The sequence below is a fragment of the Duganella hordei genome (assembly GCF_040369125.1).
Lineage (GTDB): Bacteria > Pseudomonadota > Gammaproteobacteria > Burkholderiales > Burkholderiaceae_D > Rugamonas > Rugamonas hordei.
In genome coordinates this window covers 223,580-337,209 of record NZ_BPWI01000005.1, presented here as the reverse complement: position 1 = coordinate 337,209, position 113,630 = coordinate 223,580, and the positions used below count along the sequence as shown (strand labels likewise).

Annotated in this window: 98 protein-coding genes, 2 tRNA genes and 1 pseudogene (2 of these 101 running past the window's edge); 37 read left to right on the top strand and 64 right to left on the bottom strand. The window is 63.2% G+C overall.

What is annotated here, in order from left to right:
- Window positions 1-390, top strand: the end of a protein-coding gene (locus ABWW33_RS14650) for a methyl-accepting chemotaxis protein (RefSeq protein WP_353402434.1). Its footprint begins 1,257 nt before the window's first position; the window shows 390 of its 1,647 coding nt (coding positions 1,258-1,647); its start codon lies off the left edge, out of view; it ends in the stop codon at window positions 388-390.
- Here the strand turns inward: ABWW33_RS14650 and ABWW33_RS14645 are convergent.
- A complete protein-coding gene (locus ABWW33_RS14645) occupies window positions 381-1,004 on the bottom strand; it encodes a flavin reductase family protein (protein WP_176653917.1) in 624 nt (207 codons plus the stop codon). The genes ABWW33_RS14650 and ABWW33_RS14645 overlap by 10 nt on opposite strands.
- Window positions 1,005-1,074: 70 nt before the next feature.
- On the opposite strand from ABWW33_RS14645, the gene ABWW33_RS14640 reads away from it, so the two are divergent.
- Window positions 1,075-1,803 carry a substrate-binding periplasmic protein gene (locus tag ABWW33_RS14640; protein ID WP_353402432.1) on the top strand — a complete coding sequence of 243 codons (729 nt, stop codon included), beginning with the start codon at window positions 1,075-1,077 and terminating at the stop codon, window positions 1,801-1,803.
- A gap of 79 nt (window positions 1,804-1,882) precedes the next feature.
- The gene (locus ABWW33_RS14635; protein WP_176653915.1) at window positions 1,883-2,332 is read left to right on the top strand and encodes a GNAT family N-acetyltransferase; all 450 of its coding nucleotides are present in this window, start codon (window positions 1,883-1,885) and stop codon (window positions 2,330-2,332) included.
- A gap of 64 nt (window positions 2,333-2,396) precedes the next feature.
- Here ABWW33_RS14635 and ABWW33_RS14630 read toward each other — a convergent pair whose 3' ends face one another.
- On the bottom strand, window positions 2,397-3,239 hold the full coding sequence (locus ABWW33_RS14630) for a type 1 glutamine amidotransferase domain-containing protein (protein WP_353402430.1): 843 nt from the start codon (window positions 3,237-3,239) through the stop codon (window positions 2,397-2,399).
- A 102-nt stretch (window positions 3,240-3,341) separates the two neighbouring features.
- Between ABWW33_RS14630 and ABWW33_RS14625 the strand changes: the two genes are divergently transcribed.
- Window positions 3,342-4,238, top strand: a complete 897-nt coding sequence (locus ABWW33_RS14625) for a LysR family transcriptional regulator (RefSeq protein ID WP_353402428.1) — start codon at window positions 3,342-3,344, stop codon at window positions 4,236-4,238.
- An 8-nt stretch (window positions 4,239-4,246) separates the two neighbouring features.
- On the opposite strand, the gene ABWW33_RS14620 is transcribed toward ABWW33_RS14625, so the two are convergent.
- The gene (locus tag ABWW33_RS14620) at window positions 4,247-4,720 is read right to left on the bottom strand and encodes a septal ring lytic transglycosylase RlpA family protein (protein WP_353402427.1); all 474 of its coding nucleotides are present in this window, start codon (window positions 4,718-4,720) and stop codon (window positions 4,247-4,249) included.
- Between the two features lie 94 nt (window positions 4,721-4,814).
- Window positions 4,815-5,390, bottom strand: coding sequence for an FxDxF family PEP-CTERM protein (locus ABWW33_RS14615; RefSeq protein ID WP_353402425.1), 576 nt, complete (start codon window positions 5,388-5,390; stop codon window positions 4,815-4,817).
- 314 nt (window positions 5,391-5,704) lie between these two features.
- Between ABWW33_RS14615 and ABWW33_RS14610 the strand changes: the two genes are divergently transcribed.
- Entirely contained in the window at window positions 5,705-7,630 is a 1,926-nt protein-coding gene (locus tag ABWW33_RS14610) for a CocE/NonD family hydrolase (RefSeq protein ID WP_353402423.1), read from the top strand.
- Window positions 7,631-7,747: 117 nt separating this feature from the next.
- On the opposite strand, the gene ABWW33_RS14605 is transcribed toward ABWW33_RS14610, so the two are convergent.
- The 8 genes from ABWW33_RS14605 to ABWW33_RS14570 all read right to left on the bottom strand — a co-directional run bounded on the left by ABWW33_RS14605 (window position 7,748) and on the right by ABWW33_RS14570 (window position 16,509).
- Window positions 7,748-8,161, bottom strand: coding sequence for a DUF6691 family protein (locus ABWW33_RS14605; protein ID WP_353402421.1), 414 nt, complete (start codon window positions 8,159-8,161; stop codon window positions 7,748-7,750).
- Window positions 8,158-8,586 (bottom strand): YeeE/YedE family protein, encoded by a 429-nt coding sequence (locus tag ABWW33_RS14600; protein WP_353402420.1) that lies wholly within the window; start codon window positions 8,584-8,586, stop codon window positions 8,158-8,160. Before ABWW33_RS14600 ends, ABWW33_RS14605 begins: the two co-directional genes overlap by 4 nt.
- Before the next feature lie 61 nt (window positions 8,587-8,647).
- Window positions 8,648-9,349 (bottom strand): hypothetical protein, encoded by a 702-nt coding sequence (locus tag ABWW33_RS14595; protein WP_353402418.1) that lies wholly within the window; start codon window positions 9,347-9,349, stop codon window positions 8,648-8,650.
- Between the two features lie 36 nt (window positions 9,350-9,385).
- Window positions 9,386-11,533, bottom strand: coding sequence for a putative bifunctional diguanylate cyclase/phosphodiesterase (locus ABWW33_RS14590; protein ID WP_353402416.1), 2,148 nt, complete (start codon window positions 11,531-11,533; stop codon window positions 9,386-9,388).
- 23 nt (window positions 11,534-11,556) lie between these two features.
- Window positions 11,557-13,749 (bottom strand): hybrid sensor histidine kinase/response regulator, encoded by a 2,193-nt coding sequence (locus tag ABWW33_RS14585; protein WP_353402414.1) that lies wholly within the window; start codon window positions 13,747-13,749, stop codon window positions 11,557-11,559.
- Window positions 13,750-13,784: 35 nt separating this feature from the next.
- Window positions 13,785-14,150 (bottom strand): Hpt domain-containing protein, encoded by a 366-nt coding sequence (locus tag ABWW33_RS14580; RefSeq protein ID WP_353402413.1) that lies wholly within the window; start codon window positions 14,148-14,150, stop codon window positions 13,785-13,787.
- Window positions 14,147-15,820 carry a sensor histidine kinase gene (locus ABWW33_RS14575; protein ID WP_353402412.1) on the bottom strand — a complete coding sequence of 558 codons (1,674 nt, stop codon included), beginning with the start codon at window positions 15,818-15,820 and terminating at the stop codon, window positions 14,147-14,149. The genes ABWW33_RS14580 and ABWW33_RS14575 overlap by 4 nt, the downstream gene beginning before the upstream one ends.
- A gap of 98 nt (window positions 15,821-15,918) precedes the next feature.
- On the bottom strand, window positions 15,919-16,509 hold the full coding sequence (locus ABWW33_RS14570; RefSeq protein ID WP_353402644.1) for a response regulator: 591 nt from the start codon (window positions 16,507-16,509) through the stop codon (window positions 15,919-15,921).
- Between the two features lie 240 nt (window positions 16,510-16,749).
- Between ABWW33_RS14570 and ABWW33_RS14565 the strand changes: the two genes are divergently transcribed.
- The 4 genes from ABWW33_RS14565 (at window position 16,750) to ABWW33_RS14550 (ending at window position 20,410) form a co-directional block, all read left to right on the top strand.
- Window positions 16,750-17,220 carry a chemotaxis protein CheW gene (locus tag ABWW33_RS14565; RefSeq protein ID WP_353402410.1) on the top strand — a complete coding sequence of 157 codons (471 nt, stop codon included), beginning with the start codon at window positions 16,750-16,752 and terminating at the stop codon, window positions 17,218-17,220.
- A 38-nt stretch (window positions 17,221-17,258) separates the two neighbouring features.
- Window positions 17,259-18,329, top strand: a complete 1,071-nt coding sequence (locus ABWW33_RS14560) for an HD domain-containing phosphohydrolase (protein WP_353402408.1) — start codon at window positions 17,259-17,261, stop codon at window positions 18,327-18,329.
- Complete coding sequence (locus ABWW33_RS14555; RefSeq protein WP_353402407.1) at window positions 18,326-18,604, top strand: transcriptional regulator; 279 nt, start codon at window positions 18,326-18,328, stop codon at window positions 18,602-18,604. The genes ABWW33_RS14560 and ABWW33_RS14555 overlap by 4 nt, the downstream gene beginning before the upstream one ends.
- A gap of 66 nt (window positions 18,605-18,670) precedes the next feature.
- On the top strand, window positions 18,671-20,410 hold the full coding sequence (locus tag ABWW33_RS14550) for a methyl-accepting chemotaxis protein (protein WP_353402406.1): 1,740 nt from the start codon (window positions 18,671-18,673) through the stop codon (window positions 20,408-20,410).
- Between the two features lie 591 nt (window positions 20,411-21,001).
- On the opposite strand, the gene ABWW33_RS14545 is transcribed toward ABWW33_RS14550, so the two are convergent.
- The 6 genes from ABWW33_RS14545 to ABWW33_RS14520 form a co-directional block, all read right to left on the bottom strand.
- Window positions 21,002-21,078 (bottom strand) — tRNA-Arg (locus ABWW33_RS14545).
- A 74-nt stretch (window positions 21,079-21,152) separates the two neighbouring features.
- Window positions 21,153-21,229, bottom strand: a tRNA-Pro gene (locus ABWW33_RS14540).
- 71 nt (window positions 21,230-21,300) lie between these two features.
- A complete protein-coding gene (gene glmM / locus ABWW33_RS14535; protein WP_176653905.1) occupies window positions 21,301-22,650 on the bottom strand; it encodes a phosphoglucosamine mutase in 1,350 nt (449 codons plus the stop codon).
- Window positions 22,651-22,677: 27 nt separating this feature from the next.
- On the bottom strand, window positions 22,678-23,517 hold the full coding sequence (gene folP / locus ABWW33_RS14530) for a dihydropteroate synthase (RefSeq protein ID WP_353402404.1): 840 nt from the start codon (window positions 23,515-23,517) through the stop codon (window positions 22,678-22,680).
- A 67-nt stretch (window positions 23,518-23,584) separates the two neighbouring features.
- Window positions 23,585-25,468 (bottom strand): ATP-dependent zinc metalloprotease FtsH, encoded by a 1,884-nt coding sequence (gene ftsH, locus ABWW33_RS14525; RefSeq protein ID WP_176653903.1) that lies wholly within the window; start codon window positions 25,466-25,468, stop codon window positions 23,585-23,587.
- A gap of 202 nt (window positions 25,469-25,670) precedes the next feature.
- Window positions 25,671-26,372, bottom strand: a complete 702-nt coding sequence (locus tag ABWW33_RS14520) for an RlmE family RNA methyltransferase (RefSeq protein WP_176653902.1) — start codon at window positions 26,370-26,372, stop codon at window positions 25,671-25,673.
- A gap of 43 nt (window positions 26,373-26,415) precedes the next feature.
- Between ABWW33_RS14520 and ABWW33_RS14515 the strand changes: the two genes are divergently transcribed.
- Window positions 26,416-26,886 carry a YhbY family RNA-binding protein gene (locus ABWW33_RS14515; protein WP_176653901.1) on the top strand — a complete coding sequence of 157 codons (471 nt, stop codon included), beginning with the start codon at window positions 26,416-26,418 and terminating at the stop codon, window positions 26,884-26,886.
- A 45-nt stretch (window positions 26,887-26,931) separates the two neighbouring features.
- Here ABWW33_RS14515 and ABWW33_RS14510 read toward each other — a convergent pair whose 3' ends face one another.
- The 14 genes from ABWW33_RS14510 to ABWW33_RS14445 all read right to left on the bottom strand — a co-directional run bounded on the left by ABWW33_RS14510 (window position 26,932) and on the right by ABWW33_RS14445 (window position 45,967).
- The gene (locus ABWW33_RS14510) at window positions 26,932-27,414 is read right to left on the bottom strand and encodes a DUF4149 domain-containing protein (protein WP_176653900.1); all 483 of its coding nucleotides are present in this window, start codon (window positions 27,412-27,414) and stop codon (window positions 26,932-26,934) included.
- A complete protein-coding gene (gene greA, locus ABWW33_RS14505; protein ID WP_176653899.1) occupies window positions 27,414-27,890 on the bottom strand; it encodes a transcription elongation factor GreA in 477 nt (158 codons plus the stop codon). The genes ABWW33_RS14510 and greA overlap by 1 nt, the downstream gene beginning before the upstream one ends.
- 93 nt (window positions 27,891-27,983) lie before the next feature.
- On the bottom strand, window positions 27,984-31,214 hold the full coding sequence (gene carB / locus ABWW33_RS14500; protein ID WP_353402401.1) for a carbamoyl-phosphate synthase large subunit: 3,231 nt from the start codon (window positions 31,212-31,214) through the stop codon (window positions 27,984-27,986).
- 1 nt (window position 31,215) lies between these two features.
- On the bottom strand, window positions 31,216-32,379 hold the full coding sequence (gene carA, locus ABWW33_RS14495) for a glutamine-hydrolyzing carbamoyl-phosphate synthase small subunit (protein ID WP_353402399.1): 1,164 nt from the start codon (window positions 32,377-32,379) through the stop codon (window positions 31,216-31,218).
- A 254-nt stretch (window positions 32,380-32,633) separates the two neighbouring features.
- A complete protein-coding gene (locus ABWW33_RS14490) occupies window positions 32,634-33,044 on the bottom strand; it encodes a GlcG/HbpS family heme-binding protein (protein ID WP_353402398.1) in 411 nt (136 codons plus the stop codon).
- A 34-nt stretch (window positions 33,045-33,078) separates the two neighbouring features.
- Complete coding sequence (locus tag ABWW33_RS14485) at window positions 33,079-34,002, bottom strand: patatin-like phospholipase family protein (protein WP_353402396.1); 924 nt, start codon at window positions 34,000-34,002, stop codon at window positions 33,079-33,081.
- Between the two features lie 69 nt (window positions 34,003-34,071).
- Window positions 34,072-35,532 carry a right-handed parallel beta-helix repeat-containing protein gene (locus ABWW33_RS14480; protein WP_353402394.1) on the bottom strand — a complete coding sequence of 487 codons (1,461 nt, stop codon included), beginning with the start codon at window positions 35,530-35,532 and terminating at the stop codon, window positions 34,072-34,074.
- A 57-nt stretch (window positions 35,533-35,589) separates the two neighbouring features.
- On the bottom strand, window positions 35,590-37,674 hold the full coding sequence (locus ABWW33_RS14475) for a glycoside hydrolase family 36 protein (protein WP_353402392.1): 2,085 nt from the start codon (window positions 37,672-37,674) through the stop codon (window positions 35,590-35,592).
- Between the two features lie 20 nt (window positions 37,675-37,694).
- A complete protein-coding gene (locus ABWW33_RS14470) occupies window positions 37,695-38,777 on the bottom strand; it encodes an amidohydrolase family protein (RefSeq protein ID WP_353402390.1) in 1,083 nt (360 codons plus the stop codon).
- 15 nt (window positions 38,778-38,792) lie between these two features.
- Entirely contained in the window at window positions 38,793-39,758 is a 966-nt protein-coding gene (locus ABWW33_RS14465) for an N-acetylglucosamine kinase (protein WP_353402388.1), read from the bottom strand.
- Complete coding sequence (locus ABWW33_RS14460) at window positions 39,742-40,926, bottom strand: SIS domain-containing protein (RefSeq protein WP_353402387.1); 1,185 nt, start codon at window positions 40,924-40,926, stop codon at window positions 39,742-39,744. Before ABWW33_RS14460 ends, ABWW33_RS14465 begins: the two co-directional genes overlap by 17 nt.
- The gene (locus tag ABWW33_RS14455; protein WP_353402385.1) at window positions 40,920-42,230 is read right to left on the bottom strand and encodes a D-tagatose-bisphosphate aldolase, class II, non-catalytic subunit; all 1,311 of its coding nucleotides are present in this window, start codon (window positions 42,228-42,230) and stop codon (window positions 40,920-40,922) included. Before ABWW33_RS14455 ends, ABWW33_RS14460 begins: the two co-directional genes overlap by 7 nt.
- A 26-nt stretch (window positions 42,231-42,256) precedes the next feature.
- Window positions 42,257-43,186, bottom strand: a complete 930-nt coding sequence (locus ABWW33_RS14450; RefSeq protein WP_176653887.1) for an EamA family transporter — start codon at window positions 43,184-43,186, stop codon at window positions 42,257-42,259.
- A gap of 9 nt (window positions 43,187-43,195) precedes the next feature.
- Complete coding sequence (locus ABWW33_RS14445) at window positions 43,196-45,967, bottom strand: TonB-dependent receptor (RefSeq protein ID WP_353402383.1); 2,772 nt, start codon at window positions 45,965-45,967, stop codon at window positions 43,196-43,198.
- A gap of 242 nt (window positions 45,968-46,209) precedes the next feature.
- Here ABWW33_RS14445 and ABWW33_RS14440 point away from each other — a divergent pair.
- Window positions 46,210-46,986: pseudogene (locus ABWW33_RS14440) on the top strand (DeoR family transcriptional regulator); the annotation flags it as partial.
- Between the two features lie 4 nt (window positions 46,987-46,990).
- Here the strand turns inward: ABWW33_RS14440 and ABWW33_RS14435 are convergent.
- Window positions 46,991-47,734, bottom strand: coding sequence for an alpha/beta hydrolase (locus ABWW33_RS14435; RefSeq protein WP_353402381.1), 744 nt, complete (start codon window positions 47,732-47,734; stop codon window positions 46,991-46,993).
- 145 nt (window positions 47,735-47,879) lie between these two features.
- Here ABWW33_RS14435 and ABWW33_RS14430 point away from each other — a divergent pair, with 145 nt between their 5' ends.
- Window positions 47,880-49,193 (top strand): M24 family metallopeptidase, encoded by a 1,314-nt coding sequence (locus tag ABWW33_RS14430; RefSeq protein ID WP_353402379.1) that lies wholly within the window; start codon window positions 47,880-47,882, stop codon window positions 49,191-49,193.
- Between the two features lies 1 nt (window position 49,194).
- Here ABWW33_RS14430 and ABWW33_RS14425 read toward each other — a convergent pair whose 3' ends face one another.
- Window positions 49,195-51,006 (bottom strand): FAD-binding oxidoreductase, encoded by a 1,812-nt coding sequence (locus ABWW33_RS14425; RefSeq protein ID WP_353402377.1) that lies wholly within the window; start codon window positions 51,004-51,006, stop codon window positions 49,195-49,197.
- A gap of 244 nt (window positions 51,007-51,250) precedes the next feature.
- On the opposite strand from ABWW33_RS14425, the gene ABWW33_RS14420 reads away from it, so the two are divergent.
- A complete protein-coding gene (locus ABWW33_RS14420) occupies window positions 51,251-51,790 on the top strand; it encodes a phasin family protein (protein ID WP_176653884.1) in 540 nt (179 codons plus the stop codon).
- A gap of 1 nt (window position 51,791) precedes the next feature.
- Here the strand turns inward: ABWW33_RS14420 and ABWW33_RS14415 are convergent, their stop codons facing one another.
- The gene (locus ABWW33_RS14415; RefSeq protein WP_353402374.1) at window positions 51,792-52,454 is read right to left on the bottom strand and encodes a glutathione S-transferase family protein; all 663 of its coding nucleotides are present in this window, start codon (window positions 52,452-52,454) and stop codon (window positions 51,792-51,794) included.
- Between the two features lie 169 nt (window positions 52,455-52,623).
- On the opposite strand from ABWW33_RS14415, the gene ABWW33_RS14410 reads away from it, so the two are divergent.
- Genes ABWW33_RS14410 through ABWW33_RS14395 form a run of 4 tightly spaced genes read left to right on the top strand, consistent with a single transcriptional unit; the run spans window position 52,624 to window position 55,212 of the window.
- Window positions 52,624-53,436: a MipA/OmpV family protein gene (locus tag ABWW33_RS14410; protein ID WP_176653882.1), complete on the top strand. Its 813-nt coding sequence runs from the start codon at window positions 52,624-52,626 to the stop codon at window positions 53,434-53,436.
- Between the two features lie 50 nt (window positions 53,437-53,486).
- Window positions 53,487-54,365 carry a CPBP family intramembrane glutamic endopeptidase gene (locus ABWW33_RS14405; protein ID WP_353402372.1) on the top strand — a complete coding sequence of 293 codons (879 nt, stop codon included), beginning with the start codon at window positions 53,487-53,489 and terminating at the stop codon, window positions 54,363-54,365.
- Between the two features lie 33 nt (window positions 54,366-54,398).
- Window positions 54,399-54,824 carry a TraB/GumN family protein gene (locus tag ABWW33_RS14400; protein ID WP_353402370.1) on the top strand — a complete coding sequence of 142 codons (426 nt, stop codon included), beginning with the start codon at window positions 54,399-54,401 and terminating at the stop codon, window positions 54,822-54,824.
- 46 nt (window positions 54,825-54,870) lie between these two features.
- A complete protein-coding gene (locus ABWW33_RS14395; protein ID WP_353402369.1) occupies window positions 54,871-55,212 on the top strand; it encodes a YkvA family protein in 342 nt (113 codons plus the stop codon).
- Here the strand turns inward: ABWW33_RS14395 and phoR are convergent.
- The 7 genes from phoR to pstS form a co-directional block, all read right to left on the bottom strand.
- Window positions 55,209-56,525, bottom strand: a complete 1,317-nt coding sequence (gene phoR, locus ABWW33_RS14390; RefSeq protein ID WP_176653878.1) for a phosphate regulon sensor histidine kinase PhoR — start codon at window positions 56,523-56,525, stop codon at window positions 55,209-55,211. The two genes, ABWW33_RS14395 and phoR, sit on opposite strands and share 4 nt — an antisense overlap.
- Entirely contained in the window at window positions 56,525-57,214 is a 690-nt protein-coding gene (locus ABWW33_RS14385) for a response regulator (RefSeq protein ID WP_090320876.1), read from the bottom strand. The genes phoR and ABWW33_RS14385 overlap by 1 nt, the downstream gene beginning before the upstream one ends.
- A gap of 8 nt (window positions 57,215-57,222) precedes the next feature.
- On the bottom strand, window positions 57,223-57,936 hold the full coding sequence (gene phoU, locus ABWW33_RS14380; protein ID WP_176653877.1) for a phosphate signaling complex protein PhoU: 714 nt from the start codon (window positions 57,934-57,936) through the stop codon (window positions 57,223-57,225).
- 37 nt (window positions 57,937-57,973) lie between these two features.
- On the bottom strand, window positions 57,974-58,774 hold the full coding sequence (pstB, locus tag ABWW33_RS14375; RefSeq protein WP_176653876.1) for a phosphate ABC transporter ATP-binding protein PstB: 801 nt from the start codon (window positions 58,772-58,774) through the stop codon (window positions 57,974-57,976).
- A gap of 19 nt (window positions 58,775-58,793) precedes the next feature.
- Entirely contained in the window at window positions 58,794-59,651 is an 858-nt protein-coding gene (gene pstA / locus ABWW33_RS14370) for a phosphate ABC transporter permease PstA (RefSeq protein WP_176653875.1), read from the bottom strand.
- Complete coding sequence (pstC, locus tag ABWW33_RS14365; protein ID WP_353402642.1) at window positions 59,651-60,604, bottom strand: phosphate ABC transporter permease subunit PstC; 954 nt, start codon at window positions 60,602-60,604, stop codon at window positions 59,651-59,653. The genes pstA and pstC overlap by 1 nt, the downstream gene beginning before the upstream one ends.
- Window positions 60,605-60,809: 205 nt before the next feature.
- The gene (gene pstS, locus ABWW33_RS14360; protein ID WP_176653873.1) at window positions 60,810-61,856 is read right to left on the bottom strand and encodes a phosphate ABC transporter substrate-binding protein PstS; all 1,047 of its coding nucleotides are present in this window, start codon (window positions 61,854-61,856) and stop codon (window positions 60,810-60,812) included.
- Window positions 61,857-62,157: 301 nt separating this feature from the next.
- Here pstS and ppk1 point away from each other — a divergent pair, with 301 nt between their 5' ends.
- Window positions 62,158-64,254 (top strand): polyphosphate kinase 1, encoded by a 2,097-nt coding sequence (gene ppk1 / locus ABWW33_RS14355; RefSeq protein ID WP_353402366.1) that lies wholly within the window; start codon window positions 62,158-62,160, stop codon window positions 64,252-64,254.
- 70 nt (window positions 64,255-64,324) lie between these two features.
- Window positions 64,325-64,792 carry a phosphohistidine phosphatase SixA gene (gene sixA / locus ABWW33_RS14350; protein ID WP_176653871.1) on the top strand — a complete coding sequence of 156 codons (468 nt, stop codon included), beginning with the start codon at window positions 64,325-64,327 and terminating at the stop codon, window positions 64,790-64,792.
- Between the two features lie 271 nt (window positions 64,793-65,063).
- Here the strand turns inward: sixA and ABWW33_RS14345 are convergent, their stop codons facing one another.
- From ABWW33_RS14345 to ABWW33_RS14335, 3 genes are all read right to left on the bottom strand, one after another.
- On the bottom strand, window positions 65,064-66,164 hold the full coding sequence (locus tag ABWW33_RS14345; RefSeq protein WP_176653870.1) for a polyamine ABC transporter substrate-binding protein: 1,101 nt from the start codon (window positions 66,162-66,164) through the stop codon (window positions 65,064-65,066).
- A gap of 92 nt (window positions 66,165-66,256) precedes the next feature.
- A complete protein-coding gene (gene fliD, locus ABWW33_RS14340; protein ID WP_353402364.1) occupies window positions 66,257-67,642 on the bottom strand; it encodes a flagellar filament capping protein FliD in 1,386 nt (461 codons plus the stop codon).
- A gap of 103 nt (window positions 67,643-67,745) precedes the next feature.
- On the bottom strand, window positions 67,746-69,101 hold the full coding sequence (locus ABWW33_RS14335; protein WP_353402641.1) for a CoA transferase: 1,356 nt from the start codon (window positions 69,099-69,101) through the stop codon (window positions 67,746-67,748).
- A gap of 101 nt (window positions 69,102-69,202) precedes the next feature.
- Here ABWW33_RS14335 and ABWW33_RS14330 point away from each other — a divergent pair, with 101 nt between their 5' ends.
- Complete coding sequence (locus ABWW33_RS14330) at window positions 69,203-70,363, top strand: citrate synthase family protein (RefSeq protein ID WP_353402362.1); 1,161 nt, start codon at window positions 69,203-69,205, stop codon at window positions 70,361-70,363.
- Here ABWW33_RS14330 and ABWW33_RS14325 read toward each other — a convergent pair.
- From ABWW33_RS14325 to alr, 3 genes are all read right to left on the bottom strand, one after another.
- Complete coding sequence (locus ABWW33_RS14325) at window positions 70,344-70,643, bottom strand: PilZ domain-containing protein (protein ID WP_353402360.1); 300 nt, start codon at window positions 70,641-70,643, stop codon at window positions 70,344-70,346. The genes ABWW33_RS14330 and ABWW33_RS14325 overlap by 20 nt on opposite strands.
- An 82-nt stretch (window positions 70,644-70,725) precedes the next feature.
- Window positions 70,726-72,102, bottom strand: coding sequence for a DNA repair protein RadA (radA, locus tag ABWW33_RS14320; protein WP_176653866.1), 1,377 nt, complete (start codon window positions 72,100-72,102; stop codon window positions 70,726-70,728).
- Between the two features lie 16 nt (window positions 72,103-72,118).
- The gene (alr, locus tag ABWW33_RS14315; protein WP_353402358.1) at window positions 72,119-73,213 is read right to left on the bottom strand and encodes an alanine racemase; all 1,095 of its coding nucleotides are present in this window, start codon (window positions 73,211-73,213) and stop codon (window positions 72,119-72,121) included.
- Between the two features lie 129 nt (window positions 73,214-73,342).
- Between alr and lplT the strand changes: the two genes are divergently transcribed.
- Window positions 73,343-74,605, top strand: a complete 1,263-nt coding sequence (lplT, locus tag ABWW33_RS14310) for a lysophospholipid transporter LplT (protein WP_353402357.1) — start codon at window positions 73,343-73,345, stop codon at window positions 74,603-74,605.
- A 6-nt stretch (window positions 74,606-74,611) separates the two neighbouring features.
- On the opposite strand, the gene ABWW33_RS14305 is transcribed toward lplT, so the two are convergent.
- Genes ABWW33_RS14305 through tsaB form a run of 4 tightly spaced genes read right to left on the bottom strand, consistent with a single transcriptional unit; the run spans window position 74,612 to window position 77,622 of the window.
- Window positions 74,612-75,586: a DUF1853 family protein gene (locus tag ABWW33_RS14305; RefSeq protein WP_353402356.1), complete on the bottom strand. Its 975-nt coding sequence runs from the start codon at window positions 75,584-75,586 to the stop codon at window positions 74,612-74,614.
- Window positions 75,579-76,448 (bottom strand): uracil-DNA glycosylase, encoded by an 870-nt coding sequence (locus tag ABWW33_RS14300; protein ID WP_353402355.1) that lies wholly within the window; start codon window positions 76,446-76,448, stop codon window positions 75,579-75,581. The genes ABWW33_RS14305 and ABWW33_RS14300 overlap by 8 nt, the downstream gene beginning before the upstream one ends.
- Before the next feature lie 5 nt (window positions 76,449-76,453).
- Complete coding sequence (rimI, locus tag ABWW33_RS14295; RefSeq protein WP_353402354.1) at window positions 76,454-76,924, bottom strand: ribosomal protein S18-alanine N-acetyltransferase; 471 nt, start codon at window positions 76,922-76,924, stop codon at window positions 76,454-76,456.
- On the bottom strand, window positions 76,921-77,622 hold the full coding sequence (gene tsaB / locus ABWW33_RS14290) for a tRNA (adenosine(37)-N6)-threonylcarbamoyltransferase complex dimerization subunit type 1 TsaB (RefSeq protein WP_353402353.1): 702 nt from the start codon (window positions 77,620-77,622) through the stop codon (window positions 76,921-76,923). Before tsaB ends, rimI begins: the two co-directional genes overlap by 4 nt.
- Before the next feature lie 97 nt (window positions 77,623-77,719).
- Between tsaB and ABWW33_RS14285 the strand changes: the two genes are divergently transcribed.
- The 3 genes from ABWW33_RS14285 (at window position 77,720) to ABWW33_RS14275 (ending at window position 79,339) form a co-directional block, all read left to right on the top strand.
- Window positions 77,720-78,148 carry a thioredoxin family protein gene (locus ABWW33_RS14285; RefSeq protein WP_353402352.1) on the top strand — a complete coding sequence of 143 codons (429 nt, stop codon included), beginning with the start codon at window positions 77,720-77,722 and terminating at the stop codon, window positions 78,146-78,148.
- A gap of 407 nt (window positions 78,149-78,555) precedes the next feature.
- A complete protein-coding gene (locus ABWW33_RS14280; RefSeq protein ID WP_353402350.1) occupies window positions 78,556-78,864 on the top strand; it encodes a type II toxin-antitoxin system TacA family antitoxin in 309 nt (102 codons plus the stop codon).
- Window positions 78,827-79,339, top strand: a complete 513-nt coding sequence (locus ABWW33_RS14275; protein ID WP_353402349.1) for a GNAT family N-acetyltransferase — start codon at window positions 78,827-78,829, stop codon at window positions 79,337-79,339. The genes ABWW33_RS14280 and ABWW33_RS14275 overlap by 38 nt, the downstream gene beginning before the upstream one ends.
- A 172-nt stretch (window positions 79,340-79,511) precedes the next feature.
- On the opposite strand, the gene ABWW33_RS14270 is transcribed toward ABWW33_RS14275, so the two are convergent.
- The 3 genes from ABWW33_RS14270 to ABWW33_RS14260 are packed head-to-tail and all read right to left on the bottom strand — an operon-like array spanning window position 79,512 to window position 85,680.
- Window positions 79,512-80,240: an SDR family oxidoreductase gene (locus ABWW33_RS14270; RefSeq protein ID WP_353402348.1), complete on the bottom strand. Its 729-nt coding sequence runs from the start codon at window positions 80,238-80,240 to the stop codon at window positions 79,512-79,514.
- A gap of 28 nt (window positions 80,241-80,268) precedes the next feature.
- Complete coding sequence (locus ABWW33_RS14265) at window positions 80,269-82,542, bottom strand: xanthine dehydrogenase family protein molybdopterin-binding subunit (RefSeq protein WP_353402346.1); 2,274 nt, start codon at window positions 82,540-82,542, stop codon at window positions 80,269-80,271.
- A gap of 18 nt (window positions 82,543-82,560) precedes the next feature.
- Window positions 82,561-85,680 (bottom strand): EAL domain-containing protein, encoded by a 3,120-nt coding sequence (locus tag ABWW33_RS14260; RefSeq protein ID WP_176653855.1) that lies wholly within the window; start codon window positions 85,678-85,680, stop codon window positions 82,561-82,563.
- Window positions 85,681-85,868: 188 nt separating this feature from the next.
- Between ABWW33_RS14260 and ABWW33_RS14255 the strand changes: the two genes are divergently transcribed.
- Complete coding sequence (locus ABWW33_RS14255; protein WP_176653854.1) at window positions 85,869-86,378, top strand: DUF1993 domain-containing protein; 510 nt, start codon at window positions 85,869-85,871, stop codon at window positions 86,376-86,378.
- Window positions 86,379-86,384: 6 nt separating this feature from the next.
- Here the strand turns inward: ABWW33_RS14255 and ABWW33_RS14250 are convergent, their stop codons facing one another.
- Together ABWW33_RS14250 and ABWW33_RS14245 are read right to left on the bottom strand one after the other, a co-directional pair.
- Window positions 86,385-86,576 (bottom strand): DUF1289 domain-containing protein, encoded by a 192-nt coding sequence (locus tag ABWW33_RS14250; protein ID WP_444550996.1) that lies wholly within the window; start codon window positions 86,574-86,576, stop codon window positions 86,385-86,387.
- A complete protein-coding gene (locus ABWW33_RS14245; protein ID WP_353402344.1) occupies window positions 86,573-87,130 on the bottom strand; it encodes a DUF1415 domain-containing protein in 558 nt (185 codons plus the stop codon). The genes ABWW33_RS14250 and ABWW33_RS14245 overlap by 4 nt, the downstream gene beginning before the upstream one ends.
- A 228-nt stretch (window positions 87,131-87,358) precedes the next feature.
- Here ABWW33_RS14245 and ABWW33_RS14240 point away from each other — a divergent pair, with 228 nt between their 5' ends.
- The 4 genes from ABWW33_RS14240 (at window position 87,359) to ABWW33_RS14225 (ending at window position 92,734) form a co-directional block, all read left to right on the top strand.
- Window positions 87,359-88,747, top strand: a complete 1,389-nt coding sequence (locus ABWW33_RS14240; RefSeq protein ID WP_353402342.1) for a transglycosylase SLT domain-containing protein — start codon at window positions 87,359-87,361, stop codon at window positions 88,745-88,747.
- A 215-nt stretch (window positions 88,748-88,962) separates the two neighbouring features.
- On the top strand, window positions 88,963-89,754 hold the full coding sequence (fabI, locus tag ABWW33_RS14235; RefSeq protein ID WP_353402341.1) for an enoyl-ACP reductase FabI: 792 nt from the start codon (window positions 88,963-88,965) through the stop codon (window positions 89,752-89,754).
- 160 nt (window positions 89,755-89,914) lie between these two features.
- Window positions 89,915-91,600, top strand: coding sequence for a methyl-accepting chemotaxis protein (locus tag ABWW33_RS14230; protein ID WP_353402339.1), 1,686 nt, complete (start codon window positions 89,915-89,917; stop codon window positions 91,598-91,600).
- A gap of 330 nt (window positions 91,601-91,930) precedes the next feature.
- A complete protein-coding gene (locus ABWW33_RS14225) occupies window positions 91,931-92,734 on the top strand; it encodes a substrate-binding periplasmic protein (RefSeq protein ID WP_353402337.1) in 804 nt (267 codons plus the stop codon).
- A 34-nt stretch (window positions 92,735-92,768) separates the two neighbouring features.
- On the opposite strand, the gene ABWW33_RS14220 is transcribed toward ABWW33_RS14225, so the two are convergent.
- Window positions 92,769-94,157 (bottom strand): arginase family protein, encoded by a 1,389-nt coding sequence (locus ABWW33_RS14220; RefSeq protein WP_353402336.1) that lies wholly within the window; start codon window positions 94,155-94,157, stop codon window positions 92,769-92,771.
- A 203-nt stretch (window positions 94,158-94,360) separates the two neighbouring features.
- Here ABWW33_RS14220 and ABWW33_RS14215 point away from each other — a divergent pair, with 203 nt between their 5' ends.
- The 5 genes from ABWW33_RS14215 to ABWW33_RS14195 are packed head-to-tail and all read left to right on the top strand — an operon-like array spanning window position 94,361 to window position 102,725.
- Window positions 94,361-95,611 carry an NHLP bacteriocin system secretion protein gene (locus ABWW33_RS14215; RefSeq protein WP_353402334.1) on the top strand — a complete coding sequence of 417 codons (1,251 nt, stop codon included), beginning with the start codon at window positions 94,361-94,363 and terminating at the stop codon, window positions 95,609-95,611.
- A 1-nt stretch (window position 95,612) separates the two neighbouring features.
- The gene (locus ABWW33_RS14210) at window positions 95,613-97,787 is read left to right on the top strand and encodes an NHLP family bacteriocin export ABC transporter peptidase/permease/ATPase subunit (protein WP_353402332.1); all 2,175 of its coding nucleotides are present in this window, start codon (window positions 95,613-95,615) and stop codon (window positions 97,785-97,787) included.
- Entirely contained in the window at window positions 97,784-100,669 is a 2,886-nt protein-coding gene (locus ABWW33_RS14205; protein WP_353402331.1) for an NHLP bacteriocin export ABC transporter permease/ATPase subunit, read from the top strand. The genes ABWW33_RS14210 and ABWW33_RS14205 overlap by 4 nt, the downstream gene beginning before the upstream one ends.
- Window positions 100,662-101,192 (top strand): cyclic nucleotide-binding domain-containing protein, encoded by a 531-nt coding sequence (locus ABWW33_RS14200; protein ID WP_353402329.1) that lies wholly within the window; start codon window positions 100,662-100,664, stop codon window positions 101,190-101,192. Before ABWW33_RS14205 ends, ABWW33_RS14200 begins: the two co-directional genes overlap by 8 nt.
- A 3-nt stretch (window positions 101,193-101,195) precedes the next feature.
- Complete coding sequence (locus ABWW33_RS14195) at window positions 101,196-102,725, top strand: TolC family protein (RefSeq protein WP_353402328.1); 1,530 nt, start codon at window positions 101,196-101,198, stop codon at window positions 102,723-102,725.
- A gap of 108 nt (window positions 102,726-102,833) precedes the next feature.
- Here the strand turns inward: ABWW33_RS14195 and ABWW33_RS14190 are convergent, their stop codons facing one another.
- Window positions 102,834-103,160, bottom strand: a complete 327-nt coding sequence (locus tag ABWW33_RS14190; protein WP_353402326.1) for a hypothetical protein — start codon at window positions 103,158-103,160, stop codon at window positions 102,834-102,836.
- A gap of 524 nt (window positions 103,161-103,684) precedes the next feature.
- Between ABWW33_RS14190 and ABWW33_RS14185 the strand changes: the two genes are divergently transcribed.
- Window positions 103,685-105,364: a phosphodiester glycosidase family protein gene (locus ABWW33_RS14185; protein ID WP_353402324.1), complete on the top strand. Its 1,680-nt coding sequence runs from the start codon at window positions 103,685-103,687 to the stop codon at window positions 105,362-105,364.
- 596 nt (window positions 105,365-105,960) lie between these two features.
- Here the strand turns inward: ABWW33_RS14185 and ABWW33_RS14180 are convergent.
- The 5 genes from ABWW33_RS14180 to ABWW33_RS14160 all read right to left on the bottom strand — a co-directional run bounded on the left by ABWW33_RS14180 (window position 105,961) and on the right by ABWW33_RS14160 (window position 111,311).
- Complete coding sequence (locus ABWW33_RS14180) at window positions 105,961-106,386, bottom strand: hypothetical protein (RefSeq protein WP_353402322.1); 426 nt, start codon at window positions 106,384-106,386, stop codon at window positions 105,961-105,963.
- Between the two features lie 401 nt (window positions 106,387-106,787).
- Window positions 106,788-108,128 (bottom strand): NHL repeat-containing protein, encoded by a 1,341-nt coding sequence (locus ABWW33_RS14175; protein ID WP_353402320.1) that lies wholly within the window; start codon window positions 108,126-108,128, stop codon window positions 106,788-106,790.
- 73 nt (window positions 108,129-108,201) lie between these two features.
- Window positions 108,202-108,651, bottom strand: coding sequence for a hypothetical protein (locus ABWW33_RS14170; RefSeq protein ID WP_353402318.1), 450 nt, complete (start codon window positions 108,649-108,651; stop codon window positions 108,202-108,204).
- A gap of 247 nt (window positions 108,652-108,898) precedes the next feature.
- Window positions 108,899-109,927: an alpha/beta hydrolase gene (locus ABWW33_RS14165; RefSeq protein WP_353402316.1), complete on the bottom strand. Its 1,029-nt coding sequence runs from the start codon at window positions 109,925-109,927 to the stop codon at window positions 108,899-108,901.
- 103 nt (window positions 109,928-110,030) lie between these two features.
- Window positions 110,031-111,311: an NHLP bacteriocin system secretion protein gene (locus ABWW33_RS14160; protein ID WP_353402315.1), complete on the bottom strand. Its 1,281-nt coding sequence runs from the start codon at window positions 111,309-111,311 to the stop codon at window positions 110,031-110,033.
- 323 nt (window positions 111,312-111,634) lie between these two features.
- Between ABWW33_RS14160 and ABWW33_RS14155 the strand changes: the two genes are divergently transcribed.
- Together ABWW33_RS14155 and ABWW33_RS14150 are read left to right on the top strand one after the other, a co-directional pair.
- Entirely contained in the window at window positions 111,635-113,038 is a 1,404-nt protein-coding gene (locus ABWW33_RS14155; protein ID WP_353402313.1) for a DEAD/DEAH box helicase, read from the top strand.
- A gap of 164 nt (window positions 113,039-113,202) precedes the next feature.
- Window positions 113,203-113,630: the 5' portion of a methyltransferase domain-containing protein gene (locus tag ABWW33_RS14150; protein ID WP_353402311.1), read on the top strand. 361 nt of this gene lie beyond the right edge of the window; only the first 428 of its 789 coding nucleotides appear in the window; the start codon lies at window positions 113,203-113,205; its stop codon lies beyond the right edge, outside the window.

The following is a 113,630-nucleotide window of genomic DNA, read 5'->3' as shown; positions in this document are numbered from 1 at the left end:
TCGGTCGGCAAGGTCGATGCCGGCGCCAGGCTGGCCGACCAGGCCGGCGCCACCATGGAGCAGGTGGTCGCCAGCATCAAGCGCGTAACGGACATCGTGGCCCGCATCGCCAGCGCCAGCCAGGAGCAGACCGCAGGCATCGAGCAGGTGAACCAGGCCATCGGCCAGATGGACGAGGTCACGCAGCAGAACGCCGCGCTGGTCGAGGAATCGGCCGCCGCCGCGGCGGCGATGCAGGAGCAGGCCCATGCGCTGGCCGGGCTGGTGGGCGTGTTCAAGCTCGACCAGGCTCACGCGCAGACGGGAGCTACCGCCCCGGCCGGACGTTCCAACCGGGGACGCGCGGTCGCGCTGGCCCCCGCCGCGCGCCGGCGGTCGCTTCAGGGATAGTCGGGGCGGCGCATGCGGAACAGGTTGTCCCGGTTGATCTCGAAGTAATCGGCCGGGCCGCCGCCGCGCAGGATGGTCCGCGAGCCCGCCGTGTCGTAAATGCCGTCGCGCAGCAGTTCTTGCGCGATGTGCACGCCCACCACCTCCCCCATCACCAGCCAGCCGTTGGTCGGCTCGCCGGACGCGCTTTGCAGCCGGATGATCTGGCTGCACTTGCATTCGAAGGCCACCGGGCTCTCGGCCACGCGCGGCACGCCGACGATGCGCGAGGCCGCAGGCGTCAGGCCGGCCAGCCCGAACTCGCTCACCTCCGGCGGCGCCGGCGCGCAGCTGGCGTTCATCGCCTCGGCCAGCGGCCGGGTCGCCAGGTTCCAGACGAACTCGCCGGTCTGCTCGATATTGCGCAGCGTATCCTTGCGGCCCTGGCTGGAAAAGCCGATCAGCGGCGGCGTGTAGTTGAAGGCATTGAAGAAACTGTAGGGCGCCAGGTTCAGGCCGCCGTCCTCGCCGCGCGAGGAAATCCAGCCGATCGGGCGCGGCCCGACGATGGCGTTGAAAGGGTCGTGCGGCAGGCCGTGGCCCAGCGCCGGTTGGTAGAAATAGCGATCGTCCATGGCGGCATTCTCGCACAAGCCTGCGGCGCCCGCTTCGACCGCAGCGCTGCGGCTGCAGTATGATATCCGCATGAGCTTGCCCATCTTTTTTTTAGCCGCCCTGCTGCTGGCCGCGCCGTCCCGGGCCGGCGAGCTGGTCTATGTGGTATCGACCGGCAGCGCGATGCCGATGACGGACTTCCGCGACGGCGTGCTGGCGGGCGGCCTGCTGAAGGAGTTCGGCGATGCGCTGGCGCGCGAGCTGGGCATGACGCCGCGCTACCTGACGGTGCCGCGCAAACGGGTCGAAGTGCCGCTGGCGGCCGGCCAGGCCGACATCCTGTGCGACCTGCGGCCGGAATGGCTCGACGGCAAGGACTGGCTGTGGAGCGCCGCCATCTTCACCAATAACGAGATCATTGCCAGCCGCAGCGATACGGCGGCGATACGCAGCGTGGACGAACTGCGCAGGCAGCGCATGGGCACCATCCTCGGCTACCGCTACAGTCATCTGGAGCAACCGCTGGGCGAGGATTTCATCCGCGACGATGCCGCCAGCGACGACCTGAACCTGGCCAAGCTGCTGCGCTATCGCTTCGCCTACATGCTGACCAACTCGCTGTATTTCGATTACCAGCGCAAGATCCATCCGGAACGGGCGCTGCTCAATCCGGTGGCCTACAAGGTGTCGGCCTTCGACACCTACTGCGCGCTGCCGCCAAACGGCAAGCTGACGCTGCCGAACGTCGACAGGGCGATCCAGTCGCTGAAAAAACGCGGCGCCATCCAGGCCATGATGGCGCACTTCCGTCCCAACTGACACAAGACTATACAAATCCCCGCTTGTACTCCTATCGTGCGGCGTTTACCCTACGTGTATCCCTTAGCTGAATACACGTATGCACGAAGATTTGCAGTTTGTTCCCCTGAAGTCGCCTTTGTCCCCCAAGGCCTTGAGCGCGTTTCGCAAGGACGCCGACTGGCCCGATACGCCACAACCCAAAGCAATCGACCCGCGCGGCAAGATCGTCTGGGTCAGCGTCGAATCCAACAAGAAGCCGATCGCCATTGCGCGCCTTGAACTGGCGCCGCCCGAGTTTTGCTATGTTGCCGACGTGATTGTCAGCAGCAAGTTTCGCGGCCGCGGCGTCGGTCACTGGTTCATGCAGCGCATCGAACAGTATTGCCACGGCCTGGGCATACGCCGCTTGCTGCTGGAGGCCGCCAACGGCACCGAATCGTTCTACAAGTCGCTGGCGTTCATGCAGGATCCGTTCGTGCCGTCCATGCTGAAAAAAGACGTCAATCCGTTGCAGCGGAAGATGTTCCTGCCCCCGCAAGGGAGGTAGACGGCAGCGGCGGCACGTCAACTCGTAGCTGAGGCACGTGCAGGTCGCCTCGTCCATGCCTGATTCAACGCTTGAGCCGCGCCAGCAGCTGGTCGGCCACGCCGACTGCCGACGCCGGGTTCTGGCCGGTGATCAGCTCGCGGTCGGCCACCACCCAGCTTTGCCAATTGGCCGCGCTGCTATAGACGCCGCCCGCGCGCTGCAGGGCGTTTTGCGGCCAGATCTTCATGGCACCGCCATTCAACATGCCTTTGGAGGCGTCTTCCTCGGCGTTGCTGAAGACCGTCATTTCATAGCCGGCGTAGATCCAGGCCGGCGCCTTGGCTTTGCCTCCGGCGGCCAGTGCCGCGGTGAACTGCTCGGGCTGCTCCATTGCCGACAGCAAGGCGATCGGACCGTGGCAGGCCAGCGCGGTCGGCTTGGCGTTGGCGTGGAAGTCGCGCAGCAAGCGGCCGAGCGGCGCGCTGTGCAGCAAATCCTGCATCGGCGCGTGGCCGCCGGGAATGTAGATGGCGTCATAGTGGCCATAGCCGTTCTGCTCCACGCGCGCCAGGCTGATGACCGGCGAATGCAGGGCCGACGTCAGTTGCAGCTTGTCCAGCAACGCCAGGTGTTCGCGCATGCTGGCCTCGTCGTTGCCGAAATAGGCCTTGTCGACCGACAGGCGGTCCAGTGTCGGCGCCTTGCCCAGCGGGGTGGCGAAGGTGATGACATGGCCGGCGTCCAGCAGCTTTTTAACCGGCTGCATCAACTCGTTGGCATAGAAGCCGGTGTTGAAGCTGCGATTGTCACGCAACTCCAGTTGCGCGGCGTCAGACAGTACCACCAGCACGTTGGCGGCATTGGCGGTGAGCGCCGCCAGGCCCAGTACGGCACCGGCGGCGGTTTTGAGGATGGTGTGGTTCATATTGCGCTCCAGAGTAGTGTTTTGCAGTAGCGCTACTGTATTGATGACTGTAGAGTGTGTAAATAATCTGAAAATCAAATCATTTGTTCTTTAAAGGCTAGAATGGCCAGGCAATTCGATCACATGGCGGATGTGGAAGCTTTCGTCACCATCGTCGACAAGGGCACGATCAGCGCCGCCGCGGTGGCGCTCGGCACCACGCCGTCGGTGCTGAGCCGCGCCGTGGCCAGGCTGGAAAGCCGGCTCGGCGTGCAACTGCTGCGCCGCACCACGCGCCGCCTGAGCGTCACCGAGGCCGGCACGCTTTACCTGGAGCAAGCCCGCAGCGCCTTCGGCCTGATCGCCGACGCGGAGCGGGCGATCCAGGGCCGGGGCGGCGAGTTGTCCGGCACGATACGCATCAGCGCGCCGACCAGCTACGGCCATTACCGGCTGCCGCAACTGCTGCGGCCGTTCATGGAGCAGCATCCCAAGGTCGTCATCGAACTGAGCATCACGAACCGCAACGTCGATCTGGTCGACGAAGGCTATGACATGGCGATACGCCTGGGCGAGCTGGCCGACAGCGGGCTGGTCGCCAGGCGCCTCGACGAATCGCCGGTCTGCCTGGTCGCCGCGCCGGACTACCTGCAGCGAGCGGGCACGCCGCAGGACCTGGAGCAACTGGCCGCGCACGCCTGCCTGCCCTTCACCTTGCCCAGCACCGGCAGACAGGCGCCGTGGCTGCTGCGCGTCGACGGCCGCGACGTCGACTGGCTGGCGCCGCCGCGCATGCGGGTGGCCGACGACGTGCTGGGCGTGGTGTCGATGGCGCAGCAGGGGCTGGGCATCTGCCAAACCTACCGCTTCGTGGTGGAGGAACGACTGCGCAACGGACAACTGGTGGAAGTGCTGCCGGCGCTGTGCGACCGCAGCAAGCCGTTCTCGCTGATCTACGCGCCGCACCGGCGCATGTCGGCCGCCTGCCGCGCGCTGATCGACAGTCTGGCGCCAGCCTGACGGAGCAACTATTTGGCCTTGTCCGGCGGCGCCGATTCGGCCTCCGGCTTGGGCGGCAGCTTGAGCGGCGTCACCGCCACCGGTGCCACGCCCTCTTCCTTCATATCCAGCTTGTCGGCGGTCTTGGGCGTGACATCGATGATGCGGCCGTCGACATACGGTCCCCGGTCCTTGACCACCACCACCTCGCTCTTGTTGTTCTCCAGATTGGTGACCTTGGCAACCGTGCCCACCGGCAGCGTCTTGCTGGCGGCGGCATTGCTGTCGGGCTTCATGGTCTCGCCGTTCGCCATTTTCTTGCCGTGGAAACGGCGGCCGTAGTAGGAAGCCTTGCCCTTGCGGGTTTTACCTGAGCGGTCGATATGGTGGCCTTGCGCCGCCTTTTCTGTATGAGCCTGCTTTTGCGGCGTATCGGCGCTGGCGTATCCGCCCCAAAGCAGGCACAACGCCGGCGCCAACAACACTTTGCGCAGGGTCTTCATGTCCGCATTGTAGGCCGTTTTTTGAGTCCATGCCGTCAACGCAAAAACGCGCCTGAGTCGTAGCCTCAGGCGCGTTTCTTACTGATTGCCTGACTTAGGCTTGCTTGCGGCGACGCGCAACCACACCCAACAGACCCAGGCCGACGACCATCATGCCGTAGGTTTCTGGTTCCGGAACGGCCGCGATCGACACGTTCAGGTCGGAAGCATAGCTGCCGCCGGCATTGCCCAGCACCTTGCCGTCGATCTCAATCGCATATTTTCCGGCGCTCAGTGGCAAACCATTCAGCTCCCAGGTGTCGATGTGACTGCCGCTGGCCGTGGTATTGGTGCCCATATAGGTTTGAACGACGGTGTTCGAGGCATCGTATTTGACCAGGCTGAACCCGGTGATCGACAGGTCTTTCAGCGTCGTCTTGTTCAGGTAGGTCGAGGTCAGCGAGGCCGACGAGTCGTACGAGTCAGACAGCGTGAAGGTGTAGAAATCGCTGAAGGTCTTGCCCATGGCCGCGCTATTGAATGTCGCCCCCAGCGTAGCGGCGAAACCGCCCATGCCGTCGTCGTCCAGCGTAACGACGGCGGTTTTGCTGATGTCCGCAGCGAAGGCCGAGGTGCCGAACAGACTGGCGCCGGCGATCATAGAGGCGAGCAACATATTTTTGATTTTCATTTGGTATCCAATAGGAGTAGCGAGTTGAGCAAAGTTGTCCGAATGTCCCCATCCGGTAATGCGAAGCATATAAAGATGTTGCGAGCACAACTGTACGTTCGCGAACACAAAGAGAAAATTGTAAAATTTTGCAACAATCCTTTGCCGCCTACTTGTTAACAGAATCTGTGGATAAGGCTGTTAACAACGCCCACCACCGTCTTCCAAGTTGCTGTTTTCTATGGATAAAGTTCGGATGCGCAAATTTGTCGCAGCGAAAGTTATCCACTGCGATTACACTTTACGGGTTTGCTTTTCAACAAAAAAAGGAACCTATGAAACTGCGTCTTACCGCCATAACCTTGGCCTTGATGCTGGGTGGACTATCCGTTCACGCCGGCGCAGCCGATACCGCGCCCAAATACTCCCTGCGCGAGCACTACACCAAATACGAATTCCGCATCCCGATGCGCGACGGCGTGCGGCTGTTCACCGCCGTCTATGTGCCCAAGGACGCCAGCAAGACCTATCCCTTCCTGATCCAGCGCACGCCCTACAGCGCCGGCGTGAACAGCGGCGGCGAGCTGCATTACGGCGTGGATTTTTATCCGGAACACATCGGCCCGTCGCAGGAGTTTGAGGACAGCGGCTACATCTTCGTCAAGCAGGATGTGCGCGGACGCTACATGTCCGAAGGCAAGTGGCAGGAAATGACGCCGCACGTCAACGCTGCGCGCGCCAAGGGCGAAGGCAACGAGAGCGAAGACATGCACGACACCGTCGAGTGGTTGCTGAAAAACGTCGCCAACAACAACGGCAAGGTCGGCATACTCGGCACCTCGTATCCGGGCTTCTACACCTCGGCCAGCATCATCGATTCGCATCCGGCGATCAAGGCCGCGTCGCCGCAGGCGCCGGTGACCGACCTGTACATGAACGACGATTCATATCACGGCGGCGCCTTCATGCTGGCGGCCAATTTCGACTTCTACTCGGCCTTCGTCGAAGCGGAAAATCCGACGCCGCTGCCGAAGTCCTGGGACCATTTCGACTACGGCACGGCCGACGGCTACGAATTCTTCCTGTCGCACCTGACCTTGTCCAACATCACCGCCACGCTGACGCCGAAACAGCGCGCGCTGCTGATGCCGACCATCGAGCACAGCAGTTATGACGATTTCTGGAAAACCCGCAACGTCGCGCCGCACCTGAAGAACATCAAGGCCGCCGTGCTGACCGTGGGCGGATGGTACGACGCCGAGGACTTGCAAGGCCCGCTGACCACCTACAACACCATCAAGCGCAACAATCCCGGCATCTACAGCGGGCTGGTGATGGGCCCGTGGTCGCACGGCGCCTGGGGCCGCGCGGACGGCGCCAGCCTGGGCTACGTCAAGTTCGATGCCAAGACCGGCCAGCAATTCCGCAGCAATATCCAGTTCCCCTTCTTCGAGCAGCATTTGAAGGGTGTGGCCAACAAGAACGTATCCGAAGTCTATGCGTTTGAGACCGGCAGCAACGTCTGGCGCAACTACGCCGCCTGGCCGCCGAAACAGGCGGCCGCGCGCACGCTGTTCCTGGGACCGAACGGCACGCTGGGCTGGAAACAGCCGGCGGCCGGCGCGGCGTTCGATGAATATGTGGCCGATCCGCGCAAGCCGGTGCCGTTCACCGCCTACCCGGCGCAGGGCGCGCCGAAGGAGTATATGGTCGGCGACCAGCGCTTCGCCTCCAGCCGTCCGGACGTGCTGACCTATCGCAGCGAGGTGTTGGAAGAGGATGTGACGCTGAGCGGCCCGGTCAAGCCGCGCCTGTTCGTGTCCACCACCGGCACCGATGCGGACTGGGTGGTCAAGCTGATCGACGTTTATCCTGCCGAATATCCGAGCGCCGGCGGCGACGAGGAGCGCGGCCCGGACGTGCCGAAACCGACGCTGACCATGGCCGGCTACCAGCAACTGGTGCGCGGCGATCCGCTGCGCGGCAAATTCCGCAACAGTTTTGAAAAGCCGGAGCCGTTCACGCCAGGCAAGGTGGAAGCCGTCAATTACAGCATGAGCGACGTCAACCACACTTTCCGGCGCGGCCACCGCATCATGGTGCAGATCCAGAGTTCCTGGTTCCCGCTGGTGGACTTGAACCCGCAAACCTTCGTCGATATTCCGAAAGCCAAGGCGGAGGACTTCCAGAAGGCCACCCAGCGGGTTTATCACGCGCCGGCGATGTATTCCGGCATCGAAGTTCAGGTACTGGGCAAGTAAGCGCCGGGTTGTTAACAAATTCTGTGGATAAGCTTGTTAACAAGCCGTACCGGGCCATGCCAAGTAGTTGTTTTCTATAAGAAAAGTCTCGCTGCGCAAATTTGTCGCAGCGAGAACTTATCCACCGCGCCGGCGTTCGAGCAATTCGAACAATCCCATGCCGGCCAGCATCGCCAAAACAAATAAAACCGCCTTGGGCAAACCCATGCCCAGGCCCACCAGCGCAGGCCCCGGGCAAAATCCCGCCAATCCCCAACCCGCACCAAATAATATCGATCCGATTATCAATCGACGGTCGATATTTTTTGCCGTGGGTAATTTCAACTCCTTGCCCAACAAAGTGGTTTGGCGTCGGCCGGCGTAAAGAAACGCAAAGAAACCGATCAATATCGCCCCTGCCATCACAAATGCCAGCGATGGATCCCATTTCCCGGCCAAATCAAGGAAACCCAATACCTTGGCCGGATTGGCCATGCCGGAAATAATCAATCCCAAGCCGAAAATCAAGCCGCATGCGAACGAGATAATCATGACAGATGCCTCAAAAGGAATACCGTAACAAAACCGGCGGCCATGAATATTATCGTGGCCGCTATCGATCGGGGCGATAAACGGGATATTCCGCAAACGCCGTGGCCGCTCGTGCATCCCGAGCCATAGCGGGTACCAACGCCAACCAGCAAGCCGGCCACTATCAATATGCCGGTGCCGGCATCGATTTGCGTCGCAGGCAATGCATAAAATACGCCGTAGATGACAGGTGCGAGTATCAGGCCTGCAATAAATGCGAAACGCCAACCGATATCGCCTTTGTTTGGGCGTAACAAGCCGCCAATAATTCCGCTAATGCCGGCGATGCGGCCATTCAGCAGGATGAATAAGGCCGCCGCCAAGCCGATCAATACTCCCCCGGCCAGGGCGGGCCACGGGGTGAAATGCAGGCTGTCTATCGTCATTCAGTCTCTCCTCGGATACACGCCAGAAAACGGCGCATACAAGCCAATTTTTAGCATACTTTCACTCTCCCAACAAACGCAAAGACTCGAGCCAGGCATCTTTCCAGGGTGCCAGTTCGGACTGGACAGCGAACGCCTTCTTCAAACGCGGCATCGGCACGCGGTAGACGTCGTTCAACCCCAGCGCCAGCGTCACGGGATTCCACAGATAACTGTTTTTACCAGCGCGTGAATTCTTTCTTACCCGGGCGCCATCGTCGCCGAATATACCGATGGCATCAGCCAGCGATTTTCCCAGATCCATTTTTACCATGCTGCCAAATACAAAAATAATTTCTTCCTTGCTCATTCCCTTTGGAATTTCCTTTGCCGGCGCAGGCGCTTGCACTGGCGGATGCAGAATATCTTCCGCCATCCGGACTATATCGAGCTGAAAGAATCTGATCGCGTCAAGCGGCATGGAAATGCCTGGCGGCGTCAGTTTAAAAGATATTCTATCGGAGTCGCGCGTCATGCGTATCAGGACATCGGGACTGCCTTCGGATAATCTTTTAATGTCGTCGACGAAGAATATCGGCGCTGGGTAGCGCTTGATTCCCTCGGCAAACAGATCCGCATATTCTTCCGAATAATCCAGCCAAACGTGGGGCGTCAACCCGCTGGCCAGCAAGCTGGACAGATTCCATGGTTTGCCGGTTTTATCGCTGAGCCATAAAGAAGTCTCTTCGGTCGTTGCCCAGCCAGGCAAGGTCATTGCATTCATATATACGCCACTGTCCGTTATCGGTGGCGTAGTGTATCAGCCAGGGCTTGCCGCCGTGCCGTCCGCAAGCAGGTCCTCGAATTGAGCGACCGGCAGCGGCCGGCTAAATAAAAAGCCTTGGTAGCGGTGGCACCCCAATTGTTCCAGCAGCGCGTGCTGCACCGGATTCTCGACGCCCTCGGCGATCACATCCAGTCCCAGGCTGCGTGCCATGGCAATAATCGTCGATACAATGACCTGGCCACAATTGTCGCCGGCCAGGTCGTGGACAAACGAACGGTCTATCTTCAGCTGGCTCAGCGGCAGGCGTCTCAGATATTGCAGGGAGGAATATCCGGTGCCGAAGTCATCCAGGGAAAAGTGCACGCCCATATCCCGCAGCTGCTGCATGCTCGAGATCGTCTCCTCGGTATGCTCCAGCAGGATACCCTCGGTCAGTTCCAGCTTCAGCCGGGAGGGATCGATGGCGTAGCGCCGCACCGTGTCACGCACCTGCGTGAAAAAATTACTCTGACGAAACTGAGCGGCACTGACGTTAATCGCAAGCAACAACGAAGCGGTGGCCGGGTCGCTCTGCCAGCGCTGCAATTGCGCGCACGCGGCTTCCAGCACCCAGGCCCCAATCGGCAAGATGAGACCGCACTCCTCCGCCAACGGAATGAAATCGGCCGGAGAAACACAGCTGCCGTCGGGCTGGATCCAGCGTATCAGCGCTTCCGCCCCGGTGATCCGGCCGTCATGGCCGACCTGGGCCTGGTAATACAGGTCAAATTGCCGCAATTCAATAGCCTTGCGCAGCCCCTCCTCCAGCCGCTCCCGCGCCGTGATGCTGTCCTGCATTTGCTGGTCAAAGAAACGCATGGCGTTGCGGCCGGCCTGCTTGGCTTGATACATGGCAATATCGGCCTGCGCCAGCACTTCGTCGGGTTGGGACGGAACCCCGTTATGGAACAGGGTCGCCCCCATGCTGGGCGTGCTGCGGCAATGATGGATGCCAAGCTGATACGGCTGGTTCAGTTCGGCCAGGATCTTGAGACCCAGCGCTTCAGCCTGGGCCGCCGCCTCCAGCGCGTCGCAGCTCATGCGCTCCAGCAGCACCACAAATTCGTCGCCGCCCAGGCGCGCCACCGTGTCGCCATGGCGCAGGCAGCCTTGCAGGCGCGCGCCGACCTGCTGCAGCAGCAGGTCGCCGACATTGTGGCCAAGCGTGTCGTTGAGCGTCTTGAAATTATCCAGGTCGATAAACACCAGCGCGCCGTAGCGATCGTGCGCGCTGCTGGCGGCCAGTACCTGGCGCAGCCGTTCCATCAGCATGCGCCGGTTGGGCAAACGCGTCAGCGGGTCGTAAAACGCCAGGCTGCGGATCTCATCGTTGGCCGCCTTGCTGACCGTGATGTCGGTCAGCGTCGCCACATAATTGCAAAGCTCGCCGAACTCGTCGCGCACCGCCGCAATGCTCAGGTGTTCCGGATAGACTTCGCCATTCTTGCGGCGATTCCATATCTCGCCTTCCCAACTGCCGTCGTGCGCGATGGCCTCCCACATGGCCTGGTAAAACGCCGCGTCATGACGACCGGAGTTGAGCATGCGCGGCGTTTGGCCGGTTGCCTCGTCCGCGCCATAGCCGGTGATGCGGGTAAACGCCTGGTTGACCTTGAGGATGACGCCCCTGGCGTCGGTCACCATCATGCCTTCGGACGATTCAAACGCGGTGGCCGCCACGCGCAAGCTGGCCTCGGCCAGATGGCGCTCCGTGATGTCCGTATGCGCCACCACGGCGCCCTGCCAGCCGCAGGCAAGCGGCGTCGCCGTCATGTGGAACCAGCGTTTCTGCGCCGGCGTGGAGCACGCATACTCCATCTGGAAGTAGCTGCTGCGCCCCTCCAGCACCGCGCTGATGCCCGCCCCGGCGTCGGCGGCCCCTTCGGAGCCCAGGCCGCGCGCGTTGCGGCAGGCGGCCAGGTAGTTGCGCCCCACGTCGTCGCCCGAGGGCGGCGCGCCCAGCGTCTGGCCACTCGTACGCCAAGCCTCATTGACCACAACGATCATGCCCGCCGCGTCCAGTATCGCGATCTGGTCGGGCAAGGCGTCAAGGATGGCGCAGGCGAAACTGTGGCACACGCCGGGCATGGCCGCTACAGGGTGGACAAATTCACAGATGTCGTGTTGCAGCGAGCATGTCATGACGTGCCTCGATTTGATGTAAATTATTTTGCCGGGACTGCATCCGCCGCCCGCAAGGCGGCGCAACGCGCCACCAGGGCGTTGAACTGCACCGCGCTGAACGGCTTGCTCAGGTAATCGTCCATGCCGGCCTCCAGGCAGCGCTGGCGATCGCCATCGATGGCGCTGGCCGTCAGCGCCACCACCGTGGTCCGCGCGGCGCCGCTGGCGGCCTCCAGTTCGCGCAGTCGGCGGCAGGCGTCATAGCCATTCAGCACCGGCATCATGCAATCCATCAGCACCAGGTCGTAGCGGCGCATGGCCAGCGCGTCGAGTGCCTGCTGGCCGTCGTGCACATCGTCGACCTGCCAGCCGAGCCGGGTAAGCAGGATGCGCGCCAGTTGCCGGTTCATTTCGTTGTCCTCGGCCACCAGCACGCTGCGCCGCGCGCTGTCGGCCGCAGGCAACGGCAGCGCAACCGCGCCGGCGACGGGCGCCGGCGGCACCGGCGCCAGCCTGACCGGCAGGTCGAACTGGAAACGGCTGCCGGCGCCGGGGCTGCTGCTGCAATCAATGCTGCCGCCCATCAGTTCCAACAGGCTCTTGCAGATGGCCAGGCCCAGGCCGGTGCCGCCATACTGCGCGCTGATCTTGCTGTCGGCCTGGCTGAAGGGTTCGAACAGGCGCGCGCGCGCGGCCGGGGCCATCCCTATGCCCTCGTCGCTGACGGCATAGCACAGACGCCACAGACCGGTATGTTCACCGTCCACCCGCGCCGTGTAATCCAGCGTGATGACACCGGATGGCGTGAACTTGATGGCGTTGCTGAGCAGATTGCCCAGCACCTGGCGCACGCGGGCGGCGTCGCCGACGACCCAGGATGGTCCGACGCCGACCTGGGTCTGCAACCGCAGGCCTTTGCGCTCGGCCGCGGCGCGGTACAGCTCCACCACCTGGATGAGCTGAACGGCGGGCTCAAAGGGCTGTTGGTCCAGCGTCATGCGGCCGGATTCGATCTTGGAAAAATCCAGCACGTCATTGATGATGTGCATCAGCTCGCCGACGCCGCGCTGCACGTTTTCCGCATAGCCGCGCTGCACCGGATCGAGCGCCGTCTCCAGCATCAGTTCCGACATGCCGGCGATGCCGCTCATCGGCGTGCGGATCTCATGGCTCATCATGGCCAGGAAGCGCGATTTGGCCTGGCTGGCGGCATCGGCCTGCTGTTGCAGCAGCAGTGCCTGCTCGGCATCGCGGTCGCGCCGTTTCAGCAGCCGCGCCACCATCCAGAACGCCGCCAGCAACCCCAGCAGGCCAACCAGCGCCACCATGCCCAGCAGGCGCAGGCTGCGCCACCAGCCCGCCAGCAGCAGGTCCTCGGTGATGGTGGCGTTGACGATCAGCGGGTAATCGCGCAGCGCCCGCACCGCCCCCATGCGGAAGACTTCGCGCTGGCCGGTGGAGGCGCGCGGGCCGCTGGTGATGCGGACGTCGTTGTTCAAGCCCTCGCTGATGACGGCATAGGTGGTGCCGGTCAGCACCCGCTTGCCCAGCAACTCCTCGGCCTCGGGCCAGCGCGCCAGCAGCGTGAAGTCGCTGCGGTACAGCGTCACCGCGGCGCTCTGCCCCAGGCTCACGCGCCGGAAGTAATCGGCGAAGAAGTCGACCGACACCCCCACCAGCACCACGCCGGCAAAGCTGCCGTCGACGCTGTTGACGCGCCGGCTCAGATAGAAAGTCCACTTGCCGTTGCCCTTGTTGCGCACCGGCGCACTGATGAACGGCCGGGCGCTGGCGTTGCTGCGATGCCAGGTAAAGTAGTCGCGCTCGGCGAGGCTGATCGCGGGCGCGGGGAAGCTGCGGCTGAAATTGAGCACATTGCCGTCGGCATCGACCACGCTGATCACGTCGACCTGCGACACGCCACTGATCTTGTCGCGCAAGGACTGGTACAACTGCCGCGAACGCAGTGCTGCGGCCATCCGCGCGTCGCCGCTGCCGGCCTCGGCCTGCACGATCCCGGTCACGCCATCGAGCAGCTGGAAGCTGGAAGCCATCACCTGCGCGGTGCTCTCCGCCAGCAGCAGCGACAGGTTGCCCAAGTCCTGGCGCCGGTCGTCGATCTGGTGCTCGCGCAGGATCCAGCCGGCGCCGGCGGTGGCCGATCCCAGCAAGAGCAGCAGCGCCGCGCCGGTCATCGCCAGCGTGCGCCGCGCCTCCAGGCCGCGGCCACGCAACAGAATGGCTGCACGCCGCCTCCATGATTGCATTTTCATTCGGTCCCCCCGGCGCCGTCATAGTCGAGCAGGCTGCGCGCGACCTCCCGCATCACCTGGCTGAACAATGCCTCCAGCTGCGTTACCGGCGGCAGCGGCAAGCCCGCGTGCGCCTGGATTTCCAGCGACTGCAGCAAGGCACTGAGCGCGTCGGCGCCAACCAGCAGCGTCATGCCCTTGAGCGCGTGGCTGGCCGCGCGGATCTCGGCCGGGCGGCCGCCGCCGAGCGCCTGGCGCAGGACCGCCAGGCGCTCCGGCGCGACATCGATAAACGTCTGCGACAAGGCGCGGAAGGACAGGCGGTCCCCGCCTGCCGCCCGCCACAACACGCGCGGATCGATGGCCAGGTAGGCGGCGCTCATGCGGCCTCCATGCCCGCTTGCGGCAGCTGCTCTTGCCTTGGCAGCTCAACGACAAACACCGCGCCGGGCATCGCGTTCTTTTCCAGCCAGATGCGCCCGCTCATCAGCTCGACCAGCAGCCTGGCGATGGCCAGGCCCAAGCCCGCGCCCTGCTTGCCGCGGCTGGCCGAATCATCGGCCTGGGTGAATTTTTCAAAGATATTGCGCCGCATTCCGGCCGGCACGCCCGGCCCGCTGTCGCTGACCTGGCAACGCAAGCCGCCGCGCGGCGCCGGCGCCAGCCGCAGCGTCACACAACCGGCGTCGGTCGCCGCCAGCGCATTGCGCAGCAAAATATCGAGCACGCGCAACAGCTTGGCCCGGTCGCCCGGCCAGACCTCGGGCAAGCCGGGGGCCAGCTCCGAAGTCAGCGCGAGTCCTTTGGCGGCGGCAGCGGCGCGGTGGCCGGACAGCGCCAGCAACGGCAACTCGGCGATGTTCAGCGGCTCAATCACCAACGGCACCCGGCCCGATTCCAGCGCGCTCAGCTCCAGCACCGCTTCGATCAGTCCCAGCAGGCGCATGCCGCTGCCATGGATGGCGTCGGCAAAGCCCCGGCTGCGCTCGTCGCCGAGTTCGAGTTGCAGCAATTCGGAATAGCCGAGTATGCCGTTCAGCGGCGTGCGCAATTCATGCGACATATTGGCCAGAAAACGCGATTTGGCCAGATTGGCCACCATCGCCCGCGCCCTGCTTTCGATGAGCTTGCCAGCCATCACATGCAAGCCCAACGCAAACAGCAGGATCACCAGCGTGCTGCCGGCAGCCAGGTACAGCGTGCGCTGGCGGCTGGCCGCATAGCGCGCCATGCGCTCATCCAGATCGATGCCCACCAGCGCGTACAACGGAAAGCGCTCCAGCCGCTGGAATGCGTAAAGGCGCGCCCTGCCGTCAACCGGCCCGGCGTGGATCAGCGTGCCCTGGCGGCCGGCGCGCATGGCCGCGAACACGGCGCTGGCGCCGATGTCCTGGCCCAGGCTGGCGTCATTGCCCACCCGGCGCACACGCACCACGCCATCGGCGCCCACCAGCGCAATCGAGCCCTGCTGGCCGACATCGATATCGTGATACAGGCCGGTGAAATAATACGGATCCATGGACACCACCACGACGCCCTTGAAGCGTCCGTCGGGATAGCTGATGCGGCGCGTCAGCTGCAGCGACCATTTGTTGGACACGCGGCCCAGCACCGGCTTGCTGACATAAAGCTGGCCGTCATCGGCCTGCAGGTGCACGCGGACATGCTCGCGGTCGGCCAGGTTGACGGACTTGAACGGCAGGCTGGACAAGACCAGGTTCGCGTGCTCGTCAATGATGCTGAACTGGTTGTAGATGTCGCCCGGCCGCAGCCCGTTTTCCAGTTCGCGGACGATGTCGAGATGCGCGCCGTCGGCGTCATAGCGGTGGCGCAGGAAGATGACCGCCTGGTCGGCAGCCTCCAGCGTGCGCGTGGCATGTTCGCTGAACAGGCGCACCAGCGCGAGGGCGTCGCGCCGGGCGTCGTCAACCTGCAGCCGCCTGGCCTCGTCGATCTGGTACAGCGTCGCGGTCCAGGTGCCGGCAATCAGCAGCAGCGCAAAGCTGAGCAGCAACCAGCGCACGTCGAGCCGCATCAAGATTTTCCGCCACATGCCGCCCTCCCCCTGTCGATGGCGCGCGGTTCACTCCGCGCCGCTCATGGGATGATGCTGCCTGAACACAAAATATTTGTCAAATTTAATTAATTCGTTTAATTCCAATCGCGCTGGCGCAGCAACTGCGCGCAACACGCCTTCATATAACCGCGCAGCTCATCGTAATTGACGGGCTTGGCAAAAAACACCACGCCGGGCGGCACGCCGCCGCGCTCGTCCAGCTCCTCCTCCCTCATGCCGGACAGCAGCGCGATATGCATGCCCGCCAGCTCCGGATCGGCCAGGATGGTCTTCACCACTTCATAGCCGTCGATGCCGTCCATGATGATGTCGGCCAGCAACACGTGCGGACGGCGGCGGGCAATCTCCATCAGCGCCTGGTAGCCGTTCTCGCAAAAGGTCAGGCTGACCGGCAGCGCCCACGAGCTGAACTGCCGCTCATAGATGGCGCGCTGCAGGGGATTGTCTTCGACCACCAGCACGGTGCTGACGCCGCCGCCTGCGGCTGGGGTACGCGGTGGCGCCTCCGCCTGCGGCGTGGCCTTGTAGCGCAAGACGGCATGCAGCGGAATCCGGCGGTGGCCGCCCTTGGTTTTCCAGGCTTCGATGACGCCGGCCTCGACTAGTTGTTGCACAGAAGATACAGAAATTCCCAGAATTTCCGCCGCTCGCTGGGTCGTGCACACCTCATCCGCAGGGGAATCGCCGCGCTTATTCGCCACACGCACCTCTCAAATAGAAAAATAAATAAAACGAATTTACCAAATTCAATAAAATTCGTTATAATCGTCACAGAAATAAAGAATTCAAAGCAAATCCACGCCTTAACGCCATTATGCCGTCGAAGCAGCCATAGACCAAACGAACTGGCAGCAAATCGTGGAATTCGCTGCATCTTTGCAGCCAACCCCAGGCAGGAGACGATCATGAGTGCAACTTTTAACGAACAATCGGCCCGCAGCAACCTGGTCTTCGGCCTGGGCGCCGAAGAATATGCGATCGACATCGCGCTGGTCCAGGAATTGCGCGGCTACGACCAGGTGACGCGGCTGGCCAATGCGCCGGACTATCTGAAGGGCGTCATCAATCTGCGCGGCGTGATTGTGCCGCTGATCGACCTGCGCATCAGCCTCGGCCTGGCGGTGCCCACGTATAACGCCACCACCGTGGTCATCATCCTTGCCACGCCCGAGCACACCACCGGCATCGTGGTCGACAGCGTGGCCGACGTCGTCAACCTCGAGCCGGGCCAGATCAAGCCGGCGCCGCAACTGCGGCACGGCGCCAGCGAGTACGTGCTGGCCATCGCCAGCGTCGAGCAGCGCATGCTCATCATGCTCGACATCGGCGCCATGCTGCGCGGCCTGACCACTGAACCCGAGGCCATGGCGGCCTGACCCGACACTCACCTGACCGAGACCCCACGGAGCGCCTGATGAAAATCCTGATCGTCGACGACAGCCAAGCCAACCTGGATGTGTTTGGCCACATGCTGGAAATGCTGAGCGACACGCCACCGGTGACGATGTCGAACCCGCGCATCGCGCTGGACTGGTGCGCCGACAACGAGCCCGACCTGGTCGTGGTCGACTATATGATGCCCGAGATCGACGGCCTGGAATTCCTGCGCCGCTTCCGCGCCCTGCCCGGCAAGCAGGATACGCCGGTCGTCATGGTCACCGCCGACACCCACCACAAAATCAGGCACGAGGCGCTGCGCCTGAGCGCCAACGACTTCCTGACCAAGCCGGTTAATTTTGCCGAGCTGAACGCCCGTGTCGGCAATCTGCTGGCGCTGCGCAGTGCCCAGTTGCGGTTGGCCAGCCATGCGGCGGACCTGGCCGAGGCGGTGCGCAAGGCCACCGCCGAGATCGCGGCACGCGAACGCGAAGCGATCTACCGGCTGTCGCGCGCGGCCGAGTTCCGCGACCCGGAAACCGGCGGCCATCTGCTGCGCATGGCGGCGTATGCCGAACTGATCGCACGCAACCTCGGCCTGCCCGAGGCCGAATGCGAACTGATCCTCACCGCCGCGCCCATGCACGACATCGGCAAGCTGGGCATTCCGGATGCGATCCTGCTCAAGCCCGGACGGCTCGATGCGGACGAGCTGGCGGTCATCCGCGGCCACGCCCAGATCGGCGCGCGGATTCTGGCCGACAGTGATTCACCGCTGCTGCAGGCCGGCGCCGTCATCGCCGCCACCCACCACGAACGCTACGACGGCAGCGGCTATCCGAACGGTTTGGCCGGCCGGGACATTCCACTGCACGGCCGCATCGTCGCCGCAGCCGACGTCTTCGACGCGCTGACATCGTCCCGCCCGTACAAGCCGGGCTGGTCCTTCGAACACGCCAGGAGCGCCATGGAGGCTGGCAGCGGCAGCCATTTCGACCCCGATTGCATCACCGCATTGTTCTGCGACGAATCCGCGCTCGACGCCATCCGGCGCCGCTACAGCCCGCCCGATCGTCTCACCACCACAAACACCCAGGAGGCCGCATGACACCCGATCAAACACCGCCGATTCCAGTCCCGCCGCGCTGCCCGCACCTGCTGCTCGACCACTTGCTGAAGCGCTTGCAACTAAAGAACGATGCCTCGCTGGCGCGCATGCTGGACATCTCGCCGCCGCGCCTCAGCAAGATACGCCGCCGCCGCTTGCCGATCAGCGCCGACGTGCTGCTGCGCCTGCATGAAGTGGCGCGGATTCCAGTCGCCGAGCTAAGGCGGCTGGCTCGGCAAAGCGAGCAGGCGTCGCAAACAGCCACCCAGATTTGATGACACGTTTATCCAGATATGCCATGCACGCCAACGGCATCTTGAAATACAAACAGGGGAAATATCATGAAAAAATTATCGGTACGAACTCAGCTTGCCATTGCCTTTGGCGGCCTGACACTGCTGCTGGTGGGGATCGCCGTCATGTCGATCACCAACTTCTTGCGCCAATACGAGGAATTTGAAAGCTATGTGAACGGCGTGCGCGCGCGCTCCGAAGCCGCACACCTGGTACGGGAAGCGGTCGGCCTGCGCGCTGTCGCGGCGAGAAATCTCGTGCTGGTGACCAAGCCCGAGGACCGCGAAGCGGAAACCCGGATCGTCAAGCAGGCTCAAGCCCAGGTGGTTTCCAACTTGCAGAAACTTAACGAGATGGTCAAGGATAAATCTGCCTCCGACGAGGCCCGCCGCGTGGTCGGTAAAATAGATGCAATCGAAAAGACGTATTCGCCGGTTGCGCTGGCCATCGTGGACCTGGCGCTTCAGGGCCGAAGGGATGAGGCGATCGTCAAGATGAATGAAGAGTGCCGCCCATTGCTGGCCTCGCTGGTTGCCGCGACCAGCGAGTATGCGCAACTCGCCACCACCGTGTCAGCCCAGTTGATTGACGAGGCCAGCAAAGACTTTGTCGCATCAAGAAACATGCTCGTACTCTGCAGTGTCATTGCCACCGCCCTGGCCATTACCGCTGGGACGCTGATTTCCAAGAACCTCTTGCAAGCCCTGGGCGCCGAACCGCAGGCCTTGTCCGATGCGGTCAGCCAGGTAGCCAGTGGCGACCTGAGCGGCGACCTGCGCCTGCGTCCCAACGATACCGGCAGCGTTTTGGCCGCCGTGCAACGCATGCAAGTATCGCTATCCCAGGTGGTGTCGTCGGTGCGCCAGGATTCAGAGACGGTCTCGACTGCTGCAGCGGAAATTTCTTCAGGCAATAGCGATCTGTCCACCCGAACCGAGCAACAGGCCAGCTCGCTGGAGGAAACCGCCTCGTCGATGGAAGAATTGACCTCGACCGTCCGCCAGAACGCGGAGAACGCCCGGCAGGCCAACGCGCTGGCCATCAGCGCATCCGATATCGCCGCCAAGGGCGGCGCCGTGGTGGCCCAGGTGGTCGGCACGATGGACTCCATCAGCGAAGCATCGAAAAAGATCGTCGACATCATCAGCGTCATCGACGGCATCGCGTTCCAGACCAATATCCTGGCCTTGAATGCGGCCGTCGAGGCGGCGCGCGCCGGAGAGCAGGGCCGCGGGTTTGCCGTGGTGGCTTCCGAGGTGCGCAACCTGGCTCAGCGCAGCGCCAGCGCGGCAAAGGAAATCAAGGCCTTGATCGATAATTCGGTCGAGCGTGTCGACATCGGCTCCAAGCTGGCAACCGATGCCGGCGCAACCATGACCGAGGTGGTGCACAGCGTGCAACGCGTGAACGATATGATTGCTGAAATCATGAACGCAAGCCAGGAACAATCGGCCGGCATCGAGCAAATCAATCAGGCAATCATCGAGATGGATCATATGACCCAGCAAAACGCCTCCCTGGTCGAGGAGGCTGCCGCGGCGGCCGAATCCTTGAGCGACCAGGCCGGAAACCTGGTGCGCACGGTCAGCATATTCAAGATCCGCGCGGAAGCCGGGCATCGCAACACGGCGGCGGCGCCCGCACATTTGCGGGTGGTTACAAGCCCGGCCCGGGCGCTGGCCAAGGTATCCCGCCCTGCGCGCGGCGGCGGCGCAAAGGCCGCGCCGTCCCGTCCTGCGAAAGCGCCGGCAGCACAGGCCGCGGCAGCCGATTGGGTCGAGTTCTGATATTTGCGATCCGGCCGGCGCTCAGAGCGTCGGCTGTCATGTTTGATTGACGGAATGAAAAGCGAAAATTAATTCCTTGCCTGCAGCCATAAACCCAGGTGGTGGCGATTATTCCTGTTTGATTCCCTTCCGCTAGGGTACGTTGGCATGTGCCCCAGCCGATTTTTCCTTAGCCCGAGTTCGGATGGGCGTTTTAACCGAGATGCGGGTCAGCGCCTTTACAGCACAGCGGCATTGCTCCTCGTCAGGATAACCTTCGACTGAAAGTGCCACGACTAAATCGCCAGATCTGAGACGCCATCGCCATGGCTCTTTGGTCCTCTTGCAGCCATCTTCATAGAGCTCAAACCACATAAATGCCCTCCTTAGAAATTGCATTTATGATAGTGATTTAACTCTTGGTAAGCAAAATATTTACCATTGATCGTCATCAATATGAAGGTTCAAAATATATGGATAAATTTTTCGTTGCCCTACTTTCTATACAATTGGAAGCCACTCACTAGCAAATTGAAATAAACAAATGTTGTATAGAACACAAAATCACGGCGCGGGCGTCGCAACGCGTGAGTTTGATCAACGTGAAGATTTTGGCCTGCCCAGCAGGAATCGAACCTGCGACCCTCAGCTTAGAAGGCTGATGCTCTATCCAACTGAGCTATGGGCAGAGATGTGTGCAGCAAGAATATGCTGCGGAAATGAAAAACGGGCTGTCCTGGAGACAACCCGTTTTAAAAGTTCTTGGTCGGAGTACAAGGATTCGAACCTTGGACCCCCTGGTCCCAAACCAGGTGCGCTACCGGGCTGCGCCACACTCCGAAGACAGTATTCTAACGCCTGGCGCTTCCCGCGTCAATGAAACGCCAGCCGATTATTTCACTGCTGAAATTTTAAGCGGCCAGCTGGTTTTCCACCTTGTCGGCGATGCGGCGCGCCATCGACTGCGCATCTTGGGCGTTGCGGGCTTCGACCATCACCCGTATCAGCGGTTCCGTGCCGGAAGCGCGTATCAGCACCCGGCCGCTGTCGCCCAGCTCGCGCTCGACCTGCTCTTTTTCCGCCACCATGGCGGCGTTCTTGGTCCAGTCGAAACCGGGCGCGACGCGCACGTTGATCAGCGTTTGCGGGAAGATCACCAGTTCGCCGGCGCACTGCTCCAGCGAGCGGCCGCTGCGCTTGAGCGCCGACAGCACCTGCAGCGCCGAGATGATGCCGTCGCCGGTGGTGTGCTTGTCCAGCGCCAGCAGGTGGCCCGAGCCTTCGCCGCCCAGGATCCAGCCCTTGTCCTTCATTACTTCCAGCACGTAGCGGTCGCCGACCTTGGCGCGGGCGAAGCCGATGCCCTTCTCCTTCAGCGCCACCTCGACCGCCATATTGGTCATCAAGGTGCCGACGGCGCCGGCCACCGGGCCGGTCGCCATGCGGTCCATCACCATCAGGTACAGCAGCTCGTCGCCATTGTACAGGCGGCCGTTGGCGTCGCACATGATCAGGCGGTCGGCGTCGCCGTCCAGCGCAATGCCGAGATCGGCGCCGTGCGCGCGCACCGCCAGCGCCATCGCGTCCGGCGCGGTGGCGCCGTGGCCCAGGTTGATGTTGAAGCCGTCCGGCTTGTTGCCGATGGCGATCACTTCGGCGCCCAGCTCATGGAACACGTGCGGCGCGATGTTGTAGGCGGCGCCGTGGGCGCAGTCGACCACCAGCTTCAGGCCGCGCAGGTCCAGCTCGTTGGGGAAGGTGCTCTTGCAGAATTCGATGTAGCGGCCCTGGGCGTCGTCCAGGCGCTTGGCGCGGCCCAGCTTTTCCGACGGCACGCAGGCCATCGGCAGGTCCAGCGCCGCCTCGATGTCGAGTTCGACCGAATCGGGCAGCTTGGTGCCCTGGTCGGAAAAGAACTTGATGCCGTTGTCCTGGAACGGGTTGTGCGACGCCGAGATCACCACGCCGGCCGACAGCCGCAGCGCGCGCGTCAGGTAGGCGATGGCGGGCGTCGGCATCGGGCCGGCCAGCATGACGTCGACGCCGGCGGCGGAGAAGCCCGCCTCCAGCGCCGCCTCCAGCATGTAGCCGGAGATGCGCGTGTCCTTGCCGATCAATACGGTCGGGCGGGCGCCGCCGCTGCGGGTGCCGGCCAGGACCTTGCCGGCCGCATAGCCCAGGCGCATGACGAAGTCAGGCGTGATCGGCGACTCGCCCACCAGGCCGCGGATACCATCGGTGCCAAAATATTTACGTGACATTGTGTGTTCTCTTTATCGTTATTGGTTTTAGTGTGCCGCCTGCCATACCTTGAGCGCGTCGACCGTCTCGGCCACGTCGTGCACGCGGACGATGACGGCGCCCTGCGCCACCGCCGCCAGCGCGCCGCCGACGCTGCCGGCCATGCGCCGCTCCACCGGCTTGTCGACCACCGCGCCTATCATCGACTTGCGCGACAGGCCCGCCAGCAGCGGCATGTCCAGCTCGGCGATCAGGCGTCCGGTGGCTTTCAACAAGGCGTAATTATGCTCCACCGTCTTGCCAAAGCCAAAGCCGGGATCAATGCAGATTCGACGCGGATCAATACCGGCGGCGATCATCGCGTCGATGCGCTCGCGCAGGAAGGCGATCACCTCGGCCACCACGTCGGTGTACGACGGCGCCAGCTGCATGGTCTGCGGCTGGCTTTGCATGTGCATGATGCACAGGCCGCAATCGCTGTCGAGCACGGCCTCGATGGCGCCCGGGGCGCGGAAACCGTTGATATCGTTGATCATGTCGACGCCGGCGATGACCGCTTCGCGCATCAGCTGCGGCTTGTAGGTGTCGACCGAGATCGCCGGCCCCTGGTCGCGCAGCGCGTACAGCACCGGCATCACGCGCTGCAGCTCCTGCTCCAGCGGCAGCGGCGGCGCGCCGGGGCGGCTGGATTCGCCGCCGACGTCGATGATGTCGACGCCGTCCAGTATCATCTGCTCTGCATGGGAAATGGCGAATTCCAGCGACTGGTAATTGCCGCCGTCGGAAAACGAATCGGGGGTGACGTTGAGGATGCCCATCACGCGGGGACGGACGCCCCCTCCCCGCCACGGGTAGTTAAATCGGCCAAACTGCAGTGTAGATCGCATATGAAACTGGAATGAAAAAGGGCGAGGATCACTCCTCACCCTTTTGAGTTGATGCTGTAACGGCCGCTTAGGCCGGTGCGGTCACGTTAGGCGATACGCCCGAGCCGCCGTCGCCGGGAGGCTGCTTGCGGATCGTCACGCCCGGCTTCGGTGCGCGCGGCTCCAGGCCGGCCATGATGTCGTTGATCTGGTCCGCGTCGATGGTTTCCCATTCCAGCAGCGCCTTGGTCATCACTTCGACCTTGTCGCGGTTCTCTTCCAGCAGCTTGCGCGCCAGCTGATATTGCGTGTCGAGGATGGCGCGGATCTCGGCATCGACCATCTGCTGGGTCGCTTCGGAAATCGTCTTCGAGGCGCCGCCGAAGAAGCCGTCGTTCTGGCTGTCTTCGTAGACCATCACGCCCATGCTGTCGGACATGCCGAAGCGGGTCACCATCGAGCGGGCCAGCTTGGTGGCGCGCGAGAAGTCGTTCGAGGCGCCGGTCGACATCTGGCCGACGAAGATCTCTTCGGCGATGCGGCCGCCGAACAGGATGGAAATTTCTTCCAGCATCTTGTCCTTGTAGCCCGAGATATTGTCGTGCTCAGGCAGCTGCCAGGTCAGGCCCAGTGCCCAGCCGCGCGGCATGATGGTCACTTTGTGGACCGGATCGGCCTTCGGCAGCAGCTTGGCGACCACGGCGTGGCCGGACTCGTGATACGCGGTGTTGCGGCGCTCTTCCTCGCGGATGACCATGGATTTGCGCTCGGGGCCCATGAAGATCTTGTCTTTCGCATCTTCAAAGTCGGCCATGTCCACCAGGCGCTTGCTGCGGCGTGCCGCAAACAGGGCCGCCTCGTTGACCAGGTTGGCCAGGTCGGCGCCGGAGAAGCCAGGGGTGCCGCGGGCCAGGATGTCGGCCTTGACGTCGGTACCGATAGGCACTTTGCGCATGTGCACGTTGAGGATCTGTTCGCGGCCGCGGATGTCCGGCAGGCCCACCGACACCTGGCGGTCGAAACGGCCAGGACGCAGCAGCGCCTTGTCCAGCACGTCGGCGCGGTTGGTCGCTGCCACCACGATGACGCCGGACGATGCTTCGAAGCCGTCCATCTCCACCAGCAGCTGGTTCAGCGTCTGTTCGCGCTCGTCGTTGCCGCCGCCCATGCCGGCGCCGCGATGGCGGCCGACAGCGTCGATCTCGTCGATGAAGATGATGCAAGGCGAATGCTTCTTGGCGTTCTCGAACATGTCGCGCACGCGGGACGCGCCCACGCCGACGAACATTTCAACGAAGTCCGAACCGGAGATCGAGAAGAACGGCACCTTGGCTTCGCCGGCGATGGCGCGTGCCAGCAGCGTTTTACCGGTGCCCGGAGGACCGACCATCAGCACGCCGCGTGGAATGCGGCCGCCCAGTTTCTGGAATTTGCTCGGATCTTTGAGGAAGTCGACGATTTCGTTGACTTCTTCCTTGGCCTCGTCGCAACCGGCGACGTCGGCGAAGGTGACGGTGTTGTTGGTTTCATCCATCATGCGCGCCTTCGACTTGCCGAAGGAGAACGCCCCGCCCTTGCCGCCGCCCTGCATCTGGCGCATGAAGAAGATCCACACGCCGATCAGCAACAGCATCGGGAACCACGACACGAAGACCTGCTGCAGGAACGATGGCTCCTCGGGCGGTTTGATGTCGAAATGGATGCCGCTGTCGCGCAGGTCGCCGACCAGGCCGCGATCGAGCATGGTGGCGGTCGAGCGCACCTTGGTGTCGTCGCTGCGGGTGGCGGTGATGTTGGCGCCTTCAATCACGACATCCTTGATGCGCTTGGCTTTCACATCATCCAGCAGATCGGAATAAGCGATCGTTTTGGCGCCACCGGCTACGCTGTGACTATCAAACTGCTTGTACAGCATGAGCAGCAGCAGTACCACAACTACCCAAATGGCTGATTTGGAAAACATGTTATTCACGAAAACTCCTTGGATGCAGGGCGCATCTATAACCTATAGCTTAGAAACCCGATTTTACTCGCAATAAGCAGGCGGTGCCAGAAGCCCACTTGTGCGTGCGGCTGAAAATCCCGCGTAAAAACACATTATTTGACCAAAATACCGGTGCGATCAAGTCAAAACTGATCTTCACTGTGTCGATGTGCGGCCCAAGCCCCAAATATCAAGGGCGTTCAGGGGCGAATTCGTCGGAATCGGGCACTTCGGCCGAGACCATGCCGTCGGTCGGATTCTTCAGTCCGCGTCCCAGCAGGAAAATCTCGGACGATTTATCGCGGCTGGCTTTGGGTTTTTTCTGGATCACGGTTTTGAATTCGCGGCGGAATTTGAGCACGATGTCATTGAAACCCATGTCTTTAAAACATTTCACCAGCAGCGCGCCGCCGGGTTTCAAATGCGCTTGGGAGAATTCAATTGCCAAATCGATCAGATGCTCCATGCGCGCGGCGTCGGCGCTGGCGATGCCGGACAGGTTGGGCGCCATATCCGATAGCACAAGATCAACTTTCTGGCCTTTGACATGGTCTTCCAGCAGCTGCAGCACGTCGGGCTCGCGGAAATCGCCCTGGATGAAGTGGAAATCGGCGATCGGCTCCATCGGCAGCATGTCGAGGCCGATCAGCGTGCCGTTGATGCCGCCGCCCTCCTTGCCGGCCAGCTTGCGGCGCGCGTACTGGCCCCAGCTGCCAGGCGTGCAGCCGAGGTCGACGATGACCTGGCCGGGCTTGATCAGGCTCTCGTCCTCATCGATCTCCTTGAGCTTGAAAGCGGCGCGGGCGCGGTAGCCCTCTTTTTGCGCCAATTTCACGTAAGGGTCGTTAATGTGGTCGTGCAACCAGTTTTTGTTTAATTTCTTCTTCTTCATTCGCGTAGAATACTGCCTTTAAGGGAACCACTAAAAATATATTATGCAAAAACTTACACCTGTTGAGCGCAGCGCTCTGCGCGCCGAAGCGCATGGTCTCAAGCCTATCGTCCTGATCGGCGAGGCGGGCCTGACAGCCAACGTCCTCAAGGAAATTTCGCTGGGCCTGGATTCGCACGGCCTGATCAAGGTCCGCGTGTTCGGCGACGACCGCGAAGCCCGCGCCGCCATGTACGACACCATCTGCGAGCAGCTCGACGCGGCACCGGTGCAACACATCGGCAAGCTGCTGGTGCTGTACCGTCCGAAGGTGGAAACGGAAAAAGCCCGCTCGACCTCCGGCAAGGGCCTGCGCGAAGTCACCATCGTCAAGCCCAGCCCAAGCGGCACCAAGCGTCCGTCGGTGACCAAGGTACTGCTCAAGGGGAATGAACGCGTGACCCAAGGCGGCAATATCAAACGCGCCAAGCCACAGCAGAAGTCGACCAAGAAGAGCGCACTGGGCTCGAAGTAAGCCTTGTGCATCGTCCTTTCCCGCCCGGGAAAGGACGAAAGTGTTTTACTGTTTCACCACCAGCCACGCGGCCAGCAAGCTCTGCACCAGGTAGATGCTGCTGGAAATGCCGTGCAACATGCCGAATTCATTCCTGGCAGCGTCTTCCATCACACCGCCCGGCCCTGCCGCGGCACGCAAGGCCGCCATCATCGGCTGCAGGCCGAAATGCGACACCAGCGTACACAGCAACATTGCAAACACGACAATCAGCAGGTTGCGCCGCGTCTTGGCGGCCGAGTTGGCGGCGGAACCGGCGAAAATGCCGCCGGTCTCGGCGCCCTTGCTGATCCACAGCAGCACCAGCATGACCAGCGCGCAGGCGATCGACAGCCACGCCTCATTCTTGAACAGGCTGGCGGCGATGGTGCCGGCCAGCACGCGGTCGCTCAGCGTGGCGAACAGCGTCGGCGCGGCCAGGTAGCCGACCGCCCACAAACTGCCGGCCCACAGCGTCGCGACCAGCAAACGGGTGCGCGCGAGTAACATCAGATGTAACGCACTTCCAGGATTTCGTATTCGCGCGGGCCGCTCGGGGCCTGCACTTCCACCACGTCGCCGGCCGATTTGCCGATCAGCGCGCGGGCGATCGGCGACGTCACCGATACCTTGCTCAGTTTCAGGTCCGCTTCGTCCAGGCCGACGATCTGGTAGGTCACTTTCGCGCCCGACTCCAGGTCTTCCAGGTCCACCGTCGATGCGAACACCACGCGGCCATCGGCGTCCAGCGTGGTCGGGTCGATGATCTGTGCGGCGCTCAGCTTACCTTCCAGTTCCGCGATGCGGCCTTCGACGAACGCCTGGCGCTCCTTGGCGGCATCGTACTCGGCGTTTTCCGACAGGTCGCCATGCGAGCGTGCTTCGGCAATCGCGTCGATCACGATACGGCGTTCTTTGGTCTTCAACTGGTGCAGCTCGTCTTTCAGGAGCTCTGCGCCGAACTTGGTAAGTGGAACTGAAGTCATGTTGTTTATTTACTCTGTTTTTACAATGGAAAACCACAGAGGCCACGCCAACCTGCAGCGCGAGCTCTGTGGTTAATAGGTACTACTTAGGCCTTAGTGTAAGGTTTTATGCAGCCCTTGTAAATCGTACACTTGCAATTCGTCGAGGTGACGAATGCCTTCGACCGCCGCTTCGGCGCCGGCGATGGTGGTGTACGTCGTCACGCGCGATGCGAGCGACGAGGTGCGGATGGCGCGCGAGTCCGTGATGGCGCTGCGCTTTTCCTCGACCGTGTTGATGACCAGGACAATCTCGTGGTTCTTGATCATGTCGACCACGTGCGGACGTCCCTCGACCACCTTGTTCACCGGCGTGACCGGGATGCCGGCGGCGGCGATGACGGCGGCGGTGCCCTTGGTGGCCACCAGCGTGAAGCCGATGTCCACCAGGTCGCGCGCCACCTGCACCGCGCGCGGCTTGTCCGACGATTTCACCGACAGGAACACCTTGCCCGATTTCGGCAGCTTGATGCCGGCGCCCATCTGCGACTTGACGAAGGCTTCGCCGAAGGTCTTGCCGACGCCCATGACTTCACCGGTCGATTTCATCTCCGGTCCGAGGATGGTGTCGACGCCCGGGAACTTCACGAACGGGAACACGGCTTCCTTGACGCTGAAGTAAGGCGGCACGACTTCCTGGGTGATGCCCTGCTGCGCCAGCGTCTGGCCCACCATGCAGCGCGCGGCGATCTTCGCCAGCTGCAGGCCGGTGGCCTTCGACACGAACGGCACGGTGCGCGACGCACGCGGGTTCACTTCCAGCACGTAGACCACGTCGCGCATTTCGCCGTCGCGTTCCTGCTTCTGGATCGCGAACTGCACGTTCATCAGGCCGACCACGTTCAGGCCCTTGGCCATCAGCGCGGTCTGGCGCTTCAGTTCATCGATGGTCTCCTGCGACAGCGAGTAAGGCGGCAGCGAGCAGGCCGAGTCGCCCGAGTGCACGCCGGCTTGCTCGATGTGTTCCATCACGCCGCCGATGAAGGTGGTCTCGCCGTCGGAGATGCAATCGACGTCGCACTCGATGGCGTCGTTCAGGAAGCGGTCCAGCAGCACCGGCGAATCGTGCGACACCTTGACCGCTTCGCGCATGTAGCGCTCGAGGTCGCGCTGCTCGTGGACGATTTCCATCGCGCGGCCGCCCAGCACGTACGAAGGACGCACCACCAGCGGGTAGCCGATTTCCTGTGCCAGCGCCAGGGCGTCGGCTTCGGTGCGCGCGGTGCGGTTAGGCGGCTGGCGCAGGTTCAGCTTGTGCAGCAGCTGCTGGAAACGCTCGCGGTCTTCGGCGGCGTCGATCATGTCCGGCGAGGTGCCGACGATAGGCACGCCGTTCGCCTCCAGATCCAGCGCCAGCTTCAACGGGGTCTGGCCGCCGTACTGCACGATCACGCCGACCGGTTTTTCCAGCTCGACGATTTCCAGCACGTCTTCCAGCGTCAGCGATTCGAAGTACAGGCGGTCCGAGGTATCGTAGTCGGTCGACACGGTCTCCGGATTGCAGTTGACCATGATGGTCTCGTAGCCGTCCTCGCGCATCGCCAGCGCGGCGTGCACGCAGCAGTAGTCGAATTCGATGCCCTGGCCGATACGGTTCGGGCCACCGCCCAGCACCATGATCTTCTTCTTGTCGGTCGGATTGGACTCGCATTCCTCGTCGTAGGTCGAGTACATGTAGGCCGTGTTGGTCGAGAACTCCGCCGCGCAGGTATCGACGCGCTTGTACACCGGACGGATGTTGAGCTCATGGCGCTTGGCGCGCACGGCCTTGGCATCGGTCTGCAGCAGGAACGCCAGGCGGCGGTCCGAGAAGCCTTTTTGCTTCAGCTTGTACAGCGTGGTGCGGTCGATCTGCTCCAGCTTCTGCGTGTCCATCCACAGTTCCAGGTCGACGATCTCTTTAATCTGGATCAGGAACCATGGATCGATCTTGGTCAGCTGGTGTACTTCTTCCAGCGTGAAGCCCTGGGCGAACGCGTCGCCCACGTACCAGATACGCTCGGGACCAGGCTCGCCCAGTTCCTCTTCGATCTTCTCGCGGTCCTTGGTTTTTTCGTTCAGGCCGTCCACGCCGACTTCCAGGCCGCGCAGCGCTTTCTGGAACGATTCCTGGAAGGTGCGGCCGATCGCCATCACTTCGCCGACCGATTTCATTTGCGTGGTCAGGTGGTGGTCGGCGGTCGGGAATTTCTCGAACGTGAAGCGCGGGATCTTGGTCACGACGTAGTCGATCGACGGTTCGAACGAGGCCGGGGTCGCGCCGCCGGTGATCTCGTTGCGCAGCTCGTCCAGCGTGAAGCCGACAGCCAGCTTGGCCGCGACCTTGGCGATCGGGAAGCCGGTGGCCTTGGAAGCCAGTGCCGACGAACGCGATACGCGCGGGTTCATTTCAATGACGATCATGCGGCCGTCGGCCGGGTTGATCGAGAACTGCACGTTCGAACCGCCGGTGTCGACGCCGATCTCGCGCAGCACCGCCAGCGAGGCGTTGCGCATGATCTGGTATTCCTTGTCGGTCAGCGTTTGCGCCGGCGCCACGGTGATCGAGTCGCCGGTGTGCACGCCCATCGGGTCCAGGTTTTCAATCGAGCAGATGATGATGCAGTTGTCCGCCTTGTCGCGCACCACTTCCATCTCGTACTCTTTCCAGCCCAGCAGCGATTCTTCGATCAGCAGCTCGTTGGTCGGCGAGGCTTCCAGGCCGCGCTTGCAGATGGCTTCGAATTCTTCTTCGTTGTAGGCGATGCCGCCACCGCTGCCGCCCATCGTGAACGACGGGCGGATGATGGTCGGGAAGCCCACTTCGCGCTGCACGGCCCACGACTCTTCCAGCGAGTGCGCCACGCCGGAACGCGCGGAACCCAGGCCGATCTTGGTCATCGCGTCCTTGAACTTGGAGCGGTCCTCGGCCTTGTCGATGGCTTCCGGCGTCGCGCCGATCAGCTCGACCTTGTACTTGTCCAGGATGCCGTGGCGATGCAGGTCCAGCGCGCAGTTCAGCGCGGTCTGGCCGCCCATGGTCGGCAGGATCGCGTCCGGCTTTTCCTTGGCGATGATTTTCTCGACGACTTGCCAGGTGATCGGCTCGATGTAGGTGACGTCGGCCATCTCCGGGTCGGTCATGATGGTCGCCGGATTGCTGTTGACCAGGATGACTTTGTAGCCCTCTTCGCGCAGCGCCTTGCAGGCCTGTGCGCCGGAATAATCGAACTCGCAAGCCTGGCCGATGATGATCGGGCCAGCGCCAATAATCAGAATACTTTTAATGTCTGTACGTTTAGGCATCTTATTTTTTCTCCGTTGCTTCCATCATGCCGATGAAGCGGTCAAACAGGTAAGCGACGTCAGTCGGGCCGGGCGATGCTTCAGGGTGGCCCTGGAAGCAGAAGGCCGGCGTGTCGGTGCGGGCGAAGCCCTGCAGCGAGCCGTCGAACAGCGATTTGTGGGTTACGCGGCAGTTGGCCGGCAGCGTGTCCGGGTCGACGGCGAAGCCGTGGTTCTGGGACGTGATCAGCACTTGCTTGCTGTCGAGGTCCTGCACCGGGTGGTTGGCGCCGTGGTGGCCGAACTTCATCTTCAGCGTTTTCGCGCCCGAGGCCAGGCCCATGATCTGGTGGCCGAGGCAGATGCCGAACAGCGGCAGCTTCCTGGCCATGAATTCCTTGGCGGCGGCGATCGCGTAGTCGCACGGCTCAGGGTCGCCTGGGCCGTTCGACAGGAACACGCCGTCCGGGTTCAGTGCCAGCACGTCGGCGGCGCTGGTCTGCGCCGGCACGACGGTCACCTTGCAGCCGCGCGCGGTCAGCATGCGCAGGATGTTGCGCTTGACGCCGAAGTCGTAGGCCACGACGTGGAACTTGGGGTCCGTGAGCTTGCCGTAGCCTTCGCCCAGCGTCCATTCGGTTTCGGTGTATTCGTACTGCGACTTGACGGTGACCACCTTGGCCAGGTCCATGCCGGACAGGCCGGGGAAGGAGCGGGCCAGGTCCAGCGCCTGCGACGCCGACGGCTCGTTGCCCTGCGTGCCGACCAGGATGGCGCCGGACTGGGCGCCCTTCTCGCGCAGGATGCGGGTCAGCTTGCGCGTGTCGATGCCGGCGATGGCGACGATGTTCTCGGCCTTCAGGTAGTCGGCCAGCGATTGGGTGGAGCGGAAATTGGACGCCATCAGCGGCAGGTCACGGATGATTAAACCGGCTGCGTGGACTTTGGTGGATTCGACGTCTTCGGGATTGACGCCGGTATTGCCGATATGCGGATACGTCAGGGTGACGATCTGGCGGCTGTAGGAAGGATCGGTCAGGATTTCCTGATAGCCGGTCATGGAAGTATTAAAGACCACTTCGCCGGTCGTATGGCCGGCGGCGCCGATCGAAAAACCTTTGAAAATGGTTCCGTCAGCGAGGGCCAGTATGGCTGGAACGGCAGGGCCAGAAAAAAATGGCGGCAAGGGCAACTCCTGATAAAGTTACCGTAGCTGCGCCACGTCAGACGACCGTCGTGTGTCCCCCGCCGTCGCAGGCCAGGGTGGAAGGTCAGATTGATGATGGAGTGAGTGGTAGTCGCTACGGTAGAGGTGAGATTGGCTAAACCTTTGAATTATAACCAAATCCTCCCTGCTTGGCAATGGCAGCCAGAACATCCCGGGCGAAAAAAAATGCCGCCTGGCGCTAGCCGGGCGGCACTTTCGCGAAACCTTGTAAATTAGTTCAGCGCGGCGATGCCGGCTTTGGCGATTTGCGCATCTTCGGCCGATTTCACGCCCGACACGCCCACGGCGCCGATGATGTGGCCGTCAACGATGATGGGCACGCCGCCTTCGAGCATGCCGTCGGTCTGCGGCGCCGGCGCGCTCAGGAACGATACGCGGCCGTTGTTGATCATGTCTTCGTAGATCTTCGATTCGCGGCGGCCCAGCGCCGATACGCGCGCCTTGGCCGGGGCGATGTGCGACGACAGCGGCGCGGCGCCGTCCTGACGTTGCAGCCACAGCAGGTGGCCGCCGTCATCGACGATGGCGATCACGACAGCCCATTTATTGGCGACAGCCTCGGCTTCCGCAGCAGCGGCGATTTTCTTGACGTCGGCGAGGCACAGGTATGGTTTGGTTTGCATGGAGTCTTCCTTTTTGTTCGAGCCGATATTGTACCTAGGGTTTGCGCTTGGCTTCCAGTTTTTGCTTAATCTGCGCCATCACCTGCGCCGCGGCCTGCTCGCCCGCCAGGATCGCCTGGTTGCGGCCGGCGAAGTCGTTGCCCGCCATCTTGCCCAGGCTCGGCGCTATGACCACGTCCGCGTCCTTCAATTCATACTGGTTGATGCGCTGGCCCATGATGCTGAAGGTCTGCATGATGACGTCCAGCGAGCTGACGGTGGCCTGCACGTCGGCCTGCGTGGAGATGTTGACCGCGATGACGAAATCCGCGCCCATGTCGCGCGCAAAGCGCACCGGCACCGGCGCCACCAGGCCGCCGTCGACATAGGAATGGCCGTTGATCGTCACCGGTTGGAACACGCCGGGCACCGACGACGACGCCCGCACCGCCATGCCCGTGTTCCCGCGCTGGAACAGGATGGGCTGGCCGTTCTTCAGGTCCGACGCCACGGCGCCGAACGGAATCTTGAGTTTTTCCATCGGCTGGTTGTTGACCGCCTTGTTGACGTAGGCCTGCAGCGCCTCGCCCTTGAGCACGCCGGTGCTCTTGCCGAACAGCGGCACGGCCCAGTCGGAGATCGCCGCCTCGTCCATGTCCAGCGCCATCTTCTGCAGCTGGAAGCCGGTGTTGCCGGCCGCGTACAGAGCGCCGACCACGCTGCCGGCGCTGGTGCCGACCACGATGTCCGGATAAATGCCCTGCGCCTCCAGCGCCTTGATGACGCCGATGTGGGCAAAGCCGCGCGCCGCGCCGCCGCCCAGCGCCAGGCCGATCTTGATCTTCTTCGGCGGCAGCGGCTCGGGCACGGAAACCGCCGGGGCCACCGGCGTTTCGATCACCGGATTGGTCTTGCAACCGACAACGGCGGCAGCGGCGAAGATGGTTAAAGCGACAAGGGAAAGACGGCGTGATGGCATGTAGGGTTCAATCTGCTGGTTTATGGCGCAGCAGATTGTATCTTAATCCCCTCCCCCGGGCCGAATGCCTCACTGGGCCGCGGCGGCGGTGCCGTATTCGTCGGCGCCCAGGTCGATAATGCCTTCGATCCGCGCTTCGCCATTGATATCCTGCGTGCCGTTGAGCGGAATCGAGCCGGAAGGGAAATAGCGGGTCCACAGCGGCGAGCTCCAGGTCGTCAGCGCGGTGCCGGTGGCGCCGACATTGATGGCCGGCGAGGTATTGAGCAGCTTCAGGTCGCCGGTCGTCGGCGCGACGTAGCGCGGGTCGGCGATCACGCGCGTGCCCGGCAGGCTGGTGGTGCTGGAGCTGCTGCCCCACCACAGGTTGATGCCCCAGACATTGCCGGTGTGCCCGGTCCCTTCGACCTGGTAGCTCTCGGCGGTGGTGCCCTTGCCGGAGAAGATGTTATTGCTGAAGCGCGAGTCGATGACCTTGTACTGGAACACCACCTCGCTGCCCCAGCCCTTGTTCTTGTAGAACGAGTTGTTGTGCACATTGATGCGGCGCGACTGGCCGGCGCCCGTCGAATAGCCGCCCAGCGACAGCCCCGCCTCGCGGTTGGCGTACACAAAGTTGTTGGTCATCAGGATGTCCTCGGTCGCCTTGCCGCTGTGCTCGCTGGCGAATTCGAAGCCGATGTCGTTGCCGGTGGAGATGTTGCGGTCGAAGATGATGTTGCGTCCGCCATCCACGTAAAAGCCGCCGGCCGAGCCTTCCCCGCCGTACCACGGATTGGTCGTGCTGGAATTGTTCTGCGCGCGGTTGTTGCGCACCATGCCGTTGCGCACGCGGTCGCTCTCGCCGCAACCGGAGCACTCGCCTTCGTAGCCGATGAAGTCGAAGCCGATATTGTTATTGTCGTGCACGTTGTTGCTCAGCACTTCAAAGCGGTCCACATTGCCGTTGATGACCAGCGCCTCGCTGGCCTGCAACACGTTCTGGTACACCTCGTTGCCCTGCACCAGCAGGTCGGTGACGCCGGTGGCGTTCGTGCCGAACACCGCCAGGCCATGCGCGCCAACCGAGCACGGATCCTTGCAGGTGCTGGTGTTCTTGATGGCGTGGATCTTGTTGTTGACGATCTGCAGATTCGAGCCGTTGCCTTCGATCAGAATGCCGACCGGCGTATTGCTGCCGCTGGACGTCAGCCCCGTCACGTCGAAGCCTTCGACCCGCACATAGTTCGAATTCTTGATCGTGATCAGCCCTTCGCGGCCGGACGGCGCCAGGCCGCTGCCGCTGATGATGGCGCCCGTATCGCCCTTGAGCGTGACGAGCGCGCTGGCGGTGCCGGACTTGCCTGAAATGAGCACCTTCTGCTTGTAGGTACCGGCCAGCACGCGGACCGTGTCGCCGGCGCCGGCGGTATTGACCGCGGCCTGGATCGACTGACCGGGGCTGACCGTAATGATGACGGCATGCGCCGTGGACGCCAGCACGCCGGCAAACACGCACGCGGCTGTGGCGAAAGCTTTCACATAGTTCATAGGCAGTTCTCCAATTGAAAAGACAAGACCTTCGACTCACCCGGCGGCGCCGGGGCTTTACACCGGCACCGCCTCCAGCAGCAGTGCGTGTTCGAAGCGCAGCGTCAGGCGATTGCGGCCGCCCTCCACTACGCCGATATCCTTGCCGTCGACGTAGTCGCGCAGGCGCCAGCGTCCGGCGCCCAGGCCGCGGATCTCGACCGGGCCGTCCCAGCGCGGCGCGAAGAAGGCGAAATACATCCTGCCGCCCTTCTCCACCGCGTGGCCTTCCGGCTTGTCGAAACCGATGTCGTACAGCTCGCCGCGATAGACGCCGTTGGCCAGCATCTTGTCGCGATAGATGCCGATCCACTTGCGCCACTTCAGCTCGCGCTCGGGCGTTAGCAGGAAGCTGTCCTTGGGCTTGGGATCGACCGGCCAGGTGAACTTGGTCGACAGCACGGCGCCGATGCCGACCGTCGAGGCGAAATCGTCGCCGCCGTCGCTCAGCTCCACGTGGTCGCCCGCATACGGCGCCGAGCGCCCCATCAGCGCCTTCAGCGTCTTGCCCTTGTGCCGCACCTGCCACGACGACAGCGGGTCGGAGGCCGGCGCCTGGTTCATGTAGGGGAAATTGTGGAAGGCGTACGAGGTGCCGCACGGGCAAAGCTCGACCACGGCGTTGGGATTGATCTCGCGCGCCGTGTCGTACACCATCTTCCAGAAATCCTGCAGCTTCTCGAACGATTCCTCGGGCCGCGCGTGCTTGTGCAACGGGTTGTGGCATGGCGCCACGCCGTTCAGGTGCTGGCCGTCGATCTTCAGGCCCTGGTAGCCCCACTCGCCCAGGATCTTGCGTATCCAGGCGCGGGTCATGTCGATGGTGGGCTGGTAGGCCGGGCACAGATAGAAGCTGTTCCACCAGCTGATCAGCTGCGGCGCGCCCTCCTTGTCCAGCAGCAGCATGTCGGTGTGGTCATGCAGCAGGTCCGAGCCGGGATCGACCGCCAACGGCGTGATCCACAGCCGCGCCTTCAGGCCGGCGTCCTTGATGGTGGTCACCAGGCCACGCATGTCGGCTTCGCCGCCCGGGAACTTCTTGGTGTCCAGTTTCCAGTCGCCTTCGTTGTTCTGCCAGCCATCGTCCAGCACCGCCCATTCGAGGCCCAGCTCCTTGGCCTTCTGCAGCGTGCCCACCATCAGCGGTACCGTGAAGTCGCGCTCGTAGCCCCAGGCGCACCAGATAGGCTCGTAGCATTCGGCCGGAGCGTCCGGGGCGCGCAGGCCGCGCTCGGCCATGGCCTGGCGGTACTGATCGAGCGCGGAAAAATAATCGCCCGTGTGCAGCGCCAGGAAGGTGTCCAGCGTATCGAGCGTCTCGCCCGGCTGCAGTGTCGTCTCCTGCTTGAATTCGACCGCCAGCGAGGCGCCGCCCGCGACCGCGCGCACCGGCAGCGCGACCAGGCGCGGCACGGTGTCCAGGTGGCCGACGGCCAGCCCGCACTCGCGGTTCCAGACGTCGGCCGCAGGCGTGCCGCCGCCGTAGTCGGAAGCGTTCATGCCCATGAAGTTGCGCTGGTCAAAGCCGGCGACCAGCGGCTGCACCCAGTCGCGCCGGTCGGGATGGGTGGCGCCGGAGAATGTCCAGAATTCCGCCTTGCGGCCAGCCGCGGGGCGCAGCGTGTGGGCGCTGTTGGCCCAGGCCGCGACCGGCAGCGGCTTGTCGCCGGTGTTGCGATAGGAAACGCGGATGACGGCCAAGCCGGGATGGCGTTCATAAAAAGTGACGGCGACCGTCTTCTCGATGCCGTCCGCCACGCCGGACAGGCGATGGCGTACGCCGGGGCCGTGGGCGCCGTCGACCTTGTCGGCCGCCTGCGACGACAGCGCAAAGCGTTCGACCCAGCGGCCGTTGGGCAGTTGCAGCCGTTCGCTCGGCGCGAAGGCGGTGACCGCCGTGGGCCGGGGCCCGCGCCGGGACACGACGCGACAGCGCAGCAGGCTGTCGAATTCCAGCGCCATGGCGGCGTCGCCGATGCGCGCCACTTGCTTGCCTTGCGCCTGCAACGTGGCCGCGCCGGCGTCGCCCACCGTGGACGTCACTGCGGCTCCCGCCAGCCATTGCAGCAAGGTGCGACGGCGTTGATCATGTTGGTTGTTCATCGGTTTCCTCGTTTTTCTATTCAATGCCAGGCGCGCGGGTAGGCTTTTTCCGCGTTGATCCGGTATAGCTTGTCGACCACGGCGCGCGGCAGCGCCAGCCCGCGCACCGGCCGGTCCAGCTCGGGCACGGCGAAGCTGTCGGCGGTGACGAAATAACGCCAGTCACGCCGCCATACCGTGTCCACGTCGGCCACGAAGCCGGCGTCGTCCTGCTCCGCCGACTGCGCCAGGTCGGAGCCGTACATCAACCGGTCCTGGTACTTGATGAGGAAGGCGCGCACGCGTTTTCGGTCGCGCTGCGACTGGTATTGCAGCTGTCCGATGCGGGCCGCCACGTCGACGTTGACGCCGGGGTGGGCGTCGAGGAAGCGCGCCAGCCGGTCCACATCCCACTCCAGCGACGCCAGGTGCACGCCGGTGAAGCGCAGGTCGGGATGCTTGTCCAGCAAATGGTCGCGTGCGGCCATCTGCTCTTCGTAGCTGGGCATCTCCGGGTGCGCGTACATGTGGTAGGCCGGATGTTCCTTGAAATATTCGCGGTCGTTATTGACCGTCATCTGCTCAAGCGGCAGCCAGCAGTTGTGCGGTTCGCCCTGGTGCCCCAGCACCATGACGCCGCGTTGGGCCAGCCCGTTGAACACTTGGTCGAAACGTGGATCGTCGACCATCACCAGCTTGCCCTGGCCGTCGCGCAGGCTCATGCCGATGTTCTTCCACACCTTGACGCCGACGGCGCCGTCGGCCAGCGCTCCATCCAGGTCTTTCAGCGTGGCCGCGCCCCACTCCGGCTTTTCGAAGCCGTCGGTGGAAAAGGTCGCGGCCCAGGCCACCTGCCGCGGATGACCGTGGGCCAGCGCGCTGGCCACGCGCCGCTGCTGGTCGAGCGGTGGAAAATCCGGATAGTCGACATTGATGGTCAGCGCACGGAAGTTGTCCTTGCGCGCCAGCGCCAGCCAGGCGTCCTGATTCTCGCCGTGCAGGTGTAGATGGGCGTCGATCTTCGGCACCTGGTCGAAGTCGCGCACGGTGTAGCCGCTGGCGGCGGTGGCCAGCGGCGCGGCCAGCAGCGCCGCAAGAACGGCAGGTAGCAGAGTCCAACGCATATAAAGTCCTTTAAGTCAGGGCAGGCTTGCCAGGCGTTCCAGCGCGGCCGCGTTCAGCGGCATGCCGGCGCTACGGGCGGCGTACAGCGCCGCGCCAAGCACCGGCGCCAAGCGCGGCGGCGCCAGGCGATAAGATCCAGCGCGAGTCGCCAATGCCCGCTCGAAAGGTGCGCGCAGCGGCCCATCCGCGCCGAACAGCCCGCCGGTGCAGGACACGGCCACGCCGACGCCTGCGGCAACGCCAAGCGCACCGCGCACGGCATCGACCAGCGCCGCCAGTTCGGCGGCGGCGGCCTCGATGATCGCCTGCGCCTGGACGTCGCCCAGCGCGGCCGCCTCGGCGACCAGGCGTGACAACGCGGCCACCTTGCTCCTCTCCCCTTTCAGTTCGCCATAAACCACCTGGCACAAATCAAGATCCTCCAGCAGCGCCAGGCGTTCGCGCACCAGCTGATACAACGGCCCGCGCGGCGCGCGGCCATCGCTCATCCTTGAAAACAGCGCCAGGCCGGCACGCGCGATCCAGTGCGCGGAACCCTCGTCGCTGAACAGCTCACCCCAGCCGCCGGCGCGCGCGCGTTGTCCGGCAAATTCCCCGTACGCCATCGAGCCGGTGCCGGCGATCACGCTGATGCCGTCGGCGCAGGCCAGCGACCCGGCCCAGCTGCACACCATGTCGTTGCCGCACAGGTAGCGGCCGTGGCCCAGCACCGCATGGGGCAGCGCGTCCAACTGAGGCTGCACCGCGCGGTCCTCGCCATAGGCCGGCAGACCGAAGAAAGCGAAGTCGATATCGCTCGCGGCCACGCCGGCCGTTGCGAACAGCGCGTCGCAGCCGCGCGCCAGCAGCGCGGCAGTGGCGTCCATGCCGACCTCCAGGTAGTAGGCGCCGCTGTCCTCGTGGCGTGCAAGCACGCGGCCCTGGCTGTCGACCAGCGCGAACGCGGTCTTGGTGCCGCCGCCGTCAACCCCGAGAAACATGATCGTCTCCTTCGAGCGGATAGATGGTCACGCCGCGTACCACGCGATTGACGGTGCCCGACACGCTCGGCGTGTCCGGACGCAGGCCCAGCGCCAGCGACTGCAGCAGCGCAAACGATTGGCAGAACAGGATGTAAGGCAGCGCCAGCGCGAGTTCGCCGGCGTCCTCCATACCCTGCAGCGCCACCACTGCGGCGCCAGGTTCCGGCTCGGCGCGGCCGCTCAGGGCCAGCACGCGGCCGGCGCGGCCGTCGTTGCGCAGCTCGCGCAGCAGGTCGAGATCGTAGCGTCGCGCATGCGCGTCGTTCGACAGCAGCACCACCACCAAGGTGTCGGCGTCGACGATGGTCTTCGGGCCGTGGCGGAAACCCAGCGGCGAATCGAACAGCGCCACAACCTGGCCGTCGGTCAGTTCCAGCAGCTTGAGCGAGGCCTCGCGCGCCAGTCCCAGCAACTCATTGCTGCCGAGGTAGACCACGCGCTTGAAGCGGCGCTCCACCAGCGATTGCAGCAGCGGCAGCGCGCTTGCCAGCAAACCGTCGGCGGCCGCCGAGGATGCCGCGGCGGCGCCCGGCGCCAGCACGCCGAAGGCCAGCGCGGCCGCCAGCAGCATCGAGGTGAAGCTGGTGGTCATGGCGAAGCCGCGGTCGTGGGTGGCATCCGGCAGCAGGATGGCGAAGGCGTTGCCGCGCTCCCGGGCCATCCGGTACAACTCGCCGTCGGCGTTGCAGGTGATGATCAGATGATAGACCTCCCCCACCAGCTGGTCGGCCAGCGTGACGGCGGCCAGGCTCTCCGGGCTGCTGCCGGAACGGGCGAACGACACCAGCAGCGTCGTCGTGGCAGCTTGCAGGAAGCGCTGCGGACCGGACACCAGGTCGGTGGTCGGCACGGCTTCGGCGCGCCATCCCTTGCCCAGCATGGCGGGCGCCAGGCATTCGCCGAGGAAGGCCGAGGTGCCGGCGCCGGTCAGCACGATGCGCAGGCCGGTGCGCGCCAGCAGCGGGGCCAGGAAGGCATCGAGCGCCGCGCGCCGGCTCGCCACCAGCGCGTCGATCTGCGGCCAGACGGCGGGCTGCTGCGCGATCTCGCGCGCGGTCAGGCCGGCTCCGGCTTCATCCAAGCGTGCCGTATCGATGCCCAAAATTTCCTTGTCCACTACTAGCATGTTTCCAACTCCTTTGTTGCGGCGCCTGCAGCGCAGGCGTCCATGTACTGGCGCAGCACCTTGGCCACTCCCTCTTTGAGTAAATCGGCCGGCACATTGCGTAGCCGCCCTTCGCGCACCGCCTCGTACTGCGCCGGCAGGTACTGGCTCAACAGCGTCAGCGGCGGCGCCTCGTGCTCCAGGTTGGCCAGCAGGCGCGCCTGCGCCGCCTGGATGGCAGGATGCGGCCAGTAGTAGCGGATACGGTCGCTCAGGCTGTACTGCTGATCGAAGCGGGTGCGGCGCGGATCGCCGCCATAGTATTTGCGCCAGTATTCGGGTTCGGCGCGCATCACTTCCAGCACGATGTTCTTGAAATCCGAACCTTGCTGGTCGCCAGGCCACGCCATCTCCTCCTCGATGTCGGCCAGCGCCCACAGCGTCTCGCGCAGCGCGAAAGTCAGGCCAGGCCCCACTTTCAGGATCGCGAAATGGCCGGCCACCAGCGCGGCCAGGTTGGACGGGGTCTGGTAGTCGGTCGAGTGGGCTTCGTAGAGCAGCGTCGGTTCGTCTTCGATCAGACGGCTCAGCGCCACCGCGTGTTTCGGACGGTAGTCGATCACCTTGTGATGGTCGAACTCGACGCCCGGCTGCACCACCAGGCCGATCACGCGCGGCCACGCCGCCTCCAGGCCGGCGGCGGCAAAGGCCAGCCGGTGCACCTTGATCGTCAGCGCCGCCGCGCCGGGCGTGGTGACGCTCAATTCTTCCAGGTCCTCATGCGCGCCGCCCGGCACCGGCACCTCGGTGCCGACCACGTAGACCGGCGCCTCGCCGCCGGCCGTATGCCAGGCGCGCTCGGCGACCACGCACAGGCGCGCGGCGCGCTCGGCCACCAAGGCGTCCGGCAGCGGCACCGGGTCGCCGGCGCAGGACATCGAGCAGTCCAGGTGTATCTTGCGGAAGCCCGCCGTCACATACTGGTCGATCAGCACCTCAGCCTTGGCCATGGCCGCCTCGGCCGGCTGGCCCTGCCAGGCGTTCGGCCCCAAATGGTCGCCGCCCAGCAGGATACGGCCACGCGCCAGGCCGGTGCGGTCGGCGATGCCGTGCACGAAATCGCGGAAGGCGGCCGGCGTCATGCCGGTATAGCCGCCGTCCTGGTTCACCTGGTTCGAGGTCGCTTCGATCAGCACCGGCAGGTCGCGCGCGGAGGCCACCTCCATGGCGGCTTCGATCACCAGCGGGTGCGCCGAGCATACCGCGTGGATGCCAACCTGCTCGCCGGCCTTGTGGCGGCGCACCAGATTCAATAAGTAGTCCATCGTTGGTTCCTTGAATAGATTCGGGTTCAGGCGGAGGCGCCGTCCTCCGGTTGCAACGCGAGCAGCAGCGCCGCCGCCAGCGACAGGCCGATGCCGGCCAGCCGGTAGCCGGTCGGCAGCGATGCCGCCAGCGCCATCGCGATGACAGTGGTCAGCAGCGGCGCGCCGGCGTTCACCAGCGGCGACACCATCAATGCCTTGCCGTGGCGGAAGGCGTACACCAGCGTCAGCGCGCCGACCGCGTTCAATACCTGCGTGGCGGCGGCCAGCAACGGTCCCGAAGGGCCGTAGTTGATCGGCACCGAGAAATCGGTCATGGCCAGCGCCACGGGAATGAACAGCAGCGCGCTGGCCGTCATGTAAAAGAAGATGCTCTCGGCGTCCATGCTGGCGTTGGCCAGCTTGATGAAGTAGGCCTGCAGGCCCCAGGCCACCAGCACGCCCAGCGCCAGCACGAACCACAGGCCGTACTGCTGCGGCGCGCCTCCCGGCGTGTAGTCGAACAGCGGCAGCGCGCAGACCGCCAGCACGATGCCGCCCAGCCCCATCGCGCCGGTGCGTTCGCGCAGGAACAGGAAGGACAGCGCGATCGTGATCACCGGCGACAGTGAAATCAGCGGGAAGATCAGGTAGGTGGGGCCGGCCTTCACCGCATAGAACAGCACCATCTGCCCGCCGGCACCCAGCAGGCCGATCGCCAGGCCGTAGGCGATGGCGCGGCCATCGCGGCGCACACGCCAGCCGGCGCGCGCCAGGACGAACAGCGCCGGCGGCACCATCGTCAGCGCCCACACCACATAGACCAGCGTTTCAGGAAAACCGTTCTGGCTGGGCAGGCCGGTAAAGGCGCCCCACACGCCCCACAACAGCGTGGTGGCGAGCGCGTACCCGAGCCAGCGCGGACGGCTGGTGCCCACGGCATCCTTGGTTTGTATCGTACTTGTCGTCGTGTTCATGGCCACCCGTCAGAATTTCACGCTCATGCCGGCCACGAAGGTGCGGCCCCAGCTTTCAAAGCCGTACAGCGCGTCGCTGCGGCCCAGGTTCGAACGCATCACCGCATCGCCCAGGTTCTTCCCTTCGACGAACAAGGTAACGTTGCGCGTGACGTCCCACGAGGCCGACGCCGTCACCCAGGTCAGCGCATCGACCTTGGCCGGGAATCCCGCCAGCACATTGGTGCTTTGAGTGTACTCGCCCGTGTAGTCGAACGAGATCGAGGCGTTGACGCCATTCTTCTCGTACAGGAAGCCGATCGACGACGCGGTCGGCGCTACGCCTTCCAGCTGGCCGACGTACTGGCCGTTCTGGTAGGCCTTGGTCAGCGTCTTGGCGAATTTGGCGTTGAAGCCGAAGCCGTTGTCGAACAGGTGCTGGATACCGAACTCGATGCCGCGCACATTGGCCTTGTCGCCGTTGACCGGATGGGTCACCGTGTACAGGTAGCCCGGCACGCCGATGTCCACATGCTCGTCGGTCTGGTAAGTGACGAAGTTCTTGATCTGCTTGGCGAAGATGGCCGCGGTGATGGCCGATTTCGGACGGTAGTACCACTCGACCGACAGGTCCTGCTGCACCGCCTCGGTAGGCTTCAGCTTCGGATCGCCGACGATGCTCAGCACATAACTGCGGTCGAGCGTATTGTCGGTGCGGGTAGGCGCCAGCTTGTCGAGCGACGGCCGGGCCATGACCTTGGCGATGGCGCCGCGCACCACGAAATCGTCGCGCGCCCACCAGCTGATATTGGCCGACGGCAGAAGCTTGGTGTAGCTGCCGTCTTCCGACACCGGCACCGCCGGGCTGTAGGTGACGATCGGGCTGCTGGTCGGGATGTCCGGGGTCTGATCGTCGATGGCGACGATCTTGTCGATCGCGCTGCGCGACGTGGTCTTGGTGCGCACCAGGCGCGCGCCGACGTTGCCGTTCCAGTTCTCGCCCGCCAGCTCAAGCTGGCCATACAGCGTCGCGGTCTTTTCGGTCACCGAGTAGGAATCGGTCGGCACGAACACCGGCTGCGATTTGCTGACGTCGAACGTGTCGCCGGTCGGGTTGCCGTCGGCGTCGAGGACAGGCTTGCCATCCAACTTCTTCAGCGCAGCGAAATAAGCCGGCACGTCGAACTTGATGAAACTGCCGGGGAAGCTGCCGCCGGCGTTGCGCATGTAGTTGGGCAGCGTCATCGGCTGGACCACGTTGGCGCCCAGCGAGGCGAAGGTGGTCGAGTACATATCGCAGTACTGGCATGCGCCGCCGCTCTTCTCGTTGCCGATCGAGTTGCGGTCCTTCTTGCGCGAGGTGGCGCTGGCGCCGAACTGCAGGCCGTCGATATGCCAGGCGCCGCCCAGCGCCAGCCGGCCGTCGAGCGAGGCGCCATCGATGGTGTCCTTGATGTCGGTGCCGGTCAGGCCGGTGAAGTGGACGCCGTAGTCCTTGTTGCCCAGGCGCCCGGCGGCCAGCTCGGTAGCCAGGTCGCGGCCATCTTCCAGCGTAACGCGGATGTCGGGGAAGCCGCCGTTGGTGGCGCGGTAGTAGCCCGTGTTGTGGCCCGCGATGCCGGCCACCACGAAGCTGTCCTTGCCGCCGGAGTTGCGCTTGGAAGTAGAGCGGTAGACGTCGCCGGTCAGCTTCAGCGCGTTCGATGGCCGCCACTCGCCGCGCCAGCCGAACTGCATGGTGTCGACCACGCGGTCCGTGGTGACGTTGGACATTTCCGGTATCAGGTCCTTCACCGTCATGCTGGTGATCAGGCGGTCCTTGACGACGACGTCGGACCAGCGCCCCGGCGCGCTCTCCACATAATAGGACTGCTGGTAACCGACCTGCGGCGAATCGAGGCGCGTGGCCAGCGCATCGGCGGTCATCTTGAAGGTCGGCGTGACCTTCCATTCAAAGGCACCGGACAAGGCGGCGCGCTTCTTCTCTTCGAACACGGAACCGAACGAGATGCAGCAAGGCGCCAGCAGATTGGTCTCGCCTGCGCCGATGACGCCGTCGCCATTGACGTCGTAGCTGCCGGGCGAGTCCGCGTTGTACGTCTGGTAGCCCAGCGAATCGGTGCGCACCTTGCGCTTGGAAACCACGGCCCCCACCAGCACGCCCATCGTATTGTTGTTGAAGGTGTTGCTGACGACACCCGACAGCTTGCCGCCGTCCTTGCGCGACAGGTCGTTGTGGTCCGCCTCGAAACGCACCGAGGCGTGATAGCCCGGGTTGTCCATCGGCCGCGCCGAGCGCAGGTTGACCGATCCGCCGATGCTGCCCTCCATTTGCGCCGCTTCGGCCGACTTCATCACGTCGGCGCCGCTGATCACCTCGGACGGCAGCACGTCGAAGGCGAAGTCGCGGCCATCGCCGTCGGTCGCCAGGATGCGCTTGTTCAGGGTGACGATGTTGTAGCCCGAGCCCAGGCCGCGCACATTGATGTACTGGCCTTCGCCGCCGCGGGTGCGCGATACCGAAATGCCGGAGATGTGGGTCAACGAATCGGCGACGTTATCGTCGGGGAAGCGGCCGAGTTCCGTGGCCGAGATCGAGTCCTGGATCACGTCGGCGTTGCGCTTGAGTTCAAGCGACTTGGCCAGCGCGGCGCGCGCGCCTGACACCACCACGACCTGCGCGTCCGGATCGGCCTGCGGCTGGGTCTGAGCAGCCTGCGCAAACGCGGTCCCGCACACCGCCATCTCCACCGCTGCCGCAATCAGGCTGCGCCGAAGTCCCGTTTCGATTCTACTACCCATGGCAAATCTCCCGTGATGTGTTGCTTGTTGTGACTTGTGTTATGAATAGTAATAAGCAAAGAAACAAAACACAAGAAGCTTTCGAAATATTTCGTTTTGATGTTGTATTTTCGTTTTCTTTCGTTTTAACGTGAAATATCTTTGTTTTTATTTCGAAACACATGTTTTAACATTGCAAGGGCGCTATACCTGATGGCACGAAGGCCGCGATCTGTTAAGCTGCCCTTTTTGACAAATCAACAGCACAACTCATGCGAAACACCAGTCAACGCCGCGCCGCGATCCTGCAGGCGCTCACCCAACACGGTTCCGTGCAGGTCAACGAACTGGTGGAACAGTTGGGCGTCTCAGCGGTGACGATCCGCAGCGATTTGAGCGCGCTGGAGTCGCAAGGCCTGGCCACGCGCAGCCACGGCGGCGCCACGCTGACCCGCACTCCCCCGACCGAGCACACCATCCGGCAGAAGGACGCGATCAACCACGAGCAAAAGGAACGCATCGGCGCCTGCGCCGCGCGCCTGGTGGAAGCGGGCGATAACATCATCATCGATTCGGGCACCACCACGATCTCGCTGGCGCGCCATCTGCGCGATGCGCAGCAAGTGACGGTGATGACCAATGGTCTGAACATCGCGTGGGAGCTGGCAGATGCGCCGGGCGTGGACCTGATCCTGACCGGCGGCCTGCTGCGCAAGCAATCGCTGTCGATCCAGGGCACGCAGGCCGAAGCCTGCCTGCAGGCCTACAGCTTCGACAAGCTGTTCCTCGGCGTGGACGGTTTCGACCTGCAGTTCGGCGTGACCACCCACCACGAGGCGGAGGCCAGCTTGAATCACAAGATGGTGGAGCGGGCCAAGAAGATCATCGTGCTGACGGACGCCTCCAAGTTCGGACGCGTCAGCCTGCACCGCATCGTGCAACTGGACCGCGTCCACACCGTCATTACCGACGCCGGCATCAGCCCCGAATATCGCGACGGCCTGCTGGAAGCCGGCATCGAACTCCTGATAGTGGAATGACGGGTTACGCGGGGTGGAGGCAGGCTTCCAGCGGCAGTTCCTGCAACGGGAAATGGCCGCTGTCCACCATGTGGATGGAAGCTTGCGGGAAGATGGCGCGCCACGCCGCACCGTCCTTGTCGGCGTCGATCATGACGTCGTACTTGCCGAACACCAGTTGCACCGGGCCGGTGTAGGGACTCGGCAGCGGCTTCGGATTGATGGCGGCGAAATCGTCCGATGTGGCGACCGAGGTCGGGCCGTCGAAGGCGCCGGGTTGCTGTATCAGCTCCACGAACGAGCGCGCGGCCTCACCGGCATTCGGGCTGAAATAGAGCTCCGGCACATCGGGCAGCAGCGACAGCGCGCCGAACACGTCCCAGAAGCGCGCCCTGCCCGGATCGTCCTCGTAGGCGGCCAGCGCGGCGGCCAGCTTGCCGGCGTTGGCGTCGTCCATATGCAGCTGGAAGGCGCGGCGCGCCAGCCGCATCGCGGCCTGCTCCGGATCGAAGGTTGGACCCAGCAGCACGATGCGCGCGATCGACTCCGGCATCTGGCGCGACAAGTGCACGGCCAGATGGGCGCCAAAGGAGCTGGCCAGTATCGTCATCGGCGCGCCATGCGCCTCCACGCAGCGGCGGAACTCGGCCAGCGTCGCCGCCAGCAGATCCTGGAACGGATGCACCGCGCACGGCACGGTGACCGGCTGCTGCCACCAGTGCACGTCCGACGCTTCCGGAAAACGGGCCTTCTCGAAGACCGGGCTCATTCCCGGTCCGCCATGCAAAAACAAAATCGATGGTGCTGACATTCTTTCCTCCTTGAGACTAGCCGCAAGCGTAGCGCGAATGTGCATTTTAGACAAGCAAGCAGCGCCTTGTTGATTGACTTCGAGGCCGGACCGGGAGAACATCATGCGCATGAAAAAATTTATCCTTGCGATGTCCATGCTGCTGTCGGCAGCCACCCAGGCCCAGGTTCTTCCGGTGCGCGAACAGGCCGCCGTGGTCAATGAACTGCTGGCGGAACGCTTCGACAAGCTGCTGCCGGGGATGATGGCGCAAACCGGCATCGACATGTGGATCGTCGTCTCGCGCGAGTACAACGAAGACCCGGTGCTGAAAACCATGCTGCCGGCCGAATGGCTGAACGCCCGCCGCCGCACGGTGCTGGTGTTCTACCGCGATCCGAAAAAGCAGACCGTCGAGAAGCTGGCCGTGGCGCGCTATGCCGTCGGCAAGAGCATCGCGGCGGCGTGGGACATGAAGAAATTCCCCGAGCAATGGGAGGCGCTGGCCGACATCGTCAAGCAGCGCAGTCCGAACAAGATCGCGCTGAACACCTCGCATAATTTCGGCCACGCCGACGGCATCGACCGTACGGACTACGAGGAGCTGGTGCAGGCGCTGCCAGCCGAATTCAAACGCAAGGTGGTCTCGGCGGAACCGCTGGCGATACGCTGGCTGGAAACGCGCACCGAGCGCGAGATGCAGATTTATCCTCAGCTTGTCGATGCCACGCACAAGATCATCGCCGAAGGATTTTCCGAGCGCGTCATCACGCCCGGCATCACCACCAGCGAGGATGTGGTGTGGTGGTTCCGCCAGAAGATCCGCGACCTGGGCTACGACACCTGGTTCCATCCTTCGGTGGAGATCCAGCGCGCAGGCAAAGGGCTGGCGAATCCCGACATCATCATCCCCGGCGACCTGCTGCACGTCGACATCGGCATCACCTACCTGCGCCTGAACACCGACGTGCAGGAACATGCCTACGTGCTGAAGCCCGGCGAAACCGCGCCACCGGCCGCGCTGACGCTAGCCTACGCCAAGGCCAACCGCCTGCAGGACATCCTGCTGGCGCAGTTCAAGCAAGGCAGCACCGGCAATCAGATGCTGGCCGGCGCGCTGGCGCAGGCGCGCGGCGAAGGCATCGTCCCGACCATCTACACGCACCCTATCGGCTACCATGGCCACGCCGCCGGCCCCGCCATCGGCATGTGGGACATGCAGAACGGCGTGCCCGGCACCGGCGACGAAGCGCTGCGCTACCGCACCGCCTACTCGATTGAACTGAATGCCGCCAGCGCGATTCCCGGCTACGCGGAGCCGGTGCGCATCATGCTCGAGGAAGACGCCTACTTCGACGAATCCGGCATCCGCTACATCAACGGCCGCCAGAAAGAGATGCTGCTGGTGCCACGCCGGGCACCCAACATCGAGCCCTGATTCAGCGCAAGCGGGTAAAGCCGTCCGCGCTCCAGTCCTCGCTGCCGACGCCGTGGTGAACGAAGAACAATCCGTTCGGATCGTACTGCTTCTTCACTCGCGCCAGCCGGCTGTAGTTGCCGCCCCAGAAGGCGCTCTGCCAGTTCTTCAGGAAGTAGTCGCTTTCCGATACATAGGAACCGGCATTCGGCGCGGCCGCCTTCAGTTCGTTCATCGCCCTGCCGATGGACGCGGCGCGTTCGCGGCCGCGCTGCGCATCGGGGGGCGTCTCGCCGGGCATGCCGGGATAGCGCGCACCGTCGCCGCCGGCGATGATGGCCAGCGCGAAGGCGCCCAGCACGTCCGGATTCATCGCCGTCTGGCGCGCTGCTTCGATCGCCTCCGCAGGCGCGCCGGCCAGCCCCTTGTTGAAGTGCAGTCCCACGCGCCAATGCCGCGAAGCGCGGAACAAGGCGCTGACCAGTTGCGACTGGCTACCTTCGTCCAGCAGCGCCTGCGGCAGCCACGCCGATTGATAGCCGTGGATGAACCAGCCCGCGTCTTCGGCATCGCCTTTCCATACGCCGTGGTGTGCCGGCGCACCCGGACGCTCGTCGGCCAGCATGAAGCCCGGCGCGTGCTTCTTGAAGAACTCCACATTCCAGAAATGCCGCGCCGGCAGCGCGATGGCGCGGAACGGTCTTTCAAACGTGTATTCCGGCCGCTCGCGCAGCCACGCCAGGAACGGCGCCCACACCTCCTCCGCCTGCTGCTGGCCCAGTCCCTGGAACACCATGTTGACGTCCACCGTATTGCCGGTGTTGAAGGCGATCTGTTCGCCCCAGTGCGGGTTGAACAAGGCGCCTGCGTAGAAGGCGACCAGTTTCGCGATCAAGGCGCGGAAGGCCGCATCGGACGAGGCCTTGATGGTGAAGAACAGGCCGCCGAAGTTCTCCGGCAGCTCGCGCGTGCGCAAGGTCAGGCGCGTGACCACGCCGACGCTGCCGCCGCCACCGCCCTTCAATGCCCAGAACAGGTCCGGGTTGGTGCAGGCGTTGGCGATGCGCACCTGGCCGTCGGCGGTCACCACTTCCGCCTCCAGCAGCCCGGCGGCGGCGGTGCCGTAGGCCTTGGAGAAGTTACTGAAGCCGCCGCTCTGCACCAGTCCCGCCACGCCGACCGTGGTGCAGCCGCCTCCCTGCACATAGCGTCCGCCGCGCGTGGTGACGGCATCGTAGGCGTCGATCCACATGGCGCCCGCACCCAGCGTGACGGCCGGCTGCGGCGCCGCCGAACACCCCTGCGCCACAAAGGCCGGCAGCAGCGTGGCGTCGTTCATCTGGCGGGTCCACACCAGCAGCGAATCGGGAGCGTCGGAGGTACCCTGGTAACTGTGACCGCCGCCTTTGACCACCAGCCGCAGATTGTGCTCACGGGCGAAATTGACCGCGGCCACCACGTCCGCCGTGGTCTTGGCCGCCACCGCATAGGCGCTCGGCTGCGACGACCAGGCGTCGAGCCAGCCGCTGGTTTGCGTCAGCGCCGCCTGGTCGCCGATATCAAAGGTGTTCTTCAGGTGCGCCAGCGCGGCCACGCAGGCTGGCGCCGCCGCATCGGCTCCGCAAGCGGCGAACGGCGCGTCCAGTTTTTGCAGGCGGCCTTCCACGCGCTGCGCCAATTGCCCCCAGTCCGCCGGCGACGGCCAGCCGGCATCGCCGGGACGCACCCGCGCAGTTGGCGCCGCAGCGGCAACCGCGGCGCTCCAGGCGACAGGGGCCAGCGACAGGACAGGCAGCGCGGCGGCGGCTTTCAGCAACTCTCTTCTTTTCATCATGGGCCTCGAATAATGTTGATAACAACACAATAATCGATAGCCCGCACGCGGTCCATTCCCATGTGGCGAAACGGACCACGATGGGGCGAGCCGGACGATTTGTTGGTGGTTAAAAACGAATAGTGCCGGTAAGCTCGGGTGTGCCAGAAAATTGCTGCACCTGCGAAGATATCGCTGTGGGCGTCTGGCCAGAGCGCCCTTTCGACTACCGATACTTTGGCCCCATCCAAACCAGGAGTACCAAATGAATTCGTTTGTGGAAACCATTTCGCCGGCAGCAAAAAATCTCATCGAGGCACGTATCGACTACTACACCGACCTGACGTCCGCTGCCCTGCAATCGATGCGCAAGCTTGCGGAAGTGAATACCCAGTTCAGCCGCACCTGGCTGCAGGATTCCACTGAAGCGCTGCGCACCGCACTGCTGACGCCGCAATCGGCCGAGCGCGGCATGGCCGCGATCGCGCCGTCGGCGGAAGCGGTGGTGCAAAAACTGCAGGCCTATCAGCAGCAACTGACCCAGGTGGCCAGCGAGTTCCAGAACAATATCAACAGCGTGGTGCAGCAGCACGTGCCGCAAACCACCCGCACCGCGACCGCGCTGGCCGAGGTGGTGACGCAAAAAGCCGCGGAGCAGGCTGATCGTCAATTACGCGCGCAAAAAGCGGCGGCCAAGGAAACCATGGACCAAGCCGCCCAGTTCGCCAACGTGGCGGCACAGAGCGGGTCGATGGCGCAGCCGGCGTCGATGCAGAGCGCCGACGGCAGCGGCAACAAGAACTAAGCTACAGGAAGCGTTCCGGGATATCGTCGACGAACGGATACAACGCGAAATACGGCTTCGATTCGTCCAGCACCCGCTGGACGGACGGCCGCGTCACCAGGCGCTCGAAATAGTCGTTGAGGTGGCTGTACTCCTCCGGGAACGGCAGGATCGTGGCGGCGTAGAACAGCGCCGGCGCCGCCGCGCAATCGCCCATGCTGAAGGCCTCGCCGCACATCCAGCTGCGCGTGGCCATGCGTTTTTCTATCATCTTGTAAGCCGTCTTCAGCTTGGTGCGCTCCTTGGTCTGGTCGCACTGCATGCCGGTCAGGTGGCCCGTGACGATGGTCTGCATCGGCTCCTGCACGTAGTTGTCGAAGAAGCGGTCCCACAGGCGCACGTCCAGCGCCGCATCCCAGTCGGCCGGTATCATCGGCTGCGCACCGGGAAAATAACGATCCAGGTATTCAATGATGACCGACGTCTCCGGCACGTCGCGCTTGCGCTCGTGGTCGCGTATCACCGGGAACTTGCATAGCGGCCAGATCGCCTCCAGCTCGGCGCGGTCGGCCTCCTCGCCCAGGTTGATGATGCGCTTGTCGAACGCGACGCCGTTTTCGTACAGCGCGATCAGCACCTTGTGGCAGAACGAGGCCAGCGGATGGTAGTAAAGGGTCAACGACATATAGGCTCCGGAAGTCGGGCACCGCCACGCGGTACCAAAGTATTCAGCAAATGATACTTCAGACAAGGCGATAGCGGCGGACGCTAAATGTTGAGACACTGCGCTCCGTTATCGCCGGGCAATGACGCGCCGGCGGGCACCCGACCTACCCTCTGAACTGGACCACGCCATGCGCCTCGCCATCACCTTCGCCCTCGCCTCCCTTTGCGCCGTCAGCGGCTACTGCCGCGCGGACGCGCTTGACCTGCAGGATTCCTCGTCGCCGCAAACCACTCCCGGCAAGGGCGACAGCCTGTCGCTGGGCCTGGGCGTGGCCTATGTGCCGGAATATTCCGGCAGCGACAAAACCCGTGTCGTGCCGCTGCCCATCTTCGAACGCACCTTCGACAACGGCGCCTTCATCAGCAGCACACGCGGCGTGGGCTTCCAGACCACGCTGGAAGGCTTCGGCCTGAGCGCCGCGCTGACCTACGGCGGCGGCCGTGCCGACCACAAGAAGAACGCCTTCTACGGCTCGGACGCCTTGAAAGGCATGGGCGATATCGACGGCGCCGTGCAGGCCGTGCTGGGCGTCAGCTACCAGGTCGGCACCGTCGGCCTGAGCCTGAGCACCAAGCAGAACCTGGCGCACCGCGAACATGGCGCGACCTACGCCATCGGCGCCAGCGTGCCGCTGTACAGCACCGCCAGCGACCAGGTGGGCCTGGGCCTGTCGGCCGTGTACGGCGATGACAAGTATATGCAGACCTACCACGGCGTGACGGCGGCGCAAGCCTCGCGCACGGCGTTCAAGGCCTACACCGCCAAGGCCGGCTTCGAAAACCTGACGGCCGCCGTGAGCTGGAACCACGTGATCGACAAGAACTGGTCGGCGCACAGCGCGGTCGGCGTCACCCAGCTGTCCGGCGACGCCGCCGACAGCCCGCTGACCAAACGCAAGACCACGCCGATGCTGATGACCGGCTTCAGCTACAAGTTCTGACCTTGACTGGATGATACTATTGAAGGAAATTTAACCATTTCCTTCAAATCATGCCGACAATCACCCTGCTGACTTTCATCGTTCTCGCGCTGGCTATCGGCGCCGTATGGCTCAAGCCTGTCTCGTTCGCCGCCCAAGCCGCTGTCGCGCCTTGGGCGGGCTTGTTCGTGCTGGCACTGCTGTGCGGCTGGATCGCGGGCGTGCTGCAAGCGCCGGCAATCGTCGCCCTGGCCTTGTTTGGCGCTGTCGCCTGGCTGACGGCCACCGGTTCGCAGAAATATGTGCGGATTATTTCGGGCATCGTCGCCGGGCTACTGGCGTTTGCGCTGGCCATCCACAAGCTGCCCGGGTTCAGCAACCCGGTGATGATCGCCGGCGCCGTGTTCTCGCCGGGCGCCGCACCGTTCACGCAATACGCCAACTTCGACAAGGGCGCGGTAGGCTTGATACTGCTGGCGTTCATCTGCAGCCGGGTACGCAGCTGGGCGGAGCTGGGCGGCGTGCTGAAGAAGACCTGGCCGATTCTGCTGGTCACGGTCGCCGCGGTGATGGCCTTCGCCGTGGGCGTCGGCTTCGTCCATCCAGACTTCAAGCTGCCATCCGTCACGCTGCAATTTATCGCGGTGAACCTGTTCTTCACCGTCGTCGCCGAAGAGGCGTTCTTCCGCGGCTTCCTGCAAGCCCGCCTCGCCGCATCGTTGGCGCGCTTCCGCTGCGGCCCGTGGATCGCCGTGATCTGCTCCGCGCTGCTGTTCGGCGCCGCCCACCTGGCCGGCGGCCCCGCCTACGCCCTGCTCGCCACTATCGCCGGGCTGGGCTATGCCTACGCCTACCAGGCCACCCAGCGCATCGAAGCGCCGATCCTGATTCACCTCGTACTGAACACCGTACACTTCATTGGCTTCACTTACCCGTTTGTCGCCCGCTAAGCTGCGCCGATACGCCAATTCTCTGGAGGATTCATGGCCACCGTGTTCGATCCATTCTGGTTCTTCAAATTCCCTTTTGCAGGCGACGTCAAGCAACGGATAAACTCACCATGGTTTTCGCCCGAGCTCACATTTAACTTCGCGGGAGACGCAACTATAGAAGACCGCGTTGTCGCAGAAGTCGCAAGCTACGGCAGGCAAATCGGCTGGTTGAACGATATTGCTCTTGCACTGGTTGAAAAGAGGAAGCCAGATCCTGACGTGGTCGCTCAATTGGCGGAAGCAGTCAAGGCGATCGAGAAGATCAAAGCTGAGCAGAAGTCCGACGCGCTACACGCCGCTGTAGCTGCGCTTGATCAGTTAATGAAAAGCGCGCCTGACCTATATGAGCAACTGTTGAGAGACAGAAATAGAGGAACCGTATTGCAGGTTCCGGTTTTCACTGAAATTCCTCAATGAGCGATCCTGATATACTGGGTCGACAGTAAAGATTCTGGAGAACGTCGTGGCCAATACTGATTTCTCAGCGCAATATTCCGATGACGGCTTCTGGCGCAAGACCAAGACTTACGCGAAGACGGCGGGGAAAGGTGTGCTGGAGCAGGCGTTGAAGATGTATTACTCCGCCATCGATCCGGATACGCCAAGGTGGGCGAAAGCCACCATCTACGGCGCGCTGGGATATTTCATCTCGCCCATCGACGCCATCCCGGACCTGTTGCCGGTGGTGGGCTATACCGACGATCTGGGCGTGCTCATCGCCGCGGCCGCGGCGGTGGCGGCGCACATCAAGGATGAGCACATTCAAAAGGCCAGGCAGACGCTGGCCCAGTGGTTCAAGGATTAATTCAGCAACAATTCGGGCTGCCGCTGCACCACCGCCGTCTTCGGCAGGCAGACGATGAACGTGCTGCCCTTGCCCGCTTCCGACTTGATCTGCAGCGTGGAACCGTGGCGCAGCAGCACGTGCTTGACGATCGCCAGGCCCAGGCCCGTCCCCTGCGTCTCGCGCGAACGGCTCTTGTCGACGCGGTAGAAGCGCTCGGTCAGGCGCGAGATGTGTTCCGGGCTGATGCCGATGCCGGTATCCTCCACCATGAACTTGACGCCACCGTTCTCGACCTCTTTCCACACCAGCTGGATCTTGCCGCCCGCCGGCGTGTAGCGCACCGCGTTCGAGGCCAGGTTGCCGAAGGCGCTGTGCAGTTCCTCGTAGCTGCCCATGATGTCCGGCCCGTTGACCGACATGGTGATCTCGTGCTTGCCGGCCGACAGCGCGCGCGCATCGCGCAACACCTGCTCCATCAGCTTGGCCATGTCGACCTGCTCCGGCCGCATCGGATAATCGACCGACTCCAGCCGCGACAGGGTCAGCATGTCCTCGATCAGGTGCTGCATGCGGTGGCCCTGCTCCGTCATCAGCTTCAGGTGCGCCGAGCGGGTGGCCACGTCCAGCCCTTCGGACGCGGCGATCTCCAGGAAGCCGACGATCACCGTCAGCGGCGTGCGCAGCTCGTGCGAGGCGTTGGCGATGAAGTCGCGCCGCATCTCTTCGATGCGCTCGCTCTCGGTGGCGTCGTGCGTCACCAGGATCTGGCGGCGGTTTTCAAATGGAATGATATGCACGATCAGCTTGCGCTCGCGGAAGCTGATCGTCAGCGGCTGCTCGTAGCGGCCGAGGATGATGTAGTCCATGAAATCCGGGCTGCGCACCAGGTTGGTCACGCGCATGCCCTTGTCGCGCTCGTGCGTCAGGCCCAGGTGCTTCTCGGCGGCCGGGTTGCACCACTCGAGGAACAGCACGTCGTCCATGATGACCACGCCGTCCGGCAGCAGATGCATGGCCTGGCGGAAGCGCGCCAGCCATTCGGTCAGCTCGGCCTGGTTTTTTTCATCGTCGCGGCGCATGCGGTACAGGCGCGAGAAGATGTTGGTCCACGCGCCCCATCCGTCCGGCAGCTTGGCGCTCTGCGGGTCGTCCATCCAATTGCTCAACTGGTACAGGTACGACAGCTGCACGAACACCAGCACCATCATGGCGATCAGCGCCACCACCAGGCCGTTGATCCAGCCGAACATCCAGCCCAGCGTCGCGCACCCCGCCAGGATAATCGCGGTGCGCAATGCCGCCGGCACCCAGAACACCAGTTTTGGATTCATTATTTCTCCGACAGCATGTAGCCCACGCTACGTACCGTCTTGATCAGATGCTCGGCCTCCTTCAAGGCTTTGCGCAGGCGCAGCACATGGACGTCGACCGTGCGTTCCTCGATCACCACATGGTCGCCCCACACCTTGTCCAGCAGCTGGCTGCGCGAGAACACGCGCTCCGGATGCGCCAGCAGGAACTTCAACAGCTTGTACTCGGCATGGCCGATGTCGATCTTCTGCTCGTCCATCGAGACGGTGCAGCTGACCGGGTCCAGCATGACGTTGGCGGCGCGCATGGTCGCCTGCGCGTGCTCCGGACTCTTGCGGCGCAGCAGCGCCTTGGCGCGGGCCAGCAGCTCGCGCGGCGAGAACGGCTTGGTGACGTAGTCGTCGGCGCCGCTGTTCAGGCCGGCCAGCTTGTCTTCTTCCATGCTCTTGGCGGTCAGCATGATGACCGGGATTTCATTGAACTGGCGGTCCGAACGGATGCGCGCCAGCAGACGCAGGCCGGTCTGGTCCGGCAGCATCCAGTCGAGCAAAATCAGCTGCGGCGTGCGGGTCTGGATGAAGTCCCAGGCCTCGCCCACGCTTTGCACGGCGCAGCAGTTCCAGCCCGCCTCGCGCAGCGAAAACGTCACCAGCTCGACGATCGCCGGTTCATCTTCTACTATCAGTACTGTGGTTTTATCAGATGCCATGATTCTCGTTATTCAGCTTGCTCGGGTACGTCGTCCAGCACGTGTGCCGGCTTGGTGTGGCGGATATCCTTGCCTTCGACGACGTAGATGACGTATTCGGCGATGTTCTTGGCGTGGTCGCCGATGCGCTCGATGGCCTTGGCCACCCACAGCGTGTCCAGCGCGGCCGAGATGGTGCGCGGATCTTCCATCATGAAGGTGATCAGGTTGCGCATGATCGAACGGAACTCGTGGTCGATGACGGCGTCCTGGGCGATCAGCTGCAGCGCCTGCTTGCCGTCGTTGCGGGCAAACGCGTCCAGCGCGTCATGCAGCATGTCGCTGGTGTTGTTGGCGATGCCGCGCACCATTTCATAGTGGTTGACGGTGACCGCGCCGCGCGAATGCAGCGCCTTGGCGGTGCGGGCGATCTTGGTCGCCTCGTCGCCGATGCGCTCCAGGTCGGTGATCACCTTGATCGTGGCCATGATGGTGCGCAGGTCGTTGGCGGCCGGCTGGCGGCGCACGATCAGGTGGCTGCAGGCGTCGTCCAGCGACACTTCCAGCTGGTTGACGGCGTCGTCCTCGCGCATCACGCGGTCGGCGCGCTCGGGATTGCCGATGCGGAAGCAGGTCATGGCGTCGAGGAACTGGGTCTCGACGATGCCGCCCATCAGCAGCACCTTGCTGCGGATGGCTTCCAATTCGTTGTCGTACTGCTTGGATGAATGTTCACCGATCATGCTGCTCTCCGTAGTCGATTTGCTATTATAAGTTCGATCAGCCGAAGCGACCGGTGATGTAGTCCTGCGTCTCTTTGCGCGCCGGATTCATGAAGATCTGGTCGGTCTCGCCGAACTCCACCAATTCGCCCAGGTACATATAGGCGGTGTAGTCCGAGCAGCGCGCCGCCTGCTGCATGTTGTGGGTGACGATGGCGATGGTGTAGTCCTGCTTCAGTTCGCTGATTAGCTCTTCCACCTTCGAGGTCGAGATCGGATCCAGCGCCGAGGTCGGCTCATCGAGCAGCAGCACGTCCGGCTTGACCGCGACGCCGCGCGCGATGCACAGGCGCTGCTGCTGGCCGCCCGACAGCGACAGGCCGCTCTTGGTCAGCTTGTCCTTGACCTCGCCCCACAGCGCGGCCTTCTTCAGCGCCCATTCGACGCGCTCGTCCATCTCGCCTTTCGACAGGTCTTCATACAGGCGCACGCCGAAGGCGATGTTGTCGTAGATCGACATCGGGAACGGCGTCGGCTTCTGGAACACCATGCCGACCTTGGCGCGCAGCATGTTGACGTCCTGGCCGTCCTCGAGGATGTTGCGGCCGCGGTACATGATCGAACCCTCGGCGCGCTGGCCCGGATACAGGTCGTACATGCGGTTCAAGGTGCGCAGCAGCGTCGACTTGCCGCAGCCCGATGGGCCGATGAAGGCGGTGACCTGCTTCTCGTGGATGTCCAGGTTGACGTTGGTCAGGCTCTGGGTCTTACCGTAGAAGAAGTTCAGGCCGGAGATCTCGATGGTTTTGCGTTTGCCGTTCATGGCGATGACATTTTCTGGGCTCAGTTGCGTATTCATGATTGATCGCTTTATTCAATTAATTCGGGATTTTCTGGCTGAACAGGGTGCGCGAGATGATATTCAGCGCCAACACGCTGAAGGTCACCAGCAGCGCGCCGCCCCAGGCCAGCTCGCGCCAGTTGTCGTACGGGCTCATGGCGAAGCCGTAGATCACCACCGGCAGGTTGGCCATCGGCGCGTTCATGTCGGCGCTGAAGAACTGGTTGTTGAGCGCGGTGAACAGCAGCGGCGCGGTCTCGCCGGAGATGCGGGCCACGGCCAGCAGCACGCCGGTGATCACGCCGGCCTTGACGGCGCGCAGGCGCACCATCATCGCCACCTTCCAGCGCGGCGCGCCGAGCGCGAAGGCCGCCTCGAGCAGGCTGTTGGGCACCAGGCGCAGCATGTTGTCGGTGGTGCGCACCACCACCGGAATCGCGATCAGCGCCAGCGCCAGCGAACCGGCGTAGCCGGAATAGTGCTTGGCGGTGGCCACGTACATGGCCCAGACGAACATGCCGACCACGATCGACGGCGCCGACAGCATGATGTCGGTGACGAAGCGGGTGATGGCCGCGACCTTGTTCTCCTCGCCGTATTCGGCCAGGTAGATGCCGGCCAGGATGCCGATCGGGGTGCTGATCGCGGTCGACAGGCCGACGATCATCAGCGAGCCGACGATGGCGTTGGCCAGGCCGCCGCCTTCGCTGCCGGGGGCCGGCGTGGTTTGCGTGAACAGGTTGACGCTGAGCGCGCCGAAGCCCTTGATCGCCAGCGTGACCAGGATCCACGCCAGCACCAGCAGGCCGATCGACATCGCGCCGACCGACAGCGCGATGCCGATGCGGTGCGTCAGCAGACGCTTGCGGTACACAGGGTTCATGACTTGGTTCATTATTTGACGCCTTCCTTGCGAGACATGCCGGCCAACATCAGCTTGGCGGCGGACAGAACGATAAAGGTGATCACGAACAGGATCAGTGCCAGCGCGAACAGCGAGGACGTGTGCAGCACGGTGTCGGACTCGGCGAATTCGTTGGCCAGGGTCGAGGCGATCGAGTTGCCCGCCGCGAACAGCGACCACGACAGCTTGTTGGCGTTGCCGATGACGAAGGTCACGGCCATGGTTTCGCCCAGCGCGCGGCCCAGGCCCAGCATGACGCCGCCGACCACGCCGGTCTTGGTGTAAGGCAGCACGATCTTGCGCACCACTTCCCAGCGGGTGCAGCCCAGGCCGTAGGCCGATTCCTTCAGCACGGCCGGCACGATCTCGAACACGTCGCGCATCACCGACGAGATGAAGGGGATGATCATCACGGCCAGGATCAGCGCGGCGGTCAGGATGCCGATGCCCATGGTCGGGCCGCTGAAGAACTGGCCGATGATGGGCAGGTGGCCCAGGGTGTTCTTCAGCAGCGGCTGCACGTAGTCGCCGAACAGCGGCGCGAACACGAACAGGCCCCACATGCCGTAGATGATGGACGGCACGCCGGCCAGCAGCTCGACCGCCGTGCCCAGCGGGCGGCGCAGGCCGGCCGGGCAGATCTCGGTCAGGAACAGCGCGATGCCGAAGCTGACCGGGAAGGCGATCAGCAGCGCGATGCCGGACGTGGCCAGGGTGCCGACGATGGCGATCAGCGCGCCGTACTTGTCGTTGACCGGATCCCACTCGACGGTGGTGATGAAGGCCGGGCCGAATTCCTTGAACGCCGGCCAGGCGCCGATGACCAGCGTGACGATGATGCCAGACAGCACCGCCAGCACGGACAGCGCGAACAGCATCGTGGTTTTGTGGAAGAAGAAGTCCTGGATGCGCTGGTTGCGCATGGTGCGGTGCATGGCCTGCATTGCGGCCTGTTCCGCGGCGGTGATCGCGGCGGAAGTGTGGGTGGCCAAGGCGGGTTCCGGTTTATTCATAGACGTGGAAGTGATATCGGCGCTCATATTATTGTCTCGTGGATGTAAGCTAGCCTGCGGCTCCCGGTCGGGAGGCGCAGGCTAACCCCCTCGCCGCCGCGCTTGCTGCTGCGCCGCGGCGAAGGGACGGTCCGGATTAGTAGATCGCCTTGCCCGAAGCGTCTTTCAGGTTGGCTTTCCAGGAATCCTGTACCAGCTTGACAACCGATGCCGGCAGCGGCACGTAGTCCAGTTCGGTGGCAGCGGCGCCGCCGTTCTTGAAGGCCCAGTCGAAGAACTTGACGACTTCCTTGCCTTTGGCTGCGTCAGCCTGGGCTTTGTGCATCAGGATGAACGACACGCCGGTGATCGGCCACGAGTTCTTGCCGGCCTGGTCGGTCAGCACCACGCCGAAGCCCGGGGTCTTGGTCCACTCGGCCGAAGCGGCGGCGGCTTTGAAGAAGTCGTCGTCAGGCTGCAGGAAGTTGCCGTCCTTGTTTTTCAGCTGGGTGTGCGCCATCTTGTTTTTCTTGGCATAAGCCCACTCGACGTAGCCGATCGAACCCTTGATGCGCTGCACGTTGGCGGCGACGCCTTCGTTACCCTTGCCACCGACGCCGACGGCCCACTTGACGGCGGTACCGGAACCGATCTTGGTCTTGAACTCGGCATTGGTTTTCGACAGGAAGTCGGTGAACAGGAAGGACGTGCCCGAACCGTCGGCGCGGTGCACCACGGTGATGTCTTCGCCCGACAGCTTCACGCCTGGGTTCAGCGCGGTGATCGCGGCGTCATTCCACTTGGTGATCTTGCCCAGGTAGATGTCGGCGACAACCGGGCCGGTCAGCTTCAGCTGGCCGGGGGTGATGCCGTCCAGGTTGACCACGGTCACAACGCCGCCCATGATGGCCGGGAATTGCATCAGGCCTTCGGCGTCCAGTTCTTCCGCTTTCAGCGGCATGTCGGAGGCGCCGAAATCGACGGTCTTGGCCTTGATCTGTTTGATACCCGCGCCCGAACCGACGGACTGATAGTTCAGGCCGTTGCCGGTGCTGGCTTTATAAGCTTCAGCCCATTTGGCGTAGATAGGATATGGGAAGGTGGCGCCGGCGCCGGTCATATCGGCGGCGTGGGCGGCGGACGAGAATGCCATAACGGCAGATACGCCTACTACCAGGGAGGAGAACAATTGTTTGAGTCGCATTTCAAGTCCTTTGTTATGACAGGTTAGGATGCTGCGCAGTCTACCGCCCGAATATGACAGGTTTATGACATCCACCGAATCTGTAAAAAATATTATTTTGACTCGATTTGCGCAGTGCTTCCCTATGAGAACAGGCCATGGTGCCGGCATATGTTACGCCCTTCCTGTCATAATTGGCGTAACCGAACGGTCATTTATGACAGCCTTTGTCACGGACTTGTCATATTTCTTCTTTACACTGTTGCATCATCCTTCCGCGTTCAGGATAGAATGAGATTAACTGCAAAGTGAACAAAAAGACATGAAGCCTGACTTGCATGCTGACGTAAACAAGAATTCCGCCTTCCTGGACCGGGAGCTGTCGCAACTGATGTTCAACCGGCGCGTGCTGGCGCAAGCGGAAGACAAGAGCATTCCCTTGCTCGAGCGGCTGCGCTACCTGTGCATCGCCAGCAGCAACCTGGACGAATTCTTCGAAGTGCGCGTGGCCAGCCTGCTGGCGGCCGGCAGCGTCGACGGTTCGATGTCCAACCACCCCGCCCTGGTGGCCACGCTGTCGCGCATCAGCAATGAATGCCACGCGCTGGTGACCCACCAATATGAAATCCTCAACCAGGAAGTGCTGCCGCAGCTGGCCGCCAACGGCGTGCACCTGGTGCGCCACAACGAGCGCAACGATGCGCAGCGCGCCTGGGTCAAGGAATACTTCGACACCGAGGTGCGGCCGCTGCTGACGCCGATCGGCCTCGATCCGGCCCACCCGTTCCCGCAAGTGGTCAACAAGAGCCTCAATTTCATCGTCTCGCTGTCCGGCAAGGACGCGTTCGGCCGCGGCACCGCGATCGCCATCGTCAAGGCGCCGCGCGTGCTGCCGCGCGTGATCCGCCTGCCCGACCATTTGTCGAAGAGCGGCGGCGTGTCGTTCTGCCTGCTGTCGTCCATCATCCACGCGCACATCTCGGACCTGTTCGCCGGCCGCGAGGTGATCGCCTATTCGCAGTTCCGCGTCACCCGCGACTCCGACCTGTGGGTCGACGAGGACGAGGTCAAGAACCTGCGCCAGGCCTTGAAGGGCGAGTTGCAAGGCCGCCAGTTCGGCACCTCGGTGCGGCTGGAAGTGGCCAAGAACTGCCCACCGGAACTGTCGCAATTCCTGCTCGACCAGTTCGGCCTGCACCAGAGCCGGCTGTACGCCGTCAACGGCCCGGTCAACCTGGTGCGCCTGACCGAGATCATGGACCACGTCGACAACCCGACGCTGCGCTTCCCGCCTTTCATCCCCGGCATCGCGCAAAAGCCGGGCAGCCCGGACATTTTCGCGGCGCTGCGTGAAAACGATATCCTGCTGCACCACCCCTACCAGACCTTCCAGACGGTGATCGACTTCATCCGCAGCGCGGCGATGGATCCGGCCGTAGTGGCCATCAAGCAGACCATCTACCGCACCGGCATGAACTCGGACCTGATGGAATCGCTGATCCTGGCGGCGCGCTCGGGCAAGGAAGTGACCGTCATCGTCGAGCTGAAGGCGCGCTTCGACGAGGAAGCCAACATCAACTGGGCCGACAAGCTGGAACAGGCCGGCGCCCAGGTGGTGTACGGCGTGGTCGGCCTGAAGACGCACGCCAAGGTGGCGCTGGTGATACGCCGCGAGGACAACAAGCTGCGCTTCTACGCCCACCTCGGCACCGGCAACTACCACCCGACCACCACCAAGTTCTACACCGATTTCGGCCTGCTGACCTGCCATCCGGGCATCAGCCAGGAAGTCAACGAGGTGTTCATCCACCTGACCAGCCTGACCAAGCCGCACCGGCTGACGCATTTGTGGCTGGCGCCGTTCGCGCTGCAGAACGAAATCATCAAGTCCATCCGCAACGAAGCGCGTATCGCGCGCGCCGGACGTCCGGGACGGATTATTGTTAAAATAAATGCACTAGTGGATGAGTCGGTGATACGCGCGCTGTACGCGGCGTCCAAGGACGGCGTCAAGATCGACCTGATCGTGCGCGGCGCCTGCACGCTGAAGCCGGGCGTGCCGGGCCTGTCGGAGAATATCCGCGTGCGCTCCATCATCGGCCGCTTCCTGGAACACAGCCGGATTTACTATTTCCGCAACGACCTGGCGCACGACGTGATGCTGGCCAGCGCGGACTGGATGAGCCGCAACCTGTTCCGCCGCATCGAAGTCGCCTTCCCCGTCCTGGACAAGGCGCTCAAGCGGCGGGTGCTGGCGGAGGGATTGAATCCTTATCTGAAGGACAACATGAACGCGTGGGAGCTGGAACCGGACGGCCACTACCAGCGCCGCAAGCCGCGCGGCAAGCAGGTTCATTACAGCGCGCAGCAGCACTTGATGGACACGCTGGGCACGGCCCAAGGTCATTTGGGAGAATAACAATAAGGTGGCGGCGGGCCGGGAGGCGCGCCGTGGGGATCTTTTTTCAAATGTCAGTCAGGAGAAAAACATGGATCTCATTTTGTGGCGGCACGCCGAGGCGGAAGAGATGGCGCCCGGCATGTCCGATCTGGAACGCGCGCTGACCGTCAAGGGCCAGAAACAGGCGCGCCGCATGGGCCAGTGGCTCGATTCCCAGCTGCCCGACAGTTGCCGCATCCTGGCCAGCCCGGCCGTGCGCACCTTGCAGACGGTGGAGGCGCTGGGCCGCAAATTCAAAATGCACACCGACCTGGCGCCCGGCGCCGATCCGGCCGACATCCTCAAGGCGGCCAACTGGCCGGGCAACAAGGATTCGGTGCTGGTGGTCGGCCACCAGCCGACGCTGGGCCAGGTGGCCTCGCTGCTGCTGACCGGCGACGACCTGGAATGGGACATCCGCAAGGCCAGCGCCTGGTGGTTTTCCCAGCGCGACCCCGGCAATGCGATGAGCGTCTACCTGAAGGCGGTGATGGCTGCCGACCTGGTGGTGAAATAAACGGGAGAAATCGCAACGCAGAGCTTGTAAAGCGGCAACCATCTGCTAAAGTTTAATCGTATCAACTTGAGGGAGGATGCGATGTTTACCTTGCTCACTATGGGCATCTTCGGAGGAATGATTGCCTTGGTTGTGTACGAACTGGTGGAGGAAATGCGCGGCAGCAAGCACAAACTGAACGACCGCTACCACGAGTAGCACCAGCTTCATTGAAGCCTTTTCGGCGCCAGCGGCGTGTCCTTCAAGATCCGCCACTCGCGCCGATCATCGTTTACATTCCCGTTTTAAACTTCGTATAGACGCGCGTGATATTGCGGCGGATGTCCGCCGGCACCGCTTCCGGCGCCGCCATGCGCTGCTTGTCGGCCTCGGACAGGAACACCGTCTTGTTGCTGGCGATATCCTTGCGCACGAACTTCAGGCTGGCCGTGTTCGGGTTGGCATAGAACACCTTGTTGGTCAGGCTGGCGTGCACTTCCGGCCGCATGATGTAGTTGATCCACAAATGGGCGTTGTTCGGGTGCGGCGCGTCGGCCGGGATCGCCATCGTGTCGAACACCAGCGCGGCCGAGGTCTTCGGTATCAGCACTTCGATCACGTTGCCGTTCTTGGCGTCGATGGCGCGCTGGCGGGCGATGTTGATGTCGCCCGACCAGCCCAGCGCCACGCAGACGGCGCCGTTGGCCATGTCGTTGATATAGCCGGACGAGCTGAACAGTGTGACGTAGGGACGGATCGCCTGCAGCATCTTGCCGGCCTCGGTGTAGTCGGCGGCGTTTTTCGAGTAGGCAGGCTTGCCCAGGTAGATCAGCGCGGCCGGCAGCACTTCCGACGGCGAGTCGAGGAAGGAAACGCCGCACGATTTCAGCTTGGACGCGTATTTCGGATTGAAGATCAGCTCCCAGGCATTGTCCGGCATCGGCATGGCGCCCAGCGCGGCCTTGACCTTGTTGACGTTGATGCCGACCGTGGTATAGCCCCATAGCCAGTCGACCAGGTAGTCGTTGCCCGGGTCGATATTGGCCAGCTTGGCCTGGATGGCCGGGTCCATGTTCTTCAGGTTGGTCAGCTTGGACTTGTCCAGCTTGCGCAGCAGCTTGCCGTCGATCTGCAACCGCGCCCACTGGGCGGTCGGCACCACGATGTCGTAGCCGGATTTGCCGGCCACCAGCTTGGAGTTCAGGATTTCGTTGTTATCAAACAGGTCATAACGGACCTTGATACCGGTTTCCTTTTCAAAATTCTTAACGGTATCGTCGGCGATATAGTCCGACCAGTTGTAGATATTGAGGACTTTTTCCTCTTGCGCCTGCACCGCACCGGCCATCAAACCCGCCGCCAACAGCGCCGCACCAACGAACTTCCCTGCCATAGCACCTCCGAAAGTGGAATCATTCACAAGCCGTGATGATCGGGCATAGCCAGTTTCGATGCAAGGAATTCGTTAAAAATAGGTCGTTGCGGTCAACCCAGCATGTCGAACAAGCTGCCGGAACTGCCCGCAGCCCCGTTCAACGCGCTGCCGGCGCCGGTTTGCGCCTGCGCCGTGTACAGCGCCGCCAGCGCGGTGGCCTGCGCCGTCAGCGCCTTGGTCAGCACGGTGCGCTTGTTGTTGATGTTGGTGATGTCCCGGCTGACCAGGCTGGCCTCCTTGCTGATGACGCTGCTGTCCGAGGTCAGCGCGCCGGCCTTGGCGGCCATCAGGTCGGCGATGCCCTTGCCGTTGTTGGTGAACAGCTTGCCGACCGCCGACGAATCGGCCGTCAGCGCGGCCTGCAGTTTCTTATCGTCGACCACCAGGTTGCCGCTGCTGTCCTGGGTGACGCCTGCCGCGTTCAGCGCCGAAATCGAGACGCTGCCGCCGCCGGTCTTCAGCAGCAGGTTGAACTGGCTGGTGACCTGCCCCATCGCCGTGTCGGACTTCAGGTCGCCCTTTTGCAGCGCCTGCAGCTTCTTGTTCAGGTCGTTGTAGGCGCTGACGAAGGATTTCAGGTTGGCGCCGATCTGGCTCGCGTCCTGGGTGATGGTGACGTCGGTCTTGCCGGTGGCGGTCAGGGTCAGCGTGGCGCCAGCGATGGCCTTGTCCTTGTCCAGCGTGTTGCTGGGGCTGGTGACGTCCTTGCCGTCGACGGTCAGGATGGCATCCATCGCGGCGCTGGTCTGCTTGAGTTCCTGCTTGCCGTCGGGGTCGAAGGCCAGCACGCCCTTCAGCGCCGCGTCGCCGCTGACGCTGATGCGCATGCTGTTGGCGGCGCCGCTCTGGCCGGCGATCGCCAGCGAGAACTTGCCGTCGTCGCCCTTGACCACCTTGACGTCCACGCCGGCCGCCTTGAACGCGGCGGCGATGCCGTCCAGCGTGTTGTTGCTGCTGTCGATGGTGATCGATTTGCTGCTCGCCGTGCCGTTGATGACGAAGCCCTTGTCGCCGCCGGCCGTGCCGAAGTCGATCTTGACCGTGGTGGCGGCGCCGCTGCCGATCTTGCTGTCGGACGCGGGGAAGGCGTCGCTGGTCAGGAACTGGCCCTGCGCCAGTTGCTTGACGTCCACCGCATAGGTGCCGGCCTTGGCGGTGCCGGTGGAGCTGGCCGTCAACACGCTCTTGACCGAACTGGCAGCGCTGGTGCTCAGGCCGCTGCCGCTCAGGCTGGCCGCGACCGACTGGAAGCTGGCCAGCGCGCTTTGCAGCTGGCCCAGCGCCGACAGCTTGGTCTGGTCGTTCTTCAGCGTCGTGTTCAGCTTGGTGGCGGCGCTGTTCTGCGACGCCATCGTCTGCTGGACGCGGTTGTAGACGTCGGTCGATATCGCCGAATTCGCGGTGTTCGTGGTGCTGCTGATGCTGGAGGTGGCCATGGTCCGTTCCGCCGAGTTTGGTTAGGTAGTATGCAACATCGGCGGATTTTCAAAGCGGCGAACAGAACGGGATTTGCGCTTCTGCTTTGGAACCTCCGCTTTACTACCAATTGGGCGGAGCCGAACCGAGCGCGCTGGCCGGCCGGTCCCAGGCCATGGACGCACCATCGATCGCCACCGGCGGCCAGTAGCGGCGCGCTGGTCCCCACGTGGTCTGCTCCAGCGCCGGCGCCAGATCGGCATCGCTCGCCGGCGCCAACGCGCCCGCGTCCACGCCGCCATCCGGCGACATCTGCGCCAGCAGCAACGCCGTCCTCGCCAGCGACAAGCGGGCGGTCGCGACGCTTCCCTCTGCAAGCCGGTGTAACAGCCCGCGCACCACCGCCGCGGCAATCAGGTAGCCGGTCGCATGATCCAGCGCCTGCACCGGCAGCGGCACCGGCTTTGCAGCCCCCTGCCAGTGCATGCCCCGGTCCGCGATTCCCGCGCTCATCTGCACCAGGCTGTCGAAACCGCGCCGTCCGGCCAGCGGCCCGGTCCAGCCATACGCATCCAGTGCCACGTCGATCAGCCCCGGATTCAAGCGCCGGCGCACATCCTCGTCGAATCCCAGCCGCTCCAAAGCCGCCGGGCGATAGCCATGCACCAGCACATCCGCCTGCGCCAGCAATCCGGAAAATATCGCCCTGTCGTCTTCCGAACGAAGATCCAGCCGCGCACAACGCTTGCCCAAGGTCACCTCCGGTATCACGCCCGGCTCGCTCCAGTCCGGCGGATCGATGCGCAGCACATCGGCCCCGTAGCCGGCCAGGAAGCGCGTCGCCACCGGCCCCGCCAATACCCGCGTCAAGTCCAGCACCTTCAGCCCCGCCAGCGGCCGCGACGGCGTCCCCGCCCAGCCGGCATTGAAGCTGCCCGGCGCGGTCGCCACCGCGACCAGCGGCTCGGCGGCCACCGCCCTGCCCTGCTCGTGCTCCGCCCATTCCGCGCTTGAACGCATCATGGCCGCGCAGCCGCCCTGCGCCACCACGGCCGCCTCCAGTTCGGCGCCGCGCCAGCGCGCCGCCGCCCGCGTCACGGCGTCCCTGTCGACGGCAACGCCCAGCACCGCCAGCGCCGCATCCCGATGATGCACGGCGTTGGTATGCAGGCGTATCCAGCCGTCTGCGGTGGCGTAGTCGCCCGCCACCGCGTCCCACAACGGCGGACGCTCCCAACCCACCGGATGGATGGACCAGCTGAACCATAACGACGCCAGCCGCCGGTCCACCCGCACGCGCGCCGGCCGTCCGCCCTGTGCCGCGATCAGCTCGCGCACCGCCAGCGCCGCCGCGCCCACCGACGCCGCCGCCAGGTCCGTCACCGCGTAACATGAAGGCAACGCGCCTTCGCCGGTAAAATCGACTGCCTGCAGCGCCGACGGCGGCAACGCCAGCGACGACCAGACAGCCTCTAACATTTTAGACATGAGCGCTCCGGGAATTGATATGCTGTCCCAGCTTAGGACTGCCCGCAGGGGGCGTCAATCTTGACTTGAAGTGTCAACATAGGAAATCTGCAATGGTGTGGATGACAGCGGCGGAAGCCTTGAAGGTACTGAATGTCCGCCCGCAAACGCTGTACGCCAACGTCAGCCGTGGCAAGATACGCGCCAAGACCGACGATGCCGATCCGCGCCGCAGCCTCTACCACCGCGACGATATCGCGCGCATGGCCCAGCGCAGCAACGGCCGCCGCAAGATCGACGTCGTCTCCGCGCAGGCCATGCAATGGGGCGACCCGGTGCTGCCCTCCGCCATTTCCACCGTGCACAACGGCCGCCTCTTCTATCGCGGCCAGGACGCCGCAGAACTGTCGGCCACCGCCACGCTGGAAGATATCGCCATGCTGCTGTGGCAATCCGAGCCCGGTCAGCCGCCGTCGCTGCCGCTGGCCGATTCCGCCGCACCAATCGTGACCGACAGCGCGCTGGGCGCCGGCCTGCTCGCCCTTGCACTGCGCAGCGCCGGCGATCCGCCTACACTGGGCCGTCCCGCCGCCGACTTGCGCGCCGAGGCCGCCTGCGTGCTGGCCACGCTGACGCAGGCGATGGCCGGTCCGCCGACGGCCGGGGCGTGCACCATCAGCCGGCGCCTGGCGCAAGCATGGCAGCGTCCCGACGCTGAAGACATGATCCGCCGCGCGCTGGTGCTGATGGCTGACCATGAACTGAACGCCTCGACCTTCGCCTTGCGGGTGGCCATCTCCACCGGCGCCTCGCTGGCCGCCGGCGTGCTGGCCGGCTTCACCACGCTGACCGGCCCGCTGCACGGCGGCGCCTCGGCGGAATTCGGCCGGCTCACCGCCGCCGCCAAGCTGCATGGCGCCGAAACAGCCATCGGGCAATGGCTGGCAAGCGGCCGGCCGCTGCCCGCGTTCGGCCATCCGCTGTATCCGGAAGGCGACGCGCGCGCGCGTACCCTGTTGAATTTATTACCGAAAATGGAACCGTATGCAGCCCTCGCCGCCGCGGCAGAAGCGCAGGCGGGCGAACTGCCGAACATCGACTTTGCGCTGACGCTGCTCGCCGCGGCACACCAGCTGCCGGACGACGCGCCCTTCATCCTGTTTGCGCTGGGACGCTGCGTCGGCTGGCTGGCGCATGCACTGGAACAGGTGCAGGCCAACCACCCGATACGCCCGAGGGCCCGCTACGTCGGGCCTAGCGAAGGAATTTATTGACGGCGGTGGTGGTGGCCGCGTCCGGATTGAGGAACTGCAGGCCGATCTTGAAATGGTCGCCGCTGAAAATACAGTAGCTCACCTTGGAACGGCTGCTCAAAATCTGCGCCTTGCCGTCGATGAACAATTCAAACGATACCTGGCCCATGTGCCCGACGGCCAGCTTGTGGTCGAACGTGAGCGAGAGTCCGTTGGAGCTGATATCGATCGTCCTGCCCTGCTGGGGCGGCATGCCATCCATCGCCAAGACTACCTTGGCGCGCACGATCTTGCGCGCCATCGATCTTTGATCAACTAACACTATCCTGTCCTTTATTACTTGTTATTCAGTATTACCGATTACAACCCGTAACAATACAACGTTATTGGATTTCGCGCAGCTTATTGAAGGCGTCATCGATACGATCAACAGCGATGATGGTCATGCCCTCGATCGGCTGCTTGGGCGCGTTCGCGGTCGGTATCATCGCCATCGAGAAGCCCAGCTTGGCCGCCTCGCGCAGGCGTTCCTGTCCGCGCGGCGCCGGCCGGATCTCGCCCGCCAGGCCGACCTCGCCGAACACCACGAATCCGCGCGGCAAGGGCTTGCTGCGCATCGACGAGTTAATCGCTAATAATACCGCCAGGTCGGCCGCCGGTTCGGTGATCTTGACGCCGCCCACGGCATTGATGAACACGTCCTGGTCGAACGCCGCGATGCCCGCGTGACGGTGCAATACCGCCAGCAACATCGCCAGCCTATTTTGCTCCAGACCGACCGACAAACGGCGCGCGTTAGGCAGGTGGCTGGCGTCGACCAGCGCCTGGATTTCCACCAGCAAAGGCCGCGTGCCCTCCTGCGTCACCATCACGCAGGAACCCGGCACCTGATTGTCATGCTGCGACAGGAACAGCGCCGACGGATTGGACACGCCCTTCAAGCCCTTCTCGGTCATCGCGAACACGCCCAGCTCGTTGACCGCGCCGAAACGGTTCTTGATCGCCCGCACCAGGCGGAAGCTCGAATGGTTGTCGCCCTCGAAATACAGCACCGTGTCGACGATGTGCTCGAGCACGCGCGGTCCGGCCAGCGCGCCTTCCTTGGTCACGTGGCCGACCAGGATGATGGTGATGCCGGTCTGCTTGGCCACCCGCGTCAGCTGCGCCGCGCACTCGCGCACCTGCGCCACCGAGCCGGGCGCCGAGCTCAGCGCGTCCGAATAGACGGTCTGGATCGAATCGATGACCGCCACTTCCGGCTTCAGGTCGGCCAGCGTGCCGAGGATTTTTTCCAGCTGGATTTCAGCCTGCAATTTCAGGTCGCGGGCATCGATGTTCAGCCGCTTGGCGCGCAGCGCGATCTGGGCGCCGGATTCCTCGCCGCTGACATACAGCACTTTTTTCAGGTGGGAGACGTTGGCCAGCGCCTGCAGCAGCAGGGTCGACTTGCCGATGCCGGGATCGCCGCCGATCAGCACCACGCCGCCGGACACCAGGCCGCCGCCCAGCACGCGGTCGAATTCCTCGATGCCGGTGCCGAAGCGCGGCACGTCGATGGCGTCGATATCGGCCAGCGACAGCACCGGCGCCGTCTGCGCCAGCGACAGGTGCTGCGGCTGCGAATAGCGGTTGTTGCCGCCCGCCTCGATGACGGTTTCCACCATCGTGTTCCACTGCTGGCAGGACGAGCACTGGCCGGTCCACTTGGTGGCGGTGCCGCCGCATTCGCTGCAGGTATAGTTGGTCTTGGGCTTGGCCACGTATTGAATCCTCTCCTCAGCCCTCGACCACCGGCACGCGCTGCGCCAGCGCGCACATCAGCTCGTAGCCGATGGTGCCGGCCGATTCGGCCACGTCGTCGATCGGCAAGCCCCGGCCCCATAGCGTGACCTTGCTGCCCACGCGCGCCGACGGCAGGTCGGTCAGGTCGACGGTCAGCATGTCCATCGACACCCGGCCCGCCAGGCGCGTCTTGACGCCGTCGACCAGCACAGGCGTGCCGAGCGGCGCGTGGCGCGGATAGCCGTCCGCATAACCGCAGGCCACCACGCCGATGCGCATCGGCCCCTCGGCCTGGAAGCGGCTGCCGTAGCCGACCGCGTCGCCGGCGGCGATGTCCTGGATGCCGATCAGTTCGCTGCTCAAGGTCATCGCCGGCTGCAGGCCGAACTCCTCGGCGGTGCCGCCGCCCGGCGTACCGCCGTACAGCATGATGCCGGGACGCACCCAGTCGTTACGCAAGGTATCGTGATGCAGGAGCACGCCGGCCGAGTTCGACAGGCTGCGCAAGCCCGGCAAGCCGGCCGCGCCCAGCTCGAAGCGGCGGATCTGCTCGGTGATCGGCATCAGCGGATGGTCGACGTCGTCGGCGTTGGCGAAATGGGTCATCAGCGTGATGCTGCCGACGCAGGAAATCGCGCTCAGGCGAGCATGGGCGGCGGCGTAGGCGTCCGGCATGAAGCCGAGACGGTTCATGCCGGTGTTCATTTTCAGATGCAGGTCAAATTTGATGCCGCGCGCGCTCAGGCTTTCCTGCGCCGCTTCCAGCCACTCCAGCTGCTCGTTGCAATGCACGGCGGACTGCAGGTCGTAGCCGGCCATGGTCTTCAAATCCGCCGGACCGAAGAATCCCTCCAATAAGAGGATGGGCTTTTTCCAGCCCATTTCGCGCAGGCGCACCGCGTTGTCGAACTCGACCAGCGCCAGGCCGTCGGCCTCGGCCAGGCCGCGCATGGCGCGTTCCAGGCCATGGCCGTAGCCATTGGCCTTGAGCACGCCCCACGCCTTGGCGCCGGGCGAGCGCTGCTTGGCCACTGCCAGGTTGTGCTTGATGGAATCGACGTGAATGGTAGCGACTATCGGCCTTGGCATGAGCATTCCGAACAGAATATTAGAAGGCCGTATTTTACCGTGTGCGGGCAGGTCCGTCCGGGTCAATTCTTGGGAATACGATCAAAGCATGGTATAAAGCAAGCCAGATAAGTTTTCAGGCATCCCAGAATGAATCGTGGTTTCTATACCATTATGGCAGCGCAATTCTTTTCGTCCTTGGCGGATAATGCGCTGCTCTTTGTTGCGATCGACTTGCTGGTAACGATGAAGTCCCCGGCGTGGATCACGCCGCTGCTGAAGCTGTCGTTTACGCTGTTTTACGTGCTGTTGGCAGCATTTGTCGGCGCCTTCGCCGACTCCATGCCCAAGGGCAAGGTTATGTTTATTTCTAACCTGATTAAAGTAGCCGGCTGTTTATTGATATTCGCGCATGTGCATCCGCTGCTGGCCTACGCGCTGGTCGGCTTTGGCGCCGCAGTATATTCCCCCGCCAAATACGGCATCCTGACCGAATTACTTCCCGCAGAGAAACTTGTCGCCGCCAATGGCTGGGTTGAAGGCCTGACCGTGATGTCGATCATCTTCGGCACCGTCATGGGCGGCAAGCTGGTGGGCGGACAGGTATCGTCGTTCCTGCTCGGCTTCGACATACCGTTGATCGACACCGGCATCGACACCCCGCCCGAGGCGGCGCTGTGCGTGGTGGTCGGCATCTATATGCTGGCGGCGCTGTTCAATACCCGCATCCCGGACACCGGCTGCGTCTACGGCCACCAGGAACGCAATCCGATCAAGCTGATCACCGACTTCGCCAATTGCTACGGCCTGCTGTGGAAAGACAAGCTGGGCCAGATCTCGCTGGCGGTCACCACGCTGTTCTGGGGCGCCGCGCAAACCTTGCAGTTCATCGTGCTGGAGTGGGCCAACCGCACGCTCAAGCTGAGCTACGAGCAGTCGACCAGCCTGGTGGGCGTGGTCGCGATCGGCGTGGCGCTGGGCGCCGTGCTGTCTGCGCGCTTCGTCTCGCTGCGCAAGTCGTTGAAGGTGATCCCGATGGGCATCGCCATGGGCGTGATCGTCATGAGCATGACGCTGGTGCATTCGGTGACCTTGGCCTATCCGCTGCTGATCCTGGTCGGCCTGCTGGGCGGCTTCTTCCTGGTGCCGATGAACGCGCTGCTGCAGCACCGCGGCCACGTGCTGATGAGCGCCGGCCACTCGATCGCGGTGCAGAACTTCAACGAGAACCTGTCGATCCTGACGATGTTGGCCGTGTATTCGCTGATGCTGCGCGGCCACCTGAACCTGGACATCATCATCGTGCTGTTCGGCCTGTTCCTGGCCGGCACCATGTTCGTCATCATGCGCAAGCATGCGGCCAACCAGCGCGAATTCGACTCCGTCTCGCTGATCGGCGAAGCCAAGCATTAAATCTGTCTAGGCCGGCAGCGTCCCGTCCCGGCGGCGCTGCGCGGCTTGAGAGCGCCAGTCGTCCGGGACCACAAAGCCCCGCCGCCGCTCCACCAGCCAATCCCCTTCCTCCCGCAGATCCGCCACCATCACCGGCGCGGCAAGCTGCCCCATGTGCTCGCCCAGCGCGGCCAGCAACTCCTGCTTGTTCATCGCCACGCCATCGGCCCGCATTTTCAGCGGCGCCAGCCAGTGCAGCCGCGGCATGATGGCGTAGCAATCGCCCGCCAGGTCTTCGGCCTGCCGCAGCGTGATCCAGTCGCCATGGCAGTGCGGCTGCGAGATGCCGGACATCGCCGGCGCGCCCTCGCCGCCGGGATAGAACAGCCAGCCCTTGACCAGCGCCTGCGCCCGCGCCACCGGCTGCGGCAGCAGCGGCTGCGCGGCCGGATGGCTGGCCAGCGACAACTGCTTGTCGAAGATCTTGCGCATCTTGGCGCCCAGCGTATCGGCCAGGTTGGGGCCGATCAGGCCGTTGAAATCCGCGCCCGCCGAGCCGGCGTCCAGCAGGTAGAACTTGGTGGCGAATTCGATGTGGACCAGGTCGTCGCCGTCGCGCAGCAGGAAGTCGAACTCGCCGACGGTGTCGTTGCGGTTGGCGCGCACCTGCAGGCCGTGCGCGACCAGCTTGCCGTGCTCGGCAAAGTAGAAGGCCATCAGCTTTTCGGCATACAGGCCGAGGCGGGAATAGTGGCGCGTGCCGAGCGCGGCTTCCAACGGGATAGGGTCTTGCTCGAGGGCGGCCAGCCAGTCGGCGGTTTCCGGCGCCATCGCGCCGAGGCTGGCGATGCGGCCCTGCCAGTGCGGCGAGGCCGGATCCAGCAGATCGGGCGCGTCCAGCAGCCAGGCCAGCGCGCGCACGTGCGGCCGGGTCAGATGGCTCCAGCGCCGCTCGAAACGCGCCTGGTAATTGTCGAGCGCGTCGGGCGGCTGGCTAGTCACGGGCTGTCCTGGCAAGGCACAGGTCGGCCCAGGCCTTGGCCTTGTCTTCCGGCTTGCGCAACAGGTCGTCCGGGTGATAGGTGGCGACCACCGGCAGTTCGCCGGCGCCGTAGCGCATCACCTTGCCGCGCGCGGCCGGGCCCATCATCAGGCCCTTGGCGGCATACTGGCCGAAGGTCATGGCCATCGTCGCGCCGCTCAGCGCCAGCTCGCGTTCGAAGAACGGACGGCAGGCCAGCAGTTCCTCGCCGGACGGCGCGCGGTCCGCACCGTCGGCGCCCGCCGGACGGCATTTGACCAGGTTGGTCACATACACGTCGGACTCCGGCTTGAGCGCGATCGCCTTCAGCATATTGTCCAGCAGTTGCCCTGCTTCGCCCGCTACCGGCTGGTTGTCCTTCTCGTCCAGGCGCGATGGCGCGGCGATGACGGCGATCCACGATGCGCCGTCGGCGCCGCGTCCGTTGACCGCGTTGCGGCGCGTTTCGCACAGGCCGCAGCGGGTGCAGCTGGCGACGGCCGCCTTCAGGGCCGGCCAGTCCATCGCGGCGATCGCTTCGTCGCTGACCGGCTCCGGGCGTGCCGGCGCAGGCGCCTCGTCGAACCAAGCGGTGGAATCTTCGTCTTCCGGCGCGGCGACTGCGACTGGCGCTGGAGCGGGGACTGGAGCTGGCGCCATGACGACTTCCGCGACCGGCTCCGGCATCGACGGCGGGACGACAGGCGCAACCGCCACTTCGGCCGGCTCCGGCTCGTCCACCACGAATGTTTCAGGCGCGGCTTCGACGACAGGCCGGTCGCGCAAAGTCCATTGCGCGCCGACGCCCATCTCCTCCAGGAACACCGCACTGCGTGCTGTCATCTGACTCATACTTCGAACCGCATAACGATCGCGTCCTCGCGTTGCTGATTGGCGGCTGGGTAGTACCCCTTGCGCCGGCCGATATGTTTAAATCCGTAGCGCTCGTAAATCTCCAGCGCCCGCGTATTCGATGGCCGCACTTCCAGCAACACCGACTCCATGCCCAGCCCGCGCGCGCACGCCACGGCCTGGTTCAGCAGGAACCTGCCCAGCCCCTGCCCCTGCTTCTCGGCCGACACCGCCACGTTCAGCAAATGCGCCTCGTCGACGATGGCCATCAGCAGGAAATAACCCAGCAGATCGCCGTTCTGATCGCGCAGCACCCAAGCCTCGTACTGGCTGCTGAGAGAATCGGCAAAATTGGCCGCCGTCCACGGATGCGGATAAACACTTTCCTCCAGCGCCACCACGTCGATCAGGTCGGCCGGCTGCATCGGCTCGTAATTCAGGCGTGCCAGATCCCACATTTGCTTCATGCGCCACCTTCAGCGGCTTTGGCGGCCGCCATGTCGCGCCGCTCGGCTTGCGTGTAGGCGATCTTGTTTCGCAAATACAGCGGCTGCGCCTCGGCCGCAGTCACGGTCCTGCCTTCGGCGAAGGCAATGGCAGCCAGCTGCGCGATCTGCGCAGCGTGCGGCATGATGGCGGCATGGCCACCGGCCGGAAACGCCTCGGCATAAGCCGACAAGCCATTGCCGCAAGCGACAGGCGCGCCCTGCGGCTGCACGCCGTCCGGCGCCGACAGCGCAGGCGGCTGCACGGCGGCCGGCGCGGCATTCCGATCAAAACGGTATTGCGCCCAATAGACCTCGCCCATGCGCGCGTCGAGCACCGCCAGCACCTCGCCTGCGCCCTGCTGCTGATGGCAAGCCAGCGCCATCGCATCCAAGGTGACGACCGGCACCACGGGCAGGTTGCTGCCGAACGCCAGCCCCTGGGCGATGCCGCAGGCCGTGCGCACGCCGGTGAACGAACCTGGGCCGGAACCGAAAGCGATCGCGTCGCAGTCCTTCAGCGCGATACCGGCCTCGGCCAGCAGCTCCTGGATCATCGGCAGCACCGATTGCGAATGGGTGCGCACGCCCTCGGAGACGCGGCTGATGACGGTTTCGCCCCGCAGCAGGGCGCAGGAGGCTTGTTCGGAAGAGGTTTCAATGGCAAGAATAATAGGCATCCCGTATTTTAACCCGGCGGGCTGGCAGGCGCGACCCCGCGCGGGCATGTAGAATACGCCCATCAGGCGCCGAGGCCGCCGCAAGCAAACCAACACCATGCACAGTTTGACCCTGAATTCCGACAATCGCGAGGAAATCGCCGCCGCGCTGGCGGGTGACCGCTGGATCGTCGCGTGCCTGTGTGCCGCGTGGTGCGGCACCTGCGAATCCTACCGCGCGACGTTCGACGAAGTGGCCTCGCGCCATCCGGACAAGTTCTTTGTCTGGATCGACATCGAAGACCACGCGGACGTGGTGGGCGACCTGGACGTGGAAAACTTCCCCACGCTGCTGATCCAGCATCATGAACTGGTGGCCTTCTTCGGCACCATGCTGCCCGACGCCGGCCTGGCCCACCGCCTGGTGCTGGCCCAGTCGGAACAAAGCGACGAGGAACTCACCCGCCTGGCCGTCAGCAGCGAAGAGCGCATCGAGTGGCAGCGCGACTGCAACCTGCGCACCTTGATGCGCAACGCGTTGGGCTGAGCAGGATTTCATATATTCGCCGCATGGACGCGATCGAACACAGGAGACTTAAAATCTCCCGCCCTCCAAGGTGCGCCGGCTTGATTCCGGCTCGGGGCACCAGAACACACTCTGCCCCTCAAAAACGTCCACCTAGCCTTACCACGGAAATCTTCAATTGCGCCCGACTGTAGTTAAGTTTGGGGCCGCTGGCATGACATTGCATCCCGGAGCCAAATTGGATACCGGTGGCATTTTGCCTCCACCGTGCTACTATGAAAGCGTCGAATCTCGGCAAGAGTACTTAAGCCCTTTCCAGGGGTCTTCAAAAGGGGGTCATATGACGAAGAAAATATTCCTGGCCTGCCCAGGCTAATTTTTTGAAGAAACGGAGACACAATATCGATTAATTGAGTGAGGTACCAAATATGGGCACGACCGCAGAACGGGAGCGGATTTCCGCTCGGGTTTCTATCGCAGTGGCAGAAACCTTAAATGAAGCAGCAGATTTATCGGGCACTACACTCAGTAATTTCGTAGTGCAAGCTGCCTTGAAGGAAGCGCAGCGAGTGATTGATCGGGAAAAAACGATCTATTTGACGAGTAATGATGCTGCCATGCTACTTAGCTTGCTCGATAACCCGCCTCCGCCGAATGCCGCGCTGAGCAGGGCGTTTGAGCGTTTTATGAAAGCGAAATATGGCGCTGAAAGTGATAGCCCTGGAAAGGGTTCATGATGTTGCGACATTTGATTGCGGCCAACCGACGCTCAACAGCTGGCTGCAAACAACAGCAATGCAGCATCAGAAAAATGGCACATCCAGGACGTTTGTTCTGATCGATAATACCGAGCCCGGTCGCATCCTCGGCTTTGTCACCTTGGCGATACGAACCTTGACGCCGGTGGGGAAATTGCCCACTGAACTACAGCGAAAATTGCCACACAAAGTACCCGGTTATACACTCGCGCGTCTGGGCGTCTCTTCGGATGCACAAGGAAAGGGTTACGGGACAAGATTGCTTATGGAAGCGATGGAGAAGGCCTACCATGCCTCGCAGAACGTTGGCGGTTTTGCGTTATTTGTCGATGCCAAGGACGGCGTGGCTTCGTTTTATGAGCACTTCGGATTCCATGTGATCCCCGATGATCCAGATACTCTGGTCATTCCCATTGTTTCGATGCCGAAGTTTCCCGAGGAAGACCCTAAATAAGCTTGCTGTTACTTACGCGCCTGCCCACCAGCAGCGAAAAATATCTGCGACGGCGGCGCGACTGCCGCCTGTGCACCTTATGTGCAGCGCGCTGGCCTGAACTCGAAGTGGGACAGGCTAAAGAATGTCAGCGGAGCTGCAAGCCTCAACCAGTTGCCACGCATCGCTTCCCTTATAAATTGCGCAAATCGGCGGTGGCCTGGCTGCCGAAGTCCGGCCGCAGCAGATAATCGACCACCTCGCGGGCGCTATCTGCCGGAGAGCTCAAGTGACCTTCGGCCTTCAATTGCTCGAAACGCGGGCGCAAGGGGAAACCATCGAGCTCGGCGCCCCTGACCTCGGCCTGCATGTCGGTATCGATGACGCCCGGCGCCAGGCTGCAGATGCGCACGCCGGGAATGGCGTCCGCGACCACCGCGCGGGCATGATGGTCGAGTGCGGCCTTGCTGGCGCAATAGATGCTCCACCCAGGATAAGCCTGCTGCGCGGCGCCCGAAGACAGGTGCAGGATGCGCCGCTGCTTCGCCAGCGGCGTCGCCGCCAGGAAGGCGCTGGCCAGCATCAGCGGCGCGCTGACATTGAGCGCGATGGCCGCGGCGATGGCGTCCGGGGCATGCCGGTCGGCGCGGCCGGTCGGCTGCACGGTGCCCGCATTATTGAGCAACAGCACCTCCTCCTCGCCCTGCAGGAAATCGCCCAGCGCCCCGCTGTCCAGCCAGCGCAGCACCGCGCCGCTATCGGCCAGACTCAGCGCCTGCTGCCGCAGCGCCGCGCCGAACCGTTGCTGCAACGCGGCACTCTCTCCGCGCGCCAAACCCAGCACCGGTATCCCGCGCGACAACAACTCGCCCGCAAGCGCCAAGCCAAGACCCCGCGAATGACCAGTAACGACAGCTTTCATGCCGACCTCTCTCTCACAAGAATTGAACCTACAGCGTCAGCGGCAAACTGCGCAGGCGCTTGCCCGTCAGTTTAAACACCGCGTTGGCGACGGCAGGCGCGATCGGCGGCGTGGCCGGTTCGCCCATGCCTTCCGGATGCTCGGCGCTCGGCATGATGATGGTTTCCACCTCCGGCGCCTGGTTCATGCGCAGCACGGGATAATCGCCAAAATTGCTTTGCTCGACCTTGCCGTCCTTGATCGTCACCGCGCCGAACAGCGCCGCCGACAGCCCGAACACCACCGCCGACTCAACCTGCTGCGCGATGATGTTCGGATTGACCGCGATCCCGCAATCGACCGCGCACACCACCCGGTGCACCTTGATCTCCGTGCCCTCCACCGACACCTCCGCCACCTGCGCGACGATGGTGCCGAACGACTGGTGCAGCGCCACGCCGTGCGCGCGCCCCTCCGGTGCGGCGCCGGCCCTGGCCACCGCCGCATTCAGCACCGCCAGATGGCGCGGATGCCGCTTCAGCAGGCCACGCCGGAACTCCACGCTGTCCTTGCCCGCCGCGTGCGCGAGTTCGTCGACAAAACTCTCCTTGAAAAACGCATTGTGCGAGTGCCCCACCGAACGCCAGTAACCCAATGGCACCGGGCTGTCCACGATCACATGCGCGATGCGCTGGTTCGGGAACTCGTACTGCATGTCGAATTCGCCCTCGGCGGTGGTCTTGTCCGGCCCACCCGGCGGCAAGCCCAGGTTGCGCTTCATGAACTGGTGCGACACCGATCCACTGGCCGACTTGTTGTCGTAGCCGAGCACATTGCCCGCCGCATCCAGGCTGGCGTTGAAGCGCGCCAGCGCCGCCGGGCGATACACGTCGTGCGTCATGTCGTCTTCACGCGACCAGATCATCTGCACCGGCACGCCGGCGGAAGCCTTGGCCACCGCCACCACCTGCGCCACCATGTCGACATCGAGCCGGCGGCCGAAACCGCCGCCCAGCATCGTCACCACCAGCACCACATTATCGGTCGAGACGCCGCCAACCTTGGCCGACGTTTCCACCGCAAATCCTGGCGACTGCGTCGGCGCCCACAGATACACCTTGCCATCCTTGACCTGCGCCGTGCAGTTGACCGGCTCCATCGCCGCATGCGCCAGGTAGGGCGCACGGTACTCGGCCTTCACGGTCTTGGCGACGCCGGCGGCCTTGCCTTCCACCGCATCCATGTCGCCGGCCTTGTAGTAGGCGTGGCCCGACTCCGCATCCAGCCTGGAGGCAAAGTCTGCATAGATCGCGGCGCTGGACAAGCCGGCCTGCGCTCCCGCATTCCATTGCACCTCCAGCGCCAGCGCGGCCTGCCTGGCCTGCCACCAGGTCGACGCCACCACCGCCACACCGGCGCCGGCACCGGTCTTCTCCGGCAGCGCGCTGGAAAAATCGACCACGCGCAGCACGCCCGGCATCTTCAACACCGCATCCTGCTTGACGCTGGCGACAGTCCCGCCGATCACCGGCGACATGCGCACCGCCGCATACACCATGCCGGCAGGCCGCGCGTCGATGCCGAAAGCCGCCGTGCCATTGACCTTGGAAGGCGTATCCCGGCGCGGCTGCGCATGGCCGATCAGCTTGAAATCCTTGGGTGACTTGAGCCGGATCTCGCCCGGCTCGGAAGTGGCGGCGGCAGTGGCCAGCGCGCCATAGGCCAGCCTGCGGCCATCGGCGTGGATCACGAAACCGTCCTCGGTACGGCAGGCGGCGACGCCCACGTTCCATTGTCTGGCCGCCGCCGCGACCAGCATCGCGCGCGCGGAAGCGCCGGCCTCGCGCATCGGCTGCCATGCATCCTTCACGCTGGACGAGCCGCCGGTGATGATCAGCCCCAGCTCGCGCGCCACCTTGCCGACGGTCCAGCTCACCGCAGCCTTCAGGTTGCCGCTGTCGTCCGGGTGGAACGGCAGGCCGTCCTTGAGCATGGCGATATTGCCGAAGATTTTATCGATGGGCGACTGCACCAGCCGCACGGAGGCCAGCGGCACGTCCAGCTCCTCCGCCACCAGCATCGGCAGCGCGGTATGGACGCCCTGCCCCATTTCGCTGCGCGGCATGGCCACGGTGACCATGCCGTCCGCGCCGACGGCGACCCAGCCGTTCAAGGCCACCGCGCCGTCGCTCACCGGCAGCGGATGCGAAGCGTTCAAGCGCTGGCGCGCCGGCATCACGCCCCAGCCCACCACCAGCGCGCCAACGGCCGCCACGCCGCCGAAAATAAAACGGCGGCGCGATCCTGTCTTCACTCCGTGCATACCAGTCTCCGGTTTTTATTATTTGTGCCAGCGGTCCAGCATGTCGGCGGCAGCCAGCGGCTTGCTGTAGAAATAGCCCTGCGCCAGATGGCAGCCATGGCGCAGCAGGAACGCCGCCTGCTCTTCCGTCTCCACGCCTTCCGCGATAACGGAAAGATTCATGCTCTTGCCCAGCTGGATAATCGCGATGGCGATCGCCTCGTCGTTGACGTCGGTCGAGATATCCTTGATGAAGGAACGGTCGATCTTCAGCGTCTGCACCGGCAGCTGCTTCAGATAGGCCAGCGACGAGTAGCCGGTGCCGAAATCGTCGATCGCCAGACCCACGCCGATCGAATGCAGGTCGTTGATGAAGACCATGGCGTCGCCGGTATTCATGATCACCGATTCGGTCACTTCCAGCTGCAGACGGCCCGGCTCCAGTCCCGTCTCGCGCAGGATGTCGGCCACCATGTTGACGATGCTGCCGCGCTCGAACTGCTTGGCCGACAGGTTGACCGCCATCTTCGGCACGACCAGGCCGGCCTCCTGCCAGCGTATCATCTGGCGGCAGGCTTCTTCCAGCACCCACTTGCCAAGCTGGTTGATGAAGCCCGTGTCCTCGGCCAGCGGAATGAAGCGGATCGGCGGTATCAGGCCCAGTTCCGGATGGTTCCAGCGCACCAGCGCCTCGACGCCGACCAGGCGGCCGGTGTCGATTTCCACCTGCGGCTGGTAGTTCAGGAAGATCTCGTCCTTCTCGATCGAACGGCGCAGGAAGGTCTCCAGGCGCAGGCGCTCGACGCCCTCGCCGGTCATCGACGGCGCATAGAAGCTGTAGCCGTTGCGGCCGCGCGCCTTGGCCTGGTACATCGCCACGTCGGCGTTACGGATCAACATGTTCAGGTCGACCGCGTCTTCCGGGAACAGGCTGATGCCGACGCTACACGTGACGAACAACTCGTGCCCGGCCACCATGAACGGCTGCTCGAACATCTGCACCAGCTTCTCGGCGACCTGGCTGGCGCCGAACTCGTTGTCGATATTCTCCAGCAGGACGATGAATTCGTCGCCGCCCAGGCGCGCCAGCGTGTCGCCCTCGCGCAGGCGCTCCTGCAGCGCCTTGGCGACCTGCTTGAGCAGCTCGTCGCCGATGTGGTGGCCCAGCGTGTCGTTGACGTTCTTGAAGCGGTCCAGGTCGATGAACAGCAGCGCCAGCTGCTCGCCGTCGCGCGCGGCGCGCTGCAAGGCATGCTGCAGGCGGTCGTGGAACAGCAAACGGTTCGGCAGCGCCGTCAGCGGATCGTGGTGCGCCAGGTGGTCCAGCTTTTCCTGCGATTCCTTGACCTTGGTGATGTCGCTGAACACGCCGACGTAATGCGTGGTCTCGCCGCGGCTGTCGCGCACCGCGCTCACCGTCAGCCACTCCAGATACAGCTCGCCGTTCTTGCGCTGGTTCCAGATCTCGCCGCGCCAGAAGCCCTTCTCCATCTGCTCCTGCCACATGGCGTCGTAGAATTCCTCGTCGTGGCGGCCAGAACGCGTCAGCGTGCGGTCGCGGCCCAGCGCCTCGGCCTCGGTGTAGCCGGTGATCTGCGTGAACGCCGGGTTGACGGCGACGATGGTGCCGCTTGCGTCGAGCACCACCACGCCGTCGGCGATATGCTCGATCACGGTGGCCGACAGGCGCAGCTTTTCCTCGGCCTCCTTGCGCTGCGTGACGTCGGCATACACCCAGATGCTGCCCTCGTTGGCGCGGTTGTGGTCGAGCGCATAGCCGCTGACCATGCACCAGAACAGGCTGCCGTCCTTGCGGCGGTAGTGGCGCTCCTCGTTGAAGTAGTCGCCCTTCGACAGCGACGGGTACTGGCGCGCGCCGGCCGATTCGAAGTCGAAGGAATTCGGGAACACGATCGAGGTGGAGGCGCCGGTCATGGCGCCCGGCTCGTAGCCGAACAGCTCTTCGCAGCGGCGGTTGACCGAGACGATCTGGCGGTTACGCACGAACATCACGCCGAACATCACGTTGTCCAGGATCGCGCTCTGCTCGGCCAGCAGCGCCTCGATGCGCATCTCGTTGTGCTTGCGCTGGCTGATGTCGGAGATGATGCCGTCCACCCAGGGCGCGTTGCCCTCGCCGTCGTGCGGCTGCGGCTGGCCGTTCTCGGCCACCCAGCGTTCGTTGCCGGAGGCGTCGAGGATGCGGTATTCCACCTCGTACGGTTCGCCATTGTGGATCGCATCGGACACGGCCTGGCGCTGCTTCTCGCGGTCTTCCGGCTCGATCAGGTTGATCCACGAATGCGTGGTGCTGCGCATGAACTGCGCGGCCGAATAGCCGGAGATCTCTTCGATCGCGTCGGAGACGAAGTCGATCGGGCCGTTGGGACGGAAACGGAACACCGCGCCCGGCACCTGCGTGACGATGGTGCGGAAGCGCTCCTCGCGCTGGCCGATGTCCTCGAACAGGCGCTTGATCGCCACCCGCATCTGGTCCAGCTGGCTGGCCAGGCGGCCCAGTTCATCGCTGCCGGTCAGGTCCAGCCGGGTTTCGAAATCGCCGTGCGACAGGCGGTCCGAGAAGCGCATCAGCTTGCGCAGCGGCTTGATCAGCCGGGTATTCAGGAACAGCACGATCAGCAGCAGCGACACCATCAGCTGCGCCGCCAGCACGAACACATAGGAAATCTGCTTCTCGCGCAGCTCCTGCTGGCTGCGGGCGTCGTCCATCTCGACCATGATGCGGCCGATGCGCTCGCCGCGCACCAGGATCTCGCGCTCGGCGCGGTAGACGTTGCCGGTCGCCTGCCGCGGCGAATGCAGCTTCATGAACTGGGTGTCGGCCTGGCCCACCACCTCCACCTGCAGCACGGAACGGTCGCGCATCACCGATTCAACCAGCGAATGGGCCGATTCAGCGTTCATGTTCCACAGCGACTCCTGCATGCCCAGCGCGAGGATGTCGGCGTTGCGCTGCAGCGATTCCTTCAGCGTCGCGCGCGCCGACTGCTGCTCGTGCACGCCGATCAGCAGGTAGCTGCCGATGATGGCCGGGATCACCAGACCGCCGAACACCACCAGCAGCAGCGCACCGTAGATGGACAGACCGTACAGCGCGCTCAGCCTGGCGCGCATTTTTTGATAGATGGTGCTAGTCATGCACCATCACGGGTAGGTTGGTAAGTTTGCATCGTCAGTCGGTAAGTAAGTGGTAGCGCAAACTTTTTACTATTACTCTTCTAATACTAATCGGAATTATGCACGGAAAATGCATGAAAAATCACGGCCCGAGCAAAAAACCCACAGGCAGGCTATCATCGCGGCTCCATTCAACAGAGGAACCCGCCATGACCACCTTCTCCATGTACTCCGCCTCCATTCCTGTGTTCAAGCAGATCCTCAACAGCCTGCTGGCCATCCTCGACAAAGCCGAGGCCCACGCGACCGAGAAAAAGATCGAACCGAACGCGTTGCTGCAGTTCCGCCTGTTCCCGGACATGCTGCCGTTCACCCGCCAGATCCAGATCGCCTGCGACTTCTCCAAAGGCGCCGCAGCCCGCCTGGGCGGCCTGGAAGTGCCGTCGTACGACGACACCGAGACCACCTTCGCCGAGCTGAAAGCCCGCATCGTCAAGACGCTGGCCTACATCGACAGCGTGCCGCAAGCGGCCATCGAAGGCAGCGAAACGCGCGAAATCACCACCGGCAGCGGCGAGAAGACCAAGCACTTCACCGGCCAGAGCTATCTGTTCCACTACGCGCTGCCGCACTTCTTCTTCCACGCCACCACCGCCTACGACATCCTGCGCCACAACGGCCTGGACATCGGCAAGAAGAATTTCATCGGCACTTATTAATATCGGCTAGGTATTCCGGCGCGGGTAACCCTGCGCCAGGATGCGCTGCCACACCAGCTCTTTCTGCTCGGCGCTCATGGATACCCAGTGCGCCACCTCCACCACGCTGCGTCCGCAGCCGCGGCAGATCTCGTCGAACGTGGTCGAACACACCGCCACGCACGGCGTGTCCGGACGGACCGGCAGATCGCTCATCATTTCACCTGCATCAGCTTGTCCCAGCCGTCGTGGCCGAGGGTGCGCAGGGTGTCGATGTTCTTCTCGAAGATGTCGGCCGCCTCCGGGAACGCCTCCACGGCGCGCTCCACGCTGTCCTCGCGCAGCAGGTGCAGGCTCGGGTACGGCGAGCGGTTGGTGTAATTCTCGATGTCGTTCTTGTGGGTGTCGGCGAACTGGTAGTCCGGGTGGAAGCTGGCCACCTGCAGGATGCCGTCCAGGTCCATGTCTTCCAGCGCGGCGTCGGCCACGTCCAGGAACTCGTTGTAGTCCTCGAAGTCGGCCAGCACGCTGGGATGGATGATGATGGTCGTGTCGACCTTGTCCGGGTCCGCCTCGGCCAGGTATTCCAGCTCTTCCATCAGCTTTTCCAGCAGCGCCTCCGGCGTGTCGGCGTCGCAGACGACATAGCGGATCTGCTGCTTGACATGGACGGCTTTGGCGAACGGACACAGGTTCAGGCCGATCACGGCCTTTTCCACCCAATTGACGGTCTCGGCGATAACGGCGTCGTGATCGATGGCGGGGCTGCTCATATTTCTATTCCTTGGTGAACTACTCAAAGACGAGATTGTACGCATTCTTTGCGCTATCTCATACTTCAGCCAATATGCAGCGATCTGAGCCTTATTTACATAGAATTATTGCATAAAAGAATTAGTCATCCGCCTGACATATTCCTTGACTCGACCGGGCGACCTTCGTACACTCCACGTTTATTCATGGTCCGTCCGATGTTTCACCTTCGGCAACAATGGAAAACTATGCAAGCACGAATTCCTAAATCCGCGGCCTTGGCGGCACTGCTGGCGCTGATGGCGCCGGCGATCAGCCAGGCCCGCGATATGGCGCTGGAGCTGCCGCCGGCGGCGACCACGCCGCTGTCTCCCCTGCCCAAACCTCCCGCCCTCGACGTTTCCTCCCTGAAAATCAACAAACCGGCAAAGCTTGCCGACGATGATGCTTTCCGCGAGAAAGACGTGTGGGGCCGCATCCGCAGCGGCTACGCCATTCCGGATATTAATAACGAGCTGGTCGGCAAGCACGTGACCTGGTACGCCACCCGTCCCGACTACATCGCCCGCACCACGGCGCGCGCCTCGCGCTACCTGTTCCACGTCGTCACCGAACTGGAAAAGCGCGGCATGCCGACCGAGCTGGCGCTGCTGCCGTTCATCGAGTCCGCGTTCAACCCGCAAGCGCTGTCGAGCGCCAACGCGGCCGGCATGTGGCAGTTTGTGCCGGGCACCGGCCGCGATTTCAACTTGAAGCAGGACGCCTTCAAGGACGAGCGCCGCGGCATCCTGGCCTCGACCGACGCCGCCCTGACCTACCTGCAGCGCCTGTATGACATGTTCGGCGACTGGCAACTGGCGCTGGCCGCCTACAACTGGGGCGAAGGCTCGGTGCAGAAAGCCATCAAGCGCAACCAGGCCGCCGGCAAGCCGACCGATTTCGAAAGCCTGGCCGAGCTGATGCCGGCCGAAACCCGCAACTACGTGCCCAAGCTGCAGGCGGTGAAGAACATCATCGCCAATCCGGCCCAGTTCGGCCTGAGCCTGCCGGCCATCGACAACACCCCCTACTTCACCGCCGTCGACAAGACCAGCGACATCGACCTGACCATCGCCGCCCACCTGGCCGAGCTGTCGGTCGACGAGTTCAAGGCGCTGAACCCGCAGTTCAAGCGCCCGGTCATCACCGGCGACGAACAGACCAAGATCCTGCTGCCGAAGGAAAACGCCGACAAGTTCCACCTGAACCTGGCGCAATGGGGTAAGGAACTGTCGACCTGGACCACGCACAAGATCACCAGCGCCCGCGAAAGCATCGGCACCCTGGCGTCGCGCTTCCACACCACGCCGGAAGTGCTGCGCCAGGCCAACAACATTCCGCAGAAATCGCTGCTGAAGGCCGGCTCGACGATCCTGGTGCCGAAAATCTCCACCTCGGCCAGCGTCGACATCTCGCCGGAAGTCGAACGCAACGCCACGGTCGCGTTTGAAGCCGAGCGCGAGCGCACCACCGGCAAATCGGGCTACAAGCTGGCCAAGGGCGGCAAATCCGCCAAATCCAGCCCTGTGGCGCTGGTCAAGGCCCACGTGTCGCGCGACGCCGCCAAGGGCAAATCCCGCCACAAGAAAGACAACTGACCCCCGCTGAGCCCGCGCCGCCGCCGTCGGCGCGCGCGGAACCGGGGTGGCGGCTGCGATCAAAGGTTGCAGTCGCGGCTCAGTCGCCCTACAATCTTGGTCTTGCAGCGGCCGGCAACGGGCCTCTCACACTAACAACAACCCCACTGACGTCGCCAGCCAGCTTAGCAATCCACTAAGGCAAGCCCGGGCGCGCAGTTGCAATCGGAGTCACTATGGCGTTCTTGCAAGGCAAAAAAATCCTCATCACTGGTTTGCTGTCGAACCGTTCCATCGCTTACGGTATCGCCAAGGCCTGCCATCGCGAAGGCGCCGAACTGGCGTTCACCTACGTCGGCGAACGCTTCAAAGACCGCATCACCGAATTCGCCGCCGAATTCGGCAGCAACCTGGTGTATGACTGCGACGTCGGCAGCGACGAACAGATCGACGCGCTGTTCGCCGACCTGGGCAAGAGCTGGTCGCAGCTGGACGGCCTGGTGCACGCGATCGGCTTCGCGCCGCGCGAAGCCATCGCCGGCGAGTTCCTGGACGGCCTGAGCCGCGAGAACTTCCGCATCGCCCACGACATCTCGGCCTACAGCTTCCCGGCGATGGCCAAGGCCGCGCTGCCGCTGCTGAAGGAAGGCTCGTCGCTGCTGACCCTGTCCTACCTGGGCGCGGTCCGTGCCATCCCTTACTACAACACCATGGGCCTGGCCAAGGCGTCGCTGGAAGCGTCGGTACGCTACCTGGCGGAAAACCTGGGCAAGCTGGGCATTCGCGCCAACGGCATCTCCGCCGGCCCGATCAAGACCCTGGCCGCCTCCGGCATCAAGGACTTCGGCAAGCTGCTGGGCTTTGCCTCGTCGCACGCGCCGCTGCGCCGCAACGTCACCATCGAAGAAGTGGGCAACACCGCCGCCTTCATGCTGTCGGACCTGGCCTCGGGCATCACCGGCGAAATCACCTACGTCGACGGCGGCTTCTCGCACGTCATGGGCCTGAACGCGGAAGACTACACCTGACCGCGTACGCCGTATCGCATCCAAGGCGCCTGCGGGCGCCTTTTTTTGTTAACCACGGGTAAGGATATCCTTACAGTCATCTCAGCCTCAACCGCTGCCATCGACGCGATTTCTTTGCTATTCTTCAACAAATACGTAAGTTCACCGAAGGAGGCGCAGCATGCTGGAGAGATTGAACGTCAAGACGCGTTTTTTCGTATTAATCGGCTGTTTCGTGGCCGGCTTCGCGATCTACGGAAGCTGGTCGTTCAAGATCCTCAGTGAAATCAAGGTCAACGGGCCGATCTACGACCGCATCGTGCAAAGCAAGGACTTGATCGCCGACATCCTTCCTCCGCCGGAATACATCATCGAATCCTATATGGTATGCCTGCAAATGGCGGCCACCGAGGACAGAGGCGCGCAGCAGAAGCTGGCGGAGCGACTGAAGGAACTCAAGAACGACTACGATACGCGGCATGCCTACTGGACCCAGCAGCCGCTGGAACCCGAACTGAAACAAACCATGCTGGAGCGGGCGCACGAGCCTGCGATGGCGTTCTATCAGACCGCGTTCGACACGTATATCCCCGCGCTGATGAAGCAGGACAAGGATGCCGCCGCGGCGGCGATGACGCAGCTGGGCAGCCTCTATGAAACGCACCGCAAGGTCATCGACCAACTGGTTCAGATGGCCACCAAGCGCTCCGAAACCGACGAGGCGTCGGCGCGCGAACGCATCGCCACCGCCGCCTGGCAGAGCGCCTTGATTTTGGCGGCCGCCCTGGCCGCCAGCGTGGTCGTGACGGAGATCATCACGCGCGGCCTGCGCAGGCAACTGGGCGGCGAGCCGGCGCTGGCCGCCGAGATCGCCAACCGCATCGCGGCCGGCGATCTGACGGTCGAAGTGGAAACGGCCGCCGGCGATGAATCGAGCCTGCTGCACGCGATGCGCGACATGCGCGACAAGCTGGCCCAGATCGTCACCCAGGCGCGCCAGGGCACCGACGCCATCGCCTCCGCCTCTGGCCAGATCGCCTCCGGCAACCTCGATCTGTCGTCCCGCACCGAGCAGCAAGCCGGCTCGCTGGAGGAAACCGCCACCTCGATCGAGGCGCTCAACGACACCGTGCACCGCAACGCTGAAAACACGCGGCGGGCCAACGCGATGGCGGTGTCCGCGTCCGACGTGGCGGCCAAGGGCGGCGCCGTGGTGGCCCAGGTAGTCGACACCATGGGCTCGATCAACAATTCGTCGCGCAAGATCGCCGACATCATCGGCGTAATCGACGGCATCGCCTTCCAGACCAACATCCTGGCGCTGAACGCGGCCGTGGAAGCGGCGCGCGCCGGCGAACAGGGACGCGGCTTTGCCGTCGTGGCGACCGAAGTGCGCAACCTGGCCCAGCGCAGCGCGGCGGCCGCCAAGGAAATCAAGGCCCTGATCGACGACTCGGTGCAGCAGGTCGACGCCGGCGCCAGGCTGGTCGATCAGGCCGGCGCGACCATGTCCGAGATCGTCGCCAGCGTCCAGCGCGTGACCGACATCATGGGAGAAATCTCCTCGGCCACCGAGGAGCAGACCTCGGGCATCGCGCAGATCGGCCAGGCCGTCAGTCAGATGGACCAGGCGACGCAGCAAAACGCCGCGCTGGTGGAGGAAGCCGGCGCGGCGGCCCACTCGCTGCACGACCAGGCCAGCGAGCTGGCGCAGGTGGTCAGCGTGTTCAAACTGAGCGCTCAGCCTGCGGTCGCGCGCTCGACGGCGGAGGTGAAACCGCTGGTCCGGCCCCGTCCCGAGGCCAGGCGGCCGGCGCCGGTGGCCATCACGCAGCAAATGACGTCGTCGCGCCGAACAGGACTGTGACGGCGCAGGCGTCCGCCGGCGGCTCGGCGACGCATCGAGACAGGCCGATATCGAGGTGGCGCGCGCAGCCGGCCGCAATTTTCACTCAGCGTTGCGCCTTGACGGCATTACTGCTCCGTCCGTGTCCCTTTGTCGGCACTGACACCGTGCGCAAACAACTCCGCAAGCCGAAATCAGTTTATCCGACCGCCGGACAGGGGTAAGATAGCAATTCCAGTGCTTACCTCAACAATGATGCACAGCCGCCTACGCGCCACTTCACCATGCAGTCCTGCGCGCTATAAGGCGCTGCCCTCCCGCGCCGCAGCTATCGCCTGGCTGCTGACCGTATTGCCCGCCACCAGCCTGGCCCTGGCCGCCGATGCGCCTGCCGCGGCATGCTCGCGTCCACTGACCGCCGCCGCCAGTCCGATCGGGCGCAGCATGATGATTTCCAGCGCCGGCGAGGTCACCGGTGTCGTCCGCGACGTCTTCGACCTGGTCTCGCTGCGCTCCGGCTGCAAGATCGAATATATCGTCGTACCGCGCGCCCGCGCCCATCATCTGTTCAGGGCCGCCAGCATCGACCTGATGGCCGCCGTCACCCGCACTCCAGAACGGGACGACGCGGGCGATTTCGTCCAGACCCACCAGGTGCGGGCGATGCTGGTGTCGATGCGCGAGCGCGCGCCGGGGCCGATGACGATCTCCGCCTTCATTTCCGGCAAGCTGACGATCGACACGATACGGGGCTATAGTTTCGGCCCCGCATACGACCAGCTGCTGAAACAACCTGCGATGCAGGCGCGCATCGATAGTTCGCCGGACCCGGAAACCGTGCTGCGCAAGCTGGTGGCGGGTCGCACCTCGGCCGCCCTGGTCTTTCCGGCCGTCCTGCTCGACGCCGCCGAGCGCACCGGCGTCTCGGACCGCCTACAGATCGACGAACTGGCGGGAATGGAGGCCATACCTGTCGGCGTCTACCTCAACAAAAGAATGCCGCAGGCCGACCGCGAGCGCATCCAGCGGGCGATGCAAAGCCTGGTGCGCGACGGTGAATTTGAGAAAATTTTCCGTTCCTACAATCGAGAACCGGACTGGGCGCTGACCGGCATGTCCTTCCTGACCAGCAGCGTCCCGGGCAAGCACAAGTGATCTCGAACGGCCTGCATGCAGGCCGTTTTTGATTTCAGGCCGGCATCCGCGCGTCGATCGGCGTTTCGCAATACGCAGTTATGGATGGCAGCGCGCGCAGGCGCCGCACCAGGTCCGGCCACGGTTGCGCCCACACTTGCGGATACAGCCGCTCGCCGTCCGTCACCACCGGGAACGCCAGGTTCTCGCGGCCCGGCGTGAATTCGCAATGGACGGTGGCCTTGTTGCCGCGCGCGTCGCAGCGGTACCAGCCGCCCTCCTTCAGCCACACCGCGACCAACGCGTGCGTACAAAACGGCGAGCCGGCGTCGCGCAGCGTCAGCCGCTGGTAGCACAGGCCCGCCGGGATGCCGTTGGCGCGCAGCAGCGCCACCAGCAGGTGGCTCTTGGCGATGCACAGGCCGGTGCCCAGCGCCAGCGCCTCGGAGGCGTTGACGCTGACCTCGTCGCGCTTGAAATCGATGCTGTGCTGGATACGGTCGCGTACCCATTCGTAGCAGCGGCGCGCCGTCGCCTCCGGCGTATCCGCCGCCACGGTGCGCGCCAGCGCGGCCACGTCGGGATGGTGGAAATCGATTACGTCGCTGGCCGCCAGGTAGTCGTCGGCCAGCAGGCGCCGAATGACCGGCTCCAGGCTGTCGATCAGCGGCCCGGGCGACACCGGCGCCCCGCCCGCTTCCCATGCGTCTTGAAACTCCGCGATTTCCAGGCCGACGATCTCCACCTCCGCCAGCACGGTGCCCGCCGCATGCAGGTCTTCCAGGCTGAGGCCGTGATCGCAGCGATATTCGGTGGGCACGATGCCCGGGTCGAGCACGTCGCAATCCAGATGGATGTACACCGGCCGGCCGGCGACCGCGGCGCGCAGTTCGGCGGCCAGGTTCGGCCCCGGCGCGATATGCCTGACCGCCCCGCTGTCGATCAGCGCCTGCTCGGCCGGGTCGATGTCGCGCTGGCCGACCAGGATCACGTTCGACAAGGCCAGGCCGGCGCCCAGGCCGGAATCCCACAAGCCCAGCGGCCCGGACAGCGCCATCCCGCCCAGGTAGCCGCTGCCGGTGGTGGCCGGCGTGTTCAGGTCCGCATGGGCGTCGAACCACACCACGCAGGCATCCGGCCGGTGCGCGGCGACGGCAGGCAAGGTGGCCAGCGACGCGGAACAGCGACTGGACGCGGTCAGCGGGCGCCTGCCCTGCGCCATCAAAAGGTTGAAGTGCGCGCCTATCGCCGTCAGCTCGGGCAGCGCCGCGTCCAGCTCCACTTTCCAGTCCGCTCCCATGGCCGGGCGCGGGTGGCCGAGCAGCACGGGCGCCAACGCCAGCCGCTCGCCCAGCAGCGCGCCCAGCGACCTGGCGCCTGCGATGGCCAGGTCGTTGCGATCACCGACCCTGGCCTGGACGATGGAAAGTGCGATATTGCTCATGCAAATGCTCCTGAAGATGGACATCGAAACCGATGCCGGAATAATAACGGTTTCACCCGCAGCCTGCCTGCAAGCCGGTGAGCGATGTAATGGAGCAACGAGTTATTGCTTATGAGATATCTTTCCGCTCGAAAAAACGTTATACTTTTACTCTTAGTCATTAGGTAAACAACAGTACCGTGGGCGCGAACCGGAATCCGTCGTTGGAACGCTTGATCTCGCCCGACCGCGCGGATGTCTTGCCGTCGGTAAATCACCCGCCCAAGCGCCTCTTCGTTGCCGGCGCGCTGATCCTGCTGCTGCTCTGCTGCGCCTGGCTGGTGTTCGGCGTCGTCGATACCCGCATCAAGGGCCGCTGCCTGCTGCTGTCGCCGCAGGGCGTCGACAACATCGCCAGCGCCGTCGACGGCCGCGTCGAAGGCATCGCCATCCGCCCCGGCGACAGCGTCGCCGCCGGCCAACTGCTGGCCACCATCTCCCGTCCCGAATTCGACACCCGCCTGCGCAAGGCCGAAGCTCGGCTGGCCGAACTGCGCCGCCGCAGCGACGCCGCCGCACCGGTCATCGCCCGCAGCCTGCGGCTGGGCCGCAACGGCGTCGCCAGCGAACAGGCCACCGTGGCCGAACGCCTGCGCACGCTGACCGAGCGCCAGCAACTGGCGGCCAAACGCCTGCAGGCGCAACAGACCCTGTTCGAGCAAGGCCTGTCGACCCGGCAGTCGCTGCTGTCGGCGCAGGACCAGGTCGACAAGCTGGCGATCGAGCAGGCCGGCCTGCAAAGCCGCGCCAAGCAGCTGGACTTCCAGGCGCAGGAGGAACAGCGCAATCTGAACGGCGAGTCCGGCCAGCTGGCGCTGCAAGTGGCCGAGGCGGAGCGCGAACTGGCGCAACTGCAGCTCCAGCAGCGCGAACTGATGCAGGTGCGCGCGCCGCACGCCGGCACCGTCATCGAGCTGAAGACCCGCAACGGCCTGGCACTGCCGGCCGGCGGCGACATCGCCTCGATCGAGTTGGCCAACGGCGGCAATGGCGGCAACGGCAGCAAACTGCCACCGCCGTTGTCGGCGCTGATCTTCGTCCACGCCGCCGACGGCAAGCTGCTGCAGGCAGGCATGAGCGCGGAGATCACGCCGACCAACGTCAAGCGCCAGGAGTTCGGCTTCATCCGCGCGCAGATCGGCGCCGTGTCGGCCTTCCCCGCCAGCCGCGAGGCGATCAACCAGCGCCTCAACAATCCGGACGTGGTCAAGGAACTGGCCGGCGACGGCGTCACCACGCAAATCCAGTCCGCGCTGCTGCGTCGCCCCGACGGCAACTACGCCTGGTCCGGCGCCGCGCGCCAGCCGCCGGACGTGCGCAGCGGGTCGATGTGCAGCGCCGAGATCGTCGTGCGCGAACAGCATCCGATCGAATTTGTCTGGCCGCTGATCAAAAAACTGACGGGGACCAGCTGACATGGGCCTGTTGAACAAAGCCATACAGCGCAACGTCGTGCGCACGCCGACGGTGCTGCAGATGGAATCGCTGGAATGCGGCGCCGCCGCGCTGGCGATCATCCTCGGCTACCACGGCCGCCACGAGCCGCTGGAGCAGCTGCGCGTGCGCTGCGGCGTCGGCCGCGACGGCGCCAAGGTCAGCAACCTGCTGCGCGCCGCCCGCAGCTTCGGCATGCAGGCCACCGCCTGGAGCACCGAGGCGGCCGAGCTGCCGAAGCTGAAGATGCCGTTCATGGTGTTCTGGAACTTCAACCACTTCGTCGTGGTCGAAGGCTTCGCCGACGGCATGGCGTACCTGAACGACCCGGCCAGCGGCCGCCGCCAGGTGCGCGCCGACGATTTCGCCGCCGCCTTCACCGGCGTCGTGCTGACCTTCGAGCCGGACGCCGACTTCAAGACCGGCGGCGCCACCGGCGGCCTGCTGCAAGCCATGTTGGCGCGCATGGCCAGCGACCGCCCGGCGCTGATCTTCGCCGCGCTGGCCGGCCTGTTCATGGTGGTGCCGGGCATGGTGATCCCGGTCTTCACGCGGCTATTCGTCGACCGCATCCTGATCGACAGCCAGATGGGCTGGTTCCTGCCCATCCTGCTCGGCCTGTTCCTCAGCACGATGCTGGAGGCGGGCCTGGCCTGGCTGCAGGGATACCATCTGCTGCGGCTGCAGTACAAGCTGGCGCTGGCCGCGACCGGCCGCTATTTCTGGCACATCCTGCATCTGCCGGTGCTGTATTTTTCGCAGCGCGCGCCGGGCGAGGTGGCCTCGCGCCTGGCCCTCAACGAATCGGTGGCCAAGGTGGTGTCGGGCGACTTGGCGCGGGCGCTGATCAACGGCGGCCTGGCCTTCTTCTTCGTCGCCGTGATGCTGACCTACGACGTGCTGCTGACCTGCATCAGCGTGACCATGGTCTGCGCCAGCATGGCGGCCTTCCGCTACGCCGCCAAGCGCACGCAGGAACTGTCGATCAGCTACGCCATCGCCGACGGCCGCCTGCGCGGCAACGCCTCCAACGGCATCGCCATGCTGGAGACGCTGCAGGCCGGCGCCGACGACAGCCATTTCTACACCAGGCACATGGCGCAGCAGGCGCTGGTGGTCAACGCCAACCAGCGCATGGAAACCAGCAGCGCCATGTACAGCCAGGTGCCGGCCTTCCTGATGATGTTCAACGCCACGCTGATCCTGGTCATCGGCGGCTTCCGCGTGATGGACGGCTACCTGACCATCGGTATGCTGATCGCCTACCAGGGCCTGGTCTACAACTTCTCGCGGCCGATGTCGGACCTGTTCAACGTGCTGGAAAAGGTCCAGCGCCTGCGCGGCGACCTGCAGCGGCTGGACGACGTCCTCAATTGCAGCGTCGACCCGCTGACCACCGCGCCGGCGCCCGACAATCCGGACCTGTCGCAAAAGCTGTCCGGGGCCTTTGAGCTCAGCGGCCTGCGCTTCGCCTACAGCCCCCAGGACAAGCCGCTGTTCGACAAGCTCGATTTCAGCGCGGTGGCGGGAGAACGCATCGGCATCATCGGCGCATCCGGCAGCGGCAAGTCGACGCTGGCGCGGCTGGTGGCCGGCATGTACAGCCCCGACGCCGGCGAGATCCGCTTCGACGGCAAACCGCGCCTCCACTATCCGCGCGCGATGCTGGCCAGTTCCGTCGCCCACGTCGACCAGGACATCCAGTTCGTCGAAGGCACGGTGCGCGAGAACCTGACGCTGTGGGACAGCAGCCTGACCGAAGCGCAGATCGTCAGCGCGGCCAAGGATGCGCTGATCCACGACTTCATCATGGCCATGCCGAAGGGCTACGACACGCCGATGCAGGAAAACGGCCGCAACCTGTCCGGCGGCCAGAGGCAGCGGCTCGACATCGCCCGCGCGCTGGCCGGCAATCCGCGCATCCTGCTGCTCGACGAATCGACCAGCTCCATCGACGCCGCCTCCGAAGCACGCATTATGGACAACTGCCGCCGGCGTGGCTGCACCACCATCATCATCACGCACCGCCGCTTCTCGCTGCAGGCCTGCGACCGCGTGATGGTGCTGGAACGCGGCGCCATCACCGAAGAAGGCCTGTTCGACACGCTGTACGCGCAGCGCGACAGCACCTGCCGCCGCGTACTGGAGGAAGCATGAGAGACCGGGCCGACAAGCAGGACGGCCTGCCGCGCCAGGCACGTCCGCTGGCTGCGCCAACGCTGTTGACCGAAGGCGCCATCAGCCTGGTGCTGCACCGCACGCCGTCGCAAAGCCCCGGGCGCGGCCTGCTGCCGCTGGGTGAAGTGAGCGCACCGGCGGTGATCCCGGCCATCGCCGACGTGCTGGCCGGCTCGCTGACGTACCAGCCGCTGGCCTTCCTCACGCGAACCGCGCGCAGCGTGCCGCTGGCCGGCGAAGACTCAGTGGAAAGCGCGCCGCTGGACGCATGGCTGAACGGTGCCGCCGCCGTCGCCGGCTGCTGGCCAATGCCGTCGGCCGCCAATCCCGTCAACGACACCATCACGCGCGGCCGCTACCAGGCCGCCGCCGGCCAGCGCATCGCCAGTCCCGCCCTGGTGCTGGTGCGCGTGCTGGAAGGTAGCCTGCAGGTCGAGGGGCTGGAGCATGAAACGCTGCAGGCGGGCGACCTGCTGGCGGTGCCGCGCGAACTGTCGTTCACGGTGCTGGAAGACGTGGCGCTGGAGGTGTTCCGCTTCGGCGAGGCCGACTTCCTCACCCGCATGGCCTGCCTGGAAAAACTGTGGCGGCTGTCGTTCGTCATGGCGTGGGAGCTGCGCTGCACCGAGGAAGCCAACGAAGAGCAGCGCCTGGCAGACACCCGCGCGCGCGACGACGGCGACATGGAAACCGGCATCGGCGCCCTCGCCGGCCTGGTCGAAGGTGACGCCGACTGGATCGCCCCCAAGGACGGCGAAGCCGGTCCGCTGCTGCAAGTGGCGCGCCACATCGGCGCCCTGATCGGCGTCGAGTTCAAGAAGGAAGTCCGGCGCGGTCGCGGCAACAACGACACGGCGGCCGACCTGGCCGAAGCCAACGGCCTGCGCAGCCGCCAGGTTCTGCTGGGCGCGCGCTGGTGGCAGATGGACAGCGGCGCGCTGCTGGCCTTCGACGCCGCCACCGAGGAGCCGCTGGCATTGCTGCCGCAACGTTGGAAGCGCGGCTACGTCGCCGTCAACGCCGCCGGCGAACGCACCGTGCTCGATGCCGCCAGCGCGGCCCGCATCAAACCTTACGGCTATGTGTTCTACCGCCCTCTGCCGGCCAAGGCGCTGACGGAAATCGACCTGCTGCGCTTCGGCCTGCGCGGCTACGGCAGCGAGATGGCGGCCGTGGTCGCGCTGGCCGGCGTGATCGGCGCGCTGGGCCTGGTGGTACCGCTGGCCAGCGCCAGGGTGATGGACTCCATCATCCCCTCGGCCAAGGGCAACCTGCTGATCCAGATGGGCCTGGGCCTGTTCTTCGTCACCATGACGGTGGCGCTGTTCTCGCTGGTGCGCTCGCTGATGGTGCTGCGCATCCAGGACAAGATGGACATGGCGATCCAGGCCGCCGTGTGGGACCGCCTGCTGCGCATGCCGGCCAGCTTCCATCGCAAATACTCGGTCGGCAATCTCGAGACGCGCGTGCGCGCCTGCCAGAAGGTCATACGCATCCTGTCTGCGCGCACGGTGGCCAACATCTTCGCCGGCGCCTTCTCCGCGCTGAACTTCCTGGTGCTGTTCTGGTTCAGCGCCAGCTTGTCGCTGCTGGCGTTGGCGCTGGTGCTGGTGGCGGCCGTCGCCGTCATCTGGTTCCGACGCAAGTCGGTCAGGATCGCCATCGCCGCGCCGGACTCGCCGCGCAACCTGGCCACGCTGGTGCTGCAGATGATACAAGGCGTGGGCAAGCTCCGCGTGGCGGGCGCCGAGGGCCGCGCCTTCGCGCTGTGGACCCGCGAGCACGCGCTGGGCGAGGTGCCCAACGTCGGCCAAGCCAAGCTGGTCGTCATCGAATCCGTGTTTTTCCGTTCGCTCGACCACCTCGCCGTGCTGTTCCTGTTTGCCGCCGCCGGCTACATGATGAACGGCGGCGGTGCGCAAAAACTCTCCGCCGGCGAATTCGTCGGCTTCTTCGCCGCGTTCGGAGGCGTGTTCCACGGCGTGGTCAGCCTGTGCGAAACGCTGATCAGCGTGGTGGCTGTCAACGGAGCCTACTTCAAGGCCAAGCCCATTCTCGACACCGTGCCGGAAGTCGAAAAAGGCAAGGCCAGCCCGGGCCAGCTGACCGGCATGGTGGAGGTGAACAAGGTCAGTTTCTGCTACGCCGGTGGGCCGCCGGTGCTGCACGAAGTGTCGCTGAGCGCGCGGCCGGGCGACTTCATCGCCATCGTCGGCGCGTCCGGTTCCGGCAAGTCGACCCTGATGCGGCTGTTGCTGGGCTTCGAGAAGCCCAGCGCAGGCTCCATCCTGTTCGACGACAAGGACCTGGCCGATCTACACCTGCGCAAGCTGCGGCGCCAGTTCGGCGTGGTGCTGCAGGACACGCGGCTGCTGGCCGGCGACATCCTCGGCAACATCGTCGGCGACTCAGGTGCATCGCTCGAAGACGCCTGGGCGGCGGCCGAGGCGGCGGCGGTCGACGACGACATCCGCGCCCTGCCGATGGGCATGTACACAGTGATCGGCGTCGGCGTCAACACGCTGTCGGCCGGCCAACGCCAACGCATCCTGATCGCGCGCGCCCTGGTGCGCAAGCCGCCGGTGCTGTTCCTCGACGAGGCCACCAGCCTGCTGGACGGCCCGGCGCAAGCCCGCGTGATGAACAACCTGGCGCGCATGCGCGTCACGCGCATCGTCATCGCCCACCGCCTGACGGCGCTGACCGAGGCCGACCAGATCGTCGTGATCGACCAGGGCCGCATCGTCGAACGCGGCAACTACCGCGAATTGACGGCGCAGGACGGCCTGTTCAAGGCTATGGTGCGCGACCAGTTCATGGACACACAAGATATCGAAAAGGTTGATACCCACAATGCGTAAGGTCCTGTTCATCCTCAGCGAGCTGCTGGACGAAGACGTCGACTGGCTGGCCAATTACGGCGAACGTGTCAGCTATCCCGCCGGCACGGAGCTGATCGCCTTCGACAGCCGCGTAGACAGCGTCTACTTCGTCCTCGACGGCAGCTTCTCCGTGCTGACCGGCGGCGGCGACTTGATCGTGGAGCTGGGCAGCGGCGAGATCATAGGCGAGATGTCGCTGGTCGATCCGGCACGCACCACGGCGGCGGTGCGCGCCGGTGAAGGCGCGGTGGCTCTGCGGCTGCCCAACACGCTGCTGCGCGAGAAGCTGGAAGCCGACGCGCCCTTCGCCGCGCGCTTCTATCGTGCTCTGTCGGTGTTCATGTCCGACCGCATCCGCCACACCACGCGCCGCTTCGGCTACGGCAGCGCCGTGCCGGATCCGTCCAAGCCGCAGCTGGAAGAAATCAACGAAGAGCTGGTCGACAAGCTGTACCTGGCCGGCGCGCGCTTCGACCGCATGCTGAAACGCCTGGCGAGCTAGCACGTGAAGCGCTTGATCCATATCGCCATTGCCACGCTGCTCGCCTGCACCGCGCCGACGGCTGTCGCGCAATCCGTTGCGCCAGCGGTGCTGGACCTGCGCGCGGCGATCAACCTCGCGCTCGAACGCAGTCCGGACATCGAACTGCAACGCTACAACGAAAGCGCGGCCGCCGGCATCGCACAGGGCAGCCGCGCGCCGTTCGACCTGGTCACCAGCGGCGCGATAGGCGCCAGCCGCGACGAGCGCCCGCTGCGCGCCGACGAACGCGCCAAGGCGCTGGCCGCCGGCACCGACCAACTGATCAACGCCAACACGCTGAGCTTCGGAGCCTCGCGCCAGCTCGACTCCGGCATCCAGCTGAGCGGCGTCTACGCCCTCACCCGCTCCGCCGACAACGTGCAGGAAGCGCAGAACATCCCGCGCCAGAGCAGCGACAAGCTGACCTTCACGGTGCGCGTGCCGCTGCAGAAAAATCCTGGCCGCGACCAGCTGGCCACCCGCAAAGCCACCGAACTGGAAGCCGCCGCAGCAAAGCGCGATACCGAACAAGTAGTGGCGCGCTCGGTGCTCAGTGTGGTACAGGCTTATTGGGACTGGGCCTCGCGCGTGGCCGCCGCCGACGTCGCGCAGAGCGCCGAGACCCGCATGCGGCAGCTGCGCCGCGAAACCGAGAAGATGGTGGCCGAGGACGAACTGCCGCCGTCGGAACTGAACCTGCTGACCGCCGCCATGACCGAGCGCGAAACGGCCCGCATCGGCGCCCAGCAGCGCGCCCGCGACGGCCGCTATGCGCTGGGACGTCTGTACGGCATGGGCGCGCTGGAAACCGAGACGCTGCCGCAGCCGTCCGAACTGCTGCCGGAACGCGCCGCCGGCGCCGGCCTCGAAGCATTGGGGCCGCACGCACTGGAACGGCGCGCCGACATCGCCGCGCTGCGTCTGCGTGAGCAGGCCATGGCGGAACGGCTGGAAGCGGCCCGCAGCAACAACAAGCCGGTGGCCGACCTCGATCTGTCGGCCTACTACGCCGGCCTGCGCGAAGGCACGCGTCCCTTGTCGGCCGCCTTCGATCCGACCGTGCACCGCAGCGGTCCCGGCGTCGCCGCCAAGTTATCGGTGCAATGGCCTGTCGAGAATTCCGCCAACAATGGCGCGCTGCGGCTGGCCGCCGCCAACACCGACAGCGCCCGCCTGCGCCGCAGCGTGCTGGAACAAACGGTGCTGGGCAATGTGGAAGCGGCCTACCTGGGCTACAACAGCTACGTCGCGCAGTTGCGCGCATCGGAGCAGACGATAGAGCGCTACCGCAGTGCGCTGAAGGACACGATCACCAAGCGCCAGTTGGGCAGCGCCACGCTGATCGACGTGCTGAATGTGGAGGACCGCCTGAACAACGCCATCCTGGCGCGGCTGCAGTACCAGCAAGCCTACGCGCTGGCCCGCGCACAGATCCTGTACGAGAGCGGCGCCCTGTTGCGGACCGCACCGGACGGTACGATGACGGTGGAACTGGAAGCAATCCGTCCCTGACGATCTGGTAGGCTAAACACATTGCCTCAAAACGACAGTCGGCTTCCGCCCCAAAGCCGCCTGTCGCCTTCCTAGCCTTGTTTAAAAACTCGATGAAGACTATTTGATTTACGACCGACGAGCAAACGCAAGAAATTCACTTTCTTTTGAATCCGCTACCCGTCTAGCCGCGATTGCAGCTCCCGGATTTTTCGCATTTAGCAAATCCCTATCTTCCTTCCAATCGGCCTTGTCGGGATCGCCGAAGCCTACCGTACTTCCGGCAACAATCAGAGCGTTCGTAACGGGCTCAATTGCCATCGACAACTCTTTCTCCGAGTACGTCGGCCCGCCAAATTTTGCCCCTGTAATATGCCAAAGAAATATTATATCGCGCTCCGCTTCATCACTTAGAAAATGAATCCATTCTTTTTCGGAATTTTCAAAATATGGCATTAGATTTATAAAATTAGAGGGGAGCCATGAGGGCGTTACTGCGTTGTCTGGTTTTGGCCGGATCAGCCCTCAATGCTCACTTCGTAAGGAGAAAAGAGAAGCGCTCTGCCAGCCCCCTCCATTGTTTCCCATTGCCGCCGGTAGCGGTTGCATTGGCAAGGCATGTATCAAGAATTTCCTGGGATCGAGGCTTCGACAACGTAATGTTGCCACTCTCCATGAAGGCATCCACGCCGCACCTAGCTCCAGCCATGTAGACGTCAAGATACTCAGGCATAGAGTACCCGCACCTTCAGCACTGCTCCGCCTTCACGTAAGTGCCAGAGCGGATCCATCCGGCTCCCGGTCAGCTTTGTGGAAAATACAACTTAGGCAACGTTACAATTTGCGCATTTTTATATTTAAACGGCTGATATAATTTATTTCGTTTCTGTGTTGTCATCAGAAACGAATTTTCTGAAATAATAGTTTCCTGGATGTACTTTTCAACCTAAATTAATGGGCTTAATATGCGTAGGATTTCAATGATCTCGATTCCGATATTTACATTAGCAATTTTTTCTTCTGTCGCCCAAGCGACGACTTACCCGTTCCAACCTACGCCCGTTCCTGACTACCCGACAGCTGAAAAAAGTTCGGCCGACGTCACAAGGCTGCGTCTATCCGTTTCGAGTGACAGTTCGATAAAAGAAGATAACTTAAAGATTGGTGATCTAATATTTTGCTCTTCAACTGCCTGTTTCAGGCCTACGCCTAAGACCTACATTTCGGCAAAATCCACAGAATTTGGTACTGCGACAATAGTATTTGATTCCGCAGTTCCATATGGCGATATAAGAACAATATTTTTTGGAGAGGTGGCCGGTCAAAAAATAATCTCTGGTCGAATTGAGCTCCCTTCAACTTTGAGTCTTGAAAAAGGATTTCAGGGTGCGGACATTTTAGTTTTGCTTAAAAAATCGATGTCGCGAAACAACGTGGTGTATGTTCCGACACGAGCCACCTCTACTTTAATGGATAGTACCGCACAGGCTGTATATTACGATCCAAGCTTTTCCTCTACCGTTAGTCTTCCACATGGCGTGACGCTAAAAATTCCTGAAGGATCTACCGACAGCCCGCAAATCTTTAGTGTTGCCGTCCGTGACGTTGGGAATTTCCGCCCAAGCATCGACATCTATCCATATATAAATACAAAAAAAGAATTCACCGTAACATCAACGACAGCGTTTAAAGCAAGATCAACATTAGTGCCTCCTCAGACGCCCCCACTTGTTCCCGACGCAGCGCAGAAGTCCATCTTAGAGAGCACGAATACTCCGCTCACAAGGAAATTTAATAAAACAGGAAATTTGAATTTTTCGCAGGTGAAAGATGATGCTTCCGCTAAACCGTCAATAGAAGCCCTCGCTACGGGCACGGTAACCCCCTGCTCCGTAACAATAGCAAATCCAACAAATCAGAATACAATAACCAACATGCTTCAAATAAACGGCACGCTTAATGTTAACTGGTGTGAACAGAGTGAGCCTTACATTCACATTGGTGTAATTGAGTTAAGCAAGTCTCCTGTAACCTATGGGCTTGCTTATTCTCAAAAATATCCCGAAGTTATGAATCTTAAACCGATTGTCGATTCAGATTTTTTAAGTAAGTCCACGATGACGGTCAACGGGTTTTATTGGGCTGGCGACGAGGGAACTGCCGATGGTCAAACAGGTAGGCCAAGCGGATATGTAAAATACAACAACAATCAGATAGGGGTGAACTACACATCTGGTGTTTCACAAGGGAACAAGAGGGTATTAACCTTCACGGGTGGGACCTTAAGTGCGCAGTGGACAGATAATGCCGCGATAAATAATTATTATGTAAATGATTTTGTAATAAGTTCTTCTACATCGATTGTAAGAGATGGCGTCTGCACTACCGATGGATTAAGAAATAGATGGTCGGCCCTCGGCGAAACCAATGGACGAATAGTTTTAATTTCCTCGACATCTGGTGGCGAAACAAGTGCTGCGAGCTTATGTGAGGTTTTTAAATCCTTAAATATCAGAAATGCAATTAGATTAGACGGTGGACCGAGCACGGCGATGACGTTTGGTCCCACTTTAGTGAACCCATTAACTGGCTTAGCTAGATTGAAGTATGGAAATATGCGGCGTATCGCATATTCTATAAAAATCTGGTTTAACAGGTAATTTCTTGGACGATTACTGTACGATGTAGCACAAGTCCGAAACAGCGGCGGCGATCCTGTGTACCCTCAAACTCTGGTCGGCGCTGCTACGCTATCGCGACGACGGAGTAACTGGTAAACGCCTACAATCATGTTGGTAAAGATTCGCTTGCAAAGCCAAATTGCGATAAAAGCATAAATGCTCCATTGTCTAATTCAGAAGCCGGATGTCGGTAGTAGAGGTGAGTGCGGCTGGAAAGTAAGAGACCCGCAGATGGTAACGGACTCTCAGAACTCTGACTCATATGACAGCGCGCGTTAGGGCAGTCTGAGCTACTATACAATGCTGTTCGCTCCCACGCTTCTTTCGCAAAAAGAGTCTCCGCTTTGAACAGTGCTGCAATTAAAGGCAATTAAAACGTTTCTCTGTCATCTTCAAAATAACTACACACTTCCTGCCGAAACTGCATATTCGAATCGACAAACTCATTTGCATGTTTGCCGTTCCAAGCGAAAGCTATCTGGTTCTCAGCTTGAGGCGTATACGTGCGAACAAAATTAGGTCTCTTTTCAAGTTGTGTTTGTAGTGACCGGCAGCTTCTGGCCGTTGTCGGCCGACTATGAGTGCTGATGCTCAAGGAAATCAGCCACCATTTGTTGCACTTCCTTTGAGGCACGCGAATGCTTGAGGACTTGGTTCATCACGGAGAGCCAGCCCACGCGTACATCCTGCGAAACCTCGGCATTCAAAATTCGATTCACCATCCAAACGTTTAGGTCTGCTGGTTGCCTCAGCACTGAATCTCTGAGAAAAGATTCATACCCAGGAATTGACTCCAGTTCATGGACAAGTGGTCCCGGCGAACCTAGCTCGGCGTTCGGGTGACGCTCGATCAGAGAGAGCGTCGCCGGCACTGCCGGTGTACGCAATTCGGGAGCAAGCGACTGCAAGCAATCAAGGATTTCGTGAAGGCGTCCGACATTATCGACTTCGTCAACCGGAACGAAAGCATCAAGCTCGGCCACCACATTTTCAACAATCATGAGAGCAATCGTTTCCTTAATCCGTCAAACAAGATGCCTGGCCGCTTGTGGCCGTTGTGAGCCCCTTGTGTCGAATGAAATTCTTTGCTGGTGCCCGGCTTTACTGCGCTCAGTAAAGCTCGTTTTGAGGCGCGCGTTTCTGCTGACACTTCTGTGATGCAGGCATGCTACTAGCGCAATCAGAACTCGAGCACTCTGAAGGCTTTCCCTCTATGCCTTCAGCACATTCACTAGAGGCTGAAGTGTCCACCTTCGCATCACCTTTCTCAGTATCAGCACGTGCATTGCCAATACCGGTTGGTGCCTCGTTCTGCTCCGGTGCCGCATGCGGCTGAATGACTGGTCTGCTACAGCTGGCCACTCTTAGCCGCCTGCCTCTGGACAGGATACACATGCTCACATTACTGCGCGCTAATTTTACGTATCAAATGGCTTTCTGAATCGGATATGTAAATGTTGCCTGCGGAATCCAGCGCCATGCCCGCAGGATTACGGAAACTGGCGGCGATACCGATGCCATCGATATCACTGTTGCTAGGATTGCCTGCAATGGTCGTCACCATTCCCCTTGCATCGATCTTGCGGATCAACCTATTGCCAGAATCCACCACGTAGACGTTACCAGACGTATCGACGGCAACCGCATTAGGCGCGAGGAAAGTAGCTGCGGTCCCCGCACCGTCAGCGCTGCCGCTCTTGCCATAGATGTCCCCCGCAAGAGAGGTGACTATCCCAGCCGCCGTAACCTCTCGAATTGAATTGTTAAGCGCATCGGTCACATAAACGTTACCCACGGCATCGACGATAACGCTGTCCGGAAATTCGAATGCTGCTGCATACGCAGGTCCATTGCCAAACACCGGCCTATCCGGGCTGCCACTGCCTGCATATGTCGTAACCAAACCTGTCGGGGTAACTTTGCGGATCATATTATTGGATGCGTCAGCGACATAAACATTGCCGGCAGCGTCGACCGAGACGTCAGTAGGGAAAGCGAAACTGGCGGCCGCGCCCATACCGTTTGCGCTGTTATAACTTCCGTCGCCGGCTAGGGTCGTAACCACTCCGCCGGGTGTGATCTTACGGATCAAATTGTTGCGCGAATCGGCCACATAGACGTTGCCAGATTTATCGACTGCAACGCCACCTGGATTATTAAAGCTGGCAGCGGTACCGGTGCCGTCTTTGTTGCCTGGCGCGCCGCTCCCCGCCAGCGTAGTAACAATACCTGCAGGTGTAATTTTTCGGATCAGATTGTTGCCGGAATCAGGCACGTACACGTTCCCTAAGGCGTCTACTGCGAGACGTCCAGGGGAATTAAAACTCGCCGCAGTCCCTATCCCGTCATTGCTTCCCATAACGCCGCTACCGGCAAACGTGGTAACCATCGCCTTAGCTGCATGGCATGACACCGCGATATTTGTGACGTTAGAATTGCTCACAGTACCAGCGCCATTATTCAGGACGCAAATGTCCGTAAACCCTTGTGGTTGACTGGCGATGCTCACATTGTAGGAGGTGCCACTGAGGAGTTTTGTCGGAAACGTGACGCTGTTGGCTCCGGGCACGACGGAAATCGTATCCGTTCCATTCGACAGGACCAGCCCCGATGCGGTCAGATTACTGATGCTGCTCGCTAAAGAGAATGTGCTGGGCGGCGAGGTGTCACTTCCGCCACCGCAAGCAGATAGCAGCATGCTCAAGAGAATAATGGCAGCTGCAGAGAATACAATTCGTTTCATAAATTCATCAATTCACAATAAATATCTGCGCACCTTGCGCAATAGAGATGTCTGTCTTTGGCCGGTTCCCGAACTACCACAACCATAGTGCCTTCAGTTCCTCGGCGATGAAAAAAGTAAGCTTTAATCCCAAGAAAACTAAGAAGCCAAAGCGAACGGCTTGCCATCTAGAGTTGAAGGAGCCATCACTGTCCTTGTGTGCGCGATGAATCTCCACGAATAGATGACGTGCAACGATCCACCAAAGAACGGCTTGCGGCAGATAGAGAGTCCATTGTGAAATAAGATCTGGAGGGAAGCTAAACAAGCAATACAGCCAGAAAACAATGAACGGAATAAACCACATCGCGACTTTTAAAAAAAGGTCGGCTCGACCAAGCGAAATCAGATCACGATAGATTAAATATGCCATTGCTAGCGGGCCACCGAAAAAGCCTCCCCATCCCAGTCCTCCCGCAGAATAAATAGAAACACGCCGAGAATCCGTACCCACCGCCGTAGGGGCAGTTGCAGAAGCTTCCATCGTAGACATAACCCTATAAGTATCAGATTTTTTCAAAGTCAATGTCGCTACTGGCCGGAGACGGTCGGACGGAACAGGATAGCATCTTGCTCAAGTGAAAAGATCACATATTGTCACGTCCAGTCGACCCCGTTTGTCTACAAAAGCTGGCAACACAAAGAAGTTAATGTGACGACTCGGAACACAAACAAGCTGCACTTGGCGGCAGACACGTTCATCCCTGCGGCCAACTCCCACGGTGACTCGCCTATAGCATCCCGATTTCCTTGAGCCAGTTTTCAACCAGCGATGGCCAGGACGAAACGGGATGTTCTTTATCCCTGAGGCCGAAGGCGTGTCCGCCCTTGGCAAAGAGATGCACCTCCGCCGGCACGCCCGCACGATCAAGCGCCCGCGCATAAAGCGTACTGTTGCAGATGGGGTCGACGGGGTCATCCCAAGCTTGCAGCAAAAATGTTGGCGGCGTTTTCTCTGTGACGCGAATGCTCGGATCGAGTGTGCCACCGGAACGACACAGGTGGCCCGGATAAAGCGCCACCGCAAAGTCAGGGCGGCTGCTCAACTTGTCCACTGCATCGACTGGCTTGTAGGTCAGCGCGAAAACGTTGCTGGTCTGCGCAACCAGATAACCGCCTGCCGAAAAACCGATCACGCCAATTTTGCCAGGATTGATGTCCAGTTCCTTGGCCCTGGATCGGACAAGCCTGATGGTCCTTTGCGCGTCCTGCAGCGCGCGCGGGACCTTAGGCGTAATAGAGCACTGGCATTTTTCATCCCAATGGTGATTGCCATTGGGAACGCGGTACTTGAGCAGCACGCAGCTAATGCCGCGCGACGTCAGCCAATCGCAGATTTCAGTACCCTCCAAATCCATGGCCAGGACCCTGAAACCTCCACCAGGAAATACCACTATCGCTGCCCCAGTATTCTGGCCCTTGGCCGCATACACCGTCATGGTCGGCTGGCTGACATCGGTAGCCTGGGTCCACCCTCCGTGTCCGGTCATAGGGCCGACAGACTCTGCCTTCGGGGAGGATATCGCATCAGGTACCGCGCCAGGCCAGATCGGAATCTGCACCTGACCCGGCGATGGTTGCCAGGTCTCAGCTTGAGCCGGAACGTTGCTGATCAATAGAACAAACAGAAACGAGAAGATGGTGCGTTTCTGCATGCTTTGGAACTGAGCTCGCAAGGGCCGCGCAGCTTGTCGAGACTTTTCATCTGGCCGGGTCAGGAACAATAAACCAAGAGCAAACAGCACACCTCGCACATTCATGAGCAACCTTGTCTTTAACGCCAGAGATCCGGCCGGATGCGCGGAGGATAGCATCTCGCCGGAGCGTCAAAGTACGCAGATTGTCACGTACCGGCTGGTTGCATCAACCGCCGTGGCCGCTGACAGTGCTGCGGAAGATCGGCAGCACCAGGCTGATGGGCCGCTCGTGGTGCACCAGTATCTCGCCCTGGCACAGTGAGCCGCTGGACACCGGTAACGAGCTGCCCGCCGCCGCCGACCACAGATAAGGATTGCGCGCCTCGGCGTCCGGCGCTGGATTCTGCGCCAGCGCGATGCGCACCGCATACGTGGCCGTGCCATGCGCCAGTTCGCGCATCAGCTCCGGATTGGTAATCGTGTTCATCAAGCCCTGCGGCGTGGCGGGATAGGCCGACGTCGATTTGACGCTGGCACGCAGCACGCCATGCTCCTCCTTGCGCGCGTGACCGGGCACCAGTTCGACCTGGTCGTTGGCCGCGATCTTCTTGCCGTCCGAGGCCGACACATACATCACCGCTTCCAGCCCGCCGCCATTGCCGCCGCCGTCCACCCGCTCGATGCTGACCACCGGCGTATCGCGCCGCACCGCGCTGTTGACGGACGCCTTGATCTCCACCACCCGGCCCGCCACCTGGCTGCGCAGGCGCGTCACCGACTGGCTCTGCGCCTCCAGCCCAGCCAGCTCACGCCGCGCCTCGTTGAGCTGCAAATCCAGCTTGGACCGGCTGCCGCCGGCCACCCGCTCGTAGTCGGTGGTGCGCTTGTCCAATTCCGCCAGCTTGCGCTGCGTGTCCTCCAGCCCGGCGCGCGCATCGGCCAGGTCCAGTGGTGTTTGCGCCGCCGCCCGCGCGGTGATCAGGCCGTCGGCGCGCAGGCGCTGGTCCAGTTCCATCTGCTGCTCCAGGATGCGGATACGCTTGCGGTCCGATTCCAGCCGCAGCGCCAGTGCGCCGCGCTGCTCGGCCATGCTGTCACCGTTCAGGCGCTGGCTGCGCTGCGCCTCGGTGTGCGCCACCTTGGCCACGGCCTCCACGTCGGCCAGCTTGACGCGCGCGTTGGCGATCTTCTCGGACAGCTCTGGAGTTGCTACCACAGCAACTTCCTGCCCCGCCTCGACCATGGCGCCCGGCTGCACCAGCAGTTCGGTGATCTGCCCCGCCATGTCCGCCGTGACGTCGCTGACGCCCTGCGGATGCATGATGATGCAGCTGCCGGCCACCCGCGTGGGGATGTCGCCGAACACGCTCCACAGGATCACCACGCCGATGACCAGCCCCAGCCCGGCCAGGTTGGCCCAGGCCGTCCAGCTGACGCGCGCCACGTGATGGTCGAAGCCGCGCAGCGAGTCGGGCAATTTGGCGGGGAAATCTTGGTGTTCTTTCATGAACGTAATTATAATTCGGAACTGGCCTATACAAGATGAACAAACTACGGTATAGTACCGCCTGTCGCTGCAATGAGCGTACCGCCAACCTGGTGGTGCCGATTGATCAGCCAGGTAGTACTAGCAGCTTCGCAAGCCTTAGCGCATCACACTGATGTCGCTTATAAAGCCCTCCCGCCTTTGGTGTCGCACCTGACACCGTCCCGGCGCAAAGCTTTTGTGCCGAAATTTCTTTCGATTTTGATTGAGTCATTTCGTTTTGGTAGGCGTTGCTATTTCGCGTTCGGCTTTTGCACGAGCGCTGATTTTTACGAAAGAACAGCATGACATTTGAAGCACTTGGTCTCAACACGTCCCTGATTAAAGCCCTGACCGACGCCGGCTACACCGCGCCGACTCCCGTTCAGCAGCAGGCTATCCCTGCAGCGATCGCAGGCAAGGACTTGTTGGTTTCCTCGCAAACCGGTTCCGGCAAGACTGCAGCGTTCATGCTGCCGTCGCTGCACCGTTTGTCCGAGATCGACCCGGCAGCCGCCGGCAAGACTCCGAATCAAGAAATGCAAGCCGCCCGCGCCCGTGGCGAGCGTCCACGTTTCAAAGCCGCACAGCCAAAAATGCTGGTGTTGACCCCAACCCGCGAACTGGCCCTGCAAGTAACCTCCAATACCGACAAGTACAGCGTCAACCTGCGTCGTCTGAAAGCAGTGTCGATCCTGGGCGGTATGCCTTACCCTAAACAGATGCAACTGCTGGCCAAGAATCCTGAGATTCTGGTGGCAACCCCTGGCCGTCTGATCGACCACATGGAATCGGGCAAGATCGATTTCTCGCAACTGGAAATCCTGGTGCTGGACGAAGCCGACCGCATGCTGGACATGGGTTTCATCGACGACATCGAAAAGATCGTCGAAGCGACCCCGTCGACCCGCCAGACCATGCTGTTCTCGGCCACGCTGGACGGCGTCGTCGGCAACATGGCGCGCCGCATCACCAAGGATCCGCAAGTGATCCAGATCCTGAGCGCCGCCAACAAGCATGAAAACATCACCCAGCGCGTGCACTTCGTCGACGACCTGTCGCACAAGAACCGCCTGCTGGACCATCTGCTGCGCGACGACTCGCTGGACCAGGCCGTTGTGTTCACCGCCACCAAGCGTGACGCCGACACCATCGCCGACCGCCTGAACATCGCCGGTTTCTCGGCCGCCGCACTGCATGGCGACATGCATCAGGGCGCCCGTAACCGCACGCTGGACAGCCTGCGCCGCGGCCAGGTCAAGATCCTGATCGCCACCGACGTTGCCGCCCGCGGTATCGACGTGCCGACCATCACCCACGTGTTCAACTACGATCTGCCGAAGTTCCCGGAAGATTACGTCCACCGCATCGGCCGCACTGGCCGTGCAGGCCGCAACGGCCTGGCGATCTCGCTGGTGAACCACGCTGAAGGCATGAACGTCAAGCGCATCGAACGCTTCACCAAGCAGCTGATTCCGGTCAACGTCATCGAAGGCTACGAGCCGAAGAAGACTGCGTCGGCAGCACGTTCGACCTCGCGTCCAGGCGGCTGGAAACCGGGCGACAACCGCACCGGCGCCAAGCCATCGGGCCAGCGCACGTTCAGCAAGCCAGGCGCGCCGCGCAAAGAAGGCAGCACCGGCGGCGGCTACAAGGGCAGCAACCCGCGCAGCACCGACGGCGCACGCCGCAGCTACGGCGACCGTTAATCGTCGCCAGGCTTCAAATGAAAACGCCCCTTGTGGGCGTTTTTTTTCGTCGACGCCTGCGGAATGCGGCGGAAAGTCGGATACTTCATGACACAGCAGCACTTTCGAAAGGAGCGGTCATGAAGCAGCAGCAAAGCGCAGGATGGCAAGGCACGGGCGGCAATATGTGGGTTGAAGCGCAGGAACTGCTCGACCAGATGTTCCAGCCGATCGAAGACCTGCTGATGCAAGGGCTGCCGGCGGACACGCGACGGCTTCTGGACGTGGGCTGCGGCACCGGCGCCACCACGCTGGCAGCCGCGCGCAGGCTTGGCCCGGACAGCCATTGCGCCGGCATCGACATTTCCGGCGCGGTGATCGAAGCCGCCCGCGAGCGCGCCGCGCAGGCCTGCTCCAACGCCTGCTTCATCCAGGACGACGTGCAATCGCACGCATTCGAACCGGCCAGCTACGACACCATCATCTCCCGCTTCGGCGTGATGTTCTTCGACGATCCCGTCGCAGCGTTCCGCAATCTGAGACTGGCCGCGCGCGGCAACGCGACGCTGCGGCTGATCGCCTGGCGCGGTGCGGAAGACAATCCCTTCATGAC

What these genes read in the sequence shown, in the direction of transcription:
- ABWW33_RS14230 (WP_353402339.1), top strand. Translation starts at nt 89,915, where the DNA reads ATGCTGGAGAGATTGAACGTCAAGACGCGTTTTTTCGTATTAATCGGC.
- ABWW33_RS14245 (WP_353402344.1), bottom strand. Translation starts at nt 87,130, where the DNA reads ATGAGCAGCCCCGCCATCGATCACGACGCCGTTATCGCCGAGACCGTC.
- ABWW33_RS14255 (WP_176653854.1), top strand. Translation starts at nt 85,869, where the DNA reads ATGACCACCTTCTCCATGTACTCCGCCTCCATTCCTGTGTTCAAGCAG.
- folP (WP_353402404.1), bottom strand. Translation starts at nt 23,517, where the DNA reads ATGCGATCTACACTGCAGTTTGGCCGATTTAACTACCCGTGGCGGGGA.
- ABWW33_RS14400 (WP_353402370.1), top strand. Translation starts at nt 54,399, where the DNA reads ATGGCCACCGTGTTCGATCCATTCTGGTTCTTCAAATTCCCTTTTGCA.
- carB (WP_353402401.1), bottom strand. Translation starts at nt 31,214, where the DNA reads ATGCCTAAACGTACAGACATTAAAAGTATTCTGATTATTGGCGCTGGC.
- ABWW33_RS14485 (WP_353402396.1), bottom strand. Translation starts at nt 34,002, where the DNA reads ATGCCATCACGCCGTCTTTCCCTTGTCGCTTTAACCATCTTCGCCGCT.
- ABWW33_RS14580 (WP_353402413.1), bottom strand. Translation starts at nt 14,150, where the DNA reads ATGAGCGCCGCCTACCTGGCCATCGATCCGCGCGTGTTGTGGCGGGCG.
- ABWW33_RS14445 (WP_353402383.1), bottom strand. Translation starts at nt 45,967, where the DNA reads ATGGGTAGTAGAATCGAAACGGGACTTCGGCGCAGCCTGATTGCGGCA.
- ABWW33_RS14475 (WP_353402392.1), bottom strand. Translation starts at nt 37,674, where the DNA reads ATGAACAACCAACATGATCAACGCCGTCGCACCTTGCTGCAATGGCTG.
- ABWW33_RS14205 (WP_353402331.1), top strand. Translation starts at nt 97,784, where the DNA reads ATGAGAGACCGGGCCGACAAGCAGGACGGCCTGCCGCGCCAGGCACGT.
- pstB (WP_176653876.1), bottom strand. Translation starts at nt 58,774, where the DNA reads ATGAATACGCAACTGAGCCCAGAAAATGTCATCGCCATGAACGGCAAA.
- rimI (WP_353402354.1), bottom strand. Translation starts at nt 76,924, where the DNA reads ATGAAGCAAATGTGGGATCTGGCACGCCTGAATTACGAGCCGATGCAG.
- fliD (WP_353402364.1), bottom strand. Translation starts at nt 67,642, where the DNA reads ATGGCCACCTCCAGCATCAGCAGCACCACGAACACCGCGAATTCGGCG.
- ABWW33_RS14250 (WP_444550996.1), bottom strand. Translation starts at nt 86,576, where the DNA reads ATGATGAGCGATCTGCCGGTCCGTCCGGACACGCCGTGCGTGGCGGTG.
- ABWW33_RS14220 (WP_353402336.1), bottom strand. Translation starts at nt 94,157, where the DNA reads ATGAGCAATATCGCACTTTCCATCGTCCAGGCCAGGGTCGGTGATCGC.
- ABWW33_RS14170 (WP_353402318.1), bottom strand. Translation starts at nt 108,651, where the DNA reads ATGGAAGCTTCTGCAACTGCCCCTACGGCGGTGGGTACGGATTCTCGG.
- ABWW33_RS14620 (WP_353402427.1), bottom strand. Translation starts at nt 4,720, where the DNA reads ATGAAGACCCTGCGCAAAGTGTTGTTGGCGCCGGCGTTGTGCCTGCTT.
- ABWW33_RS14565 (WP_353402410.1), top strand. Translation starts at nt 16,750, where the DNA reads ATGAGTGCAACTTTTAACGAACAATCGGCCCGCAGCAACCTGGTCTTC.
- ABWW33_RS14260 (WP_176653855.1), bottom strand. Translation starts at nt 85,680, where the DNA reads ATGACTAGCACCATCTATCAAAAAATGCGCGCCAGGCTGAGCGCGCTG.
- tsaB (WP_353402353.1), bottom strand. Translation starts at nt 77,622, where the DNA reads ATGCCTATTATTCTTGCCATTGAAACCTCTTCCGAACAAGCCTCCTGC.
- ABWW33_RS14520 (WP_176653902.1), bottom strand. Translation starts at nt 26,372, where the DNA reads ATGAAGAAGAAGAAATTAAACAAAAACTGGTTGCACGACCACATTAAC.
- ABWW33_RS14430 (WP_353402379.1), top strand. Translation starts at nt 47,880, where the DNA reads ATGCGCATGAAAAAATTTATCCTTGCGATGTCCATGCTGCTGTCGGCA.
- phoU (WP_176653877.1), bottom strand. Translation starts at nt 57,936, where the DNA reads ATGATCGGTGAACATTCATCCAAGCAGTACGACAACGAATTGGAAGCC.
- ABWW33_RS14600 (WP_353402420.1), bottom strand. Translation starts at nt 8,586, where the DNA reads ATGACGATAGACAGCCTGCATTTCACCCCGTGGCCCGCCCTGGCCGGG.
- ABWW33_RS14630 (WP_353402430.1), bottom strand. Translation starts at nt 3,239, where the DNA reads ATGAACCACACCATCCTCAAAACCGCCGCCGGTGCCGTACTGGGCCTG.
- phoR (WP_176653878.1), bottom strand. Translation starts at nt 56,525, where the DNA reads ATGAATCCAAAACTGGTGTTCTGGGTGCCGGCGGCATTGCGCACCGCG.
- fabI (WP_353402341.1), top strand. Translation starts at nt 88,963, where the DNA reads ATGGCGTTCTTGCAAGGCAAAAAAATCCTCATCACTGGTTTGCTGTCG.
- ABWW33_RS14460 (WP_353402387.1), bottom strand. Translation starts at nt 40,926, where the DNA reads ATGCTAGTAGTGGACAAGGAAATTTTGGGCATCGATACGGCACGCTTG.
- ABWW33_RS14325 (WP_353402360.1), bottom strand. Translation starts at nt 70,643, where the DNA reads ATGGCGCGCAAGATCGTGCGCGCCAAGGTAGTCTTGGCGATGGATGGC.
- ABWW33_RS14405 (WP_353402372.1), top strand. Translation starts at nt 53,487, where the DNA reads ATGCCGACAATCACCCTGCTGACTTTCATCGTTCTCGCGCTGGCTATC.
- ABWW33_RS14265 (WP_353402346.1), bottom strand. Translation starts at nt 82,542, where the DNA reads ATGCACGGAGTGAAGACAGGATCGCGCCGCCGTTTTATTTTCGGCGGC.
- ABWW33_RS14240 (WP_353402342.1), top strand. Translation starts at nt 87,359, where the DNA reads ATGCAAGCACGAATTCCTAAATCCGCGGCCTTGGCGGCACTGCTGGCG.
- ABWW33_RS14385 (WP_090320876.1), bottom strand. Translation starts at nt 57,214, where the DNA reads ATGGCATCTGATAAAACCACAGTACTGATAGTAGAAGATGAACCGGCG.
- ABWW33_RS14185 (WP_353402324.1), top strand. Translation starts at nt 103,685, where the DNA reads ATGATCTCGATTCCGATATTTACATTAGCAATTTTTTCTTCTGTCGCC.
- lplT (WP_353402357.1), top strand. Translation starts at nt 73,343, where the DNA reads ATGAATCGTGGTTTCTATACCATTATGGCAGCGCAATTCTTTTCGTCC.
- ABWW33_RS14200 (WP_353402329.1), top strand. Translation starts at nt 100,662, where the DNA reads ATGCGTAAGGTCCTGTTCATCCTCAGCGAGCTGCTGGACGAAGACGTC.
- ABWW33_RS14175 (WP_353402320.1), bottom strand. Translation starts at nt 108,128, where the DNA reads ATGAAACGAATTGTATTCTCTGCAGCTGCCATTATTCTCTTGAGCATG.
- pstC (WP_353402642.1), bottom strand. Translation starts at nt 60,604, where the DNA reads ATGCAGGCCATGCACCGCACCATGCGCAACCAGCGCATCCAGGACTTC.
- ABWW33_RS14465 (WP_353402388.1), bottom strand. Translation starts at nt 39,758, where the DNA reads ATGTTTCTCGGGGTTGACGGCGGCGGCACCAAGACCGCGTTCGCGCTG.
- ABWW33_RS14450 (WP_176653887.1), bottom strand. Translation starts at nt 43,186, where the DNA reads ATGAACACGACGACAAGTACGATACAAACCAAGGATGCCGTGGGCACC.
- sixA (WP_176653871.1), top strand. Translation starts at nt 64,325, where the DNA reads ATGGATCTCATTTTGTGGCGGCACGCCGAGGCGGAAGAGATGGCGCCC.
- pstA (WP_176653875.1), bottom strand. Translation starts at nt 59,651, where the DNA reads ATGAACCAAGTCATGAACCCTGTGTACCGCAAGCGTCTGCTGACGCAC.
- ABWW33_RS14555 (WP_353402407.1), top strand. Translation starts at nt 18,326, where the DNA reads ATGACACCCGATCAAACACCGCCGATTCCAGTCCCGCCGCGCTGCCCG.
- alr (WP_353402358.1), bottom strand. Translation starts at nt 73,213, where the DNA reads ATGCCAAGGCCGATAGTCGCTACCATTCACGTCGATTCCATCAAGCAC.
- ABWW33_RS14510 (WP_176653900.1), bottom strand. Translation starts at nt 27,414, where the DNA reads ATGTTACTCGCGCGCACCCGTTTGCTGGTCGCGACGCTGTGGGCCGGC.
- ABWW33_RS14165 (WP_353402316.1), bottom strand. Translation starts at nt 109,927, where the DNA reads ATGAATGTGCGAGGTGTGCTGTTTGCTCTTGGTTTATTGTTCCTGACC.
- ABWW33_RS14640 (WP_353402432.1), top strand. Translation starts at nt 1,075, where the DNA reads ATGAGCTTGCCCATCTTTTTTTTAGCCGCCCTGCTGCTGGCCGCGCCG.
- ABWW33_RS14435 (WP_353402381.1), bottom strand. Translation starts at nt 47,734, where the DNA reads ATGAGCCCGGTCTTCGAGAAGGCCCGTTTTCCGGAAGCGTCGGACGTG.
- ABWW33_RS14155 (WP_353402313.1), top strand. Translation starts at nt 111,635, where the DNA reads ATGACATTTGAAGCACTTGGTCTCAACACGTCCCTGATTAAAGCCCTG.
- ABWW33_RS14420 (WP_176653884.1), top strand. Translation starts at nt 51,251, where the DNA reads ATGAATTCGTTTGTGGAAACCATTTCGCCGGCAGCAAAAAATCTCATC.
- ABWW33_RS14480 (WP_353402394.1), bottom strand. Translation starts at nt 35,532, where the DNA reads ATGAACTATGTGAAAGCTTTCGCCACAGCCGCGTGCGTGTTTGCCGGC.
- ABWW33_RS14345 (WP_176653870.1), bottom strand. Translation starts at nt 66,164, where the DNA reads ATGGCAGGGAAGTTCGTTGGTGCGGCGCTGTTGGCGGCGGGTTTGATG.
- ABWW33_RS14330 (WP_353402362.1), top strand. Translation starts at nt 69,203, where the DNA reads ATGGTGTGGATGACAGCGGCGGAAGCCTTGAAGGTACTGAATGTCCGC.
- ABWW33_RS14490 (WP_353402398.1), bottom strand. Translation starts at nt 33,044, where the DNA reads ATGCAAACCAAACCATACCTGTGCCTCGCCGACGTCAAGAAAATCGCC.
- glmM (WP_176653905.1), bottom strand. Translation starts at nt 22,650, where the DNA reads ATGTCACGTAAATATTTTGGCACCGATGGTATCCGCGGCCTGGTGGGC.
- ABWW33_RS14605 (WP_353402421.1), bottom strand. Translation starts at nt 8,161, where the DNA reads ATGATTATCTCGTTCGCATGCGGCTTGATTTTCGGCTTGGGATTGATT.
- ABWW33_RS14180 (WP_353402322.1), bottom strand. Translation starts at nt 106,386, where the DNA reads ATGATTGTTGAAAATGTGGTGGCCGAGCTTGATGCTTTCGTTCCGGTT.
- ABWW33_RS14410 (WP_176653882.1), top strand. Translation starts at nt 52,624, where the DNA reads ATGCGCCTCGCCATCACCTTCGCCCTCGCCTCCCTTTGCGCCGTCAGC.
- greA (WP_176653899.1), bottom strand. Translation starts at nt 27,890, where the DNA reads ATGACTTCAGTTCCACTTACCAAGTTCGGCGCAGAGCTCCTGAAAGAC.
- ABWW33_RS14160 (WP_353402315.1), bottom strand. Translation starts at nt 111,311, where the DNA reads ATGAAAGAACACCAAGATTTCCCCGCCAAATTGCCCGACTCGCTGCGC.
- ABWW33_RS14560 (WP_353402408.1), top strand. Translation starts at nt 17,259, where the DNA reads ATGAAAATCCTGATCGTCGACGACAGCCAAGCCAACCTGGATGTGTTT.
- ABWW33_RS14470 (WP_353402390.1), bottom strand. Translation starts at nt 38,777, where the DNA reads ATGCGTTGGACTCTGCTACCTGCCGTTCTTGCGGCGCTGCTGGCCGCG.
- ppk1 (WP_353402366.1), top strand. Translation starts at nt 62,158, where the DNA reads ATGAAGCCTGACTTGCATGCTGACGTAAACAAGAATTCCGCCTTCCTG.
- ABWW33_RS14515 (WP_176653901.1), top strand. Translation starts at nt 26,416, where the DNA reads ATGCAAAAACTTACACCTGTTGAGCGCAGCGCTCTGCGCGCCGAAGCG.
- ABWW33_RS14615 (WP_353402425.1), bottom strand. Translation starts at nt 5,390, where the DNA reads ATGAAAATCAAAAATATGTTGCTCGCCTCTATGATCGCCGGCGCCAGT.
- ABWW33_RS14575 (WP_353402412.1), bottom strand. Translation starts at nt 15,820, where the DNA reads ATGTGGCGGAAAATCTTGATGCGGCTCGACGTGCGCTGGTTGCTGCTC.
- ABWW33_RS14645 (WP_176653917.1), bottom strand. Translation starts at nt 1,004, where the DNA reads ATGGACGATCGCTATTTCTACCAACCGGCGCTGGGCCACGGCCTGCCG.
- ABWW33_RS14415 (WP_353402374.1), bottom strand. Translation starts at nt 52,454, where the DNA reads ATGTCGTTGACCCTTTACTACCATCCGCTGGCCTCGTTCTGCCACAAG.
- ABWW33_RS14550 (WP_353402406.1), top strand. Translation starts at nt 18,671, where the DNA reads ATGAAAAAATTATCGGTACGAACTCAGCTTGCCATTGCCTTTGGCGGC.
- ABWW33_RS14275 (WP_353402349.1), top strand. Translation starts at nt 78,827, where the DNA reads ATGGCGCTGAAAGTGATAGCCCTGGAAAGGGTTCATGATGTTGCGACA.
- ABWW33_RS14625 (WP_353402428.1), top strand. Translation starts at nt 3,342, where the DNA reads ATGGCCAGGCAATTCGATCACATGGCGGATGTGGAAGCTTTCGTCACC.
- ABWW33_RS14190 (WP_353402326.1), bottom strand. Translation starts at nt 103,160, where the DNA reads ATGCCATATTTTGAAAATTCCGAAAAAGAATGGATTCATTTTCTAAGT.
- ABWW33_RS14635 (WP_176653915.1), top strand. Translation starts at nt 1,883, where the DNA reads ATGCACGAAGATTTGCAGTTTGTTCCCCTGAAGTCGCCTTTGTCCCCC.
- ABWW33_RS14285 (WP_353402352.1), top strand. Translation starts at nt 77,720, where the DNA reads ATGCACAGTTTGACCCTGAATTCCGACAATCGCGAGGAAATCGCCGCC.
- ABWW33_RS14300 (WP_353402355.1), bottom strand. Translation starts at nt 76,448, where the DNA reads ATGACAGCACGCAGTGCGGTGTTCCTGGAGGAGATGGGCGTCGGCGCG.
- ABWW33_RS14335 (WP_353402641.1), bottom strand. Translation starts at nt 69,101, where the DNA reads ATGTTAGAGGCTGTCTGGTCGTCGCTGGCGTTGCCGCCGTCGGCGCTG.
- ABWW33_RS14425 (WP_353402377.1), bottom strand. Translation starts at nt 51,006, where the DNA reads ATGATGAAAAGAAGAGAGTTGCTGAAAGCCGCCGCCGCGCTGCCTGTC.
- pstS (WP_176653873.1), bottom strand. Translation starts at nt 61,856, where the DNA reads ATGCGACTCAAACAATTGTTCTCCTCCCTGGTAGTAGGCGTATCTGCC.
- ABWW33_RS14455 (WP_353402385.1), bottom strand. Translation starts at nt 42,230, where the DNA reads ATGGACTACTTATTGAATCTGGTGCGCCGCCACAAGGCCGGCGAGCAG.
- ABWW33_RS14595 (WP_353402418.1), bottom strand. Translation starts at nt 9,349, where the DNA reads ATGAATGCAATGACCTTGCCTGGCTGGGCAACGACCGAAGAGACTTCT.
- ABWW33_RS14590 (WP_353402416.1), bottom strand. Translation starts at nt 11,533, where the DNA reads ATGACATGCTCGCTGCAACACGACATCTGTGAATTTGTCCACCCTGTA.
- ABWW33_RS14210 (WP_353402332.1), top strand. Translation starts at nt 95,613, where the DNA reads ATGGGCCTGTTGAACAAAGCCATACAGCGCAACGTCGTGCGCACGCCG.
- ABWW33_RS14610 (WP_353402423.1), top strand. Translation starts at nt 5,705, where the DNA reads ATGAAACTGCGTCTTACCGCCATAACCTTGGCCTTGATGCTGGGTGGA.
- ABWW33_RS14280 (WP_353402350.1), top strand. Translation starts at nt 78,556, where the DNA reads ATGGGCACGACCGCAGAACGGGAGCGGATTTCCGCTCGGGTTTCTATC.
- ABWW33_RS14270 (WP_353402348.1), bottom strand. Translation starts at nt 80,240, where the DNA reads ATGAAAGCTGTCGTTACTGGTCATTCGCGGGGTCTTGGCTTGGCGCTT.